This window comes from Desulfacinum infernum DSM 9756 (assembly GCF_900129305.1).
Lineage (GTDB): Bacteria > Desulfobacterota > Syntrophobacteria > Syntrophobacterales > DSM-9756 > Desulfacinum > Desulfacinum infernum.
The window spans coordinates 1-85,485 of sequence record NZ_FQVB01000021.1 but is presented as its reverse complement, the minus strand read 5'-3'; the positions used below and the strand labels follow the sequence as shown (position 1 = coordinate 85,485).

67 protein-coding genes and 1 pseudogene are annotated in these 85,485 nt (G+C 61.0%); 34 read left to right on the top strand and 34 right to left on the bottom strand.

Going from position 1 to position 85,485, the window contains the following annotated elements; all coding sequences use genetic code 11:
* The 4 genes and pseudogenes from BUB04_RS11495 to fdhF all read left to right on the top strand — a co-directional run.
* On the top strand, positions 1 to 3,364 hold a 3,364-nt coding region (locus BUB04_RS11495; protein ID WP_073039605.1), incomplete at its 5' end, for an FAD-dependent oxidoreductase.
* Positions 3,365 to 3,407: 43 nt separating this feature from the next.
* A pseudogene (locus BUB04_RS18785) lies at positions 3,408 to 3,812 on the top strand (hydrogenase iron-sulfur subunit); the annotation flags it as partial.
* 139 nt (positions 3,813 to 3,951) lie between these two features.
* Positions 3,952 to 4,797: a 4Fe-4S binding protein gene (locus BUB04_RS11480; RefSeq protein ID WP_073039599.1), complete on the top strand. Its 846-nt coding sequence runs from the start codon at positions 3,952 to 3,954 to the stop codon at positions 4,795 to 4,797.
* Positions 4,798 to 5,012: 215 nt separating this feature from the next.
* A complete protein-coding gene (gene fdhF / locus BUB04_RS11475) occupies positions 5,013 to 7,058 on the top strand; it encodes a formate dehydrogenase subunit alpha (protein WP_084076429.1) in 2,046 nt (681 codons plus the stop codon).
* A gap of 129 nt (positions 7,059 to 7,187) precedes the next feature.
* On the opposite strand, the gene tilS is transcribed toward fdhF, so the two are convergent.
* Together tilS and BUB04_RS11465 are read right to left on the bottom strand one after the other, a co-directional pair.
* A complete protein-coding gene (tilS, locus tag BUB04_RS11470) occupies positions 7,188 to 8,705 on the bottom strand; it encodes a tRNA lysidine(34) synthetase TilS (RefSeq protein ID WP_073039597.1) in 1,518 nt (505 codons plus the stop codon).
* The gene (locus BUB04_RS11465) at positions 8,705 to 9,535 is read right to left on the bottom strand and encodes a hypothetical protein (protein WP_178371975.1); all 831 of its coding nucleotides are present in this window, start codon (positions 9,533 to 9,535) and stop codon (positions 8,705 to 8,707) included. The genes tilS and BUB04_RS11465 overlap by 1 nt, the downstream gene beginning before the upstream one ends.
* 181 nt (positions 9,536 to 9,716) lie before the next feature.
* On the opposite strand from BUB04_RS11465, the gene BUB04_RS11460 reads away from it, so the two are divergent.
* The 4 genes from BUB04_RS11460 to BUB04_RS11445 all read left to right on the top strand — a co-directional run bounded on the left by BUB04_RS11460 (position 9,717) and on the right by BUB04_RS11445 (position 13,970).
* Positions 9,717 to 10,616, top strand: coding sequence for a phosphoribosylaminoimidazolesuccinocarboxamide synthase (locus tag BUB04_RS11460; RefSeq protein ID WP_073039593.1), 900 nt, complete (start codon positions 9,717 to 9,719; stop codon positions 10,614 to 10,616).
* Positions 10,617 to 10,675: 59 nt separating this feature from the next.
* Positions 10,676 to 11,671 carry a ParB/Srx family N-terminal domain-containing protein gene (locus tag BUB04_RS11455; RefSeq protein ID WP_143156455.1) on the top strand — a complete coding sequence of 332 codons (996 nt, stop codon included), beginning with the start codon at positions 10,676 to 10,678 and terminating at the stop codon, positions 11,669 to 11,671.
* Between the two features lie 133 nt (positions 11,672 to 11,804).
* Positions 11,805 to 12,938 carry an SPL family radical SAM protein gene (locus tag BUB04_RS11450; RefSeq protein ID WP_073039628.1) on the top strand — a complete coding sequence of 378 codons (1,134 nt, stop codon included), beginning with the start codon at positions 11,805 to 11,807 and terminating at the stop codon, positions 12,936 to 12,938.
* 39 nt (positions 12,939 to 12,977) lie between these two features.
* Entirely contained in the window at positions 12,978 to 13,970 is a 993-nt protein-coding gene (locus tag BUB04_RS11445; RefSeq protein ID WP_143156454.1) for a hypothetical protein, read from the top strand.
* A 189-nt stretch (positions 13,971 to 14,159) separates the two neighbouring features.
* Here the strand turns inward: BUB04_RS11445 and BUB04_RS11440 are convergent, their stop codons facing one another.
* From BUB04_RS11440 to BUB04_RS11425, 4 genes are all read right to left on the bottom strand, one after another.
* Positions 14,160 to 14,360 (bottom strand): (Fe-S)-binding protein, encoded by a 201-nt coding sequence (locus BUB04_RS11440; RefSeq protein WP_073039588.1) that lies wholly within the window; start codon positions 14,358 to 14,360, stop codon positions 14,160 to 14,162.
* 560 nt (positions 14,361 to 14,920) lie between these two features.
* Positions 14,921 to 16,360, bottom strand: a complete 1,440-nt coding sequence (locus BUB04_RS11435; RefSeq protein WP_245795176.1) for a sigma-54-dependent transcriptional regulator — start codon at positions 16,358 to 16,360, stop codon at positions 14,921 to 14,923.
* Positions 16,361 to 16,825: 465 nt separating this feature from the next.
* Entirely contained in the window at positions 16,826 to 18,352 is a 1,527-nt protein-coding gene (locus BUB04_RS11430; RefSeq protein WP_073039586.1) for a two-component system sensor histidine kinase NtrB, read from the bottom strand.
* Positions 18,352 to 18,849 (bottom strand): hypothetical protein, encoded by a 498-nt coding sequence (locus BUB04_RS11425; protein ID WP_073039624.1) that lies wholly within the window; start codon positions 18,847 to 18,849, stop codon positions 18,352 to 18,354. Before BUB04_RS11425 ends, BUB04_RS11430 begins: the two co-directional genes overlap by 1 nt.
* A gap of 315 nt (positions 18,850 to 19,164) precedes the next feature.
* Between BUB04_RS11425 and BUB04_RS11420 the strand changes: the two genes are divergently transcribed.
* Complete coding sequence (locus BUB04_RS11420) at positions 19,165 to 20,061, top strand: glycine cleavage system protein H (protein ID WP_073039584.1); 897 nt, start codon at positions 19,165 to 19,167, stop codon at positions 20,059 to 20,061.
* A gap of 479 nt (positions 20,062 to 20,540) precedes the next feature.
* On the opposite strand, the gene BUB04_RS11415 is transcribed toward BUB04_RS11420, so the two are convergent.
* From BUB04_RS11415 to BUB04_RS11380, 7 genes are all read right to left on the bottom strand, one after another.
* The gene (locus BUB04_RS11415; protein ID WP_084076425.1) at positions 20,541 to 21,092 is read right to left on the bottom strand and encodes an archaemetzincin; all 552 of its coding nucleotides are present in this window, start codon (positions 21,090 to 21,092) and stop codon (positions 20,541 to 20,543) included.
* A gap of 132 nt (positions 21,093 to 21,224) precedes the next feature.
* Complete coding sequence (locus tag BUB04_RS11410; protein WP_073039582.1) at positions 21,225 to 22,613, bottom strand: sigma-54-dependent transcriptional regulator; 1,389 nt, start codon at positions 22,611 to 22,613, stop codon at positions 21,225 to 21,227.
* Positions 22,614 to 22,622: 9 nt separating this feature from the next.
* A complete protein-coding gene (locus tag BUB04_RS11405) occupies positions 22,623 to 24,119 on the bottom strand; it encodes an ATP-binding protein (RefSeq protein WP_073039580.1) in 1,497 nt (498 codons plus the stop codon).
* Positions 24,120 to 24,273: 154 nt separating this feature from the next.
* Entirely contained in the window at positions 24,274 to 27,657 is a 3,384-nt protein-coding gene (locus tag BUB04_RS11400) for an FAD-dependent oxidoreductase (protein WP_073039578.1), read from the bottom strand.
* Between the two features lie 824 nt (positions 27,658 to 28,481).
* Positions 28,482 to 29,006 (bottom strand): 4Fe-4S dicluster domain-containing protein, encoded by a 525-nt coding sequence (locus tag BUB04_RS11390; RefSeq protein ID WP_073039620.1) that lies wholly within the window; start codon positions 29,004 to 29,006, stop codon positions 28,482 to 28,484.
* Between the two features lie 87 nt (positions 29,007 to 29,093).
* A complete protein-coding gene (locus BUB04_RS11385) occupies positions 29,094 to 31,187 on the bottom strand; it encodes a molybdopterin-dependent oxidoreductase (protein ID WP_073039574.1) in 2,094 nt (697 codons plus the stop codon).
* A 33-nt stretch (positions 31,188 to 31,220) separates the two neighbouring features.
* A complete protein-coding gene (locus tag BUB04_RS11380) occupies positions 31,221 to 31,586 on the bottom strand; it encodes a response regulator (protein WP_073039572.1) in 366 nt (121 codons plus the stop codon).
* Positions 31,587 to 32,384: 798 nt separating this feature from the next.
* Here BUB04_RS11380 and BUB04_RS11375 point away from each other — a divergent pair.
* Both BUB04_RS11375 and BUB04_RS11370 read left to right on the top strand, forming a co-directional pair.
* Complete coding sequence (locus BUB04_RS11375; protein ID WP_073039618.1) at positions 32,385 to 33,545, top strand: sulfite exporter TauE/SafE family protein; 1,161 nt, start codon at positions 32,385 to 32,387, stop codon at positions 33,543 to 33,545.
* An 88-nt stretch (positions 33,546 to 33,633) separates the two neighbouring features.
* Complete coding sequence (locus tag BUB04_RS11370; RefSeq protein ID WP_073039570.1) at positions 33,634 to 34,227, top strand: hypothetical protein; 594 nt, start codon at positions 33,634 to 33,636, stop codon at positions 34,225 to 34,227.
* A 125-nt stretch (positions 34,228 to 34,352) separates the two neighbouring features.
* On the opposite strand, the gene BUB04_RS11365 is transcribed toward BUB04_RS11370, so the two are convergent.
* Both BUB04_RS11365 and BUB04_RS11360 read right to left on the bottom strand, forming a co-directional pair.
* Positions 34,353 to 36,002 carry an acyl-CoA dehydrogenase family protein gene (locus BUB04_RS11365; protein WP_073039568.1) on the bottom strand — a complete coding sequence of 550 codons (1,650 nt, stop codon included), beginning with the start codon at positions 36,000 to 36,002 and terminating at the stop codon, positions 34,353 to 34,355.
* A 5-nt stretch (positions 36,003 to 36,007) separates the two neighbouring features.
* A complete protein-coding gene (locus BUB04_RS11360; protein ID WP_073039567.1) occupies positions 36,008 to 37,303 on the bottom strand; it encodes a J domain-containing protein in 1,296 nt (431 codons plus the stop codon).
* Between the two features lie 200 nt (positions 37,304 to 37,503).
* On the opposite strand from BUB04_RS11360, the gene BUB04_RS11355 reads away from it, so the two are divergent.
* Positions 37,504 to 38,319 carry an HDOD domain-containing protein gene (locus BUB04_RS11355; protein WP_073039565.1) on the top strand — a complete coding sequence of 272 codons (816 nt, stop codon included), beginning with the start codon at positions 37,504 to 37,506 and terminating at the stop codon, positions 38,317 to 38,319.
* Between the two features lie 55 nt (positions 38,320 to 38,374).
* Here the strand turns inward: BUB04_RS11355 and BUB04_RS20290 are convergent, their stop codons facing one another.
* Both BUB04_RS20290 and BUB04_RS11345 read right to left on the bottom strand, forming a co-directional pair.
* Positions 38,375 to 38,563, bottom strand: coding sequence for a type II toxin-antitoxin system HicA family toxin (locus BUB04_RS20290; RefSeq protein ID WP_218588436.1), 189 nt, complete (start codon positions 38,561 to 38,563; stop codon positions 38,375 to 38,377).
* A 32-nt stretch (positions 38,564 to 38,595) separates the two neighbouring features.
* Positions 38,596 to 38,811 carry a type II toxin-antitoxin system HicB family antitoxin gene (locus BUB04_RS11345; RefSeq protein WP_073039561.1) on the bottom strand — a complete coding sequence of 72 codons (216 nt, stop codon included), beginning with the start codon at positions 38,809 to 38,811 and terminating at the stop codon, positions 38,596 to 38,598.
* A gap of 282 nt (positions 38,812 to 39,093) precedes the next feature.
* On the opposite strand from BUB04_RS11345, the gene csrA reads away from it, so the two are divergent.
* Both csrA and fliW read left to right on the top strand, forming a co-directional pair.
* Positions 39,094 to 39,336 carry a carbon storage regulator CsrA gene (gene csrA, locus BUB04_RS11340; RefSeq protein WP_073039560.1) on the top strand — a complete coding sequence of 81 codons (243 nt, stop codon included), beginning with the start codon at positions 39,094 to 39,096 and terminating at the stop codon, positions 39,334 to 39,336.
* Positions 39,337 to 39,405: 69 nt separating this feature from the next.
* A complete protein-coding gene (gene fliW / locus BUB04_RS11335) occupies positions 39,406 to 39,837 on the top strand; it encodes a flagellar assembly protein FliW (protein ID WP_073039558.1) in 432 nt (143 codons plus the stop codon).
* A gap of 69 nt (positions 39,838 to 39,906) precedes the next feature.
* Here fliW and BUB04_RS11330 read toward each other — a convergent pair whose 3' ends face one another.
* The 12 genes from BUB04_RS11330 to BUB04_RS11275 all read right to left on the bottom strand — a co-directional run bounded on the left by BUB04_RS11330 (position 39,907) and on the right by BUB04_RS11275 (position 58,248).
* The gene (locus tag BUB04_RS11330; protein WP_073039556.1) at positions 39,907 to 40,275 is read right to left on the bottom strand and encodes a hypothetical protein; all 369 of its coding nucleotides are present in this window, start codon (positions 40,273 to 40,275) and stop codon (positions 39,907 to 39,909) included.
* A 34-nt stretch (positions 40,276 to 40,309) separates the two neighbouring features.
* The gene (fliS, locus tag BUB04_RS11325; RefSeq protein WP_073039554.1) at positions 40,310 to 40,750 is read right to left on the bottom strand and encodes a flagellar export chaperone FliS; all 441 of its coding nucleotides are present in this window, start codon (positions 40,748 to 40,750) and stop codon (positions 40,310 to 40,312) included.
* A gap of 30 nt (positions 40,751 to 40,780) precedes the next feature.
* The gene (gene fliS / locus BUB04_RS11320; protein WP_073039552.1) at positions 40,781 to 41,152 is read right to left on the bottom strand and encodes a flagellar export chaperone FliS; all 372 of its coding nucleotides are present in this window, start codon (positions 41,150 to 41,152) and stop codon (positions 40,781 to 40,783) included.
* Positions 41,153 to 41,191: 39 nt separating this feature from the next.
* Complete coding sequence (gene fliD / locus BUB04_RS11315; RefSeq protein WP_073039550.1) at positions 41,192 to 42,493, bottom strand: flagellar filament capping protein FliD; 1,302 nt, start codon at positions 42,491 to 42,493, stop codon at positions 41,192 to 41,194.
* 227 nt (positions 42,494 to 42,720) lie between these two features.
* Positions 42,721 to 43,557, bottom strand: coding sequence for a flagellin N-terminal helical domain-containing protein (locus BUB04_RS11310; protein ID WP_073039615.1), 837 nt, complete (start codon positions 43,555 to 43,557; stop codon positions 42,721 to 42,723).
* 105 nt (positions 43,558 to 43,662) lie between these two features.
* Entirely contained in the window at positions 43,663 to 45,321 is a 1,659-nt protein-coding gene (locus BUB04_RS11305; protein ID WP_178371974.1) for a glycosyltransferase family 4 protein, read from the bottom strand.
* 20 nt (positions 45,322 to 45,341) lie between these two features.
* Positions 45,342 to 46,979, bottom strand: coding sequence for a glycosyltransferase (locus BUB04_RS11300; RefSeq protein ID WP_073039546.1), 1,638 nt, complete (start codon positions 46,977 to 46,979; stop codon positions 45,342 to 45,344).
* Between the two features lie 90 nt (positions 46,980 to 47,069).
* A complete protein-coding gene (locus BUB04_RS11295; protein WP_178371973.1) occupies positions 47,070 to 48,665 on the bottom strand; it encodes a TPR domain-containing glycosyltransferase in 1,596 nt (531 codons plus the stop codon).
* Positions 48,658 to 49,770, bottom strand: a complete 1,113-nt coding sequence (locus BUB04_RS11290) for a tetratricopeptide repeat protein (RefSeq protein ID WP_073039542.1) — start codon at positions 49,768 to 49,770, stop codon at positions 48,658 to 48,660. The genes BUB04_RS11295 and BUB04_RS11290 overlap by 8 nt, the downstream gene beginning before the upstream one ends.
* A gap of 184 nt (positions 49,771 to 49,954) precedes the next feature.
* Positions 49,955 to 52,303, bottom strand: a complete 2,349-nt coding sequence (locus tag BUB04_RS11285; protein ID WP_073039540.1) for a glycosyltransferase — start codon at positions 52,301 to 52,303, stop codon at positions 49,955 to 49,957.
* A gap of 41 nt (positions 52,304 to 52,344) precedes the next feature.
* Positions 52,345 to 55,314: a glycosyltransferase gene (locus BUB04_RS11280; RefSeq protein ID WP_073039537.1), complete on the bottom strand. Its 2,970-nt coding sequence runs from the start codon at positions 55,312 to 55,314 to the stop codon at positions 52,345 to 52,347.
* A gap of 42 nt (positions 55,315 to 55,356) precedes the next feature.
* Positions 55,357 to 58,248 carry a class I SAM-dependent methyltransferase gene (locus BUB04_RS11275; RefSeq protein WP_073039536.1) on the bottom strand — a complete coding sequence of 964 codons (2,892 nt, stop codon included), beginning with the start codon at positions 58,246 to 58,248 and terminating at the stop codon, positions 55,357 to 55,359.
* Positions 58,249 to 59,046: 798 nt separating this feature from the next.
* Here BUB04_RS11275 and BUB04_RS11265 point away from each other — a divergent pair.
* Both BUB04_RS11265 and BUB04_RS11260 read left to right on the top strand, forming a co-directional pair.
* Positions 59,047 to 60,372 carry a glycosyltransferase family 4 protein gene (locus tag BUB04_RS11265; RefSeq protein WP_073039532.1) on the top strand — a complete coding sequence of 442 codons (1,326 nt, stop codon included), beginning with the start codon at positions 59,047 to 59,049 and terminating at the stop codon, positions 60,370 to 60,372.
* Between the two features lie 15 nt (positions 60,373 to 60,387).
* On the top strand, positions 60,388 to 61,518 hold the full coding sequence (locus BUB04_RS11260; RefSeq protein WP_073039530.1) for a glycosyltransferase family 4 protein: 1,131 nt from the start codon (positions 60,388 to 60,390) through the stop codon (positions 61,516 to 61,518).
* Here the strand turns inward: BUB04_RS11260 and BUB04_RS11255 are convergent.
* From BUB04_RS11255 to BUB04_RS11240, 4 genes are all read right to left on the bottom strand, one after another.
* Complete coding sequence (locus tag BUB04_RS11255) at positions 61,495 to 62,568, bottom strand: glycosyltransferase family 2 protein (RefSeq protein ID WP_073039528.1); 1,074 nt, start codon at positions 62,566 to 62,568, stop codon at positions 61,495 to 61,497. The genes BUB04_RS11260 and BUB04_RS11255 overlap by 24 nt on opposite strands.
* A 132-nt stretch (positions 62,569 to 62,700) precedes the next feature.
* The gene (locus BUB04_RS11250) at positions 62,701 to 63,591 is read right to left on the bottom strand and encodes a sulfotransferase family protein (RefSeq protein ID WP_073039526.1); all 891 of its coding nucleotides are present in this window, start codon (positions 63,589 to 63,591) and stop codon (positions 62,701 to 62,703) included.
* Positions 63,592 to 63,617: 26 nt separating this feature from the next.
* The gene (locus BUB04_RS11245) at positions 63,618 to 64,967 is read right to left on the bottom strand and encodes an oligosaccharide flippase family protein (protein WP_073039524.1); all 1,350 of its coding nucleotides are present in this window, start codon (positions 64,965 to 64,967) and stop codon (positions 63,618 to 63,620) included.
* A 35-nt stretch (positions 64,968 to 65,002) separates the two neighbouring features.
* Positions 65,003 to 65,872: a glycosyltransferase family 2 protein gene (locus tag BUB04_RS11240; protein ID WP_073039522.1), complete on the bottom strand. Its 870-nt coding sequence runs from the start codon at positions 65,870 to 65,872 to the stop codon at positions 65,003 to 65,005.
* Positions 65,873 to 66,448: 576 nt separating this feature from the next.
* On the opposite strand from BUB04_RS11240, the gene BUB04_RS11235 reads away from it, so the two are divergent.
* The 14 genes from BUB04_RS11235 to BUB04_RS11170 all read left to right on the top strand — a co-directional run bounded on the left by BUB04_RS11235 (position 66,449) and on the right by BUB04_RS11170 (position 81,319).
* A complete protein-coding gene (locus tag BUB04_RS11235) occupies positions 66,449 to 67,399 on the top strand; it encodes a DMT family transporter (RefSeq protein WP_073039520.1) in 951 nt (316 codons plus the stop codon).
* 129 nt (positions 67,400 to 67,528) lie between these two features.
* Positions 67,529 to 68,350 carry an SAM hydrolase/SAM-dependent halogenase family protein gene (locus tag BUB04_RS11230; protein WP_073039518.1) on the top strand — a complete coding sequence of 274 codons (822 nt, stop codon included), beginning with the start codon at positions 67,529 to 67,531 and terminating at the stop codon, positions 68,348 to 68,350.
* Positions 68,351 to 68,581: 231 nt separating this feature from the next.
* Entirely contained in the window at positions 68,582 to 68,824 is a 243-nt protein-coding gene (locus BUB04_RS11225; RefSeq protein WP_073039516.1) for a hypothetical protein, read from the top strand.
* A gap of 180 nt (positions 68,825 to 69,004) precedes the next feature.
* The gene (locus tag BUB04_RS11220) at positions 69,005 to 69,826 is read left to right on the top strand and encodes an undecaprenyl-diphosphate phosphatase (protein ID WP_073039515.1); all 822 of its coding nucleotides are present in this window, start codon (positions 69,005 to 69,007) and stop codon (positions 69,824 to 69,826) included.
* 135 nt (positions 69,827 to 69,961) lie between these two features.
* Positions 69,962 to 70,594 (top strand): YqaA family protein, encoded by a 633-nt coding sequence (locus BUB04_RS11215; RefSeq protein ID WP_084076418.1) that lies wholly within the window; start codon positions 69,962 to 69,964, stop codon positions 70,592 to 70,594.
* A 148-nt stretch (positions 70,595 to 70,742) separates the two neighbouring features.
* On the top strand, positions 70,743 to 72,440 hold the full coding sequence (locus BUB04_RS11210; protein WP_178371972.1) for a peptide-binding protein: 1,698 nt from the start codon (positions 70,743 to 70,745) through the stop codon (positions 72,438 to 72,440).
* A gap of 17 nt (positions 72,441 to 72,457) precedes the next feature.
* Positions 72,458 to 73,456 carry an ABC transporter permease gene (locus tag BUB04_RS11205; RefSeq protein ID WP_073039514.1) on the top strand — a complete coding sequence of 333 codons (999 nt, stop codon included), beginning with the start codon at positions 72,458 to 72,460 and terminating at the stop codon, positions 73,454 to 73,456.
* A gap of 29 nt (positions 73,457 to 73,485) precedes the next feature.
* Entirely contained in the window at positions 73,486 to 74,553 is a 1,068-nt protein-coding gene (locus BUB04_RS11200; RefSeq protein WP_218588435.1) for an ABC transporter permease, read from the top strand.
* Positions 74,554 to 74,890: 337 nt separating this feature from the next.
* Positions 74,891 to 76,273 (top strand): exodeoxyribonuclease VII large subunit, encoded by a 1,383-nt coding sequence (gene xseA, locus BUB04_RS11195; protein ID WP_073039513.1) that lies wholly within the window; start codon positions 74,891 to 74,893, stop codon positions 76,271 to 76,273.
* A gap of 184 nt (positions 76,274 to 76,457) precedes the next feature.
* Positions 76,458 to 76,706 (top strand): exodeoxyribonuclease VII small subunit, encoded by a 249-nt coding sequence (xseB, locus tag BUB04_RS11190; RefSeq protein WP_245795175.1) that lies wholly within the window; start codon positions 76,458 to 76,460, stop codon positions 76,704 to 76,706.
* Positions 76,707 to 76,823: 117 nt separating this feature from the next.
* Positions 76,824 to 77,759, top strand: coding sequence for a polyprenyl synthetase family protein (locus BUB04_RS11185; protein WP_073039509.1), 936 nt, complete (start codon positions 76,824 to 76,826; stop codon positions 77,757 to 77,759).
* A 26-nt stretch (positions 77,760 to 77,785) separates the two neighbouring features.
* On the top strand, positions 77,786 to 79,762 hold the full coding sequence (gene dxs / locus BUB04_RS11180; RefSeq protein ID WP_084076416.1) for a 1-deoxy-D-xylulose-5-phosphate synthase: 1,977 nt from the start codon (positions 77,786 to 77,788) through the stop codon (positions 79,760 to 79,762).
* Positions 79,734 to 80,495, top strand: a complete 762-nt coding sequence (locus tag BUB04_RS11175) for a TlyA family RNA methyltransferase (RefSeq protein WP_073039507.1) — start codon at positions 79,734 to 79,736, stop codon at positions 80,493 to 80,495. Before dxs ends, BUB04_RS11175 begins: the two co-directional genes overlap by 29 nt.
* Positions 80,496 to 80,851: 356 nt before the next feature.
* Positions 80,852 to 81,319, top strand: coding sequence for a 23S rRNA (pseudouridine(1915)-N(3))-methyltransferase RlmH (locus tag BUB04_RS11170; RefSeq protein ID WP_073039505.1), 468 nt, complete (start codon positions 80,852 to 80,854; stop codon positions 81,317 to 81,319).
* Positions 81,320 to 81,337: 18 nt separating this feature from the next.
* On the opposite strand, the gene BUB04_RS11165 is transcribed toward BUB04_RS11170, so the two are convergent.
* On the bottom strand, positions 81,338 to 81,556 hold the full coding sequence (locus BUB04_RS11165; RefSeq protein WP_073039503.1) for a NifU family protein: 219 nt from the start codon (positions 81,554 to 81,556) through the stop codon (positions 81,338 to 81,340).
* Positions 81,557 to 81,783: 227 nt separating this feature from the next.
* Between BUB04_RS11165 and hpt the strand changes: the two genes are divergently transcribed.
* From hpt to BUB04_RS11145, 4 genes are all read left to right on the top strand, one after another.
* Positions 81,784 to 82,329, top strand: coding sequence for a hypoxanthine phosphoribosyltransferase (gene hpt / locus BUB04_RS11160; protein WP_073039501.1), 546 nt, complete (start codon positions 81,784 to 81,786; stop codon positions 82,327 to 82,329).
* A 17-nt stretch (positions 82,330 to 82,346) separates the two neighbouring features.
* Positions 82,347 to 83,129 carry a zinc-ribbon domain-containing protein gene (locus BUB04_RS11155; RefSeq protein WP_073039499.1) on the top strand — a complete coding sequence of 261 codons (783 nt, stop codon included), beginning with the start codon at positions 82,347 to 82,349 and terminating at the stop codon, positions 83,127 to 83,129.
* A gap of 159 nt (positions 83,130 to 83,288) precedes the next feature.
* Complete coding sequence (gene serS, locus BUB04_RS11150) at positions 83,289 to 84,572, top strand: serine--tRNA ligase (protein WP_073039497.1); 1,284 nt, start codon at positions 83,289 to 83,291, stop codon at positions 84,570 to 84,572.
* 33 nt (positions 84,573 to 84,605) lie between these two features.
* Positions 84,606 to 84,890, top strand: coding sequence for an HU family DNA-binding protein (locus BUB04_RS11145; protein ID WP_073039495.1), 285 nt, complete (start codon positions 84,606 to 84,608; stop codon positions 84,888 to 84,890).
* Positions 84,891 to 85,485 lie beyond the last annotated feature (595 nt).

Sequence of the window (85,485 nt, the reverse complement as noted above, 5' to 3'; positions counted from 1 at the left end):
CCTGGAAGGGGTCTATCCGGGCGTGGATTTCCTGAGGGAAGTGAACCTGGGAAACCGCCTCTTCCTGGGAGACCGGGTGGCCGTGGTGGGCGGCGGCAACGTGGCCATGGACTGCGTGCGAACGGCCCTTCGGACGGGATCGAAGAAGCCTTTCATCGTCTACCGGCGAAGCCTGGAGGAGATGCCCGCCAACGAGGAGGAGATCGAGGAGTGCCACGAGGAGGGCATTGAGATCCACACGCTGGTGAATCCGGTTCGGATCCTGGGGGAAAACGGGAAGGTGAAGGCCATCGAGTGCGTGCGCATGGAGCTGGGGGAACCCGACGCCAGCGGGCGGCGCCGCCCCGTGCCCGTGGAAGGGTCCAACTTCATAATGGAAGTGGACGCGGTGATCCCGGCCATCGGGCAGGAATCGGACTGGGCGTGCCTCACCCCGGAATGCGCCTGCAGCCTGAGCGACTGGCGGACCCTCCAGGTGGATCCGGTGACGCTCCAGTCGGACGATCCGGACATCTTCGCGGGAGGCGATGCGGTGACGGGTCCGGCCACGGTGATCGAGGCCATCGCGGCCGGAAAGGAAGCGGCCGTTTCCATCCACCGTTTCATCCAAGGCGAGGACCTCCGGGAGGGCCGGGAGAAGACCTGGGAGCCGGTCCAAGACGTGCCCACGGAAGGCTATGACCGGATCCCGCGGGAGCGCATGCCCCGGCTTTCGCCCGAAGAGCGGCTGGGGAACTTCAACGAGGTGCAGCTGGGGTTCACGGAAGAGCAGGTGCGGCGGGAAGCGGCGAGGTGTCTCGACTGCGGGGTCTGTTCCGAGTGCTACCGGTGCGTGGACGCGTGTCTGGCCGATGCGGTGGTCCATGAGGATGCGGCCAGGGAACGGGAGCTGGAGGTGGGGGCGATTGTTCTCGCTCCGGGCTTCAAGCCCTTCGATCCGGCCGTCTACGACACCTACGCCTACACCCGCCTTCCCAACGTCCTGACGGCCATGGAGTTCGAGCGGCTCCTTTCGGCCTCGGGGCCCACCATGGGCCACGTGGTGCGCCCTTCGGACGAGAAGGAGCCGAAAAAGATCGCCTGGCTCCAGTGCGTGGGCTCGCGGGACATCCACCACTGCGACCACGCGTATTGTTCCGGGGTGTGCTGCATGTACGCCATCAAGGAGGCGGTGATCGCCAAGGAGCATGCGGGAAGGGACCTGGAGGCGACGATCTTTTTCATGGACATGCGCACCCACGGGAAGGACTTCGAGCGCTACTACAACCGGGCGAGGGAAGAGCACGGGGTGCGGTTCATCCGCTCGCGGGTGCACAGCATCGAGGAGGTGCCCGGAACGGGCGGGGATCTGGAGATCCACTACGTGGACGAGGAGGGTCGGATCACCTCGGAGGTGTTCGACCTGGTGGTGCTCTCGGTGGGGCTGGAGACGCCCGAGGAGGCCAAGAGGCTGGCCGAGCGGCTGGACGTGCGGTTGAACGATCACCTGTTTGCCGAGCATTCGTCCTTTGAGCCGGTGGCCAGTTCCCGGCCCGGGATCTATGTGTGCGGGGCCTTCCAGGGCCCCAAGGACATCCCCCAGTCCGTCATGGAGGCTTCCGCTGCCGCTGCCGCCGCCGGAGCCGCTCTGGCGCCGGCGCGCCACAGCCGGACCCGTGTGCCCCAAAAGCCCGCCGAAAGGGACGTGTCCCGGGAATCCCCCCGCATCGGGGTTTTCGTCTGCCACTGCGGCATCAACATCGGCGGCGTGGTGGACGTGGCCCGGGTGGCGGACTATGCGCGAAGCCTCCCCCACGTGGTCCACGTGGAAGACAACCTCTTCACCTGCTCCCAGGACACCCAGGTGCGCATGACCCAGGTGATCCATGAAAATAGACTCAATCGGATCGTGGTGGCCGCCTGTTCTCCCAGGACGCATGAGGCCCTCTTCCGGGAGACCCTGGCCCAGGCGGGTCTGAACAAGTACCTGCTGGAGATGGCCAACATCCGCAACCTGGATTCCTGGGTGCACGGTGAGGAAAAGGAGGAAGCCACCCGCAAGGCTCAGGACATGGTGCGCATGGCGGTGGCCAAGGCGACCCTGCTCATGCCGCTTCAGGACACCGCCTTTCCCGTGGTTCCGGCGGCCCTCGTGGTCGGAGCCGGCGTGGCGGGCATGACGGCCGCCCTCAACCTGGCGGCCCACGGCTACCCGGTGCACCTGGTGGAAAAGAAAGGGGATCCGGGGGGAACGGCCCTCCGGCTTTACAAGACGTGGCGCGGGGAGCCCGTTTCGGATTTCGTGGACCGGCTGAAAAAAGAGGTGCTCGACAACCCGAAGATTCAACTGCACCTCAACGCCGCCGTTACCGAAGCCGAAGGCTTCGTGGGGAACTTCCGCACGACGATCCGGGAAAACGGAGCCACCCGAACCCTCGATCACGGGGTCCTCATTATCGCCACGGGGGCGCGGGAGCAAAAACCCGCAGAATACCTCTATGGCGAAGATCCCGCCGTCGTCACCAACCTGGAACTGGACGAACGGCTGAGAAGCGACGAGGAGACGCTCAGGAGCCTTTCCACGGCGACCTTCATCCAGTGCGTGGGTTCCCGGGACGAAGACCACCCCTACTGTTCCAGGGTCTGCTGCAGTCACACGATCCGAAACGCCCTGGAACTGAAGGCCCTAAACCCGGAGATGCGAATCTTTGTGATCTACCGGGACATGAGAACCTTCGGCCTTCAGGAAGAGGCCTATCAGGAGGCCCGCCGGGCCGGCGTGCTCTTTTTCCGCTACGACCCGGACCACAAGCCGCGGGTAAGCCGCCAGGACGGGGCTTTGACCGTCCAGGTGCGCGATCCGATCCTCGGACGCATGGTGGAATGGCAAACGGATTTGCTGTGCCTGGCCGCCGGCGCCGCGGCGGCGGACAACCGGGATCTGGCCCGCATCTACAAGCTCCCGCTCGACAAAGACGGCTGGTTCCAGGAAGCGCACCAGAAGCTGCGGCCCGTCGATTTTTCGACGGAAGGGATCTTCCTGTGCGGCATGGCCCACTATCCCAAGGCCCTGGAAGAGAGCGTGGCCCAAGCCCTGGCCGCTTCCGCCAAGGCCTTGGGCGTCCTCACCCGGGATACGGTCACCGTGGGAGGCATCATCAGTCGGATCGATCCGGAACGGTGCACGGGCTGCGGCCTCTGTCTGGAGATTTGTCCCTTCGGAGCCATCCAACGGGACGACACCACGGAGACCGCCCGCGTTAATCCGGCCCTGTGCAAGGGTTGCGGCGCCTGCGCCGCCGCCTGCCCCGCGGAAGCCCCCGAGGTGCAAGGGTTCACTCACAGGCAGATGGTCGCCCAGATCAAGGCCGCCCTGGCCGCCTGAGCGGCCACCGGCACCCCGACGACGACCCACATGGAGAAAAGGCATGAAAGAGAAAGCTTTTCGGCCGAAAATCCTGGCTTTTTTGTGCAACTGGTGCGCCTACGGGGCCGCGGATCTGGCGGGGGTGAGCCGATTGAGATACCCGGCCCACATCCGCCCCATTCGCGTCTTGTGCTCGGCCTCGGTCTCTCCCCACCATCTGCTTCGGGCCTTCCAGAGCGGCGCGGACGGGATCCTGGTGGGAGGCTGACACCTGGGCGATTGCCATTACCGGTTCGGTAATCACATCACCCTGAAGAGGATCCGGTTTCTGCAGGATCTGCTGGCGTTTGTGGGGTTGGAAGGGCGGCTGCGGCTGGAGTGGATCTCTTCGGCCGAGGCGCAGAAATTCGCCAAGGTGGTTTGGGACTTCACCGAACAGATCCGAGCCATGGGCCCCAGTCCCATCACGGTGAGAAGAAGACTCATGGAGGAGGCGCAAAGGATTCCGCCGGAGCCGAAGACCGCGGACCGCGTGCTGGAAGCGGGGAGCGGAGCCCGGGTGAGTCCTGAAACGTCTCTCCTTTGGGAAGGCATGGGAGGTTGCGATGCGTAAGACCGTTCAACAATGGCTGGAAGAAGGCATCGTGGACCTCTTTCTGGGATACCGAGCCGTGGAAGGTCATCCCATCCCCTGGGTCTTCCGGAAGGACGCCCTGCATGAGCTGGAAGCGTTCCGGGAAGGTCCTTACCGCTACCCCCTGGAAAAGCTCGCCGTGGAGATCCTTCGGGAAGACCCCCGCGTCCGGCTGGGCCTGCTGGCGCGTTCATGCACGGAAAGGGCCGTGACCGTCCTTCAGGCCTTGCACGCCTTGGACCGGGAACGGCTCATTCTCTTGCAGGAACCCTGCTGCCCTTCCCCCCTCCATCGGGGGGTGGTGTGCTCATCCCTTGCCGGCCCCGAAAACGGGTCGCAAAAACGCCGAGACGGCATCCCGCGCGGGCGCCCCCTGGAGGAACTGGAAACCTGGGAGGCCGATGAGCGCTTTTCCCGCTGGATGCATGAATTGGAAAAGTGTCTCAAATGCTACGGCTGCCGGGATGTGTGCCCCGTGTGCTTCTGTGACCAATGCACTCTGCAGGACCCGGAATTGTTCGAGACGGGAAGCCTGCCTGCGGAAGCCCCGCACTTTCATCTGGTACGAGCGGTTCATATGGCGGGCCGTTGTGTCGATTGCGGGCTGTGTGAAGAGGCCTGCCCCGTGGATATCCCCCTTCGGACCTTGTACCGGAAGGTGGGCGCCCTGGTTCGCGACCTGTACGGCTATGTACCGGGCCATGAGCCGGTTCCCCTCCTCTGGGGCCCGCTGGGGGACGGCGAACTGGAGCGCCTGGTTGCGGGCGAACGATCCCGGGAGATGGTCTGGGAGGCTGTCCGACGATGTTCCGGATGACCGTTTTTTCCGTAGCGCAGCCCTTTAGGGCTGCGGATGGACCTTCAGGCGTCGGATAGGCTGTCGAGTACTGCCTGGCACTTCAAGGGGTTACGATGGCTCTATCCCGCGGGGCTGAAGCCCCGCGGCTACAAAAGGAACGGAACTCCCCTGCATCTTGAGCAGGAAAGCGATTCTCGGACAAGCTCTTAGAGGACCGGGCATGGAGGAAGCTCATGGATTACAAACTTGTTCCATCCGTTTGTCCCTACTGCGGTACCGGATGCGGGATTCTTTACAAGGTCCTGAACGACAGGATCACGGGCGTTCTGCCTCTGAAGAGCCATCCGGTCAATGAGGGGAAGCTGTGCATCAAGGGCTGGAACGCCCATGCCTACGTGCACCACCCCCTTCGGCTCAAAGCGCCCCTCCTGAAAACCGAAGGGCGGTTCCACAAGGTGAGCTGGGATCGCGCCATCCGGACCACGGCGGACAGACTCGGGGACATCCGGGAAAAGCACGGACCGGACGCCATCGGAGTGCTCGTGTCGGCCAAGATCACCAACGAGGAAAACTTCCTGGCCCAGAAATTCGCCCGGACCGCGCTGGGGACCAACAACATCGACCATTGCGCCAGGCTTTGACATTCCTCCACGGTGGTAGGTCTTGCCGCCGCATTCGGAAGTGGAGCCATGACCAATTCCATCGCCGAAATGGAAGAGAGCGCGTGCCTTTTCGTGATCGGCTCCAACACCACGGAATGCCACCCGCTCATCGCCACGCGGGTTCTGCGGGCCCGGGAAAAGGGGGCGGCCCTGGTGGTGGCCGACCCCCGAAGGATCCATCTGGGCCTTTATGCCGACGTGGCGGTCCAACACCGGCTGGGCACGGACATCGCCCTGTTGAACGGCATGATGTATCACATCCTGGTGAACAACTGGCACGATGCGGCCTACATCCGGGCGAGGACCGAAGGTTTCCAGGAGTTTTCGGAATCGGTGCTCGCCTACACTCCGGAGCGGGTGGAGGCCCTGACGGGAGTCCCCGCCGGAGCGGTCGAAGAAATGGCCCGGCTCTACGCCAAGAGCAAACCGGCTTCCATCCTCTACGCCATGGGGATCACCCAGCACACCACCGGCGTGGACAACGTGAAGGCGGTCTGCAACCTGGCGCTTCTCTGCGGCAACGTGGGCGTTCGCGGCGGCGGCGTCAATCCCCTGCGGGGCCAGAACAACGTGCAGGGCGCCTGTGACATGGGGGGACTTCCCAACGTCCTGCCGGGCTATCAGCCGGTAACCGACGCGGAGGTGCGGGGCCGCTTCGCCGAGGCCTGGGGCGTTCCCATCCCTCCCCAGCCCGGTCTCACCATCACCGAAATGGCCCAGGCCATGATGGACGGCAAGTTGAAAGCCCTTTACGTGATCGGCGAAAACCCGCGCCTGAGTGACCCCGACTGGAACCACCTGCGCCATGCCATGAAACGACTGGAATTCCTGGTAGTGCAGGACATCTTCCTTTCCGAAACGGCCCAGGTGGCCGACGTGGTGCTGGCTGCAGCCTCCTGCGCGGAAAAGGACGGCACCTTCACCAATTCCGAACGCCGCTGCCTTCGGATCCGACAGGCCGTGGAGCCCGTGGGGGAGAGCCTGCCGGATTGGCGCATCTTCTGCCTTCTCTCCCAGGCCATGGGCGTCCCCATGGACTACAACGGTCCCCATGAGATCATGGACGAGATCGCCTCGCTCGCCCCCAAGCTCTACGGCGGCATTCGCTATGATCGGCTGGGTATCGACGGCATCCAGTGGCCTTGTCCCGCACCGGATCACCCCGGCACGCCGTTTCTCCACAAGGACCGCTTCTCTCGGGGCTTGGGGAAATTCCATGCCGTGGAGCACCGGGATCCGGCGGAATTGCCGTCCGCAGAGACCCCGTTTCAGCTCACCACCGGGCGGATGTTCGCCCACTACCACACGGGGACCATGACGCGCATCTCCCAACGCCTGGACGCGGAGCAAAGGGAGGGCTACGTGGAGATCCATCCGGAAGACGCCCGGGAACTGGGCATCCGGGAAGGGGAGCTCGTCCGGGTCTCCTCGCGGCGGGGGGAAATGGAAGCGCCGGCACGCCTCACGCGGCGGGTCCGCCGCGGAACGATCTTCGTTCCCATCCACTTTGGAGAGAGTCCCGCCAACATTCTGACCAGTGCAGAGGCCTTTGATCCGTTGGCGAAGATCCCCGAGTTCAAGGTAAGTGCCGTGGCGGTGTCCAAGGCTTTGCAGTGAGGGGCGCTCGGCCCGGCCAGCAGGCCGATAAAGCCCATTGATCTTAAAGAGAACCGCGAATGGACCCGAACGGACGGCAAAGGCCGGGAATGGGGTGTGGGAGTGGCGGGCCGCTCGACGAGAAAAGGTTCAGTCCCAGCATTCTAGGGCAAGCTCCCGGGAACGGTCGCCGCCAATAGGTACTTCTTCGGGCGAATCAAGCGATGGAAGTTTTTGGCAGCTGATTTTGAGGGTGTTTCGGGTCTCGGGCGTCACCCGAACCCGATGGTCCAGGCGTCGGCCCGCGATCCAACAGATCTTTTGGAGGTCGGTTACGATGGGCACAAGGGCCCTTTCGCTTTTGGGAACCTTGGCGTCCACAAGGAGATCGTGCACCTTCTTGGTCCCCTCCATGCCCAAGGGTCGAAACCGGTCTCCCGGCTGGAAGGACCGAACTTGCAGGGGCCACGCCACGGCATCGGCATCCATGTAGGCCGTCCAGGGTCCGCATTCCCGGATCTTGCGTTCCCGGCCCGGACCGGGCGGCGGGAGATCTTTCGCCCGCGTCAGTCGGATCCGCCACGGCCCCCACGTGTACTCACCGGGCCCCTCCACCCGAAGGGGCTCCGGGAGCGGCGCTTCGCCAGGAAAAGGCGCTTCCCCGGCGGAGGCCACCACCACGCGGTTTCCTTCAACGGCCACCCGAACCCCCTTGGGCAGCACCACCGCCCGGCCCGACTGGGAGTCCGTCACCAGGCGTTGGACGTTTTCCACGTGTTCCATGGAAAGGCCCCAGCTCAAGCCCACATGTTCCAGAGCCTTGCGAAGGATTCGACCGCGCACGGCGGGGTGCTCCCGGGCCACGATGCGCCGATCCAGCACCACCCTCCCTGCCGTTGCTTCCAGAGCGCACCGGTCCCACAAGGATGCCAGAACGGACCGCCAATAGTCCGCATCCCGGGCGGCCAGTTCCGCATGGCGGCAGAGAAGCGCCCGCACATCCGCCTGGAAAATCCTTTCCAATGCGGGAAGGACCTGCAACCGCAACCGGTTGCGCCGGCAGATGGGTTCCCGATTGGTGGCATCCTCCCGGAAGCCCCGTCCCTTGTCTTCCAGATAGGCCAGCACATCCCGGCGGGACGCCCAAAGGATCGGGCGCACCACCCCTTCCGGTGTCTTGGGCCTCATGGCGGCAAGGCCCTCCGGTCCCGTCCCTCGAAGGAGGCGAAGCAGCACCTCTTCGGCCTGATCATCCGCCGTGTGTCCCACGGCCAGCCGATGCGCCCCCAGTCGTTCCCTCTCGGCAAAGAGAAAACGTCGGCGGCACTCCCGGGCGGCCATTTCCAGGGAAAGGCCCCGCCCTTGCCTTTTTCTGTAGGCCTCCACATCCTCCCGGCCGGAGACGAAAAAGCACCCGGCGCGCCGGGCTTCTTCGGCCACGAACCTTTCATCCGCATCCGCATCGGAACCCCGAAGCCCGTGATGGAAGTGCGCCACCACCAGCCGCTCGTATCCCAGAAGATGCCGGAGAGCCAGCAGGGCACAAAAAAGCGCCGTGGAGTCCGGCCCTCCCGAAACGGCGACAAGGATCGTTTCGCCGGGGAGGCACAGGCCATGGCGCTGGATGTGGGCGGCGGTTTCCTTCTCGAAGGGATGGAGACGGTCCATCAGGTGTTGAGATCCGGCGACGGCGAAGAGGGCAGGCTTTCCCTCGGCGATGCCGGAGGCGGCGGCTCCGTTCGGGCTTCCAGCAACGGGACGGCGTCCTTCCACTTCCTGCCGCGAACCAGGAGCTTCCCGTCCCGGTTGATCACCGTGTTGTCTTCCAGGATGACGAGCCCGTAGCGCTCGGCCACCTCGCTTTTGTACTGGTACTCCATGGAGCGCTTGCGCAGCTTGTAGTTGAGGACCAAATAGACCAAAGCGAAGAAGGCCGCCAGACCCAGGATGGCCCCTCCCGCCATGAGAAGGAGCTGTACCGTCTGTTCCCCCACGCGGCCCGCGATGTCCAGGACCACGTCCAGGTTGTAGACCAGCCCGATACCGGCGGCCAGCACCACCAGAAGACCCAGGTAGGGGAGCTTCTGCAGCCAGTTCACGGCGGCGGCGACCCCACGGGTTTCCCCGTAGTCCTTTCCGCCGTACGTCCCGGCCGGATCTTCAGCGCCGTCGCCTTCTCCAGCCCCATGCCCGCCGAAATAGCGGTTGAATCCCACCACGATGGTGCCGATGAGAAACGTCACCGCCACGGGAGCCAGAAAAGCCACAAGAAAGTAGACCTTCCAGGGAAAGGGGATCTCCACCGGTCCGAAACGGTCGTAGCCTCGGGTTCCCAACTGATAGATCCAGCAGCCCACGAAAATGGCCACTTCCAGCCAAGCCAGGAAGATCAGATACTTTCGGAAAAGTTCCTTGCGTTCCAAGTCATCGAAAAGCGCCGCGATGCCTCCGGACGCCTTCCTGCCGTTCTTGTCGCTCGTGCCCATGGGTGTCTTCACTCGAACCTCGGATGCCTTGCTGGGAACTCACACCATTATGGGCACCTTATCAAAGGGGCGCAAACAGGGTCAACTTGGAATCCCCAAAGCCCTTGGGCAAAAGGAGGCATCTGTGTTAAGAGGGCGCTGGTAAGCAGCCTGGGCAGAAAAACCATATGAAACAGGAGAAGGAGAATCGGATATGAACGGAAGCGCCGTCTTTGAAACCCGTTTTCCCAACCTGACACTGCGTTCCCGGGGCAAGGTGCGGGACATCTACGACCTGGGGGACTCTCTTCTCATCGTCGCCACGGACCGGATTTCGGCCTTCGACGTGGTCATGCCCACGCCCATTCCCGACAAGGGGAAGATCCTCACCCAGGTATCCGCCTTCTGGTTCGACTTTTTCAAGGACCTGGTCCCCAACCACCTCATCGAAACGGACGCCACCCGGTTTCCCGACGTGTGCCGTCCCTACGAGAAGGACCTGGCCGGCCGGAGCATGTGGGTGCGCAAGGCGGAACCTCTTCCGGTGGAATGCATCGTCCGCGGCTATCTGGTGGGATCGGGCTGGAAGGACTATCAGAAGACCGGAGCGGTGTGCGGCATCCGCCTCCCCGAAGGGCTTCAACTGGCCCAGCAGCTTCCGGAACCCATCTTCACGCCGTCCACCAAGGCCGAAAAGGGTGCCCACGACGAAAACATCAGCTTCGACCAGATGGCTCGCCTCATCGGAAAGGATCTCGCCGAAAAGGTGCGGGATCTCACGCTGGCCATCTATCAAAAGGGAGCCGCCCACGCCCGTGAACGGGGCATCATCCTGGCCGACACCAAACTGGAATTCGGCCTTCTGGACGGGCAACTCATCCTGATCGACGAAGTGCTCACCCCCGACTCCAGCCGGTTCTGGCCCGCCGACCGCTATCAGGTGGGATCCAACCCGGAAAGCTTCGACAAGCAATACCTCCGCGACTACCTGGTGGCCTCGGGCTGGAAGGACGGGCGACCGGCGCCGGAGCTGCCCGACGAGGTGGTGGCCAACACCCGGGCCCGGTACCTGGAGGCCCTGGAGCGGCTCACGGGGAAAGGATTGGAGGGTTAGAGGATTAAGGATTAAAGAGGTAAAGGGATAAAGAACGAAGAAATGGGAGCGTGGCGGTCATGGAACTGGAATGGAAGACGGTGCGGCTGGAGGACGTGGATTTCCAGGACACGGCCTTTGCCATTCCCGGTTTCAAGGACGATGCCGCTCTCTTCCGATCGCTGAACACCTTGGGGCTCATCCACCCGCTGGTGGTCTGGGAAAGGGAATCCGGCCGATTCGTTCTGGTGGACGGTTTCCGGAGGATGGAGTGGTTGCGCCGAAGCGGTGTGGAGGAAACCCGGTTCTTGGTCTATCCGCCCCAAACCCCGGAAGCACGGATCCTCAAGGGGCGCCTGGAGGATAAGATCTTCCGGGGGAATCTCAACCTGGCCGAAAAGGTGCAAATCGCCGCCCGGTACGCACCCCTCGCTTCCGGGCAGGAGCTTCGCCGCAGGATTTTTCCTGCACTGGGTCTGTCATCGAAGGACGATGCGGTGTCGCGTTGGATCCAGGTGGGCCGATGGCCGGCCCACCACAGGGAGCTTCTCGCCCGGGAAGTGGTCTCGGAAAGGGCGGCCTATCTGCTGGCCTCCTGGAACGATCGGGACCGGGATGCCGCGTTGGCCCTTCTGGATGCCCTGCGCTGCAGCGCATCCATCCAGATGGAAATCCTGGAGCGGATCCGGGAGGTGGCCGTGCGTGACGGTTGCCCGCTCCACGAACTGTTCCGACGGGAGGAACTGGCCGCGGTGACGGACTCTCCCGAACTGAACCGCCGGGAAAAGACCGCCCGCGTCAGGGACCTGGTGGCCCGATGGCGCTACCCCAGGCTCCACCGGAAGACCCAGGCCCTCCGGGAACGAATCGAGGAGGCCCGACTGCCCGAAACGACCGTGCTCGCGCCTCCACCGCACCTGGAAGGCGACAGATGGGAACTGCGCCTAAGTTTCAGGAACCCCGAAGATCTGGAAGCCCAGATTGCATGGGCGAAGGATTTTTGCCGTTCTCCGAGGATGCAGGCCATCTGGGACGAATTTGAAGAGACCTCGACCCACGGGGTTGTGCGGAAATGACCCATCTCCATGGAACGATTCTCCCTCAGGGTGCGGCCATGAAGGGCGGGCGTAAAGCCAGCCTCTATCGAAGGTAGATGGACCTGTTGAGTAGGGGCGGGGTTTATCCCCGCCCGCTGATTGCGCGGTGATCATGAAACCCAATGAAAAAACCGGGCCGTTCAGGACCCAGTTGCCCATCCGCACGGTCTTGGTGGAAAAGGCGGTCCGCCGAAGCCCCCTGGTCCAAAGGCTCCGGGAGCGGCTGCCCCACGCCCGGTTCCAGGAAGTGGATTCCGTCCCGCCGGCTTCCTCCCGGGTTCGGGACCTCCTGGAGGTGGTGCACTTCAAGGGCCGGTTCTGGAGGCCATGCCCCGGAACCCGCGTTTATGATTGCTGCGGTTACCAGATTCTTCACTTCGGCACCCAGTGCACCATCGACTGTACCTATTGCATCCTTCAGGCCTACCTGGACCAGCCCAACCTGAGGCTTTTCGGAAACATCGACGATCTGCTCCGTGAGGTGGAAGAAACGCTGGCTCAAAACCCCGAGCGGCTCCACCGGGTGGGAACCGGAGAGTTCACCGATTCCCTGCTGCTGGACCCCTGGACGGGCCTCTCCCGGGACCTGGTGCCGCTGTTCGCCCGCCACCCCAATGCCGTCCTGGAACTCAAGACCAAGACCGCCCACGTGGACCAGCTCAAAGACCTGCCCCACGGCGGACACACCCTCATCTCCTGGTCCCTGAACGCCGAAGACGTGATCCGCCGGGAGGAACCCAGGGCCGCGTCTCTGACGGCACGCCTGGAAGCCGCCCGAAAATGCGCTCAGTGGGGCTACTACCTGGGATTCCACTTCGATCCCCTGATCGACTACCCCGGTTGGCGCGACGGATACCGTCGAACCCTGGAGGCCCTTTTCCGCGCCGTGGATCCTTCCCGGGTGGTGTGGATCAGCCTGGGGGCCTTTCGCTTCATGCCGGAACTGAAGGCCATTATCGCCAAGAACCACCCTCGCACGCGCATCACCACTGGGGAGTTCATCCGCGGGCTGGACGGAAAACTTCGCTATTTTCGAGACATCCGACTGGAACTCTACGCCGAGATGGTGAAGGCCCTGCGCGCCTGGGATCCGGACCTGTGCGTCTACCTGTGCATGGAAGGGCCGTGGATATGGAGGAAAGTCTTGGGCTTTGAACCCGCGGAGAGAGGAGGGCTACCCAGGATATTGGACGACGCCGTGAGAATGCGGATGGGCGTCATGGGAGGAGTGACGAGTGGCGGGTGATGAGTGACGAGGAGAAAGGGTCGTGGGAAGGGGTGAGTTGTGAGATGGACTGAGCGGGAAAAGGAAATGGTGCGGGCGTGGAGCGCCCATGTGACGGGTCCCGTCCGTCTGACCGTGGAAACGACTCTGAATGAGAGAAGCCCGGATCTGGTGGATTTCGCCCGAGAGCTGGCCCGCATGGTTCCCGGAGTGACGGTGGAGGTTTCCGAAAGGGAGCTCCCCGACCTTCCGGCGATCCTGGTGGGTTCCGGATGGATCTTTCATGGAGTCCCGGCCGGAGCCGAACTGAGGCCCTTTCTGGAAATCTTGGCCCTCAGCGCCCAGAAGACGCCGCCGGCCGCTCCCCCGGACCTGCTTCCCTTGCTGGAATCCTTGGAAAGCCCCAGGGAACTGACCCTCTACATCACTCCCCAGTGTCCCCATTGCGCCCACACGCTTTTCGATCTGGCTCCCCTGCCCTTCGCATCCCCCCGCTTGATCGTTCGGGTGATCGATGCCGCCCTCTTCCCTGAAGAAGCCCGTTCTTTGGAGATTCGCGCCGTGCCGACCCTTCTGTATGGGGACGATTTCCGATGGACGGGGCGCGTGAAGATCCGGGAAGTGCTGGAGGTGGTCTGCCGCCAGGACCGCGGAGAGCTGTCGGCGGCGGCCACCATCCGCCTCCTCAAGGAAGGAAAGGCCCAAGAGGTGGCCCGCCTCATGGGTCGATCCGAACACGCGTGGAAGGACTTCCCCCATGTTCTCACCCATCCGGAATGGTCGGTGAGACTGGGCGCCCTGGTGGTCCTGGAGGATCTGGCGGAAGCGCATCCGGACCTGGCCCGATCCTATCTTTTGCCCCTCTGGGAGCGCATGGAAACGGCTTCGGAATCGGTTCAGGGGGACATTCTCTACGCCGTCGGGCTGGCGGGCGACCGGTCCTGGATAAGGGTCTTGGAAAGGTGGCTGGAAGAACACGCCCCCGGCCCCGATCTGGCGGACGTTGCCCGGGAAGCCATGGAAAAACTTGGTTCCGTAAACCGTGATCCGTAAATCGTGAATCGTGAATCGTGAGGCGTGGAGGGCGGGAGGCGGTCTCCCCCCTTTTCCAAAGGGGGGTCGGGGGAGATTGAATCACGGATTACGGATCACGAAAAAGTTGGGGCCTCCGGTGTGTCCGAAGGCCCCTCGGTGCGAGGTTCCGCTTCCACTGCCGCATCCTTTCCGCTGGATGTGCCGCTCCTATGCGACGGCCCCCATCAGGAGGTTTTCCAAGGCCTCCCGTTGCGCTGCGTACTCACTGGTAAACAAAGGGGGGCACGCTTTTAGTTCGATGTCCTTTTTGGCCAGCCGAGCGGCAAAAGCCATGCACGTGGGTTCCCCACATTCCTTGCAGTTGGTCTTGGGAAGGTTTTTAAGAATTTCGACCACGTTAAGCTTCATGCTTGCCACCTCCTTCCTTCGTGGATTGGAAGATCCGGCGGCACATCCTACCGCCGGTTTTCCCCATTGGAGGTTTCATGTCATGGAGCGTGCGATCGAACGGGAACAGAGATAGGGCGGATGCCGATCGGTACGAGTGCACTACCTATAAGTCTGAACCTCACAGAAACATTAACCATCCGTCACGGGCCTGGTCAAGCCGGCACTACTTCAATCAACTCAGGAGGCTCTCCGAGAATGCTTTTACAGATCACGAGGCCGGGGAACTTCTGTTTTTTCGTAGCCGCGGGGCTTCGGCCCCGCGGGAAGGCCCATAGCAATCCCATGAAGTGACAGGAAATACCCCATAACCGTTAAACGTCCGGGGGTTCTTCCGCAGCCCTAAAGGGCTGCGTTACGGGGAAAACGGTCATCCATGGCGATTTCGGGCAACCTCCTAAGGTGGAACGGGCTCAGGAACGGAAAAACTCCCCACTGGGAAGGGGTCGGCTTCGGCGCGTGCAGGACGCAATTTCCCCTTTTTCCAGAGGGGGCCAGGGGGAATTGGAAGGCCATACAGCCTATCCCTCCGTGGGCTTCGCCCGAAACTTATCGGCCCGGATATTGAACCGCCGCATCACCTGCTGGAGCGCCTGCCGCTCCAGGCCGCACATCCTGGCCGCCTGGGTCACGTTGCCGTCCGTCATGGACAGGAGCCTTTCGATGTAGGCGGTGTTGAAGCGCCGGAGCACCTCTTCCTTGGCCTCCCGGTAGGGCAGGTCGTGGATGGCCTCCTCCCCCAGGAGGCTGCAGGGAAGGCTCCCATCGGAAAACCCCACGTGTTCCGGCAGGATCTCTTCGCCCGGGGCGAAAAGGATGCCCCGCATGATGGTGTTCTCCAGTTCCCGCACATTGCCTTCCCAGTCGTGTCGCAGAAAGAGATCCATGAGTTCCGGGGAGACGGTCTTGGAGGGACGGTTCAGTTCTTTTCCGTGGATTTTCAGGAAGTGGTCCACCAGGAGCGGAATGTCCTCGCGGCGTTCCCGCAGCGGCGGCATCTCGATGGGCACCACGTTCAGGCGGTAGTAGAGATCTTCCCGGAATTCGCCCGTGCGCATCTTTTCCTGAAGGTTTCGGTTGGTGGAGGCCACCACCCGAACGTCCACCCGAATGTCCTTGGTGTCCCCCAGAGGCTTGATGGTCTTTTCCTGGAGCACCCGGAGCAGCTTGGTCTGAATGCTGGTGGAGATGTCGCCGATTTCGTCGAGGAAGAGGGTGCCGCGGTGCGCCTCCTGGAAAAGTCCCATCTTGTTCTGGGTCGCGTGGGTGAACGCCCCCTTGCGGTAGCCGAAGAGCTCACTTTCCAGGATGTTTTCCGGCACCGTGGGGCAGTTGACCGCCACAAAGGGCCCGTCCTTTCGCCGGCTCAGGTTGTGGATCGCCCGGGCCACAAGATCCTTTCCCGTCCCCGACTCGCCCGTGATGAGCACCGTGAGGTCGGAATCGGCCACCATCTGAAGGGCGTCGAAAACCCGCTGCATGGCGGGGCTTTTGCCAACGATGTTCTGGAACGATTTCTCGCCCTTGAGTCGTCGCTGCAGGTGGAGGTTTTCCCGGATGAGGCGGCTGCGTTCCAGGGCCTTCTCCACGGAAAAGACCAGCGCGTCATGATCGAAGGGCTTGGTGATGAAGTCGTAGGCCCCCTTGCGCATGGCCTGAACCGCCAGTTCGATGCAGCCGTGGGCGGTCATCATGATCACGGTGAGCCAGGGGTAATCGGCCCGAATCCGCTCCAGCACGTCCAGCCCGTCCATGCCGGGCATCTTCATGTCCAGGAGAACCAGGTCCACCGTTTCTTCCTGGAGCGCCTGCATGGCCTGCTCGCCGGAAGTGGCGGTCAGAACCTCACAATCCAGATCCCTCGGCAGCGTCCGGGTCAGAAGCCGGAGCAGGTCCGGTTCGTCGTCCACCACCAGGATGCGCTCCTTGAACTGTAGCTCTTGGTCATTCATCGTCATCATGCCGTTCACCAGGGGCACCCTCGCCCCGGGAGTCGGTCGTCGTTCCGCTGCGACCGCTCCCATACCTCGATCCGTCCCTCCAATGGAAAGGACTCATTTGCCTCTATTCGCGTTCATCCGCGGTTCTCTCTCACTTCAACGGTCAGCACGGTGCCTGACCTCGAAAGATGAAACGCACCCTTGCGTTCCCTTTCCCAGGGCGAATGATTATTCGCCCCTACAAGCCGTTCCCACGAACGGAACGAGGCCGCGTTTCATGTAAAGGTTTGCGCTACGACGGAAGTCCCCATCTTCCCTCCGTCAGGGACGCTGCCAGACGGTCTAGGAGGCTGTCCGAAAACTCCCTCAACCGTCACTCCCGCGCAAGCGGGAGTCCATAATTTGCTGAAAATTCTGGATCCCTGCTTCCGCGGGGATGACGATTGGGCGTTGAATGACGGAAATCAGTCATTCTCGGACAGGCTCCTAGGTGCCCGCGTTCTCTTCATCCTCGTTTTCCACGGGCAGCACCACCGTGAAGGTGGATCCCTCCCCCACCTGGCTCTCCACCAGGATGTCTCCGGCGTGGTTCTTGACGATGCCGTAGCTCACCGAAAGCCCCAGGCCGGTTCCCTCGCCGGTGCCCTTGGTGGTGAAGAAGGGATCGAAGATCCGGGGCAGATCCCCGGGCTTGATGCCGCATCCGTTGTCGCGGACGGCCACCCGGATTTGTCTGCGCCCGGGATCGAAGCGGGTCTCCACGCGGATCCACCCGTCTTTGCCGATGGCCTGCTTGGCGTTCATGATGAGGTTCATGAAGACCTGGCGCATCTTATCCTTGTCCAAGACCAGGAGAGGAACGGCTGGATCGAAATCCTTTTCCACCTGGATCTGGTCCAGCTCCAGGTTGTGGCGCACCACGCTCAGAACTTCCTCGATGGTTTCATGAAGGCTGGCCGTTTCCTTCTTGGTGTGGGCACGCCGCGAAAAGCTCAGCAGGTCCTCCACGATGGTCTTGCACGTCCGGGAATGCCTTTCAATGGTCTTGAGATCCTCGTAACGCTCGGTTCCCTCCGGCTCCTCGCGGATGAGCAGCTGCGTGTAGCCCAGGATGATCCCCAGGGGGTTGTTGATCTCGTGGGCGATTCCGGCCGCAAGCTGCCCGATGGACGCCAGCTTGTCCGCCTGCAGGAGCTGCTGCTGCATGGCCTTGCGCTGGGAAATATCCTTGACCACGAAGTGGAAGATCTCCGTCTTGCGGCTCACTTCGCATTCGCTGGCCGCGCTCAGAAGGACATTCACCTCCCGGCCGTCGGCGGCCACCAGATCCACTTCCGCATCGCTCACGTAGCAGTCCCGAAGGATCCTCTCGCGGAGTCGATCCCAGTCCTCGCGGCGGGCGAAGAAGCTGCCGAAATCGGGCAGCGCGGATTCCCGCCCCGTCAGATGGTGCGGAATGCCCAGCATCTCCCGCCCCGCCGGATTGATGTCCAAGAGGGTCCCGCCGGCATCCACCACGGCGATCATGTCCCGGGACACCTCGAAGATCCTGCGGTATTTGCCCTCCGAACGGGCCAGTTCCTGGGTGCGCTCCAGCACCAGGTCCTCCAGGTGCTTGTTCATGAAAAGGAGCTTCTCATGGGCTTCCTGGAGTGCTTCCTTGTCGCGGAGCACCTGCTGGTACACCCGCCAGATGCGCTCGAAAAAGAGCGTGACCGCCCCCACCACGCAAAAGGTGATGGTGTTGATGGACCCGCTATAGGGCCGCAGTGCTGCCCAGATGTCCGGGCGGTCTCCCAGGATCAGGAGCTCCTTGGCGATGTGCCCCACGCCTCGGGAGACGGCGAAGGCCGTGAGGGCGTGGGAGACCATCAGCAGGTAGGTCCACACCACGTTTTCCCGATCCTGGCTGCGCAGTTGGAAAGACAAGCGCACGCACAGGATCGAAAAGACGATCATGAGCGCCGATCCCAGCAGATCCACCAGCAATACGGGCCAGAAAGGAAGTTGCATCAGCCGTTTTCGCTCCTGGGAAACCGATACCCGGTGCGGATCAGTTCACGCAGGGAAAGATAGAGAAACAGAATGGCCGGCACGCAGAGCAGATGATCCATCTTGCCCAGATAGAAGGCCCAGGTGAGCCACTCCCGGCCGGGAAAGGGCTGGAGGGCGGCCTGCAAGGTCCCCTTGGAAAAGGTGAGAAACAGATCCTCCCGCCCTTCCAGATGGTGGACGAACATGGTATCCAGATTCCATAGAATGAAAAAGATCGCCGCATATTGCAGGTAGCGCCATCCCCGGTGCTGCGTCAGATGCCGTTCCCGCAGCCAGTAGACCAGAATTCCCATGGAGACGAGAAAGAAGGCGTGAGCCAGCTGGTGTGCGTAAAGACCTTCCGGTTCGGCGTGCACCTGGGTGGCCCAAACGGCGCGGGGCACCACCACCAATAAAAGGCCCAGGAAAAGGGCAAACCTTTTCCTTCGGCCAAAAATTGTCGGGCCCTTCTTCATACATGTGGCCTTCTTCCACATTATCACAACATATCCTTTGTTTTCAGAGCCTTGTGTCGCACAACCTGCTTCCGGCCTCCTGCCAGCGGCGTAGAGTGCGACGCTTTCCAGCCGGTCCAATTCCTGGAAAGATGCCGCAATACGAATCTAAGCCATTGATTCAACAGCACATACCGAATGACTGACCGATTCGGCACGCCCCTTGCCTTTACCTTAGGACGGACAAAAGGTCAATGGCGTGAACCGGACCGGCGAAAGTCGATCCCTCCTTCTCAAAAAGCCACGGAGAACGGACACCCCGAACAGGAGGCGGTCATGAAAAAGAAGAGCAAAGTGCATGGATTCAACTTCGTGCAGGAAGAGTGCATCTGGATGCGCTCGGGCATCGTGGCCTTCAAGCGCTGCGAGAACGCCTTCGACTGCACCACCTGCGCCTTCGACAAGGCCATGAGCGCCGCCATCCAAACCGGCAGGGAAAAGGCGGGGCGAAAGGTCCGGCCTTTTCGTGAGGAATCCAAGGAACGAAGCTACATGGAGCGGGTCTGCCGGCACATGCTCACCGGACGGGTGGCGGTTCGAAAATGCGGAAACGACTTTCGCTGCGACGTGTGCGAATTCGATCAGATGCTGGAAGACGTGGATGCCATCCATCCCATGGGCGCGGTGCCCATCGTGACGGTGGCGGGCTACCGGTATTCGGACAGCTACTACTATCACCTGGGCCATGCCTGGGCGCGGGTGGAATACGGCGGCCGGGTACGTGTGGGTCTGGACGATTTCGGCTGGAAGCTGGTGGGACGGGCGGATGCAGTGGAAGTTCCCGGTCCCGGAAACCGCGTGCGGCAGGAAAAGGAGGGCTTCACCCTCCACCGGGAATCCAACACGGCCCATGTGCTCAGTCCGGTGGACGGCACGGTGCTGGCGGTCAACGTGGATTCCTTGCACGACCCGCGCCTGGCCCACGACGACCCCTACGTGAACGGGTGGCTCTACCTGGTGGAACCGGAGGCCCTGAAGAAAAATCTGGAGCCCCTTTATTTCGGCGAGATGGGAAAGGAATGGCTCTACGGCGAGGCCGAGCGGCTCCTTCAGATCGTCATGGGGGATGCGGCCGCCATGGCGGCCACGGGATCTCCGCCCGTGGACGACGTCTATGGGCAGGTGCCCGAGGTGGGCTGGGACCGGCTCGTTCGGGAATTCTTCCGCACCTGACCGTTCCTGAACCGGTTTTGAACATCTTCTGAACATTTTCCACTGCAGGGGGCGCACGCGAGTGCGCCCTTTTTGTATGAAACGCATCCATACTCCGTCCAGGCGCGCGGGATGTAGGGGCGAATAATCATTCGCCCTAATCTGAGCGATTTTTTCTTCGGGTGTCTCTTACACCGCGTGATTAGCGGGCGGGGATAAACCCCGCCCCTACCCAATGGGTCCGGGGCTTTTTGTAGGGGCGGGCTTTACGCCCGCCCTTCAGGAGCTGTCCATTAGAAGGAACCGTCCAATTCAGGTTCGCCTCTACCGTGGCCTGCCTCGGAAAAGCACGTTTCGCCCTTGGTTTGTGGGAACGAGAACCGCGAATGAACGCCAATAGACGCAAATGGAAATGCGCGGGGGTGTGAGAGATCTTTTCGCAGCCCTGAAGGGCTGCGCTACAAGAAAAACGGTCATCCCCAGCGTTTTCAGACAAGCGCCTAGATCTTCAGGTCGTTTCGGACGGCGGACCACAGGTTGAGGCAGGAGCGGCACAGGCGCCGGTTCAGCCGGTCCAGGGCGGGCGTGCTGGTCACGGCCTGCATGAGGCACCCGGCGTGGCGGCAGTGGGTCAGGCCGAAGGTGTGGAGCAGTTCGTGGAGCACCACTTTGGCCGCGCGATCCCAAAAAAGTTCCCGCGAGGGGGATACGCCGTCCTCGGGCAGCTCCAACCGGTAGAGCGAAACCACGGCGGTGCGGCCGGAAAGGTGCGCTTCCCCGTAAACATGGGTGAAGATGGGCAGGTAGAGATCCTTTCCCACGACCGCCACTACGCGAAGGGCTTCCGGAGCCAGGGACTGGGCCGCTTCCAGGACCTGTCCCGCGTGAAATTGACGGCGCATCCCGTCGTAGGCCTCCGGGGGGAGCTCCCAGGCGTCGTGAACTCCCACCACCAGGCCGGTGAAGTCCGTGATGGTTCGGGCCAGTGTGAGCACGGTTTGCGGGCTCACCTTCCGGCATGGGACAAGAGCCACCCCGCCGTGAATCTTCATGGATGTTCAGTCGTTGTGGAAAGGTTGTCGATACGTGTTCAAATCCGGCTCATGCCCGTTGAGGAAATGTTCATTAACCTCCGGCGTGCGTTCATGGACGGTTCAAAACCTGTTCAAAACCGCGCCAAGGCCTCACTTGCGAACGCGCCGGACGCTGCCCCTCGGACGGCCCCGCCCCCGGGTGCACGTGATCCCGTAATACTGCACCTTCTTGTGCAGAGTGGAGCGGTGAATCCCCAGGATTTCCGCCGCCCGGGAGATGTTTCCGGCCTGACTTTGGAGAACCCGCTCGATGTGCCGCCGTTCCACCTCCTCCAGGGTCATGTCGGCGGACGGAAGGGGAGGCGGAGTCTGAAGGAAGGCCAGATCGTCCACCCCGATCCTTCTTTTCTTGGCCAGCACCACGGCGCGTTCCATGGCGTTTTGCAGCTCGCGCACGTTGCCGGGCCAGGAATAGGACTTGAGCAGTTCCAGGGCTTCCCGGCTGATGGCGTCCACCTGCTTGTTGGTTTCCCGGCTGTAGCGCTTCAGGAAGTGGGTGGCCAGCAGGGGAATGTCGTCCACACGCTCCCTCAGGGGCGGCACGTGAATGGAGATCACGTTGAGACGGTAGAAGAGATCGGACCGGAAACGGCCTTCGCCGATGGCCTTGGAAAGATCGCGGTTGGTGGCGGCGATGACGCGAAAGTCCACCTGGATGGGCTTTTCTCCGCCCACCCGGAAAAACCGCTTTTCGTCCAGCACCCGAAGGAGATCCACCTGCATGCGAGGTGAGATCTCTCCGATTTCGTCCAGGAACAGGGTACCGCCGTGGCACAGTTCCAGACGGCCTTTGCGCGCCTGGGTGGCCCCGGTGAAGGCGCCCTTTTCGTGGCCGAAGAGCTCGCTTTCCAGCAAATGCTCCGGAAAGGCACCGCAGTTGACCGCCACGAAGGGCGCATCGGCCCGCGGGCTCACGGCATGGATGGCCTTGGCCACCATCTCCTTGCCGGTCCCCGTCTCTCCGGTGATGAGCACCGGGGAATCCGTAGGGGCCACGTCCCGGATCATGGCGAAGATCCGCTCCATGGCCCGGGATCGGCCCACCAGGTTCTCGAAGCGGACCATGCTGGAGACCTGCTCCCGGAGAAGGACGTTTTCGTCCATGAGCTCCTTCACGTGCAGGAGCCGTGCGATGAGCGGGTCCAGAAGATCCGGGTCCAGGGGCTTGAGCAGGTAGTCGCTGGCCCCTTCCTTCATGGCTTCCACGGCCGATTCGATGGAGGCGTAGGCGGTCATCATGACCACCAGGGTGCCGGGATATTCTTCCTTGATGCGGCGCAGCACCTCCAGGCCGTTCATGCCCGGCATCATGATGTCCAGAAAGACAATGTCGTAGGCCCGGTCGGCGAGTTTCTCCAAGGCCTCTTCGCCGGAAGACGCCCCTTCCGCTTCGTAGCCCGACTTTTCGAACCAGACCCGCAGAGATTCCTGCACCGAGAATTCATCGTCCACTATGAGTATGCTCGGGCCTCGCGTCATGCATCCTCCCTATCTGCCGGCAGCGGGAAAGAGCACCCGAAACAAGGTGCCCTTCCCCACCCGGCTTTCCACCTCGATTTCGCCGCGATGTTCCTTGATGATTCCATACACCACGGCGAGCCCCAGACCCACGCCCTTGTCATGGCTCTTGGTGGAAAAGAACGGTTCAAAGATCTTTTGCAGATGTTCTTCCGGAATGCCGCAGCCGGTGTCTTCCACCTCCACCGCCACTTGCCCCGAGTCGGCCTGGAACCGGGTGCGGATCCACAGGTCGTCGCCTTCCGGCATGGCCTCCATGGCGTTGAAGACCAGGTTCATGAGGGTTTGCTGGATCTGATTGAGATCCCCCGGGATGGTGGGAAGATCGTCCGCCGGTTCCAGGTGCAGCCGGATCTTTTGAAGTTCCATCTTGTGCTGCAGCAGGATCACGATCCGTTTCGTCACGTCGTTGATCTGCACCGGGCGGCGCACCAGCGGCTGATGGCGGGAAAAACTGAGGAGGTTCGTGACGATGTCGCCGCACCTCTTGGATTCCCCCGCCACCATTTCCAGAAACTTTTCCATTTCGGCCAGGTCTTCCGGTCCCATGGAGCCTTGGGCCCGTTTGACCATGCGCAGCATCACCTTGGCGAAGGTGTGGATGGCCGCCAGGGGATTGTTGATTTCATGGACGGCGCTGGCCACCAACTTTCCCAGGGCGATCATCTTGTCTTCGTGCACCAGCCGCGCCAGGTCCTCCTTGATCTGGCGGGTTTTCTCCTCCACCTGTCTTTCCAAGGCCGTGCTGATGTCCCGCCAGATTTCCAGCACCAGCACCACCTCTCCCCGCTCGTCCGTGAGCGGGTAGGCCAGCACGTCGTAGTACCGGGTTCGGGTCTCACTGGTATGGTGTTCGTGGATGGTATGGGCCGATGTCCTGAGGGACAGGGCGTCGTCCAAAGGACAGGCGTGGTGCGGGCCGCGGCACGGTTCGGGGCTGCGGTGGCTCACTTCGTGGCAGCGCTTGCCGATCACCTCAGCCCGGCTCATGCCCACCGAATCGAACAGAGCATCGTTGGCATCCACGATGGTTCGGTCCGGGCTCAACACCATGATGGGATCGCGCACCACCTGCAGGAGCTGCTTCAGGTACCTTTCCGTGAACTGGATCCGCCGTTCCCGGTTTTCCAGTTCCGCCTCGAAGCAGACCAGATCCTCGCAGATTCGGGACATGGCCAGATCCAGCACCCGCAGGTCGGGCGGCTTGTGGCGCAAGAGATCGTGCAGGAGGGCTTCGTTTCCCGTGAGTTCGATGACCAGGTCCAACTGGGGCAGATCGAAAAAGTCCATGTAGTTGGTGGTGGTATAGATGCCCCTTTGCCTGGCCCGCACGTATCCCGGAGCCTCCGGGTTGATGTCGGCCACGGCCACCACTTCGGCCTGCAGATGGCGCAGCCGCCCCTCCTCCAGGAGGGACAGGATCCGTTCGCAGCGCCGGCCGCCCCCGATAATGCCGATCTTGAGCATCTCAACCCTCCCGGAAGCCCGCCCCCGTACCCGTCTGAATGTGAAGCCCTCGCGGAGGCCCCGTCCTGCCGGCATCCCTTGGGGCAATCCCCCCCCGACCCCCCTTTGAAAGAGGGGGGAGCCCCGTCACCCGTCACTCATCACTCATCACGGTTCACGCTTTCCAAAACCGTTCGGCCCGGACCCGGCGGGCGCATTCCGGGCACAGATTGCGAAAGACCCGCTTGCCCGTGGCCGCATCCGCCCTTTTCTGAACATAGTCCAGGTAGCGCTTGGGGACAAAGGGCTTGCCGCAGGCCTTGCAGGCCGGGACGTCCAGGGCGTTCAGTTCCGTACCGCACAGGCTCACCCGGCGGCGGCGGTCGTTTTCTTCGAACTGAATGGCTCCCGTGGGGCAGGCCAGGGCGCAGGCCCCGCACGTGATGCACTTTTCCGATGGTCTTTCGTAGTCGGTGAGCACCCTTTCCGTGGTGCTGATCTGGGAAAATCCCAAGGCGTGCACCTGCATGTCGTCCCGGCAGACCCGTTCGCACGTTCCGCACCGGATGCACACGTCGCAGCGCAGGCACCTCTTGGCTTCCGCCCGGGCTTCTTCATCGCTGTAGCCCAGTTCCACCGGATCGAAGGTGTGCTTCCGAACCTCGGGATCCACCAGGTGGAGCGGCACCCGCCGTGCGTCCCTCTTCTCTTTCGCAGACTGGACTACAAAGGGAACCTGGTCGCGCCGATGAGCCCGAAAGACCGGTGCCGGCCCTTGGCGCCCCTGCAGGTAGTGGTCGATGTCGAGAGCCGCCTGCTTGCCGGCCGCGATGGCCTCCACCACGGTGGCCGGCCCCGTCACGGCATCTCCACCGGCAAAGATGTCCTCCACGCTGGTGCGGGTGGAATAGGGCTCGGTGACGATGAGATTTCGGGGCGTCACCTGGAAAGGCAGGTCGTCTCCAAACGAAGACAGTTTCGGTTGCTGCCCGATGGCCCGGATTACGGCCCCGGCTTCGATGCGGAAGTTGCTTCCCGCCACCGGGATGGGCCGCCGGCGGCCGCTGGCGTCCGGCTTTCCAAGGCGCGCCTGCAGGCACTCCAGGTGCGTCACCCGGCCGTTTTCTCCCACCACCTTCACCGGCACGGCCAGGAAGTGGAACTGAACGCCTTCTTCCATGGCCTGGCGGACTTCTTCGGAATGGGCGGGCATCTGCTCCAGGGTGCGCCGGTAGGCCACGTGCACTTCCTTGCAGCCCAGTCGGATGCAGGTACGGGCGGCGTCCATGGCCGCGTTGCCGCCTCCCACCACCACCACCTTGTCGGCGGGCTTGGCGCGCTGCCCCAGGTTCACTTCGCGCAGGAAGCGGATTACGCACATGACCTGAGGGTATTCGGCCTCGCCTTCGATCTTCAGCTGATAGCTCTGGTGGGCGCCGATGCCCAGGAAGAAGGCCTTGTAGCCTTGAGCCCGCAGTTCATCCAGAGTGACGTCTTCCCCCACCGTGACGCCGGTGCGGATTTCCACTCCCAGTCGTTCCAGCAGCTGGATTTCCTTGCGCACCACGGACCGGGGCAGGCGATATTCGGGAATGCCCGTGACCAACAATCCTCCCGGGATGGGGTTGGCTTCGAAGATGGTGACCGGATAGCCCATGGAAGCCAGGTAATGGGCGGCGGCCAGCCCCGCCGGACCCGATCCCACCACCGCCACCTTCTGGGGTTCCTTTTCCGCGGGCGGGGTCACGTCATAGAGGTTTCGCTCCTCGGCCCACTGGGCGGCATAGGCCTTGAGGTAGCGGATGTTGATGGGCTGGTCCAAGTGTCCCCGCACGCAGGCCCGTTCGCACGGGTGCGGACAGATGAGGCCGCAGACCCAGGGGAAGGGGTTGTCGTGTCGGATGACCTCCAGGGCCTTGGCGGGCTCCCCGTGGGCCACGTGAGCCAGGTAGCTGGGGATGTCGATGCTGGTGGGACAGGCCATCTGGCAGGGAGCCGGGATGAGCCGGGCGCACACACGGGCGGGGCAGTGCTTGTTTTCCGTGTGCATGCGGTATTCTTCGTGGAAGAACTGAAGGGACGTGAGGATGGGGTTCACGCTGTTTCGAAGGAGTGCCCCCGACGCTTCTTCCCGAACCCGCGTGCAGCGCCGTTCCAGTTCGGGGAGGGAATCGGAAGTCGCCCGCCCCTCCGTGACCGCCTCCAGGATTTCCAGTATTTCAGGTGCCTCGGCGTCGAAGACGGCGCAACGGCCCATGCGAGCCGCCATCAACCTGCGGAACGATTCCCTCACCTGAGCCACCACGCATTCCCGGTCGTCCAGCAGCCGGACCTGGCCCACCGAGAGACAGGCCCCAAGACCTTTGAGGGTTTCGTGATCCAGGGACAGTTCCGAAAGTCGCAGGGGAAAGACGCCGCCCACGGCGCCTCCCACCCACAGGGCCTTGGGGCGATGGCCTGGGAGCGGCCCGCCTCCGATCTGGTCCACCACCTGGGCAAGAGGGGCTCCCGCCGCCACCTCCACGAACCCGGGCCGCACCACCGGGCCGCTCAGCCGGAAGATCCGGGTGTGGTAGTCCGAAGGATCCGTAATGGTCGTCTGGCCGTAGAGCACTCGCTGGGCCGGAAGAGGCAGCAGGGCCACCGCCTCCACGCCGTGGGCCACCAGGGAGACATCGGCCGGCAGTTGAGCGCCCAGGGCCCTCCGGAAGCTCGCCTCGTCCTCGTTCAAGAACACGTGTTCGGAAACGGCGATCTCCATGGAGGGCTTGTGTCCCGAGATGTCCAAAAGATCGCTTTCCAGCAGAACGCGGAGGGCCTCCTCCAGGCGTTCCCGGGCGGTGCGGGCATACCTCGGAACCAGAAAGAGAATCCGGTCGGCTTCCAGAACCCCCGAGGCCAGCAAGGCCCCTTCCAGGACCTGGTGCGGCGCGCCTTCCAGCAGGAGGAGCTCCGGCCCCGCCTCCCAGGCAGGAAGGCAGGCGTTCACCACCACCGCCCGTTTCCCGGGCCGCTCCAGCGCTTCCCTCCACAACTCCACCACGAGACGACCGTCCAGTGTGGATCCATCCTTCAGGTCGCCCGGTTCCACCAAGGCCCGAAACCCCTGGAAACCTTCCCGGGCGAAGTGGAGATAACCGTCGTAGCCGTCCTGATCCCGGTAGGCCTGAAGATCCGTGGGATCCATGGTCCCGGCCCACTGGCTCACCACCAGCTTCTGGGGCTGGTAGAAGGCTTCCAGGTCCCGGCCGGCCAGCCATTCCGTGACGGGGCGTCCCCCCAGGAGGTGCTGTTCCACGATCCGACCGGTCATGTCCGGCGTCACCATCTGGTAGATGGAGACTTCCTGGCCCACCTGGACCCGAACCATCACGTCCTTTCCTTCGATTCCGTGCCAGCCGGTGAAGGTCACGTGGATGGGGGTCAGGTCCCGGGCCGATCGTTTTTCCAATTCCTTCACGAAGGCTTCCCGAACGGCCTCCGCCTCATCCAGCGGAGCGCCGGGAAAGGTGGCGATTTGAACGGTGAAAAGGGGTGTCAAAGCGTTTTGATCCGCCATGGATAGATACTCCCGTTGTCTGTAAGTTCGTCGTAAAACCACAAAGGGAGCCCACCCGGGGTGGGCTCCTTTTGTGGTTTCGCGACAAGGCCGGAAGGGGCTCGTTCGAGGGACAAAACGCCATGGGCCGGGACCGGACCGTGTAGGGGCCAAAGATTTTTCGCCCCTGCAGGGCCCGGTCTCTTGAGATTCCCAATGAGCCTTCCGCCGCTCGTGCAGGGGCGGTTCGCGAACCGCCCCTACATCTGCCCGACGGACAGGTAACCCCTCCAACGGGTGGCCTTCTCCGAGCCTGTCCGAGAACTCCCCCAACCGTCACTCCCGCGCAAGCGGGAGTCTATAAGTTGCCGGAATCCCTGGATCCCCGCATTCACGGGGATGACGAATGGGCATTGACCGGCGGAAATCGGTCGTTTTCAGACAAGCTCCTGGAGACAGCCTCCCAGGACCGTGCCCGAGAACGGCTCTCCGGTTCCAGAAGCCGGGATGCTTCCGCTCTTTTCGTAGCCGCGGGGCTTCAGCCCCGCGGGAAAGGGCCGTCGTGCCCCATGTTGGGACAGGCCACCGATGGCCCATCCGAGGTCGAGGGTCTTTTCCGCAGCCCCGAAGGGCTGCGCTACGAGCAAGCGGTCATCCCGAGCGGTCTCAGACAAGCCCCTAGGAGCCTGTCCGAGAACTCCCCCAACCGTCACTCCCGCGCAAGAGGGAGTCCATAGGTTCTCGGAAATCCTGGATCCCCGCTCCCCGTTCAAGCCGGGGGCAAGCTTCGCGGGGATGACGGATGGAAACAACACGAGGCAAAGAACCCATTGTCAGACAGCCTCCTAGCGGCCGCTCACCAGCGTTTCCAGCTCGAAGGCCACGTTCTTGGCGAACCGCTCCCGCCGCTTCTGGTCCATCTCCTCCACGGTGCCGAACTTGAGGCAGTGGGTGAGGCACTTGGTGACGCAGGCGGGCTTCAGGCCGCGATCCACCCGGTCCATGCAGTAGTCGCACTTGACCACCTTGCCCGTTTCCGGGTTCCACTGGGGCGCGCCCCAGGGACAGGCCGTGATGCAGCTCTTGCATCCCACGCACAGGTCCGCGTCCACGTAAACGATGCCGTCCTTGGGCCGCTTGCGCATGGCGCCCGTGGGGCACACGGACACGCACCAGGGCTCTTCACAGTGGAAGCACGGCATGAAGACGAAGGCCATGCGGGGAACATCCCCCACCATCTTGGGGCCCACGGGCATGATCTGGCCGAGACGCGGTCCCACGGGAAGGCCCTTGTTGGCCTTGCAGTGGACTTCGCAGCTGAGACATCCAATGCACCTCTTCTGATCCTGCAGCATATAGTACCGACTCATGGAGTCCTCCCGAATCTTTTCCCATCTCATCTCCGCAGCGGCGCTGCGGGTTCTTTTTCCTGCCTGGAACCGCCCGGAGCGGATTCCTTAGTCCTTGACCGGCCGCACCTTCACCAGGGTGTGATCCAAGGCGGGGCTGCCGCCCACGGTGTCGGAGATGTTTTCCTGGAGCAGGGCGTCGCTGGCGCCCTTGCCGCAGGCCCGGGTCTGGGCCGGAACGGTCTTTCCGAAGCCGTGCAGCATGAAGACCGCCTCTGGGTGGATGGTGTCGGTCACTTTGGCCTTGAGACGGCTCACCGCCACGGGGGACTCCACCTCCACCATCTGACCGTCCTTGATGCCCAGCTTGGCGGCCGCGTCCTTGTGGATCCACAGCACGTTTTCCGGCACCAGCTCGTTCAGGTACAGGTTGTTCTGTGTGGAGACGTGGGTGTGCACCGCGCACCGGCCCACCGTCAGCCGGAAGGTGCCCTCCTCCGGCTTGGGCACCGGTTCGTAGGGCACGAAGGACGGGATGCCCGCCTCTTCCATGAGAGAGCTCACCAGCTCGATCTTCCCGGAAGGCGTCTTGAACTGGATGCCTTCCATCCGATCCCACAGGATCTGCTTGTCGGTGAGGGCCACAAAGCCCTTGGCGTCGAAGTCCTGGATGGACACGCCCATGTCCTTGAGCTGGAAGTTCCAGATGTCCTCGATGGACTCGTAGGGGAAGAACTGGCCGATGCCCAGCCGATTGGCCAGCTCCTTCCAGATCATCCACGCGGGCTTGGTGTCATAGCGGGGGCTCACCGCCTGCTTGCGGATGAAGAGCTGAGGTTTCAGGCCCGAGGCCATCTGGATGGAATCGGCCCGCTCCAGGTAGGTGGATTCGGGAAGGATCACATCCGAATACCAGGCGATCTCGCTGAAGTTCACATCCACCGTGACGATGAGATCCAGCTTGTCCAGGGCCTTTCGCAGCCGGCCCGCGTCGGGAATGGACTGCAGGGGCTCGAACCGGTTGGCGATGAGCGCCTTGATGGGATAGGGGTCCTCGTTCAGGATGGCGTGGGCCAGCATCTGCGGGTTGCCGTGGGTGCTGTCCGCGATGGGGAACTTGTCGGCGCCGGAACCATCGAAGCGGGGGGCCGTTACCTTGGGCAGCCCTTCCTGCTGCACGTACTTGCCGATGTCGCCCCGGCCGGCCGCCTTGGCGCCTTTTTTGAAAAAGATGCCGCCCTTGGCTTCGATGCTCCCCATGAGCGCGTTCAGGATGATGAGCGAACGGCGGAAATGGATCTCGTTGGGGTGGTGTGCGCCGCGGTAACCGTAATGGAAGATGACCGACGGCTTGCTTTCGGCCACTTCCCGGGCCAGGGCCACGATCTCGGAGGCCGGGATGCCCGTCTCCTTTTCGGCCCATTCGGGGGTGTAGGGTTCCACGAAGGCCCGCAGTTCATTGAGGCCGCTCACCCACTTTCTCACGTAGGCCGCATCGTAGAGGTTCTCCTTGAGGATCGTGTGGATGAGGGCGTAGTTCAGGGCCAGGTCCGTCCCCGGGCGGATCTGCCAGTACCTGTGGGCCTTGGTGGCGGTGATGGTCACCCGCGGGTCGATGTAGGTCACCTTGGCGCCCTTTTCCATGGCGTCCAGGAGCGCGTTGATGGGCTTGATCTCCAGGGACTCGAAGATGTTGCGGCCGTAGAGAACGATGTGCTTGGTGTTGGCGTAGTCGATGCCCACCTGGGCGTCCGTGTAGCCGGTGAGGGACCGGAAGGCGGTGTTCACCGAACCCTTGCAGAGCGCATCGTGGGTGAAGTGGTTGGGAGACCCGATGGCCCGCATGAAGGTCTTGGAGATGTGGGTGTTCAGGTTGGTGCGTTCGCCGAAGACCACGCTCTGGCCGCCGTGGGCGTCGATGATGGCCTTGAGCTTTTCCGCCACGTAGTCCAGGGCCTCGTCCCAGGTGGCCCGGCGCCACTGGCCAGCTCCCCGCTCGCCCGTACGGATCATGGGATACTGGGGCCGTTCGTGGTCGTTGAGCAGAGCGACACCGGCGGACCCCTTGGCGCACAGAGCCCCTTCGATCCCAGGGACCTGCGGGTTGCCCTGGATCCATTTCACCTCATCGTCTTCCACTTCCACCACGATGGGGCACCGGACGGTGCACATAAAGCAGATGCTGTGTACCAACTTCCCCATAATGCTTCCTTTCCTCTCGGTTGGTTGATGCGGTTAAAGAACCAAACCCAATGCCTTGTTGACGCGATATTCCAACTCCTCGATCTCCACCGGCTTGACCAGGTAATCCTCAATGCCCAGGCGCGTGGCTTCCCGGGCCGTTTCCGCGGACGGAAACCCCGTGATCATGATCACCTTGGCCGCCGGCCACCGGGATCGGAGGAGGCGGAGCACCGAAAGGCCGTCGTCCTCCCGGAGCTTGATATCCAGCAAAGCCAGGTCCGGCTCGTGGTCTTCCAGCCAGGCCCGGGCGTCGGCGGAACTGGAAAAGACCTGCACCCGGTGCCCCAGAGCGGTGAGCACCCGCTGCATGAGCCGGCAGGCATCCTTTTCATCGTCCAAGACCAGAATCAGCGCCATGACCCTCAGCTCATTTCCTTCCAATCCTTCTCCCGTTCGGACGGTTCGACGTAAAACAGCCCTTTGGGCGGACAGTCCCCGGCGCCACGGAGAGCAATCTTTGTGCCACTAAAAGGAAACCCAAAGCCTGCGCTCCCCCGCCGCCTTGGAGTCCGCCTTGGTCGGCCTCTTCTTCCGCTGGGAATGCAGGGAGCGAAAACCCCCGATCCTTGATGGGACGCCCTCTGGCGGCGAGCCCGTCCTCTGGATCCAGGTGCCATATTTTTTATGCGCTGAATTTTTTTTCTTTCGCCCCCACAACCCCGAAGGGACCTCCGCCCCGGCCGGGCCGGCAGTACGTCCAATGTGTCGAAAGGCGCGGCATTCGCCGTAAGGAGCGGGCGGGGGACGCTTTTTACAGGTGCCACATTCTTTTTGCACTTCCCCGTCATGCTCCCGGGGAGGCTCTTCGGTCCCCGGGCCCGGGTCGGCCTTCCCCTTGTCCGCAGGGTCCACCCTGTAAGGCGAAATCCAGGAAGGCGAAAGTTTTTTCCGGGTTTTCGGCGGCTGGCATTCCGTTTGCTTACCCTTCCGGGGGCTGACAAGTCCCGGACGGAACCGTGTGTTTTTTTGGGCCCCCGTGGGGCGCCCCCTAATTCAACCCAAAAAAGGAGGTGATAAAGGAGGGGACCACAAAGGACAGGTTGTTGAAGGTTTGTGAACCATCGGATTTTTCTTTTTTTCCAATCGGCGAGTGTCGCGGCCGCGCGGATTCCTGCGGCCCCGGCACGGAACGGAGACATCCTGACGGAGGAACTCATGAAGAAAGCGGTTTGGTTTTTTGCGTTTTTGATGATCTTCAGCGTTGTGTCCACCACCCTGGTTGCGGTCCATGACGCCTCGGCCGTGACCCTGGAAGAGGCGCTGGCGCAGGCTCCGCAGGGAACGGAAAAGGGCCAGATCGATCCCAACGCTCCCAAGGGCTACCTGGGCATCCCCGGCGCCCCCCAGATCAACCTGATCTACGGCCTTCTGTGGGCCATCTGGGTGGGCTGGATCTTCTCCACCGTGGGCGCCTTCGGAGGCATCATGGCCGGTGTGGGCCACCTGACCGTCTTCGGCCTGGGCGACTACGCCAAGACCTTCAAGAAGACGGCCCCGGCCCTCAACAAGGTGATCACGGACAGCATCCGCGTGTCCAACCAGTGGCTGGTGGGCCTGAGCGCCGCCATCTCCAGCTTGAACTACTACCGCATGGGCCGTCTGGTGGCCCCGCTGGGCATCGCCCTGGCCGTGGGCTCCATCCTGGGCTCCACCCTGGTGCCGATCCTCACCGCCGGCAAGATCAAGCTGAGCCAGTACCAGGGCTACTTCGGTCTGGCCGTCTTCATCATCGGCGGCTTCCTCTTCTACGAAACCACCCCCGCCGGCCAGAACCGCAAGAAGGAAGCCAAGGCGGCCGCCCAGGCCTTTGAAAAGAGCATCAAGGAAAAGAAGTCGGCCGACGAAATCGCCGCCCAGGGCGTGAAGATGCTTGAGTTCGGCCTCACCCAGGCCCGGTTCACCTTCTTCGGCGTGGAATTCAAGTTCAATCCGGCCGTGGCGGCCTTCGGCGGCTTCTTCATCGCCTCCATGGCCTCCTTCCTGGGCATCGGCGGCGGCTTCCTGGTCGTTCCCTTCCTGACCAGCGTGGTGGGCCTGCCCATGTACCTGGTGGCCGGAACCTCCGCGCTCACGGTCTTCGTGGGTATGGTGGTGAGCATCTTCTCCTACATGGTGCTCAAGGGCGCCGTGGTGCAGTGGAGCCTCATCGGCATGGAGCTCATCGGCATCTTCATCGGCTCCATGATCGGCCCGCGCACCTCCAAGTACATCCCGGACGTTTGGCTGAAGCGCCTGTTCGTGGTCCTGGCCATCTACGTGGGCCTGCGCTACGTGTCCAAGGGTTTCTTCGGCACCAGCTGGGTGCCCCCCTACTAAACCGGGCACTTTGATCCTGGAACGAAACAAAACGGGGCGGCCTCTCAGGGCCGCCCCTCCATCCCACAAGGAAACGGAATCAGCGAACATGAAATACCTGGCGGATCTTCCGGCCTTCATGGATCCCTACATCATCCACCTCTACCGGTTCACGGGCATCGCCTTTGTGGACTACTTCCTCGGCACCTTCCTCCTGGCCCTGATCACGGTGGTGGTGGGAGAACTCACCCTGTCGCTGGCTCTTCGGTTCAACCTGAACCACATCCGGAGCTTGGAAGACGAACTCATGAAGAACCGGGACCTGAGCGTGGAGGCGGCAGTCAAGGGGGACGCCCAAAGCTACCGCGCTTGCAACGACCAGGCAAACGACGCCTTCGGGCGCTACTTCTTCACCATGATCGCCTATTCGGCCGCGGCCTTGTGGCCCATCCCCTTTGCGCTCACCTGGATGCAGTACCGCTTCCACCTGGTGGAGTTCAAGCTGGCCTACCCCATCTCGGTGGTGTGGCCCTCCACGGGGTATGTCACCACCTTCGTGCTCCTCTACGTCCTGGCCCGCATCCTCTTCAAGAACCTGCGGCCCTACCTGCCCTACTTCCGGGAAGTGCAGAAAATGCTGGACCGGGAGGCGGCCGTCTACGGCAGGAAGCCCAAAGGCAGGCCCCGGGAAGCCGCCGCGTGAGATGAGTGACGGGTGATGAGTGACGGGTGATGAGTGACGGGTGATGAGTGATGGGTGGCGAGGCGGGGCCCTCCGACCGTAGCTTCGGACCCCGTCCCCCCTTTAATCCTTCAATCCTTAATCCTCTAATCCTTCCTTATCCAGCGAAAGATCCGGGCGGCCAGCCTTTCCTTCCGGGTGTTCCAGAGCCGCAGGCAGGACCGGCGCCGTTCCTTCATCTCCTGGAGCATGTAGTCCAGAAGCAGCCGGTGTTCCGTGGAAAGGAGGCCCCGGTCCAGATCCTTCTGCATTCGGGCCAGCATGGCCAGGATGGCGTAGGTGTAGAGGCTGAGCGTCGTGAGTCGCCGGAGCACGTATTCCTTGGCCATGACGTTCTTTCGGTAGAGCATGGGAACGGCCAGCAGGGCGAACTTGAGGAACCGGGCGTTCCGCTTGGCCTGCCGGGCGGCGCACTTGAACTGTTTGTCCTGGAACGGGAAATCCCACCGGAGGCCGCCGGTGAGGTTTTTCCAGAAGACCTGCAGGGACTTGAGGGGGCTTCCGGCCCGGCCCATCTCCTTGGTCATGCGCCGGATGGCGAAAAGGGGCGGGTAGATGGAATGGATTTCCGTGGTGCCCTCGAAGATGGTGGTGACCCGAAAGTCCCTCATGCGCTTCTCATAGGGGTTGGTCTTGATGTAGCCCGATCCGCCGGCGGTCTGGAGCGCGTCGTAGAGCACCTCCCAGGCCCGGGTGGTGCCGAAGAGCTTCACGTGGCTCGTTTCCATGGCCACGTTCCGGAACGGATCTTCTTCCAGGAAGGCGGCGGTGAGGGTCGTCATGGCGTCGCAGGCGAAGGCGTGGGCCCGGGCGCGGACGATCTTTTCCTGGATGAGCTCGAAGTTTTCGATGGGCACCCCGAACTGGATGCGGTTTCGGGCCCGCTTGGTCATGTCGGCCACGGATTGTTCCATGAGGCCCGTGGAGGCGGCTCCCAGGCCCAGGCGGCCGAAGTTGAGGATGGTCATGGCGATCTTGAACCCGTCACCGGGCTTTCCCAAGAGGTTTTCCCGGGGCACCTTCACGTCCTTGAAGTGGATGGCGGCGGTGGAGCTGGCCGTGAGGCCCATCTTGGGCATGTCCTTTCCGATCTGGACGCCTTCCCAGTCCGTTTCCACGACGAAGGCGCCCATGTGCCCGGGCTTTTCCGGGTCCAGCTGGGCGAAGACGGTGAGGCCTCCGGCGTAGTTGGCGTTGGTGATGTAGGTTTTCCGGCCGTTCAGGATGTAGTGGCTTTCGTCTTCGGAAAGGACGGCGGTGGTCTGGATATGCTTGGCGTCGGATCCGATGTGGGGTTCGGTAAGGGCGTAAGAAAAGATCATATCCCCGGAGGCGGCCAGCGGCAGGTACTTGGCCTTCTGCTCCTCGGTGCCGAAGAGCTGGATCCCCTTCACGCCGATGGAAAGATGGGCGATGGAAACCAGGGCCACGGAAAGATCGCGTCGGGCCAGCTCCCGGATCACCTCCAGGTATTCCCACAGGTTGAACCCCAGGCCGCCGTACTCCCTGGCGATGGAAAAGCCAAAGAGGCCCACCTCGCCCATCTTCCGCATCATCTCGTCGGGCACGCGCCCCAGGGCTTCGATCTCTTGCGGGGAAAACTTCTGCAGGAGGGCCTCGTAGGCGGCCACCAGTTCGCCCACCTTGGTCCGATCCACATGCACCGGGAATTTTTCAAAGATCCCCGCGTCCAGAAATCCGCGGTAGGCCGTTTCCAGGAATCCAGCTCGCTGCATAGGCGTCACCTCTTGTCATCTGGGGTTGGTGTTGGCCCCCGGGAAAGGGCCTCCAGGGGCACGAAGCGCAGTCGACCGTCGGGATCGTTGACCCAGCGCACCCGACCGTCCCGAAAGAGCACGTCCGCAAACTCATAGAACCACACGTTCCCGCGGATGCTGGTGGGAGTGCCCTGGACCGCCAGCACGTCGTCGGGCGTGGAGCCGATGGTGAAAAACCCGGCGGGGGCCGGCCCGGCCGCCACGGCGTCGGGGCTGGGCAGCAGGCGGATCTTCAGGTTGCCGAAGTAGTTGTCGTAGGAGACCACCCGGCCGTCCCGAAAACGCACCTCGCTGAACCCGTAGGTCCAGCGGTCGCCGCGGACGCTGGTGGGAGTCCCCTGAACGCGCAGCACCTCCTCTTGGGTGGAACCCAGGGTGAAGAAGGCCGGGGCCTCTCCCGACGGAGGTTCCTTCTGGAGAGACACCCGAAGGCGGCCGTCGAAATTGTCGTAGCCCACCACGCGCCCGTCCCGGAAGCGCACTTCGGAAAGGCCGTAGGTCCACCGGCTTCCGATCTTCTTGTCGGGAGGCCCCTGCACGGCCAGGACCTCCGCCTGGGAGCTTCCCAGGGTAAAGGAGGATTTTCGCGCCGCATCGCCCGGAAGCGGCGGAACCGGACGGGCCGCCTCGCGGTTCAGAAGGTCTCGCTGCACCTTGAGGGCGTCGTCCAGTCTTTCGGCCAGGTTCGGAGTTCCCACGGAAACGGGCTCCCGGGCGGGGGGAACCGGGAGAGGTGCCGGTACGGTTCGGGAACCCCAATACCCTTCGAAAAGACCCGTGGGAAGACCCCATAGGGCGGCGGCCGTGATGCAGGCGGCCGCCGCGAAGACCGCCGCCGCCCGGCCGGCGGTTTTCTTGTCGGAAAACCCGAAAAACCGTTTTCGGCCGGCGGAGTCCTTCGGTGCTTCCCGGGGCCGGGTCGCTCCCGGACTCTTTCGCCCGTTCCGGGGTTGTTCCGCGGCACCCGACCCAGAGCCTCCGGAAAACGGCGACGGGCCCCCTTCCCCCTTCGGTTCCGCCTCCGGCTCCGGCGCCAAGGGGTGCTCCAGGATGCGCCGGTAAGCCTCCTGAAGTCTCTTGAACTTTTCTTCGGCCTGGGCCCGTTCCAGGGGGGATCTTTGGGCGAACCGGTCGGGATGCCATTTCTTGGCCAGATCCCGGTAGGCGCGCTTGACCGCTTTGTCGGGCGCGCCGGGCTTCAGGCCCAGGAGCCGGTAGTCTTGGGCGGTGGCGGTCTGAGGAACCGACATGGGAGCCATGGAGCGTCCTCGAACAGGGATGGATCGGAAAATCCGTGCCCGAAAGCATAGCCTTTGGTACTTTTTGGTTCAAGACTTTGCCCCGGCTTCCCGATAAGAAAGATGAAGTGGTCTCAGAAAACGTTTCTTGATTCTCAGGAGAATCCTCAATGGCGAATCAGGCCCCTGACCGAAAGAAACCGTTACAGGATATTTTAAAAGTGGCGGAGGACCTGCCGCCCTTTCCCGACGTGGTCCAGAAGGTCATGCCCCTTGTGCAGCGCATGGCGCCCGTGGAAGAGATCGAGGCCGTCATTCGGTACGACCAGGTGATCGCCGCTCGGGTGCTGGCCTTGGCTCGTTCTCCCCACTATGCGCGGACGAACCCGGTGCGGTCCCTGAAAGACGCCATCGTTTCCCTGGGACAAAAGGCCCTGGTGGAGGTGATCCTGGCAGCCTGCACGGCCCGGTTCCAGGACGGTGCCGTTCAAGGCTACGATCTTCGGGAAGGGGAACTTTGGGAACATTCCGTCGGCACGGCCCTCATGGCCGACAGGATCGCCGAGCGGCTGGGCATGAAGGAGCGGCTCACGGTCTACACGGCGGGACTCCTGCACGACATCGGCAAGACGGTCCTGAACCGGTATGTGGAAGACTACCTGGACAAGATCATCCACACCGTGAGGACAAAAGGGAGCTCCTTCTTGGATGCGGAGCGCAGCATCCTGGGCATCGACCACCAGGAACTGGGAGCCACCATCGCCAGAAGTTGGAACTTCCCCGGGCCCGTGCTGGTCGGCATCGGTTACCACCACAGTCCCCAGGACGCCCCCGAAAGCCACCCGGTGGCGGCGATTCTCTACGCGGCCAACCGCATGGTGGCGGCCATGGGCATCGGCGCCGGCGTGGACGGCTTCCTCAACCCCAACCAGGACCAGGTCTTCGAAGATCTTCAGATCGACGCTCGAACCATCGAAAAGCTCATGGCCGACGTCTTCCTGGCCCTGGACGAAACGAAGAAATTCCTGGCCGGTTGAGCCAAACCGCGACCGGCGGAAGCGAGACAGCGAAGATCTTCAGGGAGAACGAGCTTCACAGAAACTTCAGGAGTTCATCTCGGCTAAGCTCACAATCTCTTAGGATTTTTCCCAAGAGACCGGGGCCGATGGTTTCACCCGAATGAATCGGAACCACCGTAGTTCTGCCATCCGGGTGTCTCAAGTAATGATGACTGCCCTTAACCCGCACCAACTCGAAACCGGCCTTGTGGAGCGCCGTCATGAGCTCTCGGCCCGTCACGGAAGGGATCCGCGTCATGGGGCAACACCCACTTGATGTACCCCAACAAAATCCAGCGTCTCCATTTCCTCGCCTTCCACCTCCAGACAGAGTTGGATGGCTTCCTTGATTCGGCTCATGAGCTCATCCAGGGATCGGGCCTGGGTATGGCACCCGCGGAGCGCCGGCACCGTGGCCACGTAGTAACCTTCCTGGTCTTTTTCGATGAGCACGACAAATTGTTTCGGCATGGTGCCCCCCTCATGTTTCGTGCGTTGCAAGAGCGCTTTGCAATTCAAACTATAATGAACACCCTGAATCGGGTAAAGCTCTTCAACCTGCCGAAGGTTTCGATGTGGCCCACGGCGGTTGTTTTTGCTATGGTGTGCCCGAAGGGTGGGCTTTCGGGCCGGGGCGGCGTCTCAGCGCTCCGGCCCGAAACTCCCCAAAAGCCTCTGCGAACTCTGCGCCTCTGCGGTGAATTTTCCTTCCCGCCGCACCGGCCGCTCACAGCCGCCTCAACGGGGGACACCATGCTCATACTGACCCGCAAGGTGGGGGAAGCCATTCGGATCGGGGACGACATCCAGGTGGTCATCACCGCCGTGGACCAGAACAAGGTGAAGGTGGGCATCAAGAGCCCCCGGCACGTGCCCATCTTCCGTGAGGAACTCTACCAAAAGATCCAGGAAGAAAACCGGCAGGCAGCCGCCATCGGGGCCGACGACCTGGACGACCTCCTTCAAGCCTTACCGACCCAGACCGAGAAAACCTGAACCTCAAGGGACCCGGCGCGCAGTCACCCAGACCATCGGCCGCCCCGCATGCAAGGAACATTGTAACTCATGAAGATCGAGACCTCCCGATTCGGCACCCTGGACCTGGACGAGAGCACCTTCATCCACTTTCCGTGGGGCATTCCCGGCTTTGAAGACCTGAAGCGCTACGTGCTTTTGGAACACCGCCAAGGGCCGTTCAAGTGGCTCCAGGCCGTGGATCACCCGGATGTGGCGTTCGTGGTCTGCCCGCCGGATGTCTTCGGCATCCAATACAAGGTTCCTGAAAAGCGGGCCTCCCTCCTCGACCTCCACGACCCCAAAGACCTGGCCATACTTCTCCTGGTGTCCGTCAACAGGGCCACCCGGGCCGCGCGCCCGCATGTCAGGGCTCCTCTGCTGCTGAATGCCGCCAACCGCCAAGCCTATCAATGGGTTCTTGAGGAGACGGAGCGGAAGACCGCTATCGAAGTCCTTGAGCCTCAAAGAAAAGAAAAATAGCAGCCCCCCGTCCCCATCGAGAGAGGGGGGCAGGGGGCTTGATTGTGGTCCCGCCAGGCGTGGGTCGGCTTATCCCAGTGCGGCGATTTTCTGGTATTGCTTGGAAGCAGACTTCGTTTTCCGCATCCCGGCCAACAGGCCCTTGACCCGGCCGGAGGCCCGGGCGAGTTCTTCCTGACAGGCTGAATAACCATCAAGCAGGTCCGTGAGAAGACGCCGAAGCTCCTGGTTGACGACTTCCCGATGAGGTCCCTCCGGCTCCAGGGAAGATGCCACCAGAGCCACCAGCCTCGAGAAGGACTCCCCGCACCGGAGGGTCGCCCGGTGGATCGCCGCCGCATCGGCGTTCCGGCAGGCGAGATCCCGGAGATCCCGCAGGTCCGAGCGAAGCCCCTCCGCCGCCAGGACCAAAGATTCCAACTGTTCGGCCGAAGTCAAGCGGCCCTCCCTTGCCCTGGCCCCGTCTTGGATTTCAGGCGCTGATGGACCGGGCCCAATTGTCTCGCGTTTCGAGTGGGTCGAAAACAAGTTCGCCCCGGTCGTACTTCCGTTTCACTTCCTGCCATGCCTCCCGTAGATCCTCCAGGATATCGATAAGGCCATTATAGACATCGGGGCTTTTCATGGAGTTGATTCCGATGAGCTCACGGAGCAGGTAGTTGTAAATGCGGGAGAGGTTGACCGCGATCTCTCCGCCACGCTCGAAATCCAGGCCCACCAGCAGTTCCGTGATCACGTCCTGCCCGTGGCGGATGCGTTCGTAGGCGGCGTCCATGCGATGGGAGGCGTGGTACTCCTTGGCCTTCCGCAGGTCCTCGATGGTCGCTTCATAGCACATGAGGACAAGGCTGGCGGTGTCCGCCGTCGCCACATTCGTCTTCCGATAGGCATCCTGAGCCCTGTTCAACACCATCTATCCACCTCCACATCAGTTCTTCATCATCTAAACAGCGCACGCCACCTGAACCCATGCGTCGCGGAGCTCACCGGTCATGGAGATCATGCGGTCCAGGGTTTGCTGGGCATGGGAGTCCCGGATGGCCACCAGTTCCCGAAGCATGTAATTGTAAATCCGGGCAAGATTTACGGCGATCTCTCCGCCCCTTTCGTAGTCCAGCCCGACGAGAAGCTCGGTGACTACGTCCTGGGCGTGGCGGATGCGATCCATCAGAAGATCCTCATCCCCTTGGACGTGGGCCTGCTTGGCCTCTCGGAAATCCCGCAGCATGGCATCGTAACAACGCACGATGAGATCCAGGAAATCCGCATGGGAAACGTCACTTTGTTGGCAGGCCGACAAGGCGTAAGAGGTCATTTTTTCCTCCTCCAGGCAAACTCTTCCCTGCTCGGAGCATCAGGAAAGGCTCGACAGCAGCTGGGAAAGGGTTTCCATCTGAGAATTCATGTTGCTTATGGCCATATCCATGGCTATGAACTGTTCCTGGAGCCGCTCCATTTCGGCGTCAATCCGATCCTCCATGGCCAAGATCCGATCATCCAGCGTATCGATCTGGTCCTCCACGCTCTTGATCTGTTTCGTGACCGTACCGTCCACCGAATCGGTCAGATCGTCGAGAACTGTTTGCAAGCTCTGGGCCAACCCGTTGAACTTCGAAATCGTCCCCGCATAGTCCTTGGACAAGGCCTCGGTGAACTCGTCGGCATCGAATTCCAGCGTTCCGTCGTTGGAGAAGGTGACCCCGTGGTTGAAAAGTTGTTTGCTGAGCACGGTGGTCTGGATCCGGTTCTTGATGGAGCGCAACTGGGAATCGCCGAAGAGAACCCCCCCGGCTTCTTCGTCCAGAGCGTTGTATTCAAACTGGTCGTTGATGTAGTCCACCACGCTGTTGTAAGCATCGACGAACGTTTGAACCTTTTCTCTGACGGCCTCCTCATCCCGGTCGATGCTTAATGAAACCGTGGTGGCCGGGTCCTCGCCGTGCAGCTGAAGGGTGACCCCTTCGATGGCATCCGTGATGGTGTTGGACGATCGGGTCATGGCGATGCCGTCGATGGTGAAGGCCGCATCTTCTCCCGCCTGCAGGGTGGAAAAGTAGTCGCCCGGAGCATCCGCAAACTGGATCCCCGCCGCCCCTTCTTCTTCGCTCGTGAGAATGAGCCGATAGTCGGAATCGGACACCTTGAGGATGCTTGCGACCACGCCGGTGGCATTGGATCCCGTATTGAGGGCGTTGATCTCGTCCTGGAGTTCGTTCAGGCTCTTGCCGTCCAGGGTCACGTCGTGTCCCTCGATGGTAATGGTCCCCGTCCATCCGGCGGAGTCCGAGGCCGACGTCACCGAGGTGGACTGAAGCTTTTCGGCCTTTGCCAGGTTGGTGACCTGGATGTCGAAGCGGCTTTTGGCCGCACCGGATCCGACCGTTACCGTCAGAAGGCTTTCCGCGTCCACACTGCTGGAAGAACTCAACGAGGTGGTGAAAAGGTCGAAGTCGTCCGAGTCCTCCATGTCCTGGACCGCACTGAGCAGGGCGGACAATTTGGTGGACACCGTGTTCCAGGCGGACAGGACTTCTTCCTGGCGGTCCTTCTGATCCTCCAAGGGTTGGATGAACTGCTTCTCTTCCACCTCCCGCAGCTGATCCAAGACGGTCTGCCAGTCAAACCCACTTCCGACCCCACTGAGACTGATTCCCATGTGCGCACCTCCCGTCGAGTCCATCCGGCGGACGCTCAACCGGCATGGTATCCGTTCCGCATAACGTTCCGCCCGCCCTCCTCGCCTTTCTTATGGGCCAGGGCTGCTCGGGGCCTGGCGGGATTCACGAACGGATCCGGTTCACAAAGCTTTCAGCAAGAAAGGGGTGGCCCCCATGGAACCACCCCCCCTCCTCGGACTGGTAGAATATTTGTGAATTGCGATGCTTAACCCAGGAGCTGGAGAATCTGCTGCGGAGCCGCGTTGGCCTGCGCCAGCATGGCCATACCGGACTGCTGCAGGATCTGGTTTTTGGTGAACGTGGTGACTTCCGCGGCCATGTCGGCATCACGAATGGCCGATTCACTGGCCGAGTAGTTCTCGATCATTATGTTCAGGTTGTCCATGGTATGCTGGAGCCGGTTCTGGTAGGCGCCGAGCTTGGACATGTAATTGTTGATGCTGGAAAGGGCACTGTCGATACTGGTCATGGCCGCCTGAGCGCTTGCCAGCGTTCCGATCTTGGCCGCGCTCACACCCAGGGCCGCCGTGGAGACCGAGTTGAGCTCGACCACCAACTGATCATGACCGACGTTTTCCGCGCCGATCTGGAAGGTGAAGGTCGTCTTGGCGCCCGATCCCGTGCTGTAGACCAGCGTCACACCGTTGTACTTGGAAGTCTGGGCAATCCGGTCCAGTTCTCCCTGGAGCTGGACAAATTCCGTATTCAGCAGCTCCCGTTCGCTGTTTGTGATCTGATCACCGGCAGCCTGCGTGGCCAGTTCCTTCATGCGCACCAGAATGCTTTCGATCTCATGGAAGGCGCCGTCGGCCACCTGCAGCATGGAATTGGACTCCGTGGCGTTCTGATAGGCGACCCTCAGAGAAGCAATCTTGGCCTTGAAGGTGTTGGCCACCGCGAAGCCGGCCGCATCATCCGCAGCCCTGTTGATCCGGTAGCCCGTGGAGAGCCTCTCCAGCGATTGGGAAAGGTTCCGGTTGTTGATGGTAAGGTTCCGCTGAACGGTAAGAGCCGTTACGTTGGTGTTGATGCGAAGTGCCATGGTCATTCCTCCTTGAACGTGGTGTTTTTGACTTCCCTGCCAAAAACCTTTCTACCAGTCCTCTTGTGCCTTCACCTTAGCTATCGGCAGGATAGCGGACGGGCATTAACATTTTTTCGGAACCAACACCCCGTGCTTGATAAGCCAGTCCAAATGCAGGAGGGAGGCATCCCGATCCAAGCCGTATTCGTTACGGCCCACGTGGAGCAGATCCGAGATAGTCGACTCACCAAGACTGGAAGTCCGCCGGACCATGGCCTCCAGAAGCCCTTGGTTGAGGAGCAGGGCCATCTCGACGTATCGAATGGGCCGGAAAAGCCCCGAGGAAAACCGGGCGCCGTTGGGCCCCGGAACAACCAGAGACTCGTCTTGCAGGACCGTGGATGGATAATGGGAAAAGATCTTCGGAACCGAGGGGGTGATCAGGGGCCTGACCCTTGTTCCGTCGGACGATTCCGACCGCGCCCTGGAAGCCAGGTCCTCCCACAGATCCAGGTATCCCGCAATCACCCTCGACCATCGGAAGTTCTCTACGCGGCGTCGGGCGTTTTCCGCCAAGGTCCTCCGGATGTCCGGTCTACAGACCAAGGTTTGCAGGGCCTTGACCAGAAAGTCCATATCGAACGCGACCTTTTGCGCGCGGTAGAAGCGAAGCACGGACGGCTCCAGGATACCTGCCAGTCCGTCCCACGGCTCCTGGCTCCCGCTGGCGAAAGTGGGCACGAGAAACCCCGTTTCGCCCGGGATGACCAGGTCCTTGTAGCCGTCGAAATCCGATGCGATCACGGGTAGCCCCGCATCCATGGCCTCCAGGAGGGTCAGCCCGAACGTTTCCTGGTAATTGTCCACCAGGGAACAGAAAAGATCCGATGTGGCATACAGCTCCTCCTTCTCCCCCGCGGACAGATTGGCCCTTACCTTCACCACGCCCGCCAATCCCAGCGTTTCGACCATCTCCGAGATGAGGCGCACGCCGTCCTTGCGGCCCCCGCCGGCCACAACCAAGGTGACCGCCGGTCCCCCCCGGGCCTCCAGATCGTTCAGGAACCTCCCGAAAGCCTCCAAGAAGGGACTGAGGTCCATCTTGGTTCTCGGCGACAAACGCCCCAGGCTCAGGATGACCACGTGGTCTTCGGGAATCCCCAGCCTTCGGCGGGCCTGCACGCGGGCGGGCACGGGCTTGCGCCGCTCCGGGATACCGAGCGGAATATGCACGAGCCGGGGGGGCTCGGGAAGAAGGCCGCCGTACTTCTCCCTGAATCCCTCGCGAATCTCGCCAAAAGATTGACGAAGCATCTCCACGGCACAGCGACTCGTGCAGACGACGGCATCGTAGGGTTTGGGGCCCGCCAGCAACAAGGAAATGAACTTGGTGTAGAGCGTGGCCGTGTCCAGGGAATGGGTCACGCCGGTTATGGGGAACCGCAGCGAAGCGCTCAAGCGGTTCCGCCATTCGATCAGGTGGGGCATGTAGTAGGTGAAGTCGCCGTTATGGACCACATCCGGGCGGCAGGCGCGGACGGCCATGGGCAAGGTGGCTTGCGGCTGCACGCGGATCCGGTCGGCGGCCCAGGGAAAGCGGCCCTTCAAAATCCCGAAAAGACGCTCGGCTCCCGCCCCGTCCGTGGCGAAAAAGCGATAGCTGGAGCATCTTCCATGTTCCAGAACGGCGCGAAGAAACTGCTCGTTGGCCACAGGCATGCCCATTCTTTGTTGCCAAAAGGGATCGTCGAGCATGAAAGAGTCCAGCGTAGCCCAATGCATGGTGAATTCTTCCCCGCCTTTCATTCCGGATGCGCCTGCCCGCCGACCGACTTCTCCCACCGGGCGAGGCGCCGGGCCAGCCGCGCCAAATCCTCCTTGCCTTCGTCTTCCAGGTGTCGGGCCAAAGACAGGAAGATCGAGGGAAGGGCGTCCGTCTCCCGCCGTCTCCCATCATGCAGGAAAACCTCAAGATTCTCCCTTATGGACGTCAGAGCACCTTCATCCTTCCTTTCACAGGCCATGACTCCATAAGCCAGGAGTACCGGGACCTTGCAACATCCGTTGCGGACGATCCGCCCGAAGATTTCGAAAGCCTCATCTTTCCTGTTCTCGCGCCACAGAAGGTTCGCAAGGTGAATGGCCGCCCCCTCCGCTCCCCCGTCCATCCTCAGGGCTTTTCGCCAGCACTGTTCAGCCCTTTGGGGGTCACCGATGCGGTCCCAAACCACGCCCCACTGCTCCCAGCCCGAAGCCGTCAGTCCCCCGAGGCTCAAGGCCCGCTCAAAGGCCATGGCCCCCAAGCGGTAGCGGCCGGTTTCCGCGGCCAGGATTCCCGCGATCTCCCAGGCTTCTTTCCTGTCTACGGGGTCGGAAAGCGACCGGATCTGGTCCAAAGCCTGATCCCGGCGTCCTGAACAAAAGAGGCTGAGGGCGATCCGGGCGACCACATCCGTTCTGCGAAGCTTGGGAGAAGGAAGGACGGTAGGGGTCTGTTTGTCCGGGTCCACCCGGGCAAAGAATTGCAAGGCATCCTCGTGCGCGTTCAGGGATTGGTAAAACGCCCCGATCCGAAAAAGGGTGAGAGGGTCCGGATCGGGCTCACAGGACAGCTTGGCCAATAGGCGTCGAGCGTCGCCTCTTCTTTCCAAGCCGAGCATTTCCTGGACCAGAAAGAGCTGTGCATCCAGCCGGAAGGTCCTGAGCGTCTCCGCCTCACGGCCGTGCGCATGAAAGGACCTTTTTTCCAAGTCCCGGAGCGCCCGGCCCATGTGGTCGATGGCCGCATGGCGATTTCCTATGTGGCTGAAGGACATCGCCAGATAATAATGGAGCGTGGCGTCGTCCCTGCCCGCCTCGCATTCCATCTGGAGGAGTCGAATGTTGCGGTTTATCTTTCGACCCAGCAAAACCGGGTCGTCATAACCATGGTGGGTGACGACGATGTCCACATTGACCGGTATGAGTTCATCCTGCACCCGATCCCAGTCAATGCTTTCGTGGATCCGCCCCTTGAACCGCACATCCTGCCGATTCGGGATGCAGCGGATCTGCATCAGGGAACGAAAAGGAGCTCCGTTTCGGATGTCGTGCAGCTCAAAGGCGAACGCCCTCCGGCCGTCGAACTCCCGCTTAAGGGCATTGATCTTGGCGGCGTTGAGGGCGTCCACCCGATCATCGGCATCCATCCAAAGGCAGTAGGCACCACCGGCCTTCTCCAGGGAGAAATTTCGGGCGGCTGAAAAATCATCGTGCCATGTGCAGTGGTAGACATGAGGTGTGAAAGAGAGGGCCAGGTTGGGCGTTCCGTCCGTGGATCCGGTGTCGACGACGATGATTTCATCGGCGAAGGCGGTAAAGGATTCCAGCGCTTCGCGAATATTGGACGCTTCGTTCTTGACGATCATGCACACGGACAGGGAGTGCGGAACATTTGCCATTCAGGAAAACCTCGTAAACCGGGAGCGACAGCCCCATTCCAGGGCGCTACGCGGGGATTGCCCGTCGAACCCTTTCGCCCTATGGGCCGCCTATGGGGCGGCGGATGCCGTGCCGTCCCGGCGGTATGAACGCAACAGGCGAGCGGCCATGGTCTCGCGGCCCAAGCGGACCCAAACGGCAGCCAGGCGTCTCCTCACCTCCAGGTTCCCGGGATCCTTTTCCAGGAGGGCATCCAGCGCTGCGGCCGCCTTCTCATAGTTTCCCGACTTGATGTGGCAGACCGCCAGGGCGTCCAGGACATGGGGAGGCACATGAGCGTTTTGCGCAATGCGCTCTAAAGCCCGTACCAGAGGGCCGATCCGCGAGGATTCAAAACACCGCTCCACCAGCAAGGCAAAGGTCTGCTCTGCGTTCTCGTTCAGGAAAAAGGACGCACCCGCCTCACTTAAAACGGCCAGGGCGTCGTCGAGGCGGCCCAATTGGAGAAGCCCATAGGTCCAGGGGGCTCCAATCTGCTGCCAGGAAGCGCCCAGCACCTTGGCATGATCGAAGTGGGCAACCGCGGAACGGAAAGACTCCAGGGCGAGAGCCGTCAGGCCCTGCAAGGTGAGGGCGGCCGCATCCGATCCACCGGATCGGGCCAGCCTCTGCAGAAACTGATGCGCCAACGGATAACTTCTTGTTTCATAGGCACTGCGGGCCACGGCCCAGAGGAGTTCCTTTTCTCCGTAAGAATGCTCCAGGCTGATGTCGCTGCGCCTTCTCTCCAGAGGAAGCCTTTGGAACTGATAGGCACTCTGCAAGAGAGGAAGTGCCTCGGCAAATCTTTTCTGGTTGTAGAGGGCGATCCCCAGAAACATCTTGGCGGTGTGCTGCTGCGGGGTGATGGCGAGGGAGCGCCGGGCCCACTTTTCAGCTTCCCCATAGTTGCAGCGATGCAGCTGATGGTAGGCCAGCATGTTCGCCACCAGGCACTCCATATTGGGCGTCTCGGGCCCGAGCTCATAAGCCCTTTGCAGGTGGTGGAAGCTTCCCTCGAAGTCCTCCTTCCCGACCAGCGTCATCCCGATGTAGTAGTGCACGTAGGAGTTGTTCGGGTCTCGTTCTAATTGGGCTTTGAGCAGTTCCAGGTTCCGATCCAGCTTCCTTTGCAGTTCGGCATCCGTAACGGCGTACCCCCAGTGCCGAATGGCCACAGGGGATCGTTCAATGCGGGCATTTTGCCGAAGCAGCCAGTCCCCGACGCTCTCGTGGGCCTTTCCCTCGAATCGGATCCCCTCCAGTTTCCGGAAAAAGCGCACGGCATAATGGGCCGTGAAAGAACCGTCCAACCGCATGTTTTGGACCGGCACCAGATAGGCCTCCGCGGTCCCCGAATCCGCCATTTGCTTCAGGGTCGATCCGTCCGGAGCCTGCAGCAGCTCTTCGTCGGCGTCCAGCCACAACACCCAGCCGCCCGAGGCGTGATCCAGCGACACATTCCGGGCGGCGGAAAAATCACCGTTCCAGGGGTGCGTCAACACTCTGGCGCCATACTGAGAGGCCACCTCCACCGTTCGGTCCGACGAGCCGGTGTCCACCACGATGATCTCATCCACCTGCCCTTGGACGCTTTCCAGGCACCGGGGGAGGTTTTTCTCCTCGTTTTTAACAATCATGCAAAGAGATATGAGCGGTCTACCCACCCAGACCACCTCCGGAACACACCGCGCACGGCTCTTCATCTTCTTCCGGCGTTTCCCGGAGCCGTTGACGAACATCGGCAAGGGCCTCCGCCACCTCTTGGTTGTCTTCATCCAATGCCTGAGCCTGTTCCAGCAAGGCCAAGGCATCCTGCATCTGGTTCAGGCCCATGTGCAGCAGGGCGAGTTGCTGATAGCCTTCCACGTTTTCGGGATCCACTCGCACGGCCCGGGCCAACGCCTCGGCGGCCCCCTGAAGGTCTCCCGCCTCCGCGAGCCGTCTCCCCATCTCCACGTACACCGCAGCCACTCCCGAATCCAAATGGTCGGGTTTCCAGGACTGCGCACCCTGGCGTACCAATTCCCTGTACTCACCCCACACATCCGTATCGTCGGGATGTGCCGACAGATAGATCTCCAGCAGTTGGGAAGCCGTCTCGCAGTGGCCGGCCGCGCCAAGGGCCCTTGCGGCATTGCACAGGATTTCCCCATCCGTGGGAGCCAGATCCAAGGCCCTGTCGAAACAAGCCAGGGCGGCATTCAGATCCCCTTCCTGCCAGGCCAAAACTCCCAGGTTGTTGTGGGCCTTCGCATTGCCGGGGTCTTTTTCCAGGGCCATTTCGAAACAGGTGCGCGCCCTTTCCATGTTCCCCTTTTCAAACTCCTCCTCACCCAGCCCGACCAACAGGGCGGCCGCCGACGCTCCGCTGTCATTTGGTTGACACGGCCTTGCTTCCCCGATCTCAGCGCTCTGCAGCCGGTCCATATACTCCTTCACATCCCCATCCCAGGGGTTTCGCTGCAGGTAGCTTTCAAGAACTTGGAGTGCATCCTCCCGGCGTCCGGCTTCCCAGAAGACCTGAACGCAATCCTTGATCACTTCCCCATCATCCGGGTCAAGCTGGAGCGCCCTTTCCAGGGTCTCGGCCCCCTCCTGCCTTTCCCCACTCTTCCACAGGGCATAGCCCAACTTGCCGATGGCCCTGGTGTCGAAAGGCCGCCGTTCCACCATCGGTCGAAGCAGGGAGATCGCCTCGTCCCAGCGGCCGGATTCCATGGAATGAAGAACCTTGCCCAGATCTGCACTCATCTGGCCCACCTCTATCATGTCTGACTCCTCTCCCGGTGACTCGGATTGGGTTTCACGTCCACCTCTGTCTGGCCCAAGAGTTAGCAAGATGGATACCAAGGCAAGGCACCGTCCGCCGCCCATGCAGACATGGCCGGATTTCAGGCCTTGGTTCCTGGGCGGAGCTGACCGCGGAGCCGAAAGAAAACAACGGCTTCGGCAATCAATGTGGCTGGAGCCTGGCGACCGGCTGCCCAACGATGTGTCGAATCCTCTCTAGAACCTGATCCGTTACTCTTTGCCAGCTGTAATGACAATGGGCGTGCTCAGCCGCCTTCTCGGCCTCTTCCCGGGCTTCGTCACGGTGTTCGTAAACGTGCCGCAGGAGCCGCTGCAGGTGCCTCTCGTCCGGCTCCAGGACCCATCCGGCTCCCCCGGCGAAGTTGACGGCAGGCGTGGTGAGGCTTCGGCGAGTGGCTTTGATCCGATAAGCGAAGCGCGGCAGGCAGAAGTCGTCCGTCGCTCCGCCTTCCGTTACGATCACAGGCAGGCCGCAGGCCATGGCTTCCAAAACGGGCATGGCGAATCCTTCGCCACGATACGGATGGACCAGACAGTCACACGCCCTGTACAAACCGGGCATTGAACGTTCATCGAGGTCATCGGAAACATATAAAATCTCCGGTCCCGTCGGGTCCCCCTGTATTTCCTTGATGGTCTCCACCGCCCCTTGCCCCTTGTAAAAGGAGTCTTGGCCGAAGTCTTTGATGACAAGCGCCACATCGTCCGAATGCCGGAAGACGCTTCGGTACGCTGCGAGCAGCACATCGATCCCTTTGCGCCAGATGGTTCCTCCCACAAACAAGAACTTGAAGCGCTTCCGGGTGTCCAAGGGGAGGGCCTGCACGTCGGGCCTGAAGATATCAGGGTTCACACCGTTCGGGACGACATGGACCCGTTCGGCTGGAACACCGCTGGATACATAGGTCTTCCACACATGCCTGCTGGGAACCCATATTTCGTCGACAAGAGTGCTCATCGGCCTCACCCATTCACGCGGCAACCGACCGTATTCCCACGGCTGGATGATGACCCAGTGGCCGCGTTCGGGCGGGGAAAAATTGGGCGGCCATTCGTGTCTTATGTGTACACAACGACTCATACCGATATGTCGATGAAAGCACTGGACAAGCCTCTTGATCTTGCCGTCATCTTCCGGTTCAAGCTGGCGGGGATCATTGGGATGAATGGACAGGGACACACCCTCCCGTTCCATGAGGCAGAGGCAAAGCTCTCTGTTGATGTTGGCCAATGAGCTGTAGATGAGCTGAGGACCCTCCCATATCACTTCGATGCGATCGGTTTCCTCCGGGAGATGCCCCACCCCCTTCGGTCCGCCCCCCCCCTTTTTCAAACTGCACGTTATCTCTTCCAGGCGCTTCAGGGCCTCTCCTGCGGCCATCTGCCAGTTCCACTTTTGGACCACGTCTTGGCGGGCCCTGGCACCCTTCAATCGCGCTTCATGGGGATGATCATACACTCGGCGCAGGAGGGTCATTAGGCTGGCGAGGGAAGGCGCCGCCCAGCAGTGGCCGTGATAAAATCCGATTTCCATCTGTCCCCCCACCCCCTCCAGGCCCTCAATGTCCACTAGGTAAGAATTGTCGGAATTCATGAAGGCCAGATTCCCGCCCCAGCGGGTCCCGATGACCGGCAGACCGCAAGCCATGGCCTCCATGTACGGTCGCCCCCAGCCCTCTCCCCGTGAAGGGAGTACGAAAGCATCCGCCGAGGCGTAAAGCCGTGGCATGGCATGCGCCGGGATCTGCGTTCCCAGCACAATGATGGGAGCCACATCGCGGGGGGACTTGCCCAGGTCTCGGCGGAGGAAACGATCAATCCAGCCCTGGATGATTTGCTCCACATTCCCGGAATCCAGGGCGTTGATGGGATAAGTTCTCAGGATCAGGCATACATCCTCGTTGGGCGAAAACGCTTCCGCCCAGGCTTTCAGCAGCAGGTCCCAGCCCTTCCGGTGCGTCCACTCGAAAACGGACAGGAAGGCAAAACCGCGCCGGCCGGGGATGGACAGCGGCCTGAGGCCGGGCCTGAAAAATTCCGAGTCAATGCCCTGCGGCACCACATGAACCGGAACGCGCACACCACTTCGGCGGAATGTTTCCACATTGAACGCCGTGGGCACCCAGATCTCATCCATCCGGTTGCACGCCTCAACCCATGGGGGAGGGATGCGATCCGTTTCGAAAACCGTTCGGCCGATATTGTAGAGGGCCTTCTCATCGGGACAGAAGGCATAGGCCGGCAGGTGGGTCACGCTAAGGTATTCGTCGGACAGGGGTTGTTTCTGAAGTCTCCCGAAAAGCTGTCGGTCCTCATGGCTCATGCCCCTCACAAACTCTTCCGAAAATCGACCCGCCGGCTCCACACGAAGAGGCCAGAAACGTTGCACGGTCTTGATCAGATGGCGCGCCTCATCACCGTAGCCGCTGGGATCGTAAACGGGCGCTTTCCAGAAAACCACCGGCCTGCACCCGGGCAAGACGGCTTTCATTCTCGGCCCCTCCTTCTTGTGGCCTCAACCGGTCCTCGTCATCAGGAAGTGATCCACGAGAGCCTGGACAGGAACCAATGGGCCGATTGTTCCATGTTCCAATGTCTCACCACGTGCCGCCTGGCCTCATGCCCCCGTCGGCGGGCTTCGGTCTTGTGGTCAAAAACCCGCCTCATCAGCTCCGCCGTGTGAGAAACGGAAGGCTCGGCCAATTTCTGGTCGCCGGTGTAATAGGTGCTTTCTGACGTCAACCGGCCGTTCACCGGCAGCAAGTCCTCCACGTCGATCAGAAAACTGTTGGCGTCATTCATGAAGTCGAGATGCCCGCCCCAGCGGGTGGCTATGACGGGCAGCCCCATGGCCATGGCCTCCAGGTAGGGCAGGCCGAAGCCCTCGCCCCTGGAAGGCAGCACAAAGGCATCCGCGGCGGCGTAGAGCGAGGGCATGAGATGTTCGGGAATGAACTTGTCGATCAGGATGATCGGAGGGGTCTCCTGTGGATTCAGCCCCAAGCTCCGAATATAATCCTCGATGCGATCTCTGATGGGCGGTTGTTGGATCCTGTAAGGATAGGTCCTGAGAATAAGGCAGACATCATCCTGGGGCGAAAAAGCCGACAGGTACGCACGCAGGAGAATATCCCAGCCCTTTCGGTAGGTCCATTGAAATACGGAAAGGAAGGCGAAATCCCTTCGGTTTCCTATGTAAAGGGGAGAGACACGGAGAGGGTCAAAGGCGTCCGCGTCAATGCCCGTGGGAAACACGTGGATCCTCTCCGCATCCACGCCCCCCCGCGCAAAGGTTTCCTCGTTGAAGGTGCTGGGCACCCAGACTTCATCCATGCGGTTGCAGGCCTCCGCCCAACCGGGGGGCAGTCTGTCGGTCTCGAAGGTTGCCAATCCCACATAGGTGCGAAAACCTGGATTTGCCTCGCGCCAGGCGGCGAAGACATCCGATCCGTCCTCCAAAGAGGGAACACCGAAACACAGGTAGGCTCCTTGGCCGACCGGCTTGCGCATGAGATCCCGCCACAGGGCGACCTCCGATGGAGTCAGATGGCGGATAAATCGCTTGTCCGCCGTTGTGGGCTGGACGGACACAGGAATCCCCGTTTGCTGCAAGGCCGCGATAATTCGTCGAGCGTGGGATGCATGTCCGCTGAAACTGAGAACCTGACTCTGCCACCTGATTCCCCGAAGGGTCTTGGCACTTGCCGTGCCGCATGCCTCAACCCGGCCCGTCCTGCGCGGAGAGGGCGAGAGCCCGTTCTTCTTCCCCAAGGGAGCGCGGGCGTTGAGCACTTGACCCCATCTTTCATGGAATTTCCTATAGCTTTGGTTATTTAGCCTATCAACCACACATTGATTGGGTGACGACTTGCCCTCGAAATGAATCACCACGCTCTCGGGACAATAGATGACTCTTTTCCCCAGACTTCGGACCTTCAGGTTCAGATCCACATCTTCAAAGTACATGTAATAGGACTCATCAAAGCCCCCCACTTTCTCAAAAAGGCTTTTACTGATGAGCAGGCAGGCTCCGGTCACTGCATCCATCTCTCTCCGCTGATTCACTTGGGGGGCGGTCAAGGGCACCCCTCGCCAAAGATGAACGGGCCATGGATAACGAACGCCCCCTGATTCAATCCAGCGAAAACCTATTCCGGCGTGTTGTATCGTCCCGTCAGGATAAAGCAGTTTGGCGCCGACAATACCCGCCCGTTCCTCTCTCGTGTGGGCATCGACAAGGGCCTCAAGCCAACCCGGGAGCACCACGGTGTCGTTGTTCAGGAAAACCAAGAGCGTGCCGCGCGCGTGCCGTGCGCCCACATTGCATGCTTTGGCGAATCCGTGATTGTGTTCCAGATGAACAACCCTGAGGAACGGATGGCGCTTTCTTGCCTCATCAAGAAAACACTCCGTTCCATCCGCAGATCCATTGTTTACAACCACCACCTCGAAAGACACCTTAGCAGAAGCGCACCGGGCAATGGACCTCAGGCATTTGTCTGTGTATTCCCATTGATTGTGAACCGGTATCACGATCGAGCACAGGGAAGCTTCAGGGTTCTTTCCCCCGGAAAACAGCCGGGAGGATTTGCCGGGGACACCGCCCATGGAATCCCCCACACCCGCCTCTTCAGGCTGGGTACGCGGAGTCCGAAGCCGGCCACCGTTTCCGACTGGGGTTTCGGAAAGAGGAACTGACCACACACGCCCCAAATCTTGCTGCGTGACACATCGTCCCCGTGATGAACCTGAGTCCTCGGCAGGGCAAGCCAGTTTTTCGGCGTTCTCTCTTAATCTTTCATAGAGGTCAATGACGTGGGCCATCCCGCTGGGGATATCCGTCCTGCATCTCTGATGATTATGATGTCTTAAATCCGTTCGGACAGTCCGGATGGCTTCCAGCATCCTTCTGCGAGGGACAGATATCTTGGCCCACCGAAACAAAGCAAATAGGACATCGTAAGGTTTTTTCAAAGCATTGTCGTATTCCAAGAAATAAAAGGAATCGTCCAACTCCTGGTACAACTTCATGTTATACACATACCACAACTGCATCCCTCGGACCAGGTCCAGGCCGTTGCGGCGCTTTAGACTCTGGGCCACCTCCAGAGGGTGCCGGAGCGGCACCACGACTTTCACTTCAGGAGCAATCGTCCTCCAGAATCGAAGGGTGAGAGAGTTTCGAGGGTCCTTCCATCCTGAAAAGAAGCGCACCCTCAGTGGTGCAAGGAGGCGCTTCGCCTCGCAGCGGATCGGCTCCAGATGAACGCTGTGAACCCAGTTTTCGCCCATGTCGGGAGGATCCATCCAAGACCCACCCAGAGATGCCAGAAGCCGGTCATTGAGCTCCACAAAGCCTTTGTTTTCCCAGAAACCTTCCGGATTGTCCGGCTGGGGAGGTAGGAGGTTGCCTTGTCTTCCCAAGTACATCCCGGAAACGTGGAGAAGGCGGGTGATCATTGATGTCCCGGATCGATGCATCCCGGCGATACAAAACAGCATGGTCAGTGGCTCCCATTATCTTCGCGCCCGAATATTAAGAGTTCAACGGTCAGCGAGGGAGAAAATCTGATTCAAATACTGAATATCCTCTTGACTCAGCTCCTCGCGGAACCCTCCTATCTTCCCTTTCCGTACTTTTGGTGCATTGTTTCTCGGCTTGAGCCAGGGATGAGGAAAGACCTTGGATTGCTCCAGGCGTTTCATCTTTGCAAACTCCGCATTTTCCACGGCTTCCGAAATCGCATTCCCGGGCACGCTGAATCCATAATAGTCAAGCACCCTTGCAATCACGGATTGCATATCCTGGTGGCACTCTTCGTAAGTTATTTTTAAGAACCCAAACCGTTCAACCATATGATTCCATATATTTCGGTATCTTTCTAAATTCTGTGCCCCAAAATAAGGGTCTCGAATAAAGTCTGAGATCGAGCCTGTGTAGTTGAAAAACTCTTTGAACCGGCCGCTGATCTGCGCATAAAGACTGACCATAATGTCTCTGGGATCCCGCTCCAAATAGACAAGACAGTCGACACATGCGTAGCGTCTGATGCGCTTCTCAACGTCGAAGTCATGAGGCGGGCAGGATCCATCGTTGAACTCAAATCCGTCATGATGAAACACTATCTGGTTATCAACCTTTAGTTGATTCAATATATAGCGCACCCAGGTGCGCCCAGATTTCGGATAGGAGACAAAATGCCTTGACAATGGACGTGTCCTCCTAGAGCTGCTTGCCCACTTTTCATAGATTTTGAGCTCTCCCATGCCCGGCCATTTTGCCCCGCCCGCCCCGCTCCCCGGGACCGGGCGAAAACCTTCGGCTAAAAGTCGATCTTCCAGGGCATCTTCAATGTAAAGTTCGTCAGTCGTACGGATCGCGAAATACCGGGAAGCCAGTTTGAGAAGTCCGAGAAAGGCTTTCATGCGAGAGTGCGCAGGCAGGTGGTGATGAACTCCCAAATAGAGAACGATGTCATAGTGGTCCTGCAAGAGATCCTGATGGCTTTCACAAAATTTGTCCCAATCGGACAGATCCCCGCATCTGAAATGCCCGTTATCCCATTCTGCGCAGATGGCCTGCGCAATGGCGACTCTGCTGGGATCCAGCTCGAAACCGTGAACACTTCCCGCACCTCTTTTGAGGAACTCCCTTGCGATAACCCCTTCCGCCGCCCCCACGTCGATGACGCTGAGGCCGGAAGCCCGGGCCAACAGAGGTTCAAGACCCGAAAGCCTCTGGGAAACAGGCCATTTTCCATAAAGGCCGCTTGAGGGGTCGTGCGTGTAGTGGCTACGCCCGTCATGGCGGATCAAACGCAGCAATTGGCGGGAGTACCGCTCCCATCTATAGGATGAAATGACCTTCCGCGCGGATTCACTCAACAGTCGGCACAAGTGGGGATCCTTCTGCAGCCGCAGGACACCGTCGGCAATGGCTACAGGGTTCGGTCGTCCAATCACCAGGGCCGTTTCGCCGTGACGGGCAACACCGCTGGTGCCGTGGGGGGTGCACACCACGGGAGTACCGCTTGCCATGGCCTCGGCCACTAGGTTGGACCAACCGGCATGGGTCTCCGTCATGACCACGCAGTCAACCATATGGTAGAATTTAAAAAGGTCCTCGTTGACAAGTTCCCCCAGGAGCCTCAAACGCCCTTGGCGGATCAGTCCAGCATGCCGCTGGGCCACCCCGTGACAATCCTCTCCGTAGAGCCAAAGCGAAGTATGGGCAGGCAGGTATTGAAGGGCGGCAACAAGCGGCTCGGGGTTTTTGGAAGCTAGGCCGCCGATAATCCACTTGCCGGGCTCCAGGGGGTGAGACCTGTAGGTCGGGGGATGGAAAGAACATGTGTCGATGCCCCCCAAGAGGACGTGAAATCGATCTCCACCGAAGTCTGTAAATGATCCGACAGACCATTGGTCATTGTTGAAGATCACCACATGCGGACGGAAGTGTTGGTTGACCATTTTGAAGTGGAGACGCCTAGATTGGTCGTTGAGTATATGCTGCACTCTGGTTCCGAAGTTTTCTTTCTGGAAGACCGAAAAGCCCCTGATGACCTCCTCGTCAAACCCGGCACCCGGAACCATGACGGCATCCCACCGCAGGTGCAAGGCTTGCTCCAGGGAAAGAACGGGCAGGACGGGGTTCCATTTCCAGGTATCTCGCCTGGTACCGGCCAGGTCCACATAGGCGACTTCATGCCCCCAGTTGCGGAGAACGGTCCCTACTCGCTCGAACCTCAGCAAGCCTCCGTTGAGCGTGAACCCGGAACAGACAACCAGAAGACGCTGCGGGACAGACGGAACTCCGTCCGAGGCGTCCAGATCGTGCCTTATCTTGCGAATAACGGTTATCTTCCCCTCGGTCTCAACATAGCGGAACCGGCCTGTCTCCAGGATTTCGTCAATCACTTGAGACGGTCCGCAATCGGGATCGGTGGAATCGTCAAAGGCAATAACCCCTCCCGGCAGGACGTGAGGCTCCCAACATTGAAAGTCCCTTTTGACACTTTCGTATCTGTGGTCGCCGTCCACGAATAGAAGGCCTATGGGTTCGCGCCAGCACGGGCCCGCCTGCTCGCTGCTGAGATTCACCAGGGCGACTTCGGCGAAGGCCCCGGTGGCCACCATTACACGGTAAAAGGCCCCCCGGTCTTCCGGTCCGAATCGGCCTCCATAATAACCCCTGAACTCTTGATGTGGCTCAATACAGTAGATCTGGGGCTTGGGGTCCCGAGGATTCCTTCGCACACCCAGTGCAAGCGCAACGGCGGACTTCCCCCTGAAAGAGCCGATCTCAACAATGCAGCCTTCGAGCACATTGGAAGCCAGTCGGCCAAGAAGACCACATTCCTGGGGGGTCACACCCCCCTCCAGATCGGAAAATAGATCCATCGCGGCTTGTTCATGTCTTTCAACGTTTGCAGCCATCGCCAGTCCAGGCCTCCTTGAACGTTGGTGGAGGGAAACCGCACCATTGCCTTGATTCGGGCGCGAAGTTGTCGCCCCAGAAATTCCTTTTCAAACGTGTGGACACAAGGTGCCTATACCCACGGCAGCGAACAAGCAAACTTGGTGCCATTTAGCGCGGTGCAGCGGGTATCCCGCTCTCCCGGCTTCCCGACAAGGATTCCCCCGCGTTCTGCCCCTCGACTCCCCCGCAAAGGAACAGCCAACACCTTAGAGCTTCTGGCCGCCAAGGATTTGCCACCCTTGTAAATGCCTCCTGAAAGAGATCCTCAAGCACTCGTCGAAGGGGGTAATGACAGAAAAACAGCGCTGAAATCGTGCAAAAGGGATCCAGAACCCTTCTTTCAGTGGGTCAAGACGTGTGTCACTTGCTATAGCTTTAGAGTATGATTTTTAGTATCGTGCAGGGCAGAAGGCTGCGACATCAGCCCAGCAGACGGAGGCGCCCCACGTTCCAGGCTTGAGCAAAAAGGGCACACAGGCTATCCAGTGGGAAAGTGAATGAAAACGTTCCCGGGCTGGGCAGGCCGTCTGGCCCGCAAGCCCAGCCGCCAACGGGAGGAAAGAAGCAACGAGGTGGTGGCCCGCAAGCGCGCCCATTTCGCAGCGAGACACATGGGGCACCACCACAGTCAAATTCGTGACAAGGGGCGGCCCTCTCCGCGCCGGGATGGACTGTTGAAGAAGAGGCATTGGACGGAGCATCCGCCGGCACGCAAGGGACGAAAGGCGCTCCGCGTGGATGAAAAAGCATAGCAGATGAATTCGAAAGTGGATGTCCCTTCAGGGAACCTGCGGGTATTGATACTCACCTCCACCTTTCCACGGTGGCCTGGGGATCGGGAACCACGGTTTGTTTACGATCTCTCCCGGCGACTGACCGAAAGCTTTGAGGTGCATGTGGTCACCCCCCACGCCCCCGGGTCGAAGCTCGGGGAGCGGATGGACGGTCTGACGATTCACCGATTTCGGTATTTTCCGGAACGCCTGGAGCACCTGGCCCATGAAGGGGGCATTCTGGAAAAGATCAAGAGAAGACCTTGGGTGCTTTTACAGGTTCCCTTCTTCCTGGCGGCCCAAGTTCTCTTGATCCGACGGCTGACGGCGGATCGCTCCTTTCAGGGCGTTCACGCCCATTGGATCCTCCCTCAAGGGCTGTGCGCCGTCCTGGCTCAGATGGGACGGCGGGACGGAGTGCCCATCCTCTGCACCAGCCACGGCGGCGACCTCTTCGGACTTCGAGGTCATCTTTTTGACGCCCTGCGGCGCTGGGTCCTTCGGCGCTCCGCCGCCCTGACGGTGGTGAGCCGCGCCATGGCCGAAAAGCTCCGGGCGGCCGGAATCCAAACACCCTGCCACGTGATTCCCATGGGAACGGACCTCAGCACGCTCTTCACGCCGGACGCGCGAGCGCCACGCCGAAAGGCGACGATTCTCTTTGTGGGAAGGCTAGTGGAGAAGAAGGGAGTCCGCTACCTCATCGAGGCTTTCGGACACGTTCGCCGCCGCATCGCCGATGCGGAACTCTGGATCGTGGGTTCCGGCCCCGAAGAACCGCTTCTAAAAAAACTCGCGGCCTCCATCGCTCCCGTCCGGTCCCTTGGGTCAGAGTTGGAGGCCAGTGCCCCTTCGGATTTGCCTCCCCATCCCGGCGCCATCACCTTTTTCGGTCCGGTGGCCCATGAGGATCTTCCCCACTTCTATCGCGCCGCCACCGTCACCGTGGTGCCGTCGGTGGTGGCCCGAAGCGGCGACCAGGAAGGCCTGGGGCTCGTCATGGTAGAAGCCATGGGCTGCGGCTGCCCCGTCATCGCTTCCGACCTTCCCGCCATCCGCGACGTCATCCGTCACGGGGAAACGGGCCTCCTGGCTCCACCGGAGCAAAGCACTTCGCTGGCCGACGCAATCTGCAGGGCGCTAACCGATCCGGGCCTCTTGAAAAATCTTTCAGATCATGGAAGGGAATGGGCTCGCCGTCATTTCGACTGGAATGAAATCGGCGAAAAGTACAAACGGCTTCTCAACCGCTTGCAGGGCTCGCCTGAAATCACAAGATGCGGTCGTAGCCGGGCATCTAGGCAATAGGCGGAAGGCTCCAGCATGGATTCCACACGAGGCCTGGGAATAACAAGAAAGAACGTTTCGCAACCCGCCGTCTGGTTGCCGACGATCCGCGCAGGCAGCGGCACGGATGTCTTCACGGAGCGCCTTGTGGAAGGGTTGCGACGCCGTGGCATCCGAGCCGAAATCACGTGGCTTCCCCTTCGCGCGGAGTACGCCCCGTGGACGGTGCCCGTACCGAAGCCGCCGAACTGGGCCAATATCGTCCACATCAATTCCTGGCTGCATCCCCGCTTTGTGCCCAGGAATCTCCCTACCGTGGTGACGGTGCACCACAGCGTTCACGACCCGGCCTTTATGCCTTACAAGACCCTGCCGCAAAAAATTTATCACCGTTTCTGGATCCGGCCGATAGAGGCTCGCAACCTGGAACGTGCCGCCGTTGTCACGGCCGTCAGCCGGCATGTGGCGGCTCAGGTGAAGAAACTTTTCGGCCGCACGGACGTGGTCGTCGTTTACAACGGCATCGATGTGGAGAACACTTTCACACCGGGATCCGAGCGTGAGCCTCACCGCCCTTTCCGCCTGCTCTATGTGGGAAACTGGGTCAAGCGCAAAGGCGTAGACCTGCTCGGGCCCATCCTGGAAACACTAGGACCCGATTTTGAACTCGTCTATACTGCGGACAGGTCCGGTGCTCACACCCAATACCCCTTGCCCCCCAACTGCCGCTGCATCGGTCGCCTCGCTCCCCACGACCTCGCCCGTACCTATCGGAACGCCGATGCACTGCTCTTCCCCTCCCGGTCCGAAGGCTTGCCGCTCACCATTATTGAAGCGATGGCCTGTGGCCTTTCCCCCGTTGCGTCCAATATCCCGGCTGTTGCTTCCATTGTACAAAACGGAGTCACTGGTTTGTTGTGTACGCCAAATGACATCAGGGCGTTCGAGAGGGCGGTCAGGAGTCTTTCAACGGAGAGAAAAGCTTGGCTGGCCATGCGTCTCGCCGCACGTGAACACGCCTTAAGAGAATTTTCAATAACAGAACAGACAAGAGCTTACTTTCACCTTTATCTTCGTTCCATACCCTGGAACGAGCGATTTGGCATTCGAGACTCGTTGCGCACTACGGATTGTTCGAGCTTATCAGAACCCTGGGCTGAGAGATAATGATTCCAACATCTGGAACATTCGGCTCCCGTACCGAAGTCTGAACAAACTTGCCAACAACAAGTCCGCTTGTTGTTTATAGCTGGCGTCGTAGTATCGTAGCAAAAATGATTGCCTGTATTCATTCACGACCCGCGGGCCGAGATGAGTCGCTCGGATGCACACGCGCAGCCACTGCTCTGCGACCACACGCTTTGCTTCTTCCTTCTCTTCAAAATACAGACACAGAGTTTCTAGCCAATTGCGGTATGCCCTTAGTTCCTCGAAGCTTGCGACCGGTTTCGGATATCTTAGATAACCATGAAGGTAGACCTGTTCGGGATCAGCCGGAATTTCCAATGCACGCAGCGCCTCGCGCCTAATCCTAGCCGCGCTTTCCAGTTGTGTCCTCCTATGAAGATTTGATACTTGGGATTTGTGAACCCTATACAATAGCAAGACTTTGGGAACATTGCCCATTCTATAATATTTTGCAAGCTGAACGGCCAAGTCATATTCCTCAGCGTGAACAGCATCTGATCGGTATCGAAAGCCTGCATGGATGATTTTCCTTCGCATCACTAGGGTTGGATGAGAGAAAGGCGTCTGAAACAACAGCAATGTCTTGAAGCCAATATCAGTCTCTGGAAAACAAATCACCCTCTTGCGTATTGAACCCAGTAGGCGAATCCAGCATCCGCAGAAGTCAACATTATGTTCTTTCATGAACTCGATTTGTGATGCCAGCCTGTCTGGCAACGATATGTCATCAGCATCCATTCTGGCGACATAAAAGCCTTTCGATTCCAATAGTCCCTTATTTAAAGTATAAATCAAACCCCTATTTTTTTTGTTCCTCAGTGGCCGTATGCGACCATCTCGTGATGCAGCAGCCCTTATTTTCTCCCAGCTTCCGTCTTCAGAACCGTCATCAATCACAATCAGCTCAAGATCATTTGCTGTTTGACTAAGAATGCTCTCAATAGATTCTTCGACAAAATTTTCTGCATTAAATACCGGGAGTATAACGGATATGAGCGGGTTACTGGATTCTCTTGACGTCATATTCATCGGCTAAACTCATGATACTAAATTTATTTATATATACACATTTGATATTTAGACATGCCACATAAAAATCTAGACCTCACATAATTTATCCGCTGTAGCATTTTTGGTATATAAATACGATGCACAACACAATCATTCAACCCAATGAGTCAGATCACGTTCCACATACTCACTCAGCAATTTCACATCTTCCCGGAAAAATCCCTTCATTTCTTGAAGTAACTCTTCTGATATTCTGTCAGTGGGCTGAGTAACGACATTGAACTTCTTGACGACATTGTATATACCCAATCCGCGAGTTATGCCCACTCTTCTTTTGAGATTACCCAAACGCAAGACTAAACTCTGTAGCCACTGAAATCGGTAACCGCGGCGAGGATTAACTCTTTCAAAGTTCTCTCGCCCATCCGACGGGATCCCAAGAAATTCTAGCAGCGTTTCATATACTTTCTTGGCATTTTGAACAAAGTCATCAAATATAATTACATGAACCCTATCCTTAGACACATACCCATAAAGCCTTTCAATGTGTCGACCTAACAGGCAGGCTTCTCGATAATAGAGCATTTTAGGTTCTATGCAGATTTCAGGAATATATTTACCTCGCTTCCTGTAAGGTTCCAATCTCCACGCACGCTCAAAACCCACTTGATCGTCATACCCTTCATATACATACTGAGAATGTAAGGCGACAATTATTTCACATGGGTTTCGCAACATCACGATAAACTTAGACTCAGGATTAAATTCAAGAATATTTTCAACTGCTCTTTCGGACTGAAGATAACGGGTTGATGCATCCATAAAATACATGCAATCCGACGAGGCAGCAGAAAACAAAGATAAATACTTTTCTAAATTAGTGACATAACGATTAGAGAAATCATCATTAAAATAGTCGGGCTCCTTGGGATCGCACAGAAATATATTGGGATGATCGCCCAGATACTTTGACATCGCTGTTGTTCCCGCCTTTGGTGCCCCAATCAAGAAGAGATTAGGTATTATCTTTTGGTTTTTCATTATCTATTGATTCCTCTGCTCTGGTCTTATGCTTTATTGGCAGGATGCCTGATAGTTCCGTCACTAAAAATAAACATTACCCACACCAATACTCCCATGGCCATCTCTGCAATGTAGGTGGCCGCAACTGCCCCTCGCCATCCCCACAACGGAATGGCCCAAAGGTTGGCCATCAGATTGAGCACTGCACCGAAGACGAGAACCGCCAAACTACGCCGCTGCCAACCGCTGGAGGATAGTGTCATCTGCCCGAAACGGCGCGGAACACTGAGTAGAGGCAACCAGACCAGCCAACGAATCACATCTACGGCAGCCGAAAAATCCGGTCCCAAAAAGACAGGAAGCAGAGATGCGGATGCAAAGAGCACCACACATGAAACTAGCACATAAAGCATTGGTACGGGCATGACTTTCAATGCATATATAAAAACACTACGCATTCCTTCTTTTCCAAAATCGAAAAACCTCGGGGCGACCGCCGAGAAAAATGCAAATACAGGCACATGGACCATATCGATTACTCTGTAGGCTCCCGCATACGCACCAGCAGTCTCCAAAGTGGACATCTTGCTCAGCATGATCTTGTCAAGGTCGGCATATAGTTTGTCGGAAGCTCCTCCTAAAGAAAAGGCCCATCCTTCGCTGATGTTATGCATAAGTCCATCCCATTTCGGTTCGAGACCTATTTTGAGGTCCCTACACGTCAACCGTAAAGAATAAATAGCGCTTGCGACCGCAGCAAGAAGATAAAGTATTGCCCAGAGGACCAAACGTGAAGGTTTCGAAATGTAAAATGCTGACAATAACAACATCCCCGCTGCAAGCAACCTCGGCATAATCGGCGCAAAGGCTAACCGAGCTGCCCTGCCGATACAGCCATGACCTTGAAAAGCCCGTAGCGTGAGCAACACAAAGGGAGCCACAACAATTTCGGCCAGACCTACGAAAAGGACGACGCTACCCTCAATGCGCTCAGGAAGGACGCTTACGGCCAGAGCCCCGTAAAGAACCAGCAGGATGGGAGATGTCAGCAGCCACGCAGCCAAAGCCCTCCCCCAGCATTCTTGAAAGACGGTCGCATCACGAGCCGTATCCTTCAGCATGACGACGGAGACCCCCAAGCCGTTGAAGTTCCCTATGGTCATGGCTAAAGCAAGAACGGCGGCGTAGGCGCCGTAGGCTCCGACCCCCAGGGTGCGGGCCACTAGGAGAAAAACGACGGCTTGGCCAAAGATCCGTGCTGTCATCCCGGCCGTCATGGCTAGGGTCCCTTTGAACAGTCTGCCCGGGCGATAATCAAGCATCAGAGATATGGCGAGACGGATATGAATAGCTAAGGAAGCCAAAGAAAACCGACTGCTGTTCCCACCTTCCATCTGCGCAATTCCTCAAAGACTTCCAATGGGCAAAATCATCCGCCGTTTTCGACGCGGTCGTAGCGGAGCTGGGTGATCTGTTCGCTGATGAGGCCCAGCATGAAAAGGAGCACCGACGTGATGAAAAGAAGCGCCGACATGTTGGTGAAGCGGTGGGCCGTCCAATAGGTGTAGGCATAATTGACCACACCCATGAGGAAGAAGGAGCCGCTCACGGGAAGAAAGATGCGAAGGGGCGAAAAGAGCGTCGTGATCTTGAGGATGATGAGAAAGAACCGAACGCCGTCCTTGAGCGGCTTGATCTTGCTTTTGCCTTTCCTTTTCTTCGCCTGGATGGGCACGTAACACACCGATCGCCCGCTCCTTAGGAACGCCAGGGTGATGGTGGTAGGATAGGAAAAGGTGTTGGGCAGAAGGTAGAGATAGCGAAGCGCCGTTTCCCGATCCAACACGCGGTACCCCGACGTCAGATCCTTGACGGGGAACTTGGTGGCATAGCGGGCCAGCCGGTTGTAGGCCGCATTGGCCAGGCGCCGGAAGGCATTGGCATGGGTCTTGGGATCCCGGGCTCCCACCACCATGTCGTACTTTTCGGCGGCTTCCAGAAGCCGGGGAAGATCCGCCGGGTCGTGCTGGCCGTCGCCGTCCATGAGGACCACCTTGTCCCGGGACGCCATGCGGATTCCGGTCTTTACGGCCGCGCCGTTTCCGATGTTGTAGGGGTGGGACCACACGTAGGCACCCGCCCTTTTGGCTTCTTCGGCCGTGCGGTCCCCGGAGCCGTCGTCCACCACGATCACTTCCGCTTCGGGAAGGATCTGAAGGATCCTCTCGACGGTCTTTCCGATGGCGTCTTCTTCGTGGTAGGCCGGGATGACGACCGATACGTCCGCACCTCTTTGCACTGAGCGTTCTCCTTCCCCATTCACGTGTCCCCTGCGCGCTCACAAGGCAAGCAATAGTCGGGCCAATATGGGGTCGTCGGCGGGCCCGTGACGGGGGTTCATGTGAAAGAAAACCGCCAATGAACGCCAATGGACGCAAATGGAAATGACCGGTGGGTGGGAGTGGCGAAAGCCGTGATGGGGGTGCCCGGCAGTCCAACAGACACGCGATCGTTCAAAGAAAATCGTGCCTTGCGGCGCTCCCACAAAAAGCCCTTGCCCCAACCCTCTCTTTCATCCATGCGGGATGGCGAGTTTTGCCGTGATCGTTCGGCTGTCTTTTTTTCAGACCCGAACCGAACGATTTTTTCGTCGGGTGTCTCTTCCACCGCGCGATGACCGGGCGGGGATAAACCCCGCCCCTACAAGATCCCCGCTACCGCGGGCTGACGGCATCCATGCAGGAAAGGCCGCCTGCCCGTCTCCGGCCCGGCCTTCCGAACCGGATTCCTTTCTTTTGACTCCCCTTGGGGCGTGTGCTAGTCAAAGGGCGTTTATCGCCCGAAAGAACTCAGCCGGAAAGAACGGAGCCGCCCCATGACCGCCCCATCCGCTTCCACGCCCATCCCCCGCAAAGGCTACCTCTTCGTCATCTCGGCCGCGGTGCTCTGGGCCGTTTCCGGATCGGCCGGAAAGTACCTTTTCAACCACGGGGTCACCCCCTACCAGGTGGTGCAGATGCGGGTCACTCTGGCCGCCGGCCTCCTCTTTTTGTGGCTCGCCGCCCGGGACCGCCGGAAGCTCCGGATCGCCCCGCGGGACATCGTCTATTTCATGATCCTGGGCGTGACGGGCCTTGCCATGGTGCAGTTTACCTACTTTTACACCATCAGCAAGATCAAGGTGGCCGCGGCCATCCTCCTGGAATACCTGGCCCCGGTTCTCATCGCCATCTATTCCGTGACCATCGCCCGTGAAAGACTCACCTGGCCCACCATCGTGGCCGTGACCGGCGCCACCCTGGGCTGCTATCTGGTGGTGGGTGGATACAACCTGGACCTTTTCAACATGAACAAGGCGGGCCTCCTGAGCGGGCTGGCGTCGGCGGTGAGCTTCGCATGGTATTCGGTCCACGGCGAGCACGGCATGCGCCGCTACAGTCCCTGGACCGTGCTCTTCTACGCCTTCTTCTTCGCCGCCGTCTTTTGGAACATCGCCCATCCGCCCCTGGAATCCTTCCGCCACGACTACGCTCCCATGGAGTGGCTCTGGATCCTCTACATCGCCATCCTGGGAACACTCATTCCCTTCGGCCTGTACTTTCATGGGATCAACCTGATCCGATCCACCCGGGCGAGCATCACCGCCACCCTGGAACCCATCACGGCCGGGTTCGTATCCTACATCTTCCTGGGAGAAACCCTGGAGGGGCTGCAGATCGTGGGCGGCCTTCTCGTCATCGCCGCCGTCATTTTTCTCCAGATCCGTCGGGAATTTGACGATGCCACGCCGGAGCTTTTGCGAACGCGGCAGCAGCAGGCGTCCTGAGGCGGGTGCCGGTCAGGGTCCGATCGCCGCGAGCGCCCTTCCCAGACGAGGAAGGACCCCTCACGACTTTCATATGGATCTCTCACAGAGGCACAGAGAAACAAAGAAGGAAAGGGTGATCGAAACGGCATGGCACCCGTCATCACGCTTTTGACGGACTTCGGCCTGCAGGACGGCTACGTGGCCGCCATGAAGGGCGTCCTGCTGGGGATCGTTCCGGAAGCGCGCATCGTGGACATCACGCACCTCATTCCGCCCCAGGACGTCCGCTGGGGCGCTTACGTGCTCAAGAGCTGCTACGCCGACTTTCCTTCCGGCACCGTCCACGTGGCGGTGGTGGACCCGGGCGTGGGAACGGACCGTCGCGCCGTGGCCGTTCGCACCCCCCGCCACCTCTTCGTGGGACCGGACAACGGCCTCTTTTCTTTCGTGCTGGAGATGGAAAACACCGCCGAGACCCGCCTTCTGGAAAACCCGGCCTTTTTCCGTCGGAAGATCAGTTCCACCTTTCACGGCCGGGACATCTTCGCTCCGACCGCCGCCCACCTGGCATCCGGAACGCCCTTCGAGTCCCTGGGGCGCCCCGTGCAGCCCATGACGGCCGAGTGGGTTCGCCCCCAGGTCACCCCCGACGCCATCCGGGGAGAAGTCCTGGGATTCGACCGTTTCGGAAACATCGTGACCAACATCCGGCAAAGCCACCTGGCGGAGTTCGCCGGGGAAAAGGCCTTTCAGGTCTTCCTGGAAGATCAACGAATTCCCGTCTTTGCGTCCACCTACGGGGAGCTGCCGCCGGGGCATCCGCTGGCGCTCATGGGAAGTTCCGATCATCTGGAGATCGCCGTCAACCAGGGAAGCGCCGCGGATTTTTACAAGGCCCGTGCGGGACAAGAGGTTCGGGTGGTCCAGGCCCGCGAGGCATTTCCTCGGCCCCCGATTCCGCAGCCCTAAAGGGCTGCGCTACGACAAAATCGGTCACCCCCAGCGTTTTCCGGCAACCTCCTAGAAGCTCGGACAGGAATCGTTCAAGAAGCCGGCACGTTCTGCCGATTTGTGAAGTGAGCGGAGCACGGACTCGGCGGGAGACTTCCGATTCCTGCCACTTCCTTACCATCTTTACGACGCCCCCCGCCGTGCTTAACATACTCATGGAACGAACGATGACTCGCCAAGGAGGTTGCCATGGAGAAGAATAAGGTTTTGGATCTGCAGCTCGATTTCCTCAAGGGAAGCGACATCGGCAAGGAGGGGCTTCAGGCTCATGACGTTCTGGATCCGACCGCGCCGAACACGACTCCCGTGGAAAAGGACGCTACGGCCAATGCGGAAAACGATGTGCACGACCGGAAGCTCCGAGAAAAGATCGATCGGAGCATGGACGCCGTCAAGGAATTCATCCGGAACATCGATATCAACCGCTTGTAATCCTACTCCGACTCGAGCGAGCCCGGCCCCTCCGCCCGCCACCGGTGCGAGGGGCTTTTTGCGTGCGCCGAGCGGTGGATCCTTGTTGAAGCCGATCCCTTGTGATAGAAGCCCGGAACGGTAGAAGCGGAATCGCCTTTTCACTTCACGCCGAATAGCTGACCAATCGAAGGATTGTGGATGGACACGCTTTCCGCCGTGGCGCTCGGGGCGCTGCAGGGAATCACCGAATTCCTCCCCGTGAGCAGTTCGGGCCACCTGGTCATCGGCCAGCATCTTCTGGGCTGGCAGGAACCCCACCTTTTTTTCGACGTCTGCCTTCACGTGGGAACCTTTCTGGCCGTGGCCGTCGTCTTCCGAAAAGACATCGTCCAACTCGTAATGGGCGGTTTCTTGTGGCTCCGATCTCCCCGGAAGGCGCTCAATCCCTCGCCGGACCCGTCGGTGCGGATCTTCTGGCTCGTGGCCCTGGGGACCCTCCCCACCGCCTTCATGGGCTTTGCCTTCAGGGACTTGGTGGAACAGCTCTTCGGATCCCTGATCTCCGTGGGCGTCGCTCTGCTGCTGACCGGCACCGTGCTCTGGCTCACCCGCCGTGTTTCCGACCGCCCCGGCCGTGACGCGCTTCAAATCCGCTGGTGGGAAGCGGTGCTGGTGGGCGTCGCCCAGGGGTTTGCCATCACCCCGGGCATCTCCCGGTCCGGGACCACCATCGCCGTGGCGCTCTTTCTCGGCTTCCGGCGCGAATGGGCGGGACGTTTTTCCTTTCTGCTCTTCGTTCCGGCCGTGATGGGGGCGACTCTTTTGGAATTTTTGGATCTCAAGGTCCTTCCCGCGTCGGAAATCGGCCCCATCGCCGCGGGGACCTTCGTCGCCGCCGTCACGGGCTACGGGGCCCTTCGCGTACTGCTGAAGGTGGTGAAGCGGGGCCGGTTTTACGTGTTCGCTCCCTACTGCTGGGCGCTCGGGGTGCTGTGCCTCGTGCGGGTGTGGGTGATGTGAGCGCAAATCCAAGGAAAATTCACCGCAGAGGCGAACCTTTTCATGCCGGGGCGCCGAGACGCCGCCCCGGCATGAGACGCCCCCTTCGGGGCTATCCTGTTCCCGCGACTACCAAGACGGAGGCTGACGCCGGCCATGACCAACGCACTCCACGACATGGTGGCCTGGGTGATCGCCTGGGCCCATACCCCTCACGCCACCACGGCCCTGGCCGTCCTGGCCTTCGCGGAATCCAGCTTCTTTCCCATCCCTCCGGACGTGCTCCTCATCACCCTGTGTCTCATCAACCCGGCCCAGTCGGTGTGGTACGCCCTGGTATGCACCGCAGCCTCGGTGCTGGGCGGCGCCTTCGGGTACGGGATCGGCCGCTACGGCGGCAGGCCGCTTCTGGAGCGGTTCGTGAGCGAGGAAAAGATCCAGGCCGTCGAGCGCTACTACAAGCGCTACGATGTCTGGGCCGTGGGAATCGCCGGCTTCACCCCCATCCCCTACAAGGTCTTCACCGTCAGTGCAGGGACCTTTCTGCTCGACTTCAAGCGCTTCCTGCTGGCGTCCGCTCTGGGCCGCGGCGGCCGCTTCTTTCTGGTGGCGGGGCTCTTTTTCTTCTTCGGCGAACCCATCGGCGATTTCGTCAAGAAATACCTGAACCTGCTGTCCGTCCTCTTCGCCGTCCTCCTGGTGGGAGGCTTCGCCGCCGTGCACTGGTGGAGCCGCCGCCAGGGCGGCGATACCCGCCAGGGGACCGCCGCCCGCAAGCCGGAGCCTTGACAGGACCCGGCACGGCCGTCTATTCGGAAGGTCTTGAAAGAGGGGCGAAGGACCGTTCGCCCCTGCCGTTGAGCGGCCTTCAAAGGGGCGTGTCATGCTTTGCTCGGAAAAACCGCGAACGGACGCCCATGGACCCGGCGGAGGTGGCATGCGGACGAGAACGGAAAAGAGCAACAGGAAGCGCACGAACGGGCATCTTGCCAAACACCGGGCCGCTCTTGCGGCGGCGGTGCTCCTGGCGGCGGTTCTCATCGGATCCGCCCCCCGGGCCTGGTGCCAGACGCCCGCCACCGCGCCCGCTTCCGGAACGTCCCGGCCGGCCGACGGAGACTGGCTCATCGTGCACCTGAGCGCCGAACCGGCCACCCTGAATCCCATCACCGCCACGGACGCCTACGCGTCGCGCATCAACGACTACATCTACGAATCGCTCCTCCGGCGCGACCCCGAAACCCTGGAACTGGTGCCGGTGCTGGCCGAATCGTGGGAAATCTCCGACGATCACCTCACCTACACCTTCCACCTGAAGAAAAACATCCGCTGGCAGGACGGCACGCCCTTCACCGCCCGGGACGTGCTCTTTTCCTTCCAGCGCATCAACGACCCCGCGGTGGACGCCGCCCACCTTCGAAACTACTACCGGGACATCGAAAAGCTGGAAGTCCTGGACGACTACACCCTCCGCTACCACTACCGCATCCCTTACTTTCGCGCCCTGGAATTCTGCGGCGGCATCCCCATCGTCCCGGCCCACCTCTTCCAAGACGGCCGGGACTTCAACCAGCACCCCATCGGCCGAAGCCCGGTGGGAACGGGCCCCTACCGGTTCGTGCGCTGGGAGACGGGAAAGGAGATCGTGCTGGAGCGGAACGAATCGTACTGGGGCGAAAGGCCGCACCTGGATCGCATCGTCTTCAAGATCATCACGGACAACACCGTGGCCCTGCAGGTACTCAAGAAGGGCGGCCTGGACCTCATGGGCCTTCGCCCCATCCAGTGGGTCAAACAGACCCAAAGCAAGCGCTTCCAGGAACGGTTTCGGAAACTCAAGTATTATCTGCCGAGCTACAGCTACATCGGCTGGAACCTGCGAAAACCCCTCTTCAGCGACCGCCGGGTCCGCCGGGCCATGACCATGCTCCTGGACCGCCAGACCATCCTGGAACGGCTCCTCTTCGGGCTGGGAACGGTGGTGACCGGAAACTTCTACGTCAACAGCCCCGACTACAATAAAGCCGTCCGGCCGTACCCCTACGACCCCGCCCGGGCCGTGGCGCTTCTCAAGGAAGCCGGCTGGGAGGACCACGACGGGGACGGCGTCCTGGACAAGGACGGGACGCCCTTTTCCTTCGAATTTCTCATCTCCGCCGGGTCCATGTTCGCCGAGCAGCTGGCCACCATCCTGCAGCAGAACCTGAAGGAGGTGGGCATCCGCATGAGCATCCGCAAGCTGGAATGGGCCGTCTTCATCCAGAAGATCCAGTCCCACGACTTCGACGCCTGCACCCTGGGCTGGAGCCTCAGCTGGGAGTCGGATCCCTACCAGATCTGGCATTCGTCCCAGGCGGACAAGGGATCCAACTTCGTGGGGTTCCGAAACGAGGAGGCGGACCGGATCATCGAAGAGGCGCGCCGCGAGTTCGACCCGGAAAAGCGCCGGGCCCTCTACCACCGCTTCCACGAGATCATCCACGAGGAACAGCCCTACACCTTCCTTTTCACCACCGAGGCCCTGGTGGCCGTGGATCGCCGTTTTGAAAACGTGAAGGTCTATCCCATGGGGCTGGAACCCCGGGAATGGTGGGTCCCGCTCGAACGGCAAAGGTACGGAACCGCCCGGCAATAGGAAGAGGGGAAAGCCCCATGCGCGCCTATCTCTTGAAGAGACTCCTGCAGATCGTTCCCACGCTGCTGGGCATCACCTTCATCACCTTCTGCATCATCCAGCTGGCTCCGGGAAATCCCGCGGTGCTGAAGCTCCAGATGGCGTCCCAGGGCGAGATGGCCGACACGGCCTACGCCAAGCAGGTGATCGAGCAGACCAAAAAACTCTACGGCCTGGACAAGCCCCTGCCGGTCCAGTACCTGCTGTGGGTGAAACGGGTCTTCACCTTCGACTTCGGCACTTCCTTCAAGGACCACCGCAAGGTGTGGGACAAGATCGCCGAACGCCTTCCCATCACCATCCAGATCAACGTGATCTCCATCTTCCTCGTCTATCTCATCGCCATTCCCTTCGGGATCTATTCGGCCACCCACCCGGAGACCCTGACGGACAAGGCCCTGACCCTGCTCTTTTTCTTCCTCTATTCCCTGCCCAACTTCTGGGTGGCGGTGCTCTTGATCATGCTCTTCGGCGGAGGGGACTTCTGGGACGTCTTTCCGGTCTACGGGATCGCTTCCGTGGGGGCGGAAACCTGGCCGTGGTGGCAGCAGCTCCTGGACCGACTCTGGCACCTGGCCCTTCCGGTGACGTGCCTCACCTACGGGGGCCTCGCCTACCTTTCCCGACTCACCCGCGCGGAACTGCTGGAAGTGATCCGGGAAGACTACGTGCGCACGGCCCGGGCCAAGGGACTGAGCGAGCGGGTGGTGATCTTCAAGCATGCCTTCCGAAACGCCCTGCTTCCCATCATCACGCTTCTCGCCTTTCTGCTGCCGGCCATGTTCGGCGGAAGCGTCATCATCGAAAGCATCTTTTCCATCCCCGGCATGGGCCAGCTGGGCTTCGAAGCGGTGCTCTCCCGGGACTACCCGGTGATCATGGCCATCACGACGCTTTCGGCCCTGCTCACCCTGGTGGGCCTGTTGCTGTCGGACCTTCTGTACGCCGTTCTGGATCCCCGGATCCAGCTGGATTAGACACCGCCGATCAGGGAGCGACCGGATCCGTGACACACGCCCATCCCCACGATCAGCCCATGAACGACCGCTTCCAGGAAACGGCGTCTTCCACCTACTGGAAGACCGTGTGGCGCCATTTCCGAAAGAAGCGCCTGGCCGTGGCGGGCCTGTGGGTCACGGCCTTTCTCATCGCCGTGGCCGTGCTGGCGCCCCTTTTGGCCAACGACCGGCCCATCGCCGCATCCGTGGGGGGATCCCTGGTCTTCCCCGTCTTCGATCCTACGGCCAAGCCCCCCCAAGGATCGTGGAAAGACCTTCGGGACCCGGGCGTTTTCCTGTGGCAGCCGAACCCGGACGGCCCCGGCTCCTGGGCCCTCTGGCCGCCCGTTCCTTATTCCCCCACGGAATACGACCTGCTGGAAAACCTGTCTCCCCCCAGCCGCTCCCACTGGTTCGGAACGGACGACCGGGGCCGGGACGTGCTGAGCCGCATGATCCACGGTGCCCGCATCTCCCTTTCCGTGGGGTTCGTGGCCGTGGGCATCGCCGTGGTGATCGGCATCTTCCTGGGAGGCCTGGCCGGATACTTCGGAGGCTGGGTGGACGCGGTGATCAGCCGGCTCATCGAGATTCTGCTCACCATCCCCACCTTCTTTCTCATCATCGCCATCATCGCCTTTCTGCCGCCCAGCATCTACAACATCATGGTGGTGATCGGCCTCACGGGCTGGACCGGCGTGGCCCGGTTCGTTCGAGCCGAATTCTTCAAGCTGAAGAACCTGGACTTCATCCAGGCCACGGCCGCGCTGGGAGCCGGCCATCTGCGGATCATCTTCCTGCACATGCTGCCCAACGCCATGGCCCCGGTACTGGTTTCCGCCGTCTTCGGCATCGCGGGCGCCATCCTCACGGAATCGGGCCTGAGCTTCCTCGGGTTCGGCGTGCCGCCCCCCACGCCCAGCTGGGGCGACATCCTGAGCCAGAGCCGGGACTACATCGAATTCGCGTGGTGGCTCACCACCTTTCCCGGCCTGGCCATCTTCCTGAGCATCACCGCCTACAACCTGGTGGGCGAAGGGCTCCGGGACGCCATGGATCCAAAGCTGTTTGAGTAGATCGTGATCCGCGAGGCGTGAGTCGTAAGGCGTCAGGCGGGAGGCGTTAGGCGTCAGGGGTTAGGCGTCAGGGGTTAGGAGTTAGGGGTTAGGAGTTAGGGGTGAGGGGTGAGCGGTTGGGGGCGTGGCTGGAGGCGGTGCCGCCGAAAGAATGCGGGCCGCAGGATCCTTCTCCCCCCTTTTTCAAAGGGGGGTCGGGGGGGATTGCCCGAGAGCGGATGTCCGCGATCCCCAAAGGGTGATCCGGACACCGCCATGTTCCAACGGCAGTCTGTCTGCTATAAGGGTAGGGACATGAAAGAACTGTTTTTGAACACGAGATCAGGACGCCACGACCATGCCCGTCACCGCACCGTTTGATCCTCTCACATCCCCCGCCGTCTTGACGGTGAGCCAGCTGAACGCCCGGATCAAGGGCCTGCTGGAAGCCCAGTTTCCTTACGTGTGGGTCCGGGGGGAAATCTCCAACCTCCGGATCCCGGCTTCCGGCCATGCCTACTTCACACTGAAGGACGAACGGAGTCAGATCCGGGCGGTCATGTTCCGGAGCCAGTTCGGCCGCCTGAAATTCCGCCCGGAAGACGGCATGGCGGTGCTCTGCCAGGGGCGCCTCACCGTCTATGAGCCCCGCGGCGACTACCAGATCATTGCGGACATCCTGGAACCGGAAGGCCTGGGCGCGCTCCAGAAGGCCTTCGAGCAGCTCAAGGAAAAACTCTACAAGGAAGGCCTCTTCGACGCCGAGCGAAAGCTCCCCCTGCCCGTCCGGCCCCAGCGGGTGGCCGTGATCACCTCCGCCACCGGCGCGGCCATCCGGGACATCCTGAAGGTGTTTCAGCGCTGCCCCTTCCCGCTCACCGTCACCCTGCTTCCGGTCCGGGTCCAGGGAGCGGAAGCCGCCCCCGAGATCGCCCGGGCTCTCCGGACGGTGAACGACCTTCGGCACGACTTCGCCTGGGACGTGGTGATCGTGGGCCGGGGAGGCGGGAGCCTGGAGGATCTTTGGCCGTTCAATGAAGAAGCCGTGGCCCGGGCCATCGCCGACTGCGCCGTCCCGGTCATCTCCGCCGTGGGCCACGAAATCGATCTCACCATCTCCGACCTGGTGGCCGATTGGCGCGCTCCCACCCCCACCGCCGGCGCCCAGTGGGTGGTGAGCCGCCTGGAAGATCTGGAACGGCACCTGACCGACCGCATCCAGCGCATGCGCGCCGCGCTCCTTTCCCTGGTGGAAAGCCGCCGGAACCATGTGCGCCGGCTGGAAGCCCGCCTGAGAGACCCCCGAAGGCGCCTCATCGACTGGCGCCTGGCCGTGGACGACCGGCTGGAACGGCTCACCCGGGCTATGGGAAACCGGCTGCATCTCTGCCGAATCCGCATGGACCACGCCCGACAAGACCTGGAGCGTCTCCATCCGGCCAGGCGGATCGCTGAACTCCGCCTGCGCTTGGAAACCCTGAGCCGGCAACTCCTTCAGCTCCACCAGCGCGACCTTCGGGAAAGGCGCCTGCACCTCCAGAAGGCGGCTGCACAGCTGGAGTCCCTGAGCCCCCTGGCCGTGCTGAAACGGGGCTACTCCATCACCTGCAAGCTGCCGGAAAAGACGGTGATCACCGACGCGTCCCGGGTCCACCCGGGCGATACGCTCCGGATCCTGCTGGCCCGGGGGGAGGTGACCGCCGAGGTGGTGGAAACGAGGGAGGAAGGATTGAAGGATTAAGGATTAGAGGATTAAGGGATATGGGGGAGATCAGAAACAGGGAACTGTAGGGGCGAATGATTATTCGCCCCTACGGCCCACGTGCATGGACGGTGGAGGGGCCTGTCTCGCACCAAATACTTGAAGATCCGCAGTTTGGTTCCCCGATGAAGCCTGCGAAAAGACGGACAGGGAGGTGACACGATTGACGGCACGCAAGAAGAAGAAGATCGAAAAATTCGAAGACGCCATGAAGCGGTTGGAAGAGATCGTGGAAAAGCTGGAAAAGGGGGATCTGCCCCTGGAAGATGCCATGAAGGCCTTCGGAGAAGGGGTGGAACTGGTCCGGTTCTGCCACGAAAAGCTGGAGGAGGCGGAAAAGAAGGTTCAGACCCTGGTTCAGGCGGAAGACGGCAGCTGGCACACCAAACCCCTCGATACCCAGGATGAATGAAGGCCGGCAGCGGCTCCCTTTGGGGTCGATTTCGTACTGGAAAGCCGGCAACCAATCGTGATACAAACCCACGCACTCGGGCCGCCCCGATAACATCACGGATATTCGAAGGTCGTCATGAATCGGCACTCGTCACCCATCACGCGTCACTCATCATTCGATCTCAAGGCGTTTCTGGCGGAATACCGTCAGCGGGTGGACGCCGCCCTGGAACGCTTCTTCCCGGCGTCCGACGGGCTGGAAAAGACGGTGGTGGAAGCCGCCCGCTACAGCCTTTTCGCCGGCGGAAAAAGGCTTCGGCCCATCCTGTGCCTCACGGCCGCGGAAGTGGTGGGGGGATCCGGCAACGAGGCCCTCACGGCGGCCTGCGCCCTGGAGATGGTCCACACCTATTCGCTCATCCACGACGATCTTCCCGCCATGGACGATGACGACCTGAGGCGGGGACGGCCCACCAACCACAAGGTCTACGGAGAGGCCGTGGCCATTCTGGCGGGAGATTTGCTCCTCACGGAGGCCTTCGGGGTGCTGGCCGACGACGCCCTGGAACCCAACGCCGCCGTCCCCCCCGAAAGGCGCCTCCGGGCCCTGGCCATCCTGGCCCGGGCTTCCGGCGGCCGAGGCATGATCGCCGGCCAGGTCATCGACCTGGAATCGGAAACCCGGGAGGTGGACCTGGCCACGGTGGAATACATGCACATCCACAAGACGGGAGCCCTCATCAGCGCATCGCTGGAGATGGGAGCCGTCCTGGGCGGCGGAACGGACGGCCAGATCCAGGACCTCGTCCGCTACGGACGCCACCTGGGACTGGCCTTCCAGATCACCGACGACCTTCTGGACATCGAGGGAGATCCCCAGGTCATGGGAAAACCCGCCGGATCGGACCAGGCGAAGAACAAGAAGACCTACCCGGCGCTGCTGGGCCTGGCCCGGTCCCGCGAGATGGCCCAAAACCACGTGGAACGGGCAGTGGAGGCTCTCGGCGCCTTCGGTGGGAAGGCGGATCCTCTGCGGGCCATCGCCCGCTACCTCCTGGAACGAAAGGCTTGATTGGAACGGCTTCATCCAAGAAAACCATGAACCGCAATGAAAGAAGGCAACCGTTGACCCGGCAGGAAGAAAAGAAGATCGAAGGAAAGGAGCCGGCCCCCTCGCTCCTTTCCGCCATCGATTCGCCTCAGGACCTGAAACGGCTTTCCCTGAGGGAACTGGAACGCCTGGCGGCGGAAATCCGAAGGACCATCATCGAAACCGTGGCCTGCACCGGCGGCCACCTGGCCCCCAACCTGGGCGTGGTGGAACTCACCCTGGCCCTGCACTACGCCTTCGACAGCCCCAACGACCGCATCATCTGGGACGTGGGCCATCAGTGCTACACCCACAAGCTGGTCACGGGACGGCGCGACCGCTTCCGCACCCTGCGCCAATATGGCGGGATCAGCGGCTTTCCCAAGCGCGAAGAGAGCCGCCACGACGCGTTCGGGGCGGGACATGCCAGCACGTCCATCTCCGCCGCCCTGGGCATGAGCGCCGCCAAGCACCTCAAGGGCTGCTCCAGCCGGATCGTGGCCGTGATCGGCGACGGCAGCCTCACGGGCGGCATGGCCTTCGAGGCCCTGAACCACGCCGGCGACCTGGGCAAGGACCTGATCGTGGTCCTGAACGACAACGAAATGTCCATCTCTCCCAACGTGGGGGCCTTCTCGTCGCTTCTGAGCCGAAAGCTTTCCAGCCGCACCGTGATGAGCCTCAAGAAGGAACTGGAAAGCACCCTTCGGGCCATCCCGGGCGTGGGCAACAACATCCTGCAGATTCTCAAGAAGAGTGAGGATTCCTTCCTGGCCTTCTTCACGCCCGGCATGCTCTTCCAGGCCCTTCGGTTCCACTACATCGGCCCCATCAAGGGCCACCGCCTGGACCGGCTGATCGAAACCTTCGAGACGGCCAAGAACATCCGAGGCCCGGTCCTCATCCACGTGGGCACCGTGAAGGGCAAGGGCTACGAGCCGGCGGAATGCGATCCGGCCAGCTTCCACGGCGTGGGCTGCTTCGATGTGCGCACGGGCAAGAGCAGCGGGCCAAAGGAGGCTCCGCCGTCCTACACGTCCGTCTTCGGCCGATGCCTGGTGGAACTGGCGGAAAAGGATCCCAGGATCGTGGCCATCACGGCCGCCATGCCCCAGGGTACGGGGCTCGTTCGCTTTTCGGAACTCTACCCCACGCGGTTTTTCGACGTGGGCATCGCCGAACAGCACGCCGTCACCTTTGCGGCGGGCCTGGCTGCGGAAGGCTACCGGCCCGTGGTGGCGGTCTATTCCACCTTCCTGCAGCGGGCCTACGACCAGATCGTCCACGACGTGTGCCTCCAGAATCTTCCCGTGGTCTTCGCCATGGACCGGGGCGGCCTGGTGGGCGAAGACGGCCCCACCCACCACGGGGTGTTCGACCTGTCCTACCTGAGGCACATTCCCAACATGACGGTCATGGCCCCCAAGGACGAAAACGAACTGCGCCACATGCTGAAGACGGCCCTGCACCACAAGGGCCCCGTGGCCGTCCGCTACCCCAGGGGCCGGGGACAGGGCGTGCCCCTGGACGAGCCGCCCCGCGCCCTGCCCGTGGGCCGTGGGGAGCTCCTCCGGGAAGGTGACGACGCCGTCCTGGTGGCCATCGGCCATCCGGTGGCCGCGGCCTGCCGCGCCGCCGAACTGCTGGAAGAAGAGGGCCTCCGCGTGGCGGTGATCAATGCCCGCTTCGTCAAGCCGCTGGACAAGGACCTCATCCTGGACTGGGTGGAACGCACCGGCCTTCTGGTCACCATCGAGGAAAACGCCCTGCAGGGAGGCTTCGGGAGCGCCGTCCTGGAATGTCTGGCCGATGAAGGCCGCCTGCCGCGCCGGGCGGTGAGGATCGGAATCCCGGACGCCTTCGTCCAGCACGGCAAACGGGACATCCTAAGAAAAGACGTGGGACTGGACGCCGAAAGCATCGCCCGAACCGTCCGGACCGCTCTCACCCGTCCCCATGGCGCCCCCATCCGTGCGATTGGATAAGCTGCTGGTGGAAAGAGGCCTGGCGGCAAGCCGCGACCGGGCCCAGGCCCTCATCATGGCGGGCCGGGTCCTGGTGGACGGCCGCCCCGTCACCAAGGCCGGTCACCAGGTGGCCGTGGACGCCCACCTGGAACTGCGGGGGCAGGACATCCCCTACGTGAGCCGCGGGGGCCTCAAGCTAGAGCACGCCCTGGACCATTTCGGGCTCGATGTGAGGGGGCTCACCGCCATGGACGTGGGCGCCTCCACGGGAGGCTTCACCGACTGCCTGCTCCAGCGGGGCGCCGCCAAGGTGTACGCCGTGGACGTGGGCTACGGGCAGCTCGCCTGGACACTTCGCCAGGACCCGCGGGTCGTGGTCTTGGAGCGCCAAAACATCCGATACCTGGAGCGAAGCAAGATCCCCGACCCCATCCAGGTCGCCACCGTGGACACCTCCTTCATCTCCCTCAAGCTGGTCCTTCCACGCGTTGTGGACTTCCTGGCCCCGGGCGCCCGCCTGGTGGCCCTCGTCAAGCCCCAGTTCGAGGCGGGCCGGGACAAGGTGGGAAAGGGCGGCGTGGTGAAGGATCCCGCCGTGCACCGGACTGTGTGCCAGGCGGTGGTGGAGACGGCCCAAGGCCTGGGACTGGAGGTGCTGGGGGTCGTCCCGTCTCCCATCCTGGGCCCCAAGGGAAACCGGGAGTTCCTCCTGGCCGCCCGGCACCGCAGCCCCGGTTCGTCGCAGGATTGAAGGTGTTCAAGAAACACGGGATGTAAGGGCGAATGATCATTCGCCCCTACGATTCGTGCTCCGGACGGCGAATGCCATCCTCCGCCGTTGCAACCTTCCGCGACGAGGGTTTCTTCATAGCCGCGGGCTTCACCCCTGCGGGGACAGGCCACCGTAGCCCGATGAGGCGACAATGATCAGCGGGCGGGGATAAACCCCGCCCCTACCCAAGGGGTCCGTGCCTTTTTGTAGGGGAGGGCTTTACGCCCGCCCTTCAGGACCTGCCAGAGAACCGCGAATGAACGCGAATAGACGCGAATAAGTCGATTCGGACAGAGAAACATTTTTAGAGAGACTCCCGGGAAACAGCCGAGAGCATGAAAATTCACCTGATCTTCGTGGGAAAGACCGTCTTCCCGGAAATGGAAGCGGGCATCCAGCGGTACCTGGACCGGCTGCGGCATTACGCATCGGTTGAGGTGCACGTGGTGAAGCCTGAAAAGATCGGAAAAAGGGCGGACGAGGAAAGCGTAAAGGTTACAGAGGGCCAAAGGATCCTCAAGCTCCCGGCCCCGCAGGACGTGCTCATCGCCTGGGACGAGAGGGGCCGCCAAATGGATTCCCCGTCGTTCGCGGCCCTCCTGGGCCGAATCCAGGAATCGGCGCGGGATCTCTGGATGGTCGTGGGAGGTCCCCTGGGGCTTTCCGAAGAGGTTCGTCAGAAGGCGAACCACATCCTGGCCCTTTCCAAGATGACCCTGCCTCACGATCTGGCCCGCCTCGTGGTGGCGGAACAACTCTACCGAGCCTTCACCATCCTCCGGGGCGAGCCGTATCACAAGTAAACGAATCTCACGACCCGCCTACACCGCCACCACCTCGGTCACCGACGGCACTTCCTGGCGGATGATCCGCTCGATGCCCGCCTTCAGCGTCATCTGGCTCATGGGACACCCGTGGCACGCCCCGGTCAGGCGCACCTTCACCACGGACCCCTCGATATCCACCAGTTCCACGCTCCCGCCATCCCGTTCCAACATGGGGCGAATCTTCGCCAGCGCCTTTTCCACCTGATCTCTCATCGTTCTTCTCCTTTTTTCTTTTTGGGCCCTGCCGAGTTCATATAATCCCGATCGGGCGCCGATGCAAAGACCAAAGCGGCCCCCCGTTCCGGGGGGCTTTGCTTATTGTGAATGGTTTTGAAGAGTTAACCGAAGGAGTCGATTGACCTTTGCACCCGTTTCCGTTAAGTTGATTCCGTTTTTGCTCCGAAATAAGCCGCCGAGCGGCCCCGTGAGAAAGGAAGCGGATGAAACCACACAGGCTGGTACCCAAAATCTCCTACGACGAGATCCAGCAGAAGGTCCGGGAGCTGGCACAGCAGATCAGCGACGAGTACCAAGGCCGGGAAGTGGTCCTGGTGGGCGTACTGAAAGGGGCCTTCATCTTCATGGCGGACCTGGTCCGCCATCTCAGCATTCCCGCGGAAGTGGACTTTATACGCGTCGCAAGCTACGGCAACGCCACCCAAAGCAGCGGCCGCGTGGTGTTGAAAAAGGACGTGGAGTGCTGCATCGAAGGAAAGGACGTGATCGTGGTGGAAGACATCGTGGACTCCGGCATCACCCTTTCCTGGCTCCTCCGGCATCTTCAGGAGCGAAAGCCCCGGTCGCTCAAGGTGTGCACCCTGATCGACAAGTACGAACGCCGCGAGGTGGAAGTCCCGGTCCATTATGCGGGCATCCGGATTCCGGGCGGCTTCGTGGTGGGCTACGGCCTGGATTTCGCCGAACGCTACAGGGAACTCCAGGGCATCTATGAAGTGGAATTCGTGGAGGAGGCTTCCACCTCCTGAAAGCGACGGGGTCGGCCATGATCGTCAGTTGCGAGTTATGTGGAACCAAGTATCGGTTGGATCCGAGTCGTATCCACAAGGACAGCGCCAAGGTTCGTTGCTCCCGGTGCGGTCACACCTTCGTTGTCAAAAAAGACGACTTGTCCGAGGCGCCTGTGCCCGCTGATGCGGCCCCATCGGGGCGGGAAGCGGACCAGGAGGAGACCCTCGCGTACGAACAGCCCGCGCCGAAGCCGCTCCGCCCCCAGGCGACCCCCAAGAAGAGAGGCGCCCGCCGCCTGCTGCTGGGGCTCCTGTTGCTCGCTATCGCCCTGGCCGCTGCAGCCTATTACCTCCATTCCACCGGCTTTTGGAAGGCGGCCCCGCCGGAAGAAGCCGCCCCACCCGCCCCGGCCCCTGCGGCCGTTCCCCAGGTGAGCATCGAAGAGAACCTCCAGGCCTACTTCCTGGAAAACGCCTCGGTGGGCCAGATCTTCGTGGTGGAAGGCAAGGTGGTTAATGAGGAGAGCCGCCCCGTGAGCTTCGTGCTCCTGGAAGGAAAACTCTACACCGGGGACAGCCAGCCGGCTCTCGTGCAGCGGGCCTATTGCGGCAACGTCCTTTCCAAGGAAGAACTGATGCAGATGGACATGGCCGACGTCCAGAACGCCATGATGAACCGGGAAGGCAAGGACCTGACCAACGTGCACATCCCCTCCATGGGCAAGGTGCCCTTCATGATCGTGTTCCACAACCTTCCCGACCTGGACCTGCTCAAGGACTACAGCGTGGAGGTGGTGAGCGCCCAGGTGGATCAATAAGGCAGCACGAAGGAGCCAACCCATCGAGGTTCCTAAAGGATTTGACAAGCCGTCGCTCCGGGAGTAAACGGAAAGTTAATCAACGTCTTGATACATTTATGGAAACCCGATCCGAACCCCATGCAAACAGGTTCTGAGAAGCGCTAAAGGAAGACCGTCATGCTGGATCTCAAGTTCGTGCGCGACAACGTGGATCGCGTCGCCCGGATGCTCCAGGACCGGCACATGGCCATGGACATGGAGCCCTTCCTGGAGCTGGACGCCAAGCGGCGGAAGATCCTGGCGGAAGTGGAGGAGCTCAAACACCGCAGGAACCAGGCGTCCGAGGAGATCGCCCGCCTGAAGCGGGAAAAGAAGGACGCCGGGGCCCTCATCGAAGAGATGCGCGAGGTTTCCCAGCGCATCAAGGACCTGGACCAGGAACTGGGGGCCATCGAAGAGCGCTTCCGTGAGTTCCTGATGCTCATTCCCAACATGCCCCACGAATCGGTCCCGGTGGGAGCCGACGAAAGCGCCAATCCCGTGGTGAAGACCTGGGGGGAGGCTCCTTCCTTCGACTTCGAGCCCAAGGCCCACTGGGACATCGGCGAAGAGCTGGGCATCCTGGACTTCGAACGGGCCGCCAAGATCACCGGCGCCCGCTTCGCCCTCTACTGGGGGGCGGGAGCAGCCCTGGAACGGGCCCTCATCTCCTTCATGCTGGACGTGCACACGACCCGGCACGGCTACACGGAGGTGCTTCCGCCCTTCATGGTGAACCGCACGGCCATGACCGGAACGGGCCAGCTGCCCAAGTTCGAGCAGGATCTCTTCAAGCTGGAGGGCTGGGACTACTTCCTGGTGCCCACGGCCGAGGTTCCCGTGACCAACATCCACATGGGCGAGGTCCTGGAAGAGGACGATCTGCCCCGCTACTACACCGCCTACACCCCCTGTTTCCGCTCGGAAGCCGGATCCTACGGCAAGGACACCCGGGGTCTCATCCGCCAGCACCAGTTCAACAAGGTGGAACTGGTCAAGTTCGTGAAGCCGGAAACGTCCTACGACGAACTGGAAACCCTGCTCGGGAACGCCGAAACGATCCTGCAGGAACTGGGGCTCCACTACCGCGTGGTCACCTTGTGTACGGGGGACCTGGGCTTTTCGTCCGCCAAGACCTACGACATCGAGGTGTGGCTGCCGGGCCAGAACGCGTACCGGGAGATCTCGTCCTGCAGCAACTTCGAGGACTTCCAGGCCCGGCGGGCCAACATCCGCTTCCGGCGCAAGGGCAAGAAGAAGACGGAACTGGTCCACACCCTCAACGGTTCCGGTCTGGCCGTGGGCCGGACCCTGGTGGCCATCCTGGAAAACTACCAGCAGGCGGACGGCAGCGTGATCGTTCCCCCGGTGCTGAGACCGTACATGCGCGGGATGGAAAGGATCGTTCCCCGCACGTCGTAAAGACCGTTCAACGGAAGACAAGGAGCAAACGCGATGACCAAAAGCCAGCTCATCGAAGCCTTGGCCAAGGCGGAAGGCATCACCCTCAAGGCGGCGGAACTCGCCGTGAACGTGGCGTTTGAAAGCATGGAAAAGGCCCTGATCCAGGGGGATCGGGTGGAAATCCGCGGCTTCGGCAGCTTCAAGGTGAAGGACTACGAGGGCTACAAGGGTCGAAACCCCAAGACCGGCGAGCTCATCGAAGTGAAGCCCAAGCGCCTGCCCTTCTTCAAGGTGGGCAAGGAGCTCAAGGAACGCGTGGACAGCGGCGCCCGCTGAGCCCCCCACAATCAGCCCAAAAAGGGAACGGGCCCACCGGCGCAAACCGCCGTGGGCCCGTTCCCTTTGGATAACTCCCTCCGCCGGCTTATCCCCCCACCCGCCTCCCGGATCTCTTGCGCCGGCCCGGTCGCCCGCCGCTGACCCTTTCGCGCATCAAAATCCACCCCGGCCTCGAACCCGGCGCATCCATTCGGTTTCTTCACCCCCCTGTGAGAAGTGGCCCCCAGGAGGCTGTCCGAGAACTCCGCCAACCGTCACTCCCGCGCAAGCGGGAGTCTATAACCTACTGGAACTTCTGGTTCCCCGCTTCCGCGGGGATGACGAATGGGCGTTGAACGAGGCAAATTTGCCGTTGTCGGACAAGCTCCAAGCAGGCTGTCTGAAAACGCCGGAGATGACCGCCATTTTCGTAGCGCAGCCCTTTAGCCCAAGTTTGTCACTTTTGTGTGTAAGTTACTGATTTTGTTGTAGAGTGCTTTCAAATTCTACACTACAAATTTTTCATTCGATGACGGTCAGCCTCCTTAATGGCCGTACCGGCAGCCCGAGAGCATTGTAAATTTTCACGTGAACCGGTTCCGGCTCGGAGGTG

Bases quoted from the DNA above. Each gene is read 5' to 3' on its own strand.
- BUB04_RS11480 (WP_073039599.1), top strand. From the start codon at position 3,952: ATGCGTAAGACCGTTCAACAATGGCTGGAAGAAGGCATCGTGGACCTC.
- tilS (WP_073039597.1), bottom strand. From the start codon at position 8,705: ATGGACCGTCTCCATCCCTTCGAGAAGGAAACCGCCGCCCACATCCAG.
- BUB04_RS11460 (WP_073039593.1), top strand. From the start codon at position 9,717: ATGAACGGAAGCGCCGTCTTTGAAACCCGTTTTCCCAACCTGACACTG.
- BUB04_RS11455 (WP_143156455.1), top strand. From the start codon at position 10,676: ATGGAACTGGAATGGAAGACGGTGCGGCTGGAGGACGTGGATTTCCAG.
- BUB04_RS11450 (WP_073039628.1), top strand. From the start codon at position 11,805: ATGAAACCCAATGAAAAAACCGGGCCGTTCAGGACCCAGTTGCCCATC.
- BUB04_RS11440 (WP_073039588.1), bottom strand. From the start codon at position 14,360: ATGAAGCTTAACGTGGTCGAAATTCTTAAAAACCTTCCCAAGACCAAC.
- BUB04_RS11435 (WP_245795176.1), bottom strand. From the start codon at position 16,360: ATGATGACGATGAATGACCAAGAGCTACAGTTCAAGGAGCGCATCCTG.
- BUB04_RS11430 (WP_073039586.1), bottom strand. From the start codon at position 18,352: ATGCAACTTCCTTTCTGGCCCGTATTGCTGGTGGATCTGCTGGGATCG.
- BUB04_RS11425 (WP_073039624.1), bottom strand. From the start codon at position 18,849: ATGAAGAAGGGCCCGACAATTTTTGGCCGAAGGAAAAGGTTTGCCCTT.
- BUB04_RS11420 (WP_073039584.1), top strand. From the start codon at position 19,165: ATGAAAAAGAAGAGCAAAGTGCATGGATTCAACTTCGTGCAGGAAGAG.
- BUB04_RS11415 (WP_084076425.1), bottom strand. From the start codon at position 21,092: ATGAAGATTCACGGCGGGGTGGCTCTTGTCCCATGCCGGAAGGTGAGC.
- BUB04_RS11410 (WP_073039582.1), bottom strand. From the start codon at position 22,613: ATGACGCGAGGCCCGAGCATACTCATAGTGGACGATGAATTCTCGGTG.
- BUB04_RS11405 (WP_073039580.1), bottom strand. From the start codon at position 24,119: ATGCTCAAGATCGGCATTATCGGGGGCGGCCGGCGCTGCGAACGGATC.
- BUB04_RS11400 (WP_073039578.1), bottom strand. From the start codon at position 27,657: ATGGCGGATCAAAACGCTTTGACACCCCTTTTCACCGTTCAAATCGCC.
- BUB04_RS11390 (WP_073039620.1), bottom strand. From the start codon at position 29,006: ATGAGTCGGTACTATATGCTGCAGGATCAGAAGAGGTGCATTGGATGT.
- BUB04_RS11385 (WP_073039574.1), bottom strand. From the start codon at position 31,187: ATGGGGAAGTTGGTACACAGCATCTGCTTTATGTGCACCGTCCGGTGC.
- BUB04_RS11380 (WP_073039572.1), bottom strand. From the start codon at position 31,586: ATGGCGCTGATTCTGGTCTTGGACGATGAAAAGGATGCCTGCCGGCTC.
- BUB04_RS11375 (WP_073039618.1), top strand. From the start codon at position 32,385: ATGAAGAAAGCGGTTTGGTTTTTTGCGTTTTTGATGATCTTCAGCGTT.
- BUB04_RS11370 (WP_073039570.1), top strand. From the start codon at position 33,634: ATGAAATACCTGGCGGATCTTCCGGCCTTCATGGATCCCTACATCATC.
- BUB04_RS11365 (WP_073039568.1), bottom strand. From the start codon at position 36,002: ATGCAGCGAGCTGGATTCCTGGAAACGGCCTACCGCGGATTTCTGGAC.
- BUB04_RS11360 (WP_073039567.1), bottom strand. From the start codon at position 37,303: ATGGCTCCCATGTCGGTTCCTCAGACCGCCACCGCCCAAGACTACCGG.
- BUB04_RS20290 (WP_218588436.1), bottom strand. From the start codon at position 38,563: ATGACGGCGCTCCACAAGGCCGGTTTCGAGTTGGTGCGGGTTAAGGGC.
- BUB04_RS11345 (WP_073039561.1), bottom strand. From the start codon at position 38,811: ATGCCGAAACAATTTGTCGTGCTCATCGAAAAAGACCAGGAAGGTTAC.
- csrA (WP_073039560.1), top strand. From the start codon at position 39,094: ATGCTCATACTGACCCGCAAGGTGGGGGAAGCCATTCGGATCGGGGAC.
- fliW (WP_073039558.1), top strand. From the start codon at position 39,406: ATGAAGATCGAGACCTCCCGATTCGGCACCCTGGACCTGGACGAGAGC.
- fliS (WP_073039554.1), bottom strand. From the start codon at position 40,750: ATGGTGTTGAACAGGGCTCAGGATGCCTATCGGAAGACGAATGTGGCG.
- fliS (WP_073039552.1), bottom strand. From the start codon at position 41,152: ATGACCTCTTACGCCTTGTCGGCCTGCCAACAAAGTGACGTTTCCCAT.
- fliD (WP_073039550.1), bottom strand. From the start codon at position 42,493: ATGGGAATCAGTCTCAGTGGGGTCGGAAGTGGGTTTGACTGGCAGACC.
- BUB04_RS11310 (WP_073039615.1), bottom strand. From the start codon at position 43,557: ATGGCACTTCGCATCAACACCAACGTAACGGCTCTTACCGTTCAGCGG.
- BUB04_RS11305 (WP_178371974.1), bottom strand. From the start codon at position 45,321: ATGCATTGGGCTACGCTGGACTCTTTCATGCTCGACGATCCCTTTTGG.
- BUB04_RS11300 (WP_073039546.1), bottom strand. From the start codon at position 46,979: ATGGCAAATGTTCCGCACTCCCTGTCCGTGTGCATGATCGTCAAGAAC.
- BUB04_RS11290 (WP_073039542.1), bottom strand. From the start codon at position 49,770: ATGATAGAGGTGGGCCAGATGAGTGCAGATCTGGGCAAGGTTCTTCAT.
- BUB04_RS11285 (WP_073039540.1), bottom strand. From the start codon at position 52,303: ATGAAAGCCGTCTTGCCCGGGTGCAGGCCGGTGGTTTTCTGGAAAGCG.
- BUB04_RS11280 (WP_073039537.1), bottom strand. From the start codon at position 55,314: ATGCTGTTTTGTATCGCCGGGATGCATCGATCCGGGACATCAATGATC.
- BUB04_RS11275 (WP_073039536.1), bottom strand. From the start codon at position 58,248: ATGGCTGCAAACGTTGAAAGACATGAACAAGCCGCGATGGATCTATTT.
- BUB04_RS11265 (WP_073039532.1), top strand. From the start codon at position 59,047: ATGAATTCGAAAGTGGATGTCCCTTCAGGGAACCTGCGGGTATTGATA.
- BUB04_RS11260 (WP_073039530.1), top strand. From the start codon at position 60,388: ATGGATTCCACACGAGGCCTGGGAATAACAAGAAAGAACGTTTCGCAA.
- BUB04_RS11255 (WP_073039528.1), bottom strand. From the start codon at position 62,568: ATGAATATGACGTCAAGAGAATCCAGTAACCCGCTCATATCCGTTATA.
- BUB04_RS11250 (WP_073039526.1), bottom strand. From the start codon at position 63,591: ATGAAAAACCAAAAGATAATACCTAATCTCTTCTTGATTGGGGCACCA.
- BUB04_RS11245 (WP_073039524.1), bottom strand. From the start codon at position 64,967: ATGGAAGGTGGGAACAGCAGTCGGTTTTCTTTGGCTTCCTTAGCTATT.
- BUB04_RS11235 (WP_073039520.1), top strand. From the start codon at position 66,449: ATGACCGCCCCATCCGCTTCCACGCCCATCCCCCGCAAAGGCTACCTC.
- BUB04_RS11230 (WP_073039518.1), top strand. From the start codon at position 67,529: ATGGCACCCGTCATCACGCTTTTGACGGACTTCGGCCTGCAGGACGGC.
- BUB04_RS11225 (WP_073039516.1), top strand. From the start codon at position 68,582: ATGGAGAAGAATAAGGTTTTGGATCTGCAGCTCGATTTCCTCAAGGGA.
- BUB04_RS11220 (WP_073039515.1), top strand. From the start codon at position 69,005: ATGGACACGCTTTCCGCCGTGGCGCTCGGGGCGCTGCAGGGAATCACC.
- BUB04_RS11215 (WP_084076418.1), top strand. From the start codon at position 69,962: ATGACCAACGCACTCCACGACATGGTGGCCTGGGTGATCGCCTGGGCC.
- BUB04_RS11210 (WP_178371972.1), top strand. From the start codon at position 70,743: ATGCGGACGAGAACGGAAAAGAGCAACAGGAAGCGCACGAACGGGCAT.
- BUB04_RS11205 (WP_073039514.1), top strand. From the start codon at position 72,458: ATGCGCGCCTATCTCTTGAAGAGACTCCTGCAGATCGTTCCCACGCTG.
- xseA (WP_073039513.1), top strand. From the start codon at position 74,891: ATGCCCGTCACCGCACCGTTTGATCCTCTCACATCCCCCGCCGTCTTG.
- BUB04_RS11185 (WP_073039509.1), top strand. From the start codon at position 76,824: ATGAATCGGCACTCGTCACCCATCACGCGTCACTCATCATTCGATCTC.
- dxs (WP_084076416.1), top strand. From the start codon at position 77,786: ATGAACCGCAATGAAAGAAGGCAACCGTTGACCCGGCAGGAAGAAAAG.
- BUB04_RS11175 (WP_073039507.1), top strand. From the start codon at position 79,734: ATGGCGCCCCCATCCGTGCGATTGGATAAGCTGCTGGTGGAAAGAGGC.
- BUB04_RS11170 (WP_073039505.1), top strand. From the start codon at position 80,852: ATGAAAATTCACCTGATCTTCGTGGGAAAGACCGTCTTCCCGGAAATG.
- BUB04_RS11165 (WP_073039503.1), bottom strand. From the start codon at position 81,556: ATGAGAGATCAGGTGGAAAAGGCGCTGGCGAAGATTCGCCCCATGTTG.
- hpt (WP_073039501.1), top strand. From the start codon at position 81,784: ATGAAACCACACAGGCTGGTACCCAAAATCTCCTACGACGAGATCCAG.
- BUB04_RS11155 (WP_073039499.1), top strand. From the start codon at position 82,347: ATGATCGTCAGTTGCGAGTTATGTGGAACCAAGTATCGGTTGGATCCG.
- serS (WP_073039497.1), top strand. From the start codon at position 83,289: ATGCTGGATCTCAAGTTCGTGCGCGACAACGTGGATCGCGTCGCCCGG.
- BUB04_RS11145 (WP_073039495.1), top strand. From the start codon at position 84,606: ATGACCAAAAGCCAGCTCATCGAAGCCTTGGCCAAGGCGGAAGGCATC.